Origin of the sequence: Limibacter armeniacum (genome assembly GCF_036880985.1) — a bacterium.
Classification (GTDB): Bacteria; Bacteroidota; Bacteroidia; order Cytophagales; family Flammeovirgaceae; genus Limibacter; species Limibacter armeniacum.
In genome coordinates, this window is record NZ_JBAJNO010000008.1 from 1,729,237 (window position 1) to 1,844,579 (window position 115,343).

Annotated in this window: 90 protein-coding genes and 1 pseudogene (2 of these 91 only partly in view); 45 read left to right on the top strand and 46 right to left on the bottom strand. The window is 39.6% G+C overall.

Annotation, left to right across the window (positions count from 1 at the left end):
- The 7 genes from V6R21_RS13185 to V6R21_RS13215 form a co-directional block, all read left to right on the top strand.
- On the top strand, positions 1 to 576 hold the end of the coding sequence (locus V6R21_RS13185; protein ID WP_334244087.1) for a hypothetical protein. Its footprint begins 738 nt before the window's first position; 576 of the gene's 1,314 nt are visible here — the last part of the coding sequence; its start codon lies beyond the left edge, outside the window; its stop codon occupies positions 574 to 576.
- An 81-nt stretch (positions 577 to 657) separates the two neighbouring features.
- Positions 658 to 1,245, top strand: coding sequence for a YceI family protein (locus tag V6R21_RS13190; protein WP_334244088.1), 588 nt, complete (start codon positions 658 to 660; stop codon positions 1,243 to 1,245).
- A 304-nt stretch (positions 1,246 to 1,549) separates the two neighbouring features.
- A complete protein-coding gene (locus V6R21_RS13195) occupies positions 1,550 to 4,249 on the top strand; it encodes a TonB-dependent receptor (RefSeq protein WP_334244089.1) in 2,700 nt (899 codons plus the stop codon).
- A gap of 148 nt (positions 4,250 to 4,397) precedes the next feature.
- Positions 4,398 to 5,546, top strand: a complete 1,149-nt coding sequence (locus tag V6R21_RS13200; protein ID WP_334244090.1) for a phytase — start codon at positions 4,398 to 4,400, stop codon at positions 5,544 to 5,546.
- A 209-nt stretch (positions 5,547 to 5,755) separates the two neighbouring features.
- Entirely contained in the window at positions 5,756 to 6,664 is a 909-nt protein-coding gene (locus V6R21_RS13205) for a DUF6263 family protein (protein WP_334244091.1), read from the top strand.
- A 159-nt stretch (positions 6,665 to 6,823) separates the two neighbouring features.
- Positions 6,824 to 7,312: a hypothetical protein gene (locus V6R21_RS13210; RefSeq protein WP_334244092.1), complete on the top strand. Its 489-nt coding sequence runs from the start codon at positions 6,824 to 6,826 to the stop codon at positions 7,310 to 7,312.
- Between the two features lie 202 nt (positions 7,313 to 7,514).
- Positions 7,515 to 8,813, top strand: coding sequence for a Na+/H+ antiporter family protein (locus tag V6R21_RS13215; RefSeq protein ID WP_334244093.1), 1,299 nt, complete (start codon positions 7,515 to 7,517; stop codon positions 8,811 to 8,813).
- A gap of 82 nt (positions 8,814 to 8,895) precedes the next feature.
- Here V6R21_RS13215 and V6R21_RS13220 read toward each other — a convergent pair whose 3' ends face one another.
- The 6 genes from V6R21_RS13220 to V6R21_RS13245 all read right to left on the bottom strand — a co-directional run bounded on the left by V6R21_RS13220 (position 8,896) and on the right by V6R21_RS13245 (position 15,607).
- Positions 8,896 to 10,161, bottom strand: a complete 1,266-nt coding sequence (locus tag V6R21_RS13220) for a hypothetical protein (protein WP_334244094.1) — start codon at positions 10,159 to 10,161, stop codon at positions 8,896 to 8,898.
- Positions 10,162 to 10,327: 166 nt separating this feature from the next.
- Positions 10,328 to 11,305, bottom strand: a complete 978-nt coding sequence (locus V6R21_RS13225; RefSeq protein WP_334244095.1) for a hypothetical protein — start codon at positions 11,303 to 11,305, stop codon at positions 10,328 to 10,330.
- A 33-nt stretch (positions 11,306 to 11,338) separates the two neighbouring features.
- Entirely contained in the window at positions 11,339 to 12,217 is an 879-nt protein-coding gene (locus V6R21_RS13230; protein ID WP_334244096.1) for a hypothetical protein, read from the bottom strand.
- Between the two features lie 128 nt (positions 12,218 to 12,345).
- On the bottom strand, positions 12,346 to 12,942 hold the full coding sequence (locus tag V6R21_RS13235) for a hypothetical protein (protein WP_334244097.1): 597 nt from the start codon (positions 12,940 to 12,942) through the stop codon (positions 12,346 to 12,348).
- Between the two features lie 479 nt (positions 12,943 to 13,421).
- Complete coding sequence (locus V6R21_RS13240; RefSeq protein ID WP_334244098.1) at positions 13,422 to 13,559, bottom strand: DUF2256 domain-containing protein; 138 nt, start codon at positions 13,557 to 13,559, stop codon at positions 13,422 to 13,424.
- A 65-nt stretch (positions 13,560 to 13,624) separates the two neighbouring features.
- Positions 13,625 to 15,607: an adenylate/guanylate cyclase domain-containing protein gene (locus tag V6R21_RS13245; protein WP_334244099.1), complete on the bottom strand. Its 1,983-nt coding sequence runs from the start codon at positions 15,605 to 15,607 to the stop codon at positions 13,625 to 13,627.
- 540 nt (positions 15,608 to 16,147) lie between these two features.
- Between V6R21_RS13245 and V6R21_RS13250 the strand changes: the two genes are divergently transcribed.
- Positions 16,148 to 17,653, top strand: coding sequence for an MBOAT family O-acyltransferase (locus V6R21_RS13250; protein WP_334244100.1), 1,506 nt, complete (start codon positions 16,148 to 16,150; stop codon positions 17,651 to 17,653).
- A gap of 119 nt (positions 17,654 to 17,772) precedes the next feature.
- On the opposite strand, the gene V6R21_RS13255 is transcribed toward V6R21_RS13250, so the two are convergent.
- The 3 genes from V6R21_RS13255 to V6R21_RS13265 all read right to left on the bottom strand — a co-directional run bounded on the left by V6R21_RS13255 (position 17,773) and on the right by V6R21_RS13265 (position 23,332).
- Positions 17,773 to 20,178 (bottom strand): TonB-dependent receptor, encoded by a 2,406-nt coding sequence (locus V6R21_RS13255; RefSeq protein WP_334244101.1) that lies wholly within the window; start codon positions 20,176 to 20,178, stop codon positions 17,773 to 17,775.
- 391 nt (positions 20,179 to 20,569) lie between these two features.
- Entirely contained in the window at positions 20,570 to 22,216 is a 1,647-nt protein-coding gene (gene pgi, locus V6R21_RS13260; protein ID WP_334244102.1) for a glucose-6-phosphate isomerase, read from the bottom strand.
- Positions 22,217 to 22,405: 189 nt separating this feature from the next.
- Complete coding sequence (locus tag V6R21_RS13265; RefSeq protein ID WP_334244103.1) at positions 22,406 to 23,332, bottom strand: hypothetical protein; 927 nt, start codon at positions 23,330 to 23,332, stop codon at positions 22,406 to 22,408.
- 304 nt (positions 23,333 to 23,636) lie between these two features.
- Between V6R21_RS13265 and V6R21_RS13270 the strand changes: the two genes are divergently transcribed.
- On the top strand, positions 23,637 to 25,847 hold the full coding sequence (locus V6R21_RS13270; RefSeq protein ID WP_334244104.1) for an FUSC family membrane protein: 2,211 nt from the start codon (positions 23,637 to 23,639) through the stop codon (positions 25,845 to 25,847).
- Positions 25,848 to 25,858: 11 nt separating this feature from the next.
- Here the strand turns inward: V6R21_RS13270 and V6R21_RS13275 are convergent, their stop codons facing one another.
- Positions 25,859 to 26,506 carry a class I SAM-dependent methyltransferase gene (locus V6R21_RS13275; protein ID WP_334244105.1) on the bottom strand — a complete coding sequence of 216 codons (648 nt, stop codon included), beginning with the start codon at positions 26,504 to 26,506 and terminating at the stop codon, positions 25,859 to 25,861.
- A gap of 258 nt (positions 26,507 to 26,764) precedes the next feature.
- Between V6R21_RS13275 and V6R21_RS13280 the strand changes: the two genes are divergently transcribed.
- Together V6R21_RS13280 and V6R21_RS13285 are read left to right on the top strand one after the other, a co-directional pair.
- On the top strand, positions 26,765 to 27,655 hold the full coding sequence (locus V6R21_RS13280) for a 3-hydroxyacyl-CoA dehydrogenase family protein (protein WP_334244106.1): 891 nt from the start codon (positions 26,765 to 26,767) through the stop codon (positions 27,653 to 27,655).
- 148 nt (positions 27,656 to 27,803) lie between these two features.
- Entirely contained in the window at positions 27,804 to 28,412 is a 609-nt protein-coding gene (locus V6R21_RS13285; protein WP_334244107.1) for a hypothetical protein, read from the top strand.
- Positions 28,413 to 28,495: 83 nt separating this feature from the next.
- Here V6R21_RS13285 and rpsA read toward each other — a convergent pair whose 3' ends face one another.
- From rpsA to V6R21_RS13320, 7 genes are all read right to left on the bottom strand, one after another.
- The gene (rpsA, locus tag V6R21_RS13290) at positions 28,496 to 30,277 is read right to left on the bottom strand and encodes a 30S ribosomal protein S1 (RefSeq protein ID WP_334244108.1); all 1,782 of its coding nucleotides are present in this window, start codon (positions 30,275 to 30,277) and stop codon (positions 28,496 to 28,498) included.
- Between the two features lie 218 nt (positions 30,278 to 30,495).
- Positions 30,496 to 31,218: a hypothetical protein gene (locus V6R21_RS13295; RefSeq protein WP_334244109.1), complete on the bottom strand. Its 723-nt coding sequence runs from the start codon at positions 31,216 to 31,218 to the stop codon at positions 30,496 to 30,498.
- Between the two features lie 23 nt (positions 31,219 to 31,241).
- A complete protein-coding gene (locus V6R21_RS13300; protein WP_334244110.1) occupies positions 31,242 to 31,784 on the bottom strand; it encodes a chromate transporter in 543 nt (180 codons plus the stop codon).
- Positions 31,781 to 32,353 (bottom strand): chromate transporter, encoded by a 573-nt coding sequence (locus V6R21_RS13305; protein WP_334244111.1) that lies wholly within the window; start codon positions 32,351 to 32,353, stop codon positions 31,781 to 31,783. The genes V6R21_RS13300 and V6R21_RS13305 overlap by 4 nt, the downstream gene beginning before the upstream one ends.
- A gap of 166 nt (positions 32,354 to 32,519) precedes the next feature.
- The gene (locus tag V6R21_RS13310) at positions 32,520 to 34,466 is read right to left on the bottom strand and encodes an acyl-CoA synthetase (protein WP_334244112.1); all 1,947 of its coding nucleotides are present in this window, start codon (positions 34,464 to 34,466) and stop codon (positions 32,520 to 32,522) included.
- A gap of 176 nt (positions 34,467 to 34,642) precedes the next feature.
- On the bottom strand, positions 34,643 to 35,968 hold the full coding sequence (locus V6R21_RS13315; RefSeq protein WP_334244113.1) for a DUF937 domain-containing protein: 1,326 nt from the start codon (positions 35,966 to 35,968) through the stop codon (positions 34,643 to 34,645).
- A gap of 141 nt (positions 35,969 to 36,109) precedes the next feature.
- On the bottom strand, positions 36,110 to 36,982 hold the full coding sequence (locus V6R21_RS13320; RefSeq protein ID WP_334244114.1) for an SDR family oxidoreductase: 873 nt from the start codon (positions 36,980 to 36,982) through the stop codon (positions 36,110 to 36,112).
- A 299-nt stretch (positions 36,983 to 37,281) separates the two neighbouring features.
- Between V6R21_RS13320 and egtB the strand changes: the two genes are divergently transcribed.
- The 4 genes from egtB (at position 37,282) to V6R21_RS13340 (ending at position 41,443) form a co-directional block, all read left to right on the top strand.
- Positions 37,282 to 38,529 carry an ergothioneine biosynthesis protein EgtB gene (gene egtB / locus V6R21_RS13325; RefSeq protein ID WP_334244115.1) on the top strand — a complete coding sequence of 416 codons (1,248 nt, stop codon included), beginning with the start codon at positions 37,282 to 37,284 and terminating at the stop codon, positions 38,527 to 38,529.
- A 67-nt stretch (positions 38,530 to 38,596) separates the two neighbouring features.
- The gene (egtD, locus tag V6R21_RS13330) at positions 38,597 to 39,574 is read left to right on the top strand and encodes an L-histidine N(alpha)-methyltransferase (protein WP_334244116.1); all 978 of its coding nucleotides are present in this window, start codon (positions 38,597 to 38,599) and stop codon (positions 39,572 to 39,574) included.
- 52 nt (positions 39,575 to 39,626) lie between these two features.
- Positions 39,627 to 40,073, top strand: coding sequence for a hypothetical protein (locus tag V6R21_RS13335; RefSeq protein WP_334244117.1), 447 nt, complete (start codon positions 39,627 to 39,629; stop codon positions 40,071 to 40,073).
- 104 nt (positions 40,074 to 40,177) lie between these two features.
- Positions 40,178 to 41,443 (top strand): caspase family protein, encoded by a 1,266-nt coding sequence (locus V6R21_RS13340; RefSeq protein ID WP_334244118.1) that lies wholly within the window; start codon positions 40,178 to 40,180, stop codon positions 41,441 to 41,443.
- Between the two features lie 84 nt (positions 41,444 to 41,527).
- Here V6R21_RS13340 and scpB read toward each other — a convergent pair whose 3' ends face one another.
- The 4 genes from scpB to V6R21_RS13360 form a co-directional block, all read right to left on the bottom strand.
- Positions 41,528 to 42,091, bottom strand: a complete 564-nt coding sequence (gene scpB, locus V6R21_RS13345) for an SMC-Scp complex subunit ScpB (RefSeq protein ID WP_334244119.1) — start codon at positions 42,089 to 42,091, stop codon at positions 41,528 to 41,530.
- Between the two features lie 307 nt (positions 42,092 to 42,398).
- A complete protein-coding gene (locus V6R21_RS13350; protein WP_334244120.1) occupies positions 42,399 to 42,776 on the bottom strand; it encodes a TraR/DksA family transcriptional regulator in 378 nt (125 codons plus the stop codon).
- Positions 42,777 to 43,145: 369 nt separating this feature from the next.
- Positions 43,146 to 43,397, bottom strand: a complete 252-nt coding sequence (locus V6R21_RS13355) for a hypothetical protein (protein ID WP_334244121.1) — start codon at positions 43,395 to 43,397, stop codon at positions 43,146 to 43,148.
- Between the two features lie 189 nt (positions 43,398 to 43,586).
- Positions 43,587 to 45,176 (bottom strand): S8 family serine peptidase, encoded by a 1,590-nt coding sequence (locus V6R21_RS13360; RefSeq protein WP_334244122.1) that lies wholly within the window; start codon positions 45,174 to 45,176, stop codon positions 43,587 to 43,589.
- Positions 45,177 to 45,313: 137 nt separating this feature from the next.
- Here V6R21_RS13360 and V6R21_RS13365 point away from each other — a divergent pair, with 137 nt between their 5' ends.
- The 6 genes from V6R21_RS13365 to hisF all read left to right on the top strand — a co-directional run bounded on the left by V6R21_RS13365 (position 45,314) and on the right by hisF (position 51,193).
- Positions 45,314 to 46,027: an SDR family NAD(P)-dependent oxidoreductase gene (locus tag V6R21_RS13365; RefSeq protein ID WP_334244123.1), complete on the top strand. Its 714-nt coding sequence runs from the start codon at positions 45,314 to 45,316 to the stop codon at positions 46,025 to 46,027.
- A 28-nt stretch (positions 46,028 to 46,055) separates the two neighbouring features.
- Positions 46,056 to 47,366 carry a cryptochrome/photolyase family protein gene (locus V6R21_RS13370; protein WP_334244124.1) on the top strand — a complete coding sequence of 437 codons (1,311 nt, stop codon included), beginning with the start codon at positions 46,056 to 46,058 and terminating at the stop codon, positions 47,364 to 47,366.
- A 271-nt stretch (positions 47,367 to 47,637) separates the two neighbouring features.
- Entirely contained in the window at positions 47,638 to 48,975 is a 1,338-nt protein-coding gene (locus V6R21_RS13375) for an NfeD family protein (protein ID WP_334244125.1), read from the top strand.
- Positions 48,976 to 49,068: 93 nt separating this feature from the next.
- The gene (hisH, locus tag V6R21_RS13380; protein WP_334244126.1) at positions 49,069 to 49,656 is read left to right on the top strand and encodes an imidazole glycerol phosphate synthase subunit HisH; all 588 of its coding nucleotides are present in this window, start codon (positions 49,069 to 49,071) and stop codon (positions 49,654 to 49,656) included.
- Between the two features lie 29 nt (positions 49,657 to 49,685).
- The gene (hisA, locus tag V6R21_RS13385) at positions 49,686 to 50,402 is read left to right on the top strand and encodes a 1-(5-phosphoribosyl)-5-[(5-phosphoribosylamino)methylideneamino]imidazole-4-carboxamide isomerase (protein WP_334244928.1); all 717 of its coding nucleotides are present in this window, start codon (positions 49,686 to 49,688) and stop codon (positions 50,400 to 50,402) included.
- A gap of 35 nt (positions 50,403 to 50,437) precedes the next feature.
- Positions 50,438 to 51,193, top strand: coding sequence for an imidazole glycerol phosphate synthase subunit HisF (gene hisF / locus V6R21_RS13390; RefSeq protein ID WP_334244127.1), 756 nt, complete (start codon positions 50,438 to 50,440; stop codon positions 51,191 to 51,193).
- Positions 51,194 to 51,235: 42 nt separating this feature from the next.
- On the opposite strand, the gene V6R21_RS13395 is transcribed toward hisF, so the two are convergent.
- A complete protein-coding gene (locus V6R21_RS13395; RefSeq protein WP_334244128.1) occupies positions 51,236 to 52,564 on the bottom strand; it encodes a PP2C family protein-serine/threonine phosphatase in 1,329 nt (442 codons plus the stop codon).
- Positions 52,565 to 52,682: 118 nt separating this feature from the next.
- Entirely contained in the window at positions 52,683 to 53,129 is a 447-nt protein-coding gene (locus V6R21_RS13400; protein WP_334244129.1) for a GNAT family N-acetyltransferase, read from the bottom strand.
- 500 nt (positions 53,130 to 53,629) lie between these two features.
- Between V6R21_RS13400 and V6R21_RS13405 the strand changes: the two genes are divergently transcribed.
- Positions 53,630 to 54,400 (top strand): LytR/AlgR family response regulator transcription factor, encoded by a 771-nt coding sequence (locus tag V6R21_RS13405; protein ID WP_334244130.1) that lies wholly within the window; start codon positions 53,630 to 53,632, stop codon positions 54,398 to 54,400.
- A gap of 63 nt (positions 54,401 to 54,463) precedes the next feature.
- Here V6R21_RS13405 and V6R21_RS13410 read toward each other — a convergent pair whose 3' ends face one another.
- The 5 genes and pseudogenes from V6R21_RS13410 to V6R21_RS13430 form a co-directional block, all read right to left on the bottom strand.
- A complete protein-coding gene (locus V6R21_RS13410; protein ID WP_334244131.1) occupies positions 54,464 to 56,050 on the bottom strand; it encodes a hypothetical protein in 1,587 nt (528 codons plus the stop codon).
- 32 nt (positions 56,051 to 56,082) lie between these two features.
- Positions 56,083 to 56,718, bottom strand: coding sequence for a hypothetical protein (locus V6R21_RS13415; RefSeq protein ID WP_334244132.1), 636 nt, complete (start codon positions 56,716 to 56,718; stop codon positions 56,083 to 56,085).
- A 3-nt stretch (positions 56,719 to 56,721) separates the two neighbouring features.
- Entirely contained in the window at positions 56,722 to 57,279 is a 558-nt protein-coding gene (locus V6R21_RS13420) for an RNA polymerase sigma factor (protein ID WP_334244133.1), read from the bottom strand.
- Between the two features lie 184 nt (positions 57,280 to 57,463).
- Positions 57,464 to 59,593, bottom strand: coding sequence for an ATP-binding protein (locus V6R21_RS13425; RefSeq protein WP_334244134.1), 2,130 nt, complete (start codon positions 59,591 to 59,593; stop codon positions 57,464 to 57,466).
- Positions 59,594 to 59,802: 209 nt separating this feature from the next.
- A pseudogene (locus V6R21_RS13430) lies at positions 59,803 to 62,078 on the bottom strand (NADP-dependent malic enzyme).
- Positions 62,079 to 62,424: 346 nt separating this feature from the next.
- On the opposite strand from V6R21_RS13430, the gene V6R21_RS13435 reads away from it, so the two are divergent.
- Both V6R21_RS13435 and V6R21_RS13440 read left to right on the top strand, forming a co-directional pair.
- Positions 62,425 to 62,976 (top strand): NUDIX hydrolase, encoded by a 552-nt coding sequence (locus V6R21_RS13435; protein WP_334244135.1) that lies wholly within the window; start codon positions 62,425 to 62,427, stop codon positions 62,974 to 62,976.
- 314 nt (positions 62,977 to 63,290) lie between these two features.
- Positions 63,291 to 63,710 (top strand): DUF3244 domain-containing protein, encoded by a 420-nt coding sequence (locus V6R21_RS13440; protein ID WP_334244136.1) that lies wholly within the window; start codon positions 63,291 to 63,293, stop codon positions 63,708 to 63,710.
- A 76-nt stretch (positions 63,711 to 63,786) separates the two neighbouring features.
- Here V6R21_RS13440 and V6R21_RS13445 read toward each other — a convergent pair whose 3' ends face one another.
- The 4 genes from V6R21_RS13445 to V6R21_RS13460 all read right to left on the bottom strand — a co-directional run bounded on the left by V6R21_RS13445 (position 63,787) and on the right by V6R21_RS13460 (position 66,734).
- Positions 63,787 to 64,107 carry a hypothetical protein gene (locus tag V6R21_RS13445; protein WP_334244137.1) on the bottom strand — a complete coding sequence of 107 codons (321 nt, stop codon included), beginning with the start codon at positions 64,105 to 64,107 and terminating at the stop codon, positions 63,787 to 63,789.
- 285 nt (positions 64,108 to 64,392) lie between these two features.
- Entirely contained in the window at positions 64,393 to 65,256 is an 864-nt protein-coding gene (locus V6R21_RS13450) for a histidinol-phosphatase (protein ID WP_334244138.1), read from the bottom strand.
- Between the two features lie 32 nt (positions 65,257 to 65,288).
- Positions 65,289 to 66,245, bottom strand: a complete 957-nt coding sequence (locus V6R21_RS13455; RefSeq protein WP_334244139.1) for a lysylphosphatidylglycerol synthase domain-containing protein — start codon at positions 66,243 to 66,245, stop codon at positions 65,289 to 65,291.
- An 84-nt stretch (positions 66,246 to 66,329) separates the two neighbouring features.
- Complete coding sequence (locus V6R21_RS13460) at positions 66,330 to 66,734, bottom strand: hypothetical protein (RefSeq protein WP_334244140.1); 405 nt, start codon at positions 66,732 to 66,734, stop codon at positions 66,330 to 66,332.
- Positions 66,735 to 67,181: 447 nt separating this feature from the next.
- Between V6R21_RS13460 and V6R21_RS13465 the strand changes: the two genes are divergently transcribed.
- From V6R21_RS13465 to V6R21_RS13480, 4 genes are read left to right on the top strand one after another with little or no spacing between them, the layout of a single operon-like run.
- Entirely contained in the window at positions 67,182 to 67,889 is a 708-nt protein-coding gene (locus V6R21_RS13465; protein ID WP_334244141.1) for a methyltransferase domain-containing protein, read from the top strand.
- Positions 67,890 to 67,898: 9 nt separating this feature from the next.
- Positions 67,899 to 68,999, top strand: a complete 1,101-nt coding sequence (locus tag V6R21_RS13470) for a type III polyketide synthase (protein WP_334244142.1) — start codon at positions 67,899 to 67,901, stop codon at positions 68,997 to 68,999.
- 38 nt (positions 69,000 to 69,037) lie between these two features.
- On the top strand, positions 69,038 to 69,592 hold the full coding sequence (locus tag V6R21_RS13475; protein ID WP_334244143.1) for a thioredoxin family protein: 555 nt from the start codon (positions 69,038 to 69,040) through the stop codon (positions 69,590 to 69,592).
- Positions 69,593 to 69,621: 29 nt separating this feature from the next.
- Positions 69,622 to 70,509 carry an MBL fold metallo-hydrolase gene (locus V6R21_RS13480; RefSeq protein WP_334244144.1) on the top strand — a complete coding sequence of 296 codons (888 nt, stop codon included), beginning with the start codon at positions 69,622 to 69,624 and terminating at the stop codon, positions 70,507 to 70,509.
- A 62-nt stretch (positions 70,510 to 70,571) separates the two neighbouring features.
- On the opposite strand, the gene V6R21_RS13485 is transcribed toward V6R21_RS13480, so the two are convergent.
- From V6R21_RS13485 to panC, 6 genes are all read right to left on the bottom strand, one after another.
- Positions 70,572 to 71,261 carry a zinc metallopeptidase gene (locus V6R21_RS13485; RefSeq protein WP_334244145.1) on the bottom strand — a complete coding sequence of 230 codons (690 nt, stop codon included), beginning with the start codon at positions 71,259 to 71,261 and terminating at the stop codon, positions 70,572 to 70,574.
- Between the two features lie 150 nt (positions 71,262 to 71,411).
- Entirely contained in the window at positions 71,412 to 71,945 is a 534-nt protein-coding gene (locus tag V6R21_RS13490; protein ID WP_334244146.1) for a methylated-DNA--[protein]-cysteine S-methyltransferase, read from the bottom strand.
- 88 nt (positions 71,946 to 72,033) lie between these two features.
- Positions 72,034 to 72,513, bottom strand: coding sequence for a D-glycero-beta-D-manno-heptose 1-phosphate adenylyltransferase (gene rfaE2 / locus V6R21_RS13495; protein WP_334244147.1), 480 nt, complete (start codon positions 72,511 to 72,513; stop codon positions 72,034 to 72,036).
- Positions 72,514 to 72,515: 2 nt separating this feature from the next.
- Complete coding sequence (locus tag V6R21_RS13500) at positions 72,516 to 73,562, bottom strand: lysylphosphatidylglycerol synthase transmembrane domain-containing protein (RefSeq protein WP_334244148.1); 1,047 nt, start codon at positions 73,560 to 73,562, stop codon at positions 72,516 to 72,518.
- 242 nt (positions 73,563 to 73,804) lie between these two features.
- Positions 73,805 to 74,170 (bottom strand): aspartate 1-decarboxylase, encoded by a 366-nt coding sequence (gene panD / locus V6R21_RS13505; RefSeq protein WP_334244149.1) that lies wholly within the window; start codon positions 74,168 to 74,170, stop codon positions 73,805 to 73,807.
- 280 nt (positions 74,171 to 74,450) lie between these two features.
- On the bottom strand, positions 74,451 to 75,314 hold the full coding sequence (gene panC / locus V6R21_RS13510) for a pantoate--beta-alanine ligase (RefSeq protein WP_334244150.1): 864 nt from the start codon (positions 75,312 to 75,314) through the stop codon (positions 74,451 to 74,453).
- A gap of 132 nt (positions 75,315 to 75,446) precedes the next feature.
- On the opposite strand from panC, the gene V6R21_RS13515 reads away from it, so the two are divergent.
- From V6R21_RS13515 to glmS, 3 genes are all read left to right on the top strand, one after another.
- Complete coding sequence (locus V6R21_RS13515) at positions 75,447 to 76,259, top strand: glycogen/starch synthase (RefSeq protein ID WP_334244151.1); 813 nt, start codon at positions 75,447 to 75,449, stop codon at positions 76,257 to 76,259.
- Positions 76,260 to 76,624: 365 nt separating this feature from the next.
- The gene (locus V6R21_RS13520) at positions 76,625 to 78,034 is read left to right on the top strand and encodes a DUF4270 family protein (RefSeq protein ID WP_334244152.1); all 1,410 of its coding nucleotides are present in this window, start codon (positions 76,625 to 76,627) and stop codon (positions 78,032 to 78,034) included.
- Positions 78,035 to 78,263: 229 nt separating this feature from the next.
- Positions 78,264 to 80,105 carry a glutamine--fructose-6-phosphate transaminase (isomerizing) gene (gene glmS, locus V6R21_RS13525; protein ID WP_334244153.1) on the top strand — a complete coding sequence of 614 codons (1,842 nt, stop codon included), beginning with the start codon at positions 78,264 to 78,266 and terminating at the stop codon, positions 80,103 to 80,105.
- Between the two features lie 334 nt (positions 80,106 to 80,439).
- Here glmS and V6R21_RS13530 read toward each other — a convergent pair whose 3' ends face one another.
- Complete coding sequence (locus tag V6R21_RS13530) at positions 80,440 to 81,360, bottom strand: transposase family protein (protein ID WP_334239830.1); 921 nt, start codon at positions 81,358 to 81,360, stop codon at positions 80,440 to 80,442.
- An 800-nt stretch (positions 81,361 to 82,160) separates the two neighbouring features.
- Between V6R21_RS13530 and V6R21_RS13535 the strand changes: the two genes are divergently transcribed.
- From V6R21_RS13535 to V6R21_RS13565, 7 genes are all read left to right on the top strand, one after another.
- Positions 82,161 to 83,012, top strand: a complete 852-nt coding sequence (locus tag V6R21_RS13535; RefSeq protein ID WP_334244154.1) for a helix-turn-helix domain-containing protein — start codon at positions 82,161 to 82,163, stop codon at positions 83,010 to 83,012.
- A gap of 446 nt (positions 83,013 to 83,458) precedes the next feature.
- Entirely contained in the window at positions 83,459 to 85,180 is a 1,722-nt protein-coding gene (locus tag V6R21_RS13540) for a hypothetical protein (RefSeq protein WP_334244155.1), read from the top strand.
- 165 nt (positions 85,181 to 85,345) lie between these two features.
- Complete coding sequence (locus V6R21_RS13545; RefSeq protein WP_334244156.1) at positions 85,346 to 88,420, top strand: SusC/RagA family TonB-linked outer membrane protein; 3,075 nt, start codon at positions 85,346 to 85,348, stop codon at positions 88,418 to 88,420.
- A 6-nt stretch (positions 88,421 to 88,426) separates the two neighbouring features.
- Positions 88,427 to 89,848, top strand: coding sequence for a RagB/SusD family nutrient uptake outer membrane protein (locus tag V6R21_RS13550; protein ID WP_334244157.1), 1,422 nt, complete (start codon positions 88,427 to 88,429; stop codon positions 89,846 to 89,848).
- A gap of 23 nt (positions 89,849 to 89,871) precedes the next feature.
- A complete protein-coding gene (locus V6R21_RS13555; RefSeq protein ID WP_334244158.1) occupies positions 89,872 to 91,314 on the top strand; it encodes an FISUMP domain-containing protein in 1,443 nt (480 codons plus the stop codon).
- A 33-nt stretch (positions 91,315 to 91,347) separates the two neighbouring features.
- The gene (locus V6R21_RS13560; RefSeq protein ID WP_334244159.1) at positions 91,348 to 98,835 is read left to right on the top strand and encodes a S8 family serine peptidase; all 7,488 of its coding nucleotides are present in this window, start codon (positions 91,348 to 91,350) and stop codon (positions 98,833 to 98,835) included.
- A gap of 42 nt (positions 98,836 to 98,877) precedes the next feature.
- A complete protein-coding gene (locus V6R21_RS13565) occupies positions 98,878 to 99,375 on the top strand; it encodes a GRAM domain-containing protein (RefSeq protein ID WP_334244160.1) in 498 nt (165 codons plus the stop codon).
- Positions 99,376 to 99,527: 152 nt separating this feature from the next.
- Here the strand turns inward: V6R21_RS13565 and V6R21_RS13570 are convergent, their stop codons facing one another.
- Positions 99,528 to 100,502: a glycosyltransferase gene (locus tag V6R21_RS13570; RefSeq protein ID WP_334244161.1), complete on the bottom strand. Its 975-nt coding sequence runs from the start codon at positions 100,500 to 100,502 to the stop codon at positions 99,528 to 99,530.
- Positions 100,503 to 100,716: 214 nt separating this feature from the next.
- Here V6R21_RS13570 and V6R21_RS13575 point away from each other — a divergent pair, with 214 nt between their 5' ends.
- Positions 100,717 to 102,018, top strand: coding sequence for an MGH1-like glycoside hydrolase domain-containing protein (locus tag V6R21_RS13575; RefSeq protein WP_334244162.1), 1,302 nt, complete (start codon positions 100,717 to 100,719; stop codon positions 102,016 to 102,018).
- Here V6R21_RS13575 and V6R21_RS13580 read toward each other — a convergent pair.
- Together V6R21_RS13580 and V6R21_RS13585 are read right to left on the bottom strand one after the other, a co-directional pair.
- Entirely contained in the window at positions 102,015 to 102,476 is a 462-nt protein-coding gene (locus V6R21_RS13580; RefSeq protein WP_334244163.1) for a YciI family protein, read from the bottom strand. The two genes, V6R21_RS13575 and V6R21_RS13580, sit on opposite strands and share 4 nt — an antisense overlap.
- A 142-nt stretch (positions 102,477 to 102,618) precedes the next feature.
- Complete coding sequence (locus V6R21_RS13585) at positions 102,619 to 105,837, bottom strand: S41 family peptidase (RefSeq protein WP_334244164.1); 3,219 nt, start codon at positions 105,835 to 105,837, stop codon at positions 102,619 to 102,621.
- A gap of 248 nt (positions 105,838 to 106,085) precedes the next feature.
- Between V6R21_RS13585 and V6R21_RS13590 the strand changes: the two genes are divergently transcribed.
- The 3 genes from V6R21_RS13590 (at position 106,086) to V6R21_RS13600 (ending at position 108,519) form a co-directional block, all read left to right on the top strand.
- The gene (locus V6R21_RS13590; RefSeq protein ID WP_334244165.1) at positions 106,086 to 107,153 is read left to right on the top strand and encodes an endonuclease/exonuclease/phosphatase family protein; all 1,068 of its coding nucleotides are present in this window, start codon (positions 106,086 to 106,088) and stop codon (positions 107,151 to 107,153) included.
- A 136-nt stretch (positions 107,154 to 107,289) separates the two neighbouring features.
- Positions 107,290 to 107,553 carry a hypothetical protein gene (locus V6R21_RS13595; RefSeq protein ID WP_334244166.1) on the top strand — a complete coding sequence of 88 codons (264 nt, stop codon included), beginning with the start codon at positions 107,290 to 107,292 and terminating at the stop codon, positions 107,551 to 107,553.
- Between the two features lie 9 nt (positions 107,554 to 107,562).
- Entirely contained in the window at positions 107,563 to 108,519 is a 957-nt protein-coding gene (locus V6R21_RS13600) for a hypothetical protein (RefSeq protein ID WP_334244167.1), read from the top strand.
- A gap of 6 nt (positions 108,520 to 108,525) precedes the next feature.
- Here the strand turns inward: V6R21_RS13600 and V6R21_RS13605 are convergent, their stop codons facing one another.
- Positions 108,526 to 109,653: a lipid II:glycine glycyltransferase FemX gene (locus V6R21_RS13605; protein ID WP_334244168.1), complete on the bottom strand. Its 1,128-nt coding sequence runs from the start codon at positions 109,651 to 109,653 to the stop codon at positions 108,526 to 108,528.
- A gap of 293 nt (positions 109,654 to 109,946) precedes the next feature.
- A complete protein-coding gene (locus V6R21_RS13610) occupies positions 109,947 to 110,255 on the bottom strand; it encodes a DUF4834 family protein (protein WP_334244169.1) in 309 nt (102 codons plus the stop codon).
- A 217-nt stretch (positions 110,256 to 110,472) separates the two neighbouring features.
- On the opposite strand from V6R21_RS13610, the gene V6R21_RS13615 reads away from it, so the two are divergent.
- On the top strand, positions 110,473 to 111,255 hold the full coding sequence (locus V6R21_RS13615; RefSeq protein ID WP_334244170.1) for a hypothetical protein: 783 nt from the start codon (positions 110,473 to 110,475) through the stop codon (positions 111,253 to 111,255).
- A gap of 80 nt (positions 111,256 to 111,335) precedes the next feature.
- On the opposite strand, the gene V6R21_RS13620 is transcribed toward V6R21_RS13615, so the two are convergent.
- Positions 111,336 to 111,746, bottom strand: a complete 411-nt coding sequence (locus V6R21_RS13620) for a 5-fold beta-flower protein (RefSeq protein WP_334244171.1) — start codon at positions 111,744 to 111,746, stop codon at positions 111,336 to 111,338.
- 281 nt (positions 111,747 to 112,027) lie between these two features.
- Between V6R21_RS13620 and V6R21_RS13625 the strand changes: the two genes are divergently transcribed.
- Both V6R21_RS13625 and V6R21_RS13630 read left to right on the top strand, forming a co-directional pair.
- On the top strand, positions 112,028 to 113,848 hold the full coding sequence (locus V6R21_RS13625) for an aryl-sulfate sulfotransferase (protein ID WP_334244172.1): 1,821 nt from the start codon (positions 112,028 to 112,030) through the stop codon (positions 113,846 to 113,848).
- A gap of 207 nt (positions 113,849 to 114,055) precedes the next feature.
- Positions 114,056 to 114,727, top strand: a complete 672-nt coding sequence (locus tag V6R21_RS13630) for an energy transducer TonB (protein WP_334244173.1) — start codon at positions 114,056 to 114,058, stop codon at positions 114,725 to 114,727.
- A gap of 85 nt (positions 114,728 to 114,812) precedes the next feature.
- Here the strand turns inward: V6R21_RS13630 and V6R21_RS13635 are convergent, their stop codons facing one another.
- On the bottom strand, positions 114,813 to 115,343 hold the 3' portion of the coding sequence (locus V6R21_RS13635) for a hypothetical protein (protein WP_334244174.1). The gene runs 258 nt beyond the window's last position; only the last 531 of its 789 coding nucleotides appear in the window; its start codon lies beyond the right edge, outside the window — the gene reads right to left on this strand; its stop codon occupies positions 114,813 to 114,815.

Consider the following 115,343-nt stretch of genomic DNA (forward strand, 5'->3'; position numbering starts at 1 on the left):
GTAGATGAAGACTTGAGACTAAGATTGACAGGATCATTCTACGCGAACTCAGGCTATAACCGCAACACGCTTTACGCTGGTGACCGTACAGGTTCTAGATACTACTACGTAATGGCAAACACTGAAGCTTCATCTTCAGCAGCGTTCACAACAGGTCGTTTCAGCCCAGGCTTCAACAAGGTGACATCATTCATGATCAACCCATTCGTAAGCTACAAAGGTATTGAGTTCTTCGGTACTTACGAGCACACAGCAGGTCTGGCTCGCCAAAATGACGAAGAGACACTTGAAGATGGTGGATACACACAACTTGCAGCAGACTTACTTTACAGATTTGGTGAAAATGACAACTTCTATATAGGTGGTCGTTACAACCAAGTGAAAGGGAATGCGACAGGCGATGCAGATGAGGTTACAATCAACCGTTACCAAATCGGTGCAGGTTGGTTCCTGACAAACAATATTCTTGCAAAAGTTGAGTACGTAAACCAAGAGTACAAAGACTTCGCAGAAAACAATATCCTTTACGGAGGTCGCTTTAACGGTGTTATGGTAGAAGCGGTGATTGGCTTCTAAACTTTAATCAGGTTTATTGACTTGTAAGCCCCACCCACGGTGGGGTTTACTCATATCGTAACTTAAAGATATTATCAGACTATGAAACTGCTTTCTATACTGCTAACTTTTTGGGTAGGTTGGTGGGGAGGACCTACATATGAAAAGTGGGACGTGAAATTCGACAAAGACAGCTATCTGTATATAGATGGCGCTACTAACCTCAATACTTTTAGCTGTGCATATAGTGCTTCTGAAATGGAAGACAAAACAGAAGTGCTGTTGGCAATTGATGAATTACAGAACTTTCATTTCAGACAAGCGATATTACCAATTGTTATTAAGAGACTTGATTGTCACAACTCTTTGATGAATAGTGATTTGAGAGAATTGCTGCAAGAAGAGGAGTACCCTAAACTCTTTTTGGTGTTGAAAGACCTCACGCATGCAGGCTTGAATGACAAGTATTACCTGAAGCTTTCTCTGAAAGTGGCAGGGGTAATGAAGCATATGGAGATACCAGTAATGTTGTTTCAGAAAGAAAACAGTAATAGGGTTGTTGGTTCGTTTGATTTCAAATTGACCGATTTTGGATTACATCCACCTTCTAGATTTTTTGGAGCGGTAAAAGTAGATAATACAGTCAAGATTTCGTTTTCAGTTTTGATAGAACCTAGCAAAGAAATATAGAAGTTTGACTTTGTTGAGCTTTTATTATTGGGGCGTAATAATGTTCCATAAACTACATGTGTGCTTTGTAATAGTTGGTTCATAATACGTCTGGCCCACTCATCATGGTATGAAGTGGGCTTTTTCTTTTTTGTGTTAACATAAATTTAAAGAATGTAATATAACACAGTGAATAGTCTATGTGAGTGCGCTGTGTGTTTAATTTTTAGTTGAAGAAAGCATAAATAACCTGAAACCTATTTGGAGTTTGATTTAGCCAATTTTACGGCGCAAAAAATGTAACTAAAATCAGATTTAAAACTCCATGAAAAACTTTTATCACTTATTACTATCTACGGTCATGATATTGATGACCACTGCTACTTTTGCACAAACCGCAGCATTGAGGGGAAGCATTTTGGACGAAAGCAACTTACCATTTCCTGGAGCAATTGTATTGGTCGAAGAATTAAGTAAAGGAACAGTCACAGATGTGAATGGCCGATACACGCTTACGGATATTCCAGCCGGAGACTATTCTATTAAAGTATCATACCTAGGGTATAAACCTGTCAGCAAAACTATATCAGTAAGTGGAACAACTGTTCTGGATTTCAACTTGACAGAACTGGAAACACTGGATGAAGTAACAATTTATGCTGGTGGTCAGGCAAAAGCACTGAACCAGCAAAAGAACGCAAACAATATTGTCAATGTAATATCGGCAGATCAGGTATCCCGTTTCCCTGACTCCAATATTGGTGATGCACTGAAGCGTGTATCCGGTATTTATGTACAGTATGACCAAGGTGAAGCAAGATTTGCGAATATCCGTGGTACGGCACCTCAACTGAACTCAGTGACTATCAACGGAGAAAGAGTGCCTTCAGCTGAGGCTGAAATCAGAAGTGTTCAGCTTGATCTGGTTCCTTCGGATATGGTACAGGCTGTTGAAGTTAACAAAGCAGTGACACCAGATATGGATGGTGACGCAATCGGTGGTTCTGTAAACTTGGTAACACGTACTGCACCGCATGCACGTAGAATCTCAGCGACTTTGGGTTCTGGATATAACTTTATTGGCAAGAAACCAATACTGAATGGTTCATTGGTTTATGGCAACCGTTTCGTAAATGACAAGCTGGGGGTAATCGCAAGTGGCTCGGTTTTCAATCACTACCTTGGATCAGACAATGTGGAAGCAGAATGGGATGGTGATGATCTGGTAGAATTCCAGACAAGACAGTATTACGTACAGCGTTTGCGTCAAAGTTTCTCATTGGGGTTGGATTATAAAATCAATGATAATCATACCTTGTTTGTAAAAGGAATGTACAACCATCGTAACGATTGGGAAACACGTTACAGAGTATCTTACAAAGATCTGGTAAGAAATGATGGTGACAACTATACAGCTGAAGAGATTGTACGTGAAACAAAAGGAGGTGCCAACAACAAGAACCAGCGTCTGGAAGATCAGCGTGTGTTGACATTGGGTCTTTCAGGTGACCACCTTTTTGGAAAAGTAAGATTTGACTGGGGAGTAAACTACGCTAAGGCGTCAGAGGACAGACCACAGGAAAGATATATTGCCTACAAAACAGAAAACCAAAGCCTGGATTTCTCAATGGTAGATGACAAACCACTTCCTTCCAATTCTTTTGAAGCAATTGACGGTAACTGGGAACTGGATGAGATCACAGAAGAGAACCAGTATACACAGGAAGAAGACTTTTCAGGTAAGTTTAATATCAGCATGCCGCTTTCACAAGGCAACTTTGCTAGCAACCTGAAATTTGGTGCTAAATACAAGTCAAAGTCAAAAGAGCGTGACAACAATTTCTATGAGATTGAACCAACTGATGAGGATGCGTTGATGGCTTTGATCCAGCAAAACCTTTCAAACGAAACAAAGGATGATTTCTTGGCAGGTGATTATAAAGCAGGATCATTTGTATCAAAAGAGTTCCTAGGTGGTACCGACTTCACTAGTAATGCGTATGAGTCTGAAATCAAGCTGGATGAAATGGCGGGTAACTTCAATGCGACTGAAAATGTAACAGCAGGTTACTTGATGCTAGATCAGAAGTTGGGTAAGAAACTGAACATGTTGGCAGGTGTAAGAATTGAGAATACATCAGTAACATACAGTGGCTTTGAGTACAATGACAACGATGAGACACTAGAACCAACAGCTGAGCAGACGAACGATTATATGAACATCTTGCCAGGTTTACACTTCCGTTACCAGCCTGCTGACAATGCGGTAGTAAGATTGGCTTGGACTAACACGATTGCACGTCCAAACTACTTTGACCTTGTGCCATATGTGGTGATTGAAGATGAAGAGATGAGCATTGGTAACCCTGCATTGGAAGCTACGACATCTATGAACTTTGACCTTTTGGGTGAGTATTACTTCTCATCAGTAGGTATTGTTTCTGGTGGTGTTTTCTACAAAAAGGTAAATGACTTTATCGTTAAAAATACAAATGACGAGATGATTGGCGGAACTGAGTTTGAAGTGACACAACCAATCAATGGTGGAGATGCTAACTTGATGGGTGTCGAATTGGGCTTGCAGAGAAGATTAGACTTCCTGCCTTACCCTCTGAACAGGTTCAATGTATATGCCAACTATACTTACATCAATTCTAGCGTTGAGAACTTCCAATTGGAAGACCGTGAGGATGAGGATCTGTCAATGCCAGGTACTGCAAACAATACATTCAATGCATCATTGATGTATGAAGCTAAGAAATTCAAGGCTGGGCTGTCATTCAACTACACAAGTGAATTTATTGAAGAGGTAGGTGGAGATGTATCTGAAGATGTGTACTATGACAAGGTGATGTATCTTGACGCCAATGCTAGCTACATGTTCTCAGAAAAAGTGAATGCTTATGTAGAAGCAAACAACTTGCTGAACCAGCCATTACGTTATTTCCAAGGGGTTTCTAACCACATGATGCAGGCAGAATATTACGCACCAAGATTCAGCATAGGTGTGAAAATCAACCTATAAATTGAAGAGTCAATAGGAGGGTATTAGCGTAGGTAAGTAGATTATATCTCAGTATACAATCCTATTGAAATGATTATAATTGAATTGGTGCTATTCCCGTCAGGTTTTACCTGTCGGGAATTTGCCATAACAAAAATCACTAGAAGAAATGAAACAGCAAATAATACTTCTATCAGTTATAGCAGGTCTTTTTACAGCGTGTGGTGTTAGCCATCAGACTGAGAAACAGTACAAAGACCCAAGAGAGTCAGATGAATCAATGAAGCAAGCTTATAAGCTTCAGGAAAAAGTGAAGTTCCGTGTGCAGGCAGATGCTGAAACGCAAGCAGTACTGGCTACTACAGAAGAGGATGCTGCAGACGATCCGGCAATGTGGATTCACCCTGAAGATCCTTCAAAGAGTCTGATAGTAGGAACGCATAAGAAAAAAGGCTTGTATGTTTATGACTTGGCAGGAAACGAGTTGGGCTTTTATCCTGTAGGAAAGGTAAACAATGTAGATATCAGACAAGGGGTCGTACTTGGTCAAGATACCTTGGATATAGTCGCGGCAAGTAACCGTAATGATAATTCCATTACCCTGATGAAGATGACGGCTGAAGGAAAGTTGGTAGATGTTTCGGCTCAGCCTATTATGACAGGTGAGGCAATTGATGATATCTATGGTTTCTGTATGTATCAGGATCAGTCAACAGGTAATTCGTTTGTTATTGCCAATGGAAAAAATGGAGTGGTCCAACAGTGGGCGTTGGCAGCGGCAGACAGTGGTAAGGTAACTGCAAGCTTGGCTAAATCCTATAAAGTGCCATCACAACCAGAGGGGATGGTAGCAGATGACGCTACTGGCACTTTGTATATAGGTGAAGAAGCACAAGGCATTTGGAAAGTGGATTTGTCCGTTGATACAGTTGCTACACCTGAACTGATTGCAAGTACAAAAGTAGCTGACAATGAGATGCTGGAAGCGGACTTGGAAGGAATTGCACTTTACAAGACTGGAATAGAGACAGGTTACTTGTTGGCTTCAAGCCAAGGAAATTTCTCATATGCAGTGTTCAGCTTAGAGAATAACTACGAGTATTTGGGTAGCTTTGCAATTGAAAAGGGCAAAGTGGATGGCGTGGAAGAAACAGATGGAATTGAGGTGATTACAGACTCATTGAGCGAGCAATATCCAAAAGGAATGCTAATGGTTCAGGATGGTTTCAATTTTGATGATGATAGCTTAAAGGCTCAAAACTTCAAGATGATCGACTGGCGTAAAATTGAGCAATTGCTGGTTAAAAAAGAGATGTAAGAGAAATAGGTTTAGAATTGTATATCAAAATCCGGAAGGACACATACTGCTGTTCTTTCGGATTTTTTATTTTTGAATTTGAGTATCAAATTCGCTTCAATGCATTAACTGATATACCACTTTGTGTAGCATTTTGAATGATAAGCGAAACATTTGCTCCCAAGCGACGTTGAAATAGCTATAATTTTTTTCAAACTAATCATTTACGTATGAGATTCATTATCACAATTTTTTTATCCCTTTTTATCCTGACTGCTTCACAGGCACAAAAGCAAACTATTGAACTAAACCTAAAGAAAGGGGAGAAGTACAATCAGGTAGTAAACGCTACTTCTACGATTCAGCAGAATGTTGCAGGACAAGAAGTTAATATGGAAATATTGCTTGGTGGAAATACGGCATTTGTTGTAAAAGACATCAAGAAAGGCGTTTATGATCTGGAAGTGAATTATGAAAAGCTAAATATGGTAATGAAACTTCCACAGGGAGAAATTACAGCCAGCTCTGAGGATACAGACTCTAAAAATATTTTTTCCATGCTTCTTGGAGAGTTGGTGAACAAGCCATTTTCCTTAAAGATGGATAAGAAGGGAAAAGTACTTGAAATCACAGGAGAAGAAGTGCTGTTTTCTAGTATGATGAGTAAGTTTCCAGAAATTCCACAGGCACAGAAACAACAAATCATTACACAGCTGGAGCAGGCGTATGGTGAAAATGCCTTAAAAGGAAATATTGAGATGGTTACTGCCATATTCCCAGAAAATTCAGTGAAGATCGATGATACTTGGTCAGTTAGTACAAAACTGGAAGCAGGTTTTTCTGCCAACGTGACGACAGAATATAAACTAAAGGCGGTTACAAAAGACGCCATTGTTTTGGAGGGAAAAGCAAACATCGATACAACAAAAGGCGCAACGGAAAGCCAAATGTTTAGCAGGGTTGATATACAAGGTGCAACCGTCTCTACTGTAAAGCTGTCACCAAAAACAGGTTGGATCATCAGTGCACATGTAGAGCAGCAAATGAAAGGGGACTCTTATATAAATAACCCTCAGACACAGGAAGAAATGAAAATACCTATTGAGATGTCAAGCGTAACTGAAATTTCAGATAATTAATAGTCAGATAATCAGTTTGTAAGATATCGAAATTTATCTTTTATATTGAACTGGAGAAATGCATAATTGTATCTCTTCAGTTTTTTTATTTTCAATCTTTTTTGAGATACCCAATTTCAATTAAGCATTTATTTAAACTTCTCTAACCCAATTATAAAAATGGAATTAAGCAACCTCAATAGAAGAGATAATCTAAAGCCAAATAGTAAACAGCAAAAATTATATCAGCAGTTTGAAAACCTGATTCAAGAACTTCAGACCAGAACGCTACCTAACAACGTGAAAAACATTATCAATAATGAGATAGAACAACTGAATCAGTTATCAGATAATGATAGACAATTCAGCAAAAAGCTGGCAAAAGCAAAGTCTAAAGTTATTGCAACACTTGACAAAGAGCTGAAAATTGTTCTGACAAATCATTATAGAAATACTTGGATGGTACTTGGAATGTCATTGGGTATGGTATTTTTTGGTTTACCTATGGGGACAGTATTTAGCTACAGTCTAGAAAATATGGCATTTTTGGGGATGGGTTTACCTTTGGGACTTTCTATTGGACTTTCATTAGGTCTAGCTTTTGGAAGTATTCAGGATAAAAAGGCTGCAGCGGAAGGGAGACAGTTAAGTGTTGAGTTTAGTATCTAGTCCAACTTATTTTAAGGGTGTTGCCTATGTAGAACCCTAAGTTTTTTTTGATGAAATAATCCTGAAACTAATTTTATCAGTAGTTAACACAAAGGTTTGGTCAGTTACTTGAAATGAAATTCCAGATGCTGTATTAGTCTCAACCAACCAAATACTTTAACTTGGCGGCTTATTCTGAGAAATAAACTGAACAGACAGACTAATGACAGAACTTTTTAATCCGGTAATCATTTCAGTGATAGTGATGATTACCCTGTGTTTGATGAGCCTCAATGTTATGCTGGCAATTCTGATTGCGGCTTTGGTGGCAGGACTGACAGGGGGATTTACGTTGACGGATACGATGCAGCTCCTGATTAAAGGAATGGGAGGGAATGCCGAAACAGCATTGAGTTATGTGCTGTTGGGTGCTTTGGCTGTCGCGATAAACAAGACAGGAGCAGCTGCGGTAATGGCGCAACGGATAGCCTTGATGGTTGGCAAAAGTAAAATGATTTTGCTTTTGGTTATCACTTTATTGGCTTGCTTCTCTCAAAACTTGGTGCCTGTTCATATTGCATTTATTCCTATTCTGATTCCTCCATTGTTACCCTTGATGGACAGGTTGAAACTGGATAGAAGGGCTGTAGCCTCTTCTTTGACATTTGGGCTAACGGCACCATATATTGTATTGCCTGTTGGGTTTGGGCTTATTTTTCAGAACCTGATTAAAGATCAGATGATTGCGAATGGCATTTCAGTTGACATATCCATGATTTGGCAATCAATGTGGTTACCCGGTTTAGGAATGTTGGTAGGGTTGTTATTTGCTGTATTGATTTCTTATAAGAAGAAACGTGTGTATCGTGAAGAAGTAGCCGTTGTCAATACGGAGAAAATATCCTTAAAACCGGCACATTACTGGACGCTATTGGCTGCAATATTGGCATTTGCCATTCAACTGCTGACAGGGTCATTGCCGTTAGGGGCTTTGGCAGGACTTCTTGTGATGTTCTTCAGTAGAGCGATCAATAGAAAGGAATTGGAAGAGGTGATGCATGATGGCGTAGGAGTGATGGGGTTTATTGCTGTCGTAATGCTGGTAGCAGCTGGTTATGCAGGCGTAATTCGTGAAACACATGCTGTAGAAGGGTTGGTAAGCAGTATTACACAATTGGTAGGTGCAAGCAAATTAGGAGGGGCAATGCTGATGATTCTGATTGGCTTGTTTGTTACGATGGGTATCGGCACTTCTTTTGGTACTGTACCAATTATTGCGACTATCTATTGTCCATTAGGATTGGAGTTGGGCTTTTCAACAGCGGGTATCATTGCCTTGATTGGCGTAGCAGGAGCTTTGGGAGATGCAGGTTCTCCAGCATCTGACAGTACTTTAGGGCCAACTTCTGGTTTAGCAGCAGATGGTCAACATGATCATATTTGGGATACCTGTGTACCTACATTTTTGCACTACAATATTCCGTTGGTGATTTTTGGTGTTATTGCCTCATTGGTATTGTAGCCAAGGACAAACCTTAAAATCGATTGGGTGATCCCGAATAGCATGACGTTATTCGGGATCAATTTTTTTTGTATGGGTGAAGTTATTTCTCTGAATTGGGCAAGGCTATTGGGTTTGACTTTTTGAACTGCTGATACTGCATCATGGCACTCATGGCATGCTGTATATAATCAATTCTTATTTCAGTAACCCTCTTGTTAAAGCTTTTGGAGTCGGGTTCATTTTGAGGTAGAGGTGAAATTGCTCTAGGTATTGCTCCTGTATATTTGCCTTCTTTAATTTGTGCATGTAGTAGGAAACCTATTCCTAGGTCTACGGCTTTGGTTATCTTTTTCCTGATAGCCATATGTTCTGGCAGGAAGTTCAATGCAGCCTGCAGACCTTCTAGTCGGGTGGCAGTGGGTGTCGTATTACCTTTTGTGTTAAAGCCCCCATAATAAACTCCTTTTGCAGGAGAAGTGATCTGAGAGTTTAGAATAGACTCACAGACTTGGGTTGCATGATTGATCAGCAAATCTTCATTAATCAGACCGGCTACAACTTGCTGGTGTTTGAGAATCTTTTCTGTTGCGAGTAGTGCCCAATGGTCAGCAGGAAGGTTGGGTTGCCCCTTTCTGCTTAGTGCCAGATATTCCATCGCTTTGTATGCCGAGATGATCCACTTTTCGGCGGGGTCAATTTCATATAGCATAGCCAGTCCCAAAGCAGCCTCTCCAGGATAATAAAGAGAATTCCATTGGTCTGTGAGCCCTCCAGCAGAAGGAATATATTTGGAGTAAAAACTGCCATTTTCTTTTTGCATAAAAAGAATCCCATTCCCCAAACCTATTAGCTTATTTAAAGAGGTGAACCCGGGTTGTATTTTTTCAATGCTAAGTAAAGCAACCAACCCTAACCCAGTGCCTCCTAGTTTTACTTGCTGCTCATTGTTGCTGTGTGTCACCTCGGGAAAGGACCATATTGCCAATGTATTTTTCTGTTCAGGAACAGGCTTTAAGGCAACCTGTTTCAAATAATTTCCTGACCGATTTAGGGCATCCAATACCTGCGTATTTGCTTTAAGGCTATGGTAGTTTGCCAAAGCGTAAATTGTACCAGCATGCCTGAGCATATTGTATTTGTCCAGAACATTGACGGAAGGGTTTGTGTTGATACGATATTCAAACATCCCATTTTTGAGGCAAATGCGAGTGAGGTACTGCGCCGAGAGTTCGATCGCTGTTTCAATGCTAAACTCATTTTTGGGTTCGTCCTTTTGTGATGCTTCTTTGAAACAACCACTAATCATTAAGGTTGTAGACAAAATGAAAAGACAGGAATACAAGTAAGAGAGAGTTGAAATTTTCATGACTGAATAGAGGTGATGATGAGTAATGGGGTGGTTATGCTGATAATTTTAGTCTAAAAAAAAGTTGTGTTGAAGCAGATGTAAGTTTTGCAGAAAACTCCTTTGTATATTCAATGATGAGTCACCACCGATTTAATTATTAGGAATGACTCATCTTTTTTATAGCTTATTTTTTCAATGACAGTGCTTCGGTTACTTGCTCAAGCTCATGTGTAAGTTCATGGGTAATTGAAGAACTTTTACGTAGCTCAATCTCTTGGGAAAGTGCCTCAATCTTATCAGCCATTGCATTAGTGTCCAGTTCAAAAGTTCCTTGTTTACTAAAGATATCAATATAGGTATTGATGTTGTTCTCTTCGACAGATTGGTTGAACTCCTGTTGTCTATCAAGAAGGTATTTAGCCATATGGTGATTATAGAATAGCGTCATTATCTTGGCCGTTGCTATCTTATAAAACTCAGCGGAAGCTTTAGTAAAGGTAATTTGGGCCTCTATTTTCTCAATAAGGCTTTCCATTTGAACCATTACATTTTTATTTAAAGTGTCTTTGGCTGCCAGCTTGTTTTCAAAATTGATTTTTTCTTCTACTAGCCTTTTATAGCTGCTCATTTTCTCTTTATGGAGTGCCAGATTATGGGTCAGTAGTTTGTGTAACTTTCCTCTTTTACCTCCATTGTAGATGACACCATCTCCATTACAACAAAAGCAGGTTTCGTTATTGAATTCTGTGTCAAGGTATTCATTGTAGCCGTTAAGTTTGGTATCATGTTGACACACATCGCACCAGGTATATAAGTCTGAAAAATAGTTTGATGCGATAAAGTATATAATTGGAAGACTGAAGTGGAAAATAGAATATAGGTTTCTGCCTAGTGCCCCTCCATTATCTTCAGGAGCTCCTGTAAAGTTGAATAGCAAGGCAGCTATGAAAAAGGTCGTAAAAAGAATCACGATATACACACCACCAACCAAAATGGCATGTGGGATCAGTGAAAACTTAAAGTTTACCTTTTGGGCATACTGTGCAGGTTCTTTTACTACTTGCTTGAATGAAACATCTGTTGCACTGGCATATATTAGGAACAGATAACAAAAGATCAGGTAATTAGCGATCAATAGAACTGATATTAAGATAAGAATCATATAATATACTGTTTAATGAGTTGATGTGTGGTATTAATCTAAGCTATTAAGTTTATCAGTAATCATTTTAATTTCTTCCTTAAGCTCATTGGTGATAGTATGCTCATGTGTAAGTTTGATTTTTTGGCTTAAGACTTCAATTTCATCAACCAAGAAAGACTTGTTTAAATCTATAGACTTCTCAAATGAATGTATATTTGTGTAAGTTGAAAATTTATTTTGTATTAAATTGTAGCTCAATTCTTGTTCTTTACTCGAGATATATTGTAGCATAGATTCATTGTAAATGAGTTTCATCATTTTGATAGCTACTGTTTTATAAAATGTTTCAGATGTTTGTGTGAAGTCAATTTGCTCTGTTAGGCTTTCCAATTCTGTTTTAGAGTTAGCATCAATGACGAGAAAAACAGTTTTGTTGTTTTTTATGAAACTTAAAATTTGAGCTTTTTCTTTTAGAAGTTTAGTTAACTTGCTTTTGTGTAGCTGATGTTGTTTAATAGTCTTAACTAGTTGTTGGTGTAACCTTCCTTTTTCTTCTTTTTTAACTAGTTTGCCACTTCCTGAACAGCAAAAACACTTTTTGTTAGACAATGGAACATCTAAGTACTCATTAATATTTCCCAACTTTTCATTCTTTGTGCAGATCATGCACTGTGTGTATTTGGATGAAGAAATATCAAGAATAGCATATGTTAATAATGGAGTCCAATAGGAAATAGCCATAAATGTTTTACCAAACGTAAAGTGTGTAATGTGTGATGAATTGAAAAAATAATTAAGAAAGTGTGAAAGTTGATTGATAATTATATATAAAGCAGAACTTAATAGAAAACCAATTGCTAGTGCATGAATAGAAGCTGAAGGTTCAATGTCAAATTGTGGCCTGTAAAGTCCTGGTTCTTTTATTACCATCAAAAATGAGGGAGAGTTTAATGATGCCCAAAGCATGAATAGATAACAAAATAGAACAAAATTAAGAAAACAAGGAAGTAGAATTGTAAAGTTCATATTCGTTCATTAAAAAAGTAGGAGGTAGGTAATTACCCTTTATTGTTAAGATGATTTGTTAGGCTCTTGATTTCTGCTTCTAACTCTTTGGTAATAGAGTTATCATTATTTAACTCTATCAATTCAATCAAGGTTTCAATTCTATTTGAAATTTCTTTATGGTCTGACAACTCTGAGTAACTTTCCTCTTTTATGTAAAGCTCCATTTGCTGGATGTTCTTCTGACGTTCTTTGTTGATATATGACTCACTTTTAGCGAGTTGTTTTTCCAGATGGATTGTATATAAATGATCTGAGATGAGTGTTGCTTGTGAATGATATAGCTCGATTGATTTTGTTGTGAAAGAGATCTCTTGTTGAAGTTTTTCAGCCAAACTGATTGCATGGCCCTTCAGACTATCTTTTATATGCTTGTTTTCAATTTGAGCGGTTAGTGAATTCAGTCTATTTGTCATTAACTCGAGTAAGCGGGTTTTGTAGAGGAGTAGTTTTACATTCTTTTTTAGCTTAAGATGTGACTCACTGATGTCGATATTACCTTTTATATACTGTTTACCATCACAGCAGTAACATGTTTTCTTATTGAAATGGGGTGTCATGTTGTAAATGGGTAAGTCTGGTGAGTTCATGGATTTACAAACAATGCAATACTCATACTTGTATGTGTAGATAAAATTTATGACATACACTATGTTTAGCACTAAAATCAGAAAGTAAGTTATTATTGCATTTGGAGCGATATGAACTAAAATAGCAGAAATAAGACTAGATAAGATCCATAGAATAACATATTCAATGGCAAACAAGAAGAAAGATAAGCCAATGGCATAAAGAATGGCACTTTTGTCTAGTTTACACTCTTTCCAATAAAGGCCAGGGTTAAGAGTGATGGTTGTATTGGATATGTTATCATTGCTAGCCCATATTAAAAAGTTGAAGCAAATAATAACATAGTTGATTACATAATTAGAAATGAAAATCAGCCACATATGAAAAAAATAAGGGGTTTTAAAATTGACCGTTATAGCTAAACCATAAATGTTTTCCTCCAACTTAAGAAGTTAATGGTATTTGCAACAAGTTATTTAAGTCGAAATAGTTTTTTAGGTCAATTGTTTTTCTTATTTCTTTTGCACCTTTCACTACAATACTTTACTTCATTCCATACTTTTGCCCATTTTTTTCGCCATGTAAAAGGCTTTCCGCATATAGGACATACTTTGGTGGGCAAGTGTTGTTTTTTCATTGGATTAGGTAAGCACTTCGCATATAGGACATACTTTGGTGGGCAAGTGTTGTTTTTTCATTGGATTAGGTAAGCACTTTCTTTTGCTCTTCAATATACTGGTGCAGGCCAACTTTTTCCATCACTTTTTTGAAGCGGGGGTGGTCATGAAGGTGACCCCAATGTGGCGTAGTCGCAAGGTAGACCATTACGCCCATCTTTTTGTCAGCAGCTTTTTCGATATAGTTCATTGCTATATCCAGATCACCCAAAGACATATAGATAGCAGCAAAGTCAATATCAAGGTTGACATCGGGTTCATGAGTTTCCCTTTCCTTAACCATGTTCAGCCATTTTATAGCCTCTGAAGTTTTTCCAGCTCTGGCATATGTAAATGCGAGTTGTGAAGATCCTCGGTAAGGACTTTCAGTAAGGTAATAGAGTTGGTGCATCACTTCAATGGCTTCATCGTGTCTGCCCATTGAGGAGAGTACCCATCCTTTGTGTTCAATCGCCCGACGGAAGGTAGGGGCCATCGCAATAATCTTTTCACATTGTTCTAAAGACTTTTCATAATCTCGGGCGTAATAATAGATTTCTGCTTTCATCATATTAACCGGAAGGTTTAGAGGGTCTAACTCTATTGCCTTCTGATTGTGATAAAGTGCTAAAGCCTGATTTCCTGTTATCATTAGGAATATGGCATAGCAGTGATTCAAGTCTGCTACACCTGGGTTAATTTCAAGTCCTCTTTTAAACAGTTCCTTTGCGCCTTGAAAGTCCCAATCAAAAAACATCTTGACCATTGCCATTGCCTGAAGTGACTCTACATGGTCAGGGTGAAGGTCTATGGCCTTATTAGCAGCCTTTTTGGCTTCAATAGTGGCTTGTTGTGGTGAGATTTGTCCTGTAGTTCCCAAATAGACATACGAGTTGCACAAGCCTACATAAGGCTGTAGTAAGTTGGGCGCTAACCTGATCGCTTTTTCAAAAAAGTTGACCGCTTTTTTGACGTCCTGAGGTGTCCATAAATTCCAATAATATTTTCCTTTCAGGTAATATTCGTATGCTCTCAGTTCATTGGTATTACTTGAATTCGCAATAGAAGAAGGCTGCTTGTTAGATTGGACACATATCAGCAGCTTTTGGGCTATTTGTTCTGAGATTTCATCCTGTAAAGCAAATACATCTTCAAGACTTCCGTCAAATGTCTCAGACCAAAAGTGGTAACCATCACTGGCATTGATCAGCTGTGCCGTAATCCGAACCCGATGGCCGTGTTTTCTGACACTGCCTTCCAGTACCATACTGACATTGAGCTGGCGAGCAATTTCTCTGACATCAACATTCTTACCTTTAAAAGCAAAGGAAGATGTACGTGCTGTCACTTTCAGGTCATTAATGCGTGTCAGTGCATTCAGAATCTCTTCAGTAATGCCATCACTGAAATATTCATTCTCAGGATCTGCACTCATATTGACAAATGGCATCACTGCAATACTGTTATGTAGCAGTTTTCCTTTGCCACTCAACTCATTTGGATGGGGAACATAAAGCGTGTCCTTCATTATGGCATAAATTTCCATATGATGACGAACGTGCTTCAGTTCAAACTTACCCAATAGCATTGCCGGTAACTCAGGGTGACTTTGTAATTCGTGGTAAACTTTATCTGAAATCAGTACAGCTCCGGGAACGCCAAAGCTTTCAATTCGGGAGGCAACATTGACACCATCGCCATAGATACCCTCATCATTGTAAACCACATCTCCTGCATGGATACCGATACGAAGAGGAACAGAAGGAGCTTCTTGTAACAGTTCCTGAATTCTGACGGCAGACTTCACTGCTTCCACCGTACTGCTGAAGATAATCAGAGAGCCATCCCCAAAGTGCTGAAGTATTTTGCCACCATACTCTTGAGTGGTGTTTTGCAATACTTCCCTTAGCTTATTTCTTTTGAAGATAGCCTCGTCCTCATCCTGTTGCATTAGTGCAGTGTAGCCGACCATATCCGTAAACATGATGGCTGCCAGTGTTCTTATTCCCGTTTTTTTAGAATCTGTCATTAGAGTCGTAGTACCTGATTGTAGTAAGTAATATAGTAAACAGTTCAAGTAGCGATTGGTTGCAGGATTCAAACCTTTTGATGGATTCACTCTCCCAATTTGACACTAGTGAACAGCTAATCTTCAGCTGTTCCGGTAGAACCTTACTACAGCAGTGAATAACCAAGCAAGTACCAAAGTCTTTGCTTGCTGCTTGAATCATATATTATAGAACACAAAATGTGGAAAGATTACTCCCTTGATTGACAGGAGATTGAATAAGATTTAAAAAGAAAAGATCCGTTAAAATAGGCTGGGCAATAGGACTATCTCTATAATCGGTTTGATTCTTGTTTGTGAAACACTGTACTTACATCAAAATGAAAGCCTGATTGAACCTAATTCTTTTCTGAAAATGATGGTAATGTGATTACCTTTGTAAGTACTGAAAAAGGCTTGATATAAAAAGCCTTGGATTGTGAGGAAATACTTAATTTATGATTCGTTGTGATTGACCTGATTGAGATCGGGTTGTCATAGGGTGAGAACATCTAATAATATATGCTAGAACTTTTTTCGTATTCGGAGAACTCGCCACTACTGTTTACACAAAGTGCCTTCTGGCTTTTCTTTGGAGTAATTATGGTGGCTTACCTGTTTCTGCATGGCAGGGTAGAAGCAAGAAACAGGTTGCTATTGGTAGCCAGCCTTTATTTTTACTATCTGTCCAGTGGCTTTTATTTCTTGCTACTGGTATTTTCCACTTTTGTGGATTACTATATTGGTGGCGCAATTTACAGGTCCAATAGTCCGACAAAGCGAAAACGGCTGGTTACACTCAGTGTAGTCATTAACCTGACATTATTAGCTTACTTCAAGTACACTTTTTTCTTTGCTGATGGTGTCAATACACTATTTGATACTGAATTGGAAGTGACGAACTTCTTGGCTGCATTTATGAATGTTTTTGGAGCCAATATGGATACGAGTAACATCTTCCTGCCTATTGGTATCTCGTTCTATACCTTCCAGACGATCAGTTATTCTGTAGATATTTACCGAGGTCAGCTCAAGCCTGTAAGAAATATTTATGATTTTGGGTTGTTTGTCAGCTTTTTTCCGCAATTGGTGGCAGGTCCAATCGTGAGGGCTTCAGAATTTATTCCTCAGATTTACAATAAGTTTTCTCTTTCAAAAGAAGCATATGGCAGGGCACTGTTCCTGATAATGGTAGGTCTTTTCAAGAAGATCTATATCTCAGATTATATCTCCATCAACTTTGTAGACAGGGTATTTGAAAGCCCGTTAAGCTTTTCAGGTTTTGAAAACCTGATGGCTTCATACGGTTATGCTATCCAGATTTACTGTGACTTCTCAGGTTATACAGATATTGCAATCGGAGTGGCATTGTTGTTGGGTTTTCAGTTGCCTTTGAACTTTGATTCTCCTTATAAGTCTACTAGTATTACTGAGTTTTGGAGAAGGTGGCATATATCACTGTCATCTTTCCTGAGGGACTATTTGTATATACCGTTAGGTGGTAACCGTAAAGGTAAGATTAGAACTTATGTCAACTTGGCTTTGACTATGTTGCTAGGAGGTCTGTGGCACGGTGCGCACATACGCTTTATCATTTGGGGTGCTTTGCATGGATTGGCGTTGGCATTCCATAAGATTTGGATGGAGAAGACGGGAAGCAAGCATAAAAAGAAGTCGTTTGGTAGACAAGTGGTGATGGGAGTAATTACTTTCCACTTTGTAACCTTCTGCTGGATTTTCTTCCGTGCTTCAGATATGAGAGCTGTTGAAGGCGTATTGATGCAGATTACAACCAACTTCAATTTTGAGGTGATTCCTCAGGTAGTAACCGCTTACTGGAAAGTATTCTTTGTATTACTAGTGGGGTTTGTAACACATTTGGCTCCTTACTCTTGGAAAAATTGGCTAAGAGAGGAGTTTACAACCATGCCAACTATCGTGAAGGCTTCACTGCTGGTGCTATTGGTATTTGTATTGTTCCAAAGCCGTTCTTCAGAGATACAGCCATTTATTTATTTCCAATTCTAAGATACTGTTGAGACAAGGCATGCCTTGTCTGTACGATGAGGAGAGGGAGATGCAATAAATTGAAAAGCCCTTGCTGAAACCAATCAGCAAGGGCTTTTTTATTTTTTGACTAATGCGTATTAGAATCTATAAGTAAAGTTTGCTAATACTGATCTTGGAGTTTGAGGGCTGATGGTTGTCCATCCTGTGTAATACTCCTTGTCAAAGACGTTGTTCATTTTCAATCCAATACGGTAGTTTGATGCCTGATAGAAAATAGATGCATTGCCAATCGTATACTCAGGAAGCATAAATTCTCCGGAAGAACCGTAGTTGATTGCGTAGCTTTCACTTGCGCCATTGAAACCAATACCCAATCCAAATCCTTCCAATTTCCCTTGTTGGATTTCATAGCTTGCCCATAAGTTGTACATCGACTCTGGACCTGCTTCAAGAGGTCTGCGGTTCAGGATATTCTCGTTATCAGTTTTGGTAGTCTCACTATCGTTGTAGCTGTAGCCACCTCTGATATCCAAACCGTCAATTGGGTTGGCACTTAGCTCCACCTCAAATCCTTTACTCACAACTTCTCCACCTTGGATCTTGTTGGTAGGTGAAGCAGGATCAGTCATGACACGATCAGAAACCTTGATGTCATAATAGCTGACAGTTGCATTCAATCGGTTATTGAATAGGTTTGTTTTTACACCAAACTCAATTTGGTTAGCCTGCTCAGGGTCAAAAGTCTTCAGCGTTTGAGGACCGTCTTCTGTCTCAGATACTAATTGAGGGGCAACATTGGTAAAGCCATTCTGGTAGTTGGCAAATACGGAAAGCTTGTCAAGGATAGGCTGGAATACCAATCCAAACTTAGGAGAGAAAGCTGTTTGTTCATAGTCATCATCAGGCGTTGTAACATCACCATCGTTGTTGAATCTGTCAACACGAAGACCTACCATGGCAGAAAGGTTTCTTGTTATATTCAATACATCAGAAACATATACGCTGTAAATGCTGTATTCTGATTTGTTGTTTGATACGCTTGCATTTGCCAGTGCTGCATCTACTGCCGCAGTTGAAAGTGGATAAGCATTGCCTGTACCATCATCAACTGTTTCACCATTTGGTTTTACATTTCCAAATGAGATATAACCAGTCCCGTTGTTGATCTCAACACCATTGAAGAAGTCCAAACCAACTACAACCCTGTTTCTAAGTGAACCTAGCTTGAAATCGCCAATAAAGTTTTGTTGGATATCCGTTGTATGTGTATTGGAGTTTTGCTTGTTTAAACGGCGAGTGAAAACGTTATCACCAAACATACCATAGTCATACAAATAAGTATAATACCCTTTAGTAGATGTGATGCTTTTAGAAAGCAAGGTTTGCGATCTCCAGTTGTCTGAAAGCTTGTAGTCCATTTCAACCCTGTAGTTTTGTGTAGGGTTTAGCAGGGTAAGGTCATTGCTAGTAAATGATAGCTTAGTATTGTATCCTAGCTCTTTCAGGTTTTTTGCAGCTGTAGGAGCGCTTCTGTTTAAGAACAGGAACATTGGGTTTGTCTGTTCAGCTTGTGTGATCTCTCCATAGAATGAGAAAGACAGGCGGTTGTTCACTTTGTAGGAAAGTGAAGGAGCTACAAAGAATGTCTTTCTGAAACCTGCATCCTGAAAACTTTGCTCAGTAGAATACGAAGTGTTTAGCCTGAAGTAGATGTTTTCCTCTTCGCTAATTGCTGTGTTGAAGTCACCAGTCAATTGGTTGAAGCCAAACGATCCTGTTGTAAATGAAAGTTCAGCACCAGTACCAACATAAGGCTTTTTGGTTACTACGTTGATCAATCCACCATAAGAAGTAACAGAGTTACCAAAAAGTGTAGCTGAAGGACCTTTCAGTACCTCAATGCGTTCGATATTGGCAGCGTTGATCGTTCCGTTTGTCAAGCCTGGTAGACCATTTACCAATTGAGGCTGAACGGAGAAACCACGAAGTGAGTAGTAACCTGCACCATCTCCACCACGACCTGTTGAAGCCCAAAGCTTGTTGATACCAACTGCATTTTTCAAGGCATCATCAAAGTTGGTTACAATTTGAGATTTCAGCAATTCATCTGTTACTGTGCTATAAACCTGTGTGTTTTCAATATCCTTTAGTGGAAGTTTAGCCACATAAGCTGTGTTTTCTCTTGAAAACTTGTTGATCCTTTTTCCTTCAACAGTTACTTCGCTCAGGATTTCATTTCCTTCATACAGTGTGATGGTATTTAAATCCACTTGCTGATTTTCTGAAATGGAGAATGGGATTTCTTTTGATTTAAACCCAAGGTAAGATACAGTAAGAACATGATCTCCTTTGACAATATTAGAGATTTCAAAGTTACCTAATTCATCAGAATGGGTACCTTGAGTAGTTCCTTTTATAAAAATATTAACTCCAATTAGAGCTTCTTTTGAGTTATCAGAGACATTGCCTTTTACAGAGCCAGTTTGTGCATAGGCTGCCACACTAAGTATAAGTAAAAATAGAAGTGTAAGTTGTTTTTTCATCTATCTATTATTTAGACTAAATACAAATAAATTTCAGGCAAATGTAAATTCGAGTCAGAGTTAATGCAATTTATTTATAATAAATCTAAATTAACTTAATGTATATGGTTGATTGTCTGTGATAAATACTTTAGGGAAAGTGGATTGTGGCTTAATATTTTGATTTTGGAATTTATTATAAGTAGAGTTGTTTTTTGATGGATTTTTGTAACCAATTTATTGCTGATGAAAGAGTAGGTAGTATTAAGATTAAAAAGAAAGTCCTATGATGATAAATACTTTTAGTAGAGTGCTTTAAGTGATGTTAAAGAGGGATTTTTGGATTTGATTTATAAAAAAGCCCTTGCTGAAACCAATCAGCAAGGGCTTTATATTTTTACTCAAAAAGAGCTTATCTCATTTCCTTATAGGTATTGATCAATGCATTTGTAGAAGCATCGTGAGAAGTTACTTTCTCATCTCCACCCAACTCGGGAAGGATCTTGTTTGCCAATTGCTTGCCCAACTCAACACCCCATTGGTCGAAGCTGAAGATGTTCCAGATCACACCTTGTGCAAAGATTTTGTGCTCGTACATCGCAATCATAGCCCCCAGCATAAATGGAGTTACTTTTTTCACAAGCATTGAGTTTGTTGGTTTGTTGCCCTCAAATACCTTGAAAGTTTTCAGTGCCTCGATTTCTTCAGCAGTTTTACCTGCTGCTTTCAGCTCATCTACTACTACTTCCTCAGTTTTACCCATCATCAGGGCTTCTGTTTGAGCGAAGAAGTTAGAAAGCAATTTAGGATGGTGATCACTTAGTGCATTGTGTGACTGTGCAGGAGCGATAAAGTCCGCAGGAATCAGTTTTGTACCTTGGTGAATCAGCTGGTAGAATGCGTGCTGGCCATTTGTACCTGGCTCACCCCAAATGATTGGACCTGTTTGGTAATCTACTGGATTGCCTGAACGGTCAACATACTTACCATTTGACTCCATATCTCCCTGCTGGAAGTATGCAGCAAAGCGATGCATATATTGGTCATATGGGAGCAAGGCTTGAGATTCAGCACCAAAGAAGTTGTTGTACCAAACGCCCAAAAGTGCCAAAATCACAGGGATATTTTTATCAAAATCAGTATTGTGGAAGTGCTTGTCCATCGCATGGGCACCTGACAATAGCTGTTCGAAATTGTCAAAACCAATTGAAAGGGAGATAGACAAACCAATTGCTGACCATAGAGAGTAACGACCGCCTACCCAGTCCCAGAAACGGAACATGTTAGCTTTGTCAATACCGAATGCAGTTACCTTTTCCTCATTGGTAGAAAGGGCCACAAAGTGTTTCGCTACTTCATTCTCTTCTTTAGCAGCTTTCAGGAACCAGTCTTTCGCACTCTGTGCATTTGTCATCGTCTCCTGAGTAGTGAATGTCTTTGAAGCGATAATGAAGAGTGTAGTCTCTGGGTTTACAGCTTTCAGTGTTTCTGCGATATGCGTACCATCCACGTTAGAGACGAAGTGTACATTCAGGTGAGTCTTGTAAGCTTTCAAGGCTTCGCTTACCATCAAAGGACCAAGATCAGAACCACCAATGCCGATGTTTACAACATCTGTAATCGCTTTGCCTGTATACCCTTTCCACTGTCCTGATACTACTTTGTTTGTAAATTCCTTCATCTGTGCCAAAACAGCATTGACTTCAGGCATTACATCTTCACCATTCACTTTCATTGGATCATTGGAGCGGTTACGCAATGCAGTGTGGTAAACCGCGCGTCCTTCTGTCTCGTTGATCGCTTCACCGTTGAACATACTGTCGATGGCAGCTTTCAGCTCAACCTCGTTCGCAAGGTCTATCAGCAGTTGTTTTGTCTCGTCAGTGATGATGTTTTTCGAGTAGTCTAGGTAAAGCTCTTCAAACTTTACAGAAAACTTCTCAGCTCTAGAAGCATCTTGAGCGAAAAGGTCTCTCATATGGGTACCTTGGATTGCCTCAAAGTGTGAGACAAGTGCTTTCCAAGCGTTGGTTTCAGTCGGATTGATTTTCTTTAACATGGTTTCTCTAAAATTGTATATATAAAGTGGTAAAAATCGAAATTATAAGTCGGAACAAAATTACAATTTCAGATCAGTTTTAAAACCGATTTTTGTCACTTTACAAAGATCAAATGATGCTTTTTGGACATAAAAAAAGGATATCACTTCTGAATCAGTGATATCCTTCTGTTTTTTGTATTGAAATCCTCAGAGTAAATGGGCGAAAGTGGGTATCGTATTAATCCTTTTGACAGGATCATAGATGTCAAATCCCTGTACAACTCCATTTTCATCAATATAGAAATCTGTAAAGTAAGTATTAATGCCATTAGCAGATGGAATATGGCTTTTGTAGCGTAGGATCTTTTTTGAGGCTTTATTAGGCGCACTGATTGCCCTGCTTTTGTTGTCTGCCCTGCGTTGCTGCTTTACAGTATTTTTACTTTCCTTTTGACAATTTCTACCTGTGCTCTCATCTGAGTTGTTGCTAGGCTCAATTCCGTCATATGAAATGATTGCATCAATTTCATCCCTAAATTGATTTACTTCAGAAGTGTACTCTCTTTTTGCAGAGTCAGGAAGGGAAGTCTCGACTTGTACTGAGCGTGCCATTGGACGGGCAGACGGGAGAAACTTTTTCCACTGAGTGGACCTTGTAACAACTTGTTGCGGTGCTTGATAAACTTTTGTTCCCTCAAGTACTGCAATACGTTTATGACTTTGTGGTGTTGTTTGTTCAGGATGAATCGACAATGAAGCAAAAATGTCTTCTTTGGTCAGGATCAGTTCAGTTTCATTCGCATAAAAGTCGTGATAGAAGGTAGTATCACGTGCTGATCTGAAATCAATTTTGCTTAATGAAAACAGCATGTCAATTTCCTTTTGATTTCCAGTAAGCTCAATTATCTGAAGTGGATAGCCATAGTAGGCCAATAAGCCTGATTGCGTTTTGAATGTAACTTTACAGGCATTTTGATAGAGCATATTTTTGACATTGGCAGCAATGTCTGTACTGGTACTGTCTATGCAAAGTGCATTTGTGTCCCATGATCCTTTGGCATTGGATCGGATACATGTCATCAGCATAGTAATGCATAGACAGTAGGTGATTTTTGAAGACGTTAGTTTAAGCATTAGATTACACATCAAAAAAGTTGATTCTAAGGTTTAGCTGTCGAAAAAAAGTATTGTCCAAGGACAAAGAAAAAAGATAATTGATCTTCTAGAAACGCAATTTAATACAAATAATTAGCAATATAATACTAAAAAATCAGTAAATAATACCAATAATTATATTTTCTCAATATAAAGTGCAAAACGATGTCATTGAGAGAACGTCATATCCTGACTTATATTTGAACAATGGTGATTTGGATGGGTTGAATCATGGTATAATTGCAGAAGCCACATATAACTATAGACTGGATTATTAACACAAATGAACAGAATCAAGGATTTTTTAAATAGCAGCTATCTGAGTTTTGGATTCCGAATGACAGTTTCCATACTGATTCCTGTTATATGGGGATATTATCAAGGGTATCTGACACAAAGTATTGCCGTTTCTTTGGGAGTAGTTGCCACAGGTACATCAGATTCACCTGGTTCAATCTCTCAGAAAACAAAAGGGCTACTGTTTTCAATGCTCTACATATTCGTAAGTGTGGTATTGGTTGGTTGGGCATCGTCATTTCCTTGGTTCTTGAGTGTTGTACTTTTTGTACTATGCCTGTTTTATGGAATGTTTGCCATATTCGGTAACCGGGCTGCCGTGATCGGAAACTCAGTCCTATTGAGTGTTTGCTTCAGCCTGTCCCGTACCATGAGTTTTCAGCAGTCTGTTCAGTTTGCATCCCTATTGGTACTGGGTGGTTTGGTGTATTTACTTTTGACCGTTTTGCTATGGAGAATTAGACCCTTCAAAGCGGTGCAGCAGGCATTAGGAGCAGGGTATATGGAAGCTGGAAAATACCTCCATCTGAAAGCGTCATTTTATGATGAAGTGAAGCAAGAAGAGCCAAAGCAGCAGCAACTGATTCAGCAACAAGGAAAAGTGGCGGAGAGTGTTGACCATATTCGTGTATTGTTATTGAGTAGGCGATCGGCAATTCAGGGTACAACCCGAATCGGTAGGGCACTCGTTCATATGCTGCGGACATTGGTGGATATTCATGAAATGTCAATGGCTGTGCATAAGCATTATGACCAATTGTATGGTCAGTTTAAAGGGAAAGGTATCCTGATGGAGTACAAGTCCTTGCTCGAAGGGTTTGGAGATGAACTGATTTTGATTGGAAGGGCTATTGCCAATGCAGAACCTTATGAATTGACCAAGAATTATGATAATGAAATCAAGGGTATCAAGCAAAAGGTAGATGAGCTGAAGGATAAGGGAATTACGAAGGATGATGTTTCGGGTTTTTTGGCATTGAAGAACATATTGCGCAATTGTTCCCAATTGGCATTGATGCTCAAACAATGTGCTAACTATACACTCCTTGATGATGCTGACTTGCCTTCACAACACCCTTCATCTGACTTTTCAAGGTTTGTGCCTAGAAACAAGATAGGGTGGGAGGTGTTTTTCAATAACCTTAATATGAAGTCTATTCATTTTAGGCACGGACTTCGTCTAGGGATTACGGTTTCATTGACATACCTGTTTTGTTATATACTGAAAGTTCCTCAAGGGTATTGGGTGTTACTGACATTGATTGTCATTATGAAGCCCAGTTTCAGTATTACGAAGAAAAGAACAATACAACGGATTATCGGGACAGTAGTGGGGGGCGCTGTAGCAGTGTTACTTTTGGCTGTAGTACATGACAAAACCTTGATGCTGATGCTGATTGTCTCCTGTACCTTCGGGACGTTTGTCTTTATTGGTTATAACTATACAGTGGGGGTTATTTTTATTACGCCATTTGTCTTGATGCTTTTCAGTCTATTGGACCCTGCAGGGCACTCCCTGACCGCTGTAAGAATTGAGGATACACTGATTGGTGGTGCTATAGCATTTGCTTCAAGTTACCTGATCTTTCCAGCTTGGGAGTATCGAAATATGCCTGAACACTTGGCTAAAATTGTAAGAGCCAATAAAATGTATTTTGTTGAGGTGGTAAATTTATATACAGCAGAGCAGTTTTCTAAGGAGGAATATAAGCTTGTCAGAAAAGATGCCCATTTAAGTAATGCCAACCTTTCGGCAGCTTTTCAGAGTATGCTAAATGAGCCAGGGCACGTACAGCGAAATAAGACACAGGTATACGGTCTTGTTGTAATCAACCAGTCGCTTTCTGCGCATATTGCTACATTGGCAATCTACAGTGAAACGTTGGCAGATAAATATGCTTTTGAAGAGCTAAAACCTATAAAAGAATTTGTTGAGGAAAGCTTGAGCCATGTAGAACAAAGACTTCTTGGGAAAGAAGTGTCTTACAGAGGGGATAAATCAGAACTAGATGAGCCATTATTCAGATTAACGAATAAAATAGAAGAGTTAACAGATCTTCGAATGCAAGAGCTTCAAAAAGGTGGACATGAGACGCCTACCATGTATGAACTATCGGACTATTTATTGGTAAAAGACCAACTAAGCTATATTGTTCAGTTAACAGACGACTTGTACCATCTAAGTGCCAAGCTTTAGGTGGTGCCAACTCAATCCTGTTTGCGTAGACAGGCACAGTAAAAAGGTAATACATGGTAGAAGTACCTTTCCCAAATAGGGGTAAAGCCATTTTTTTTCAATATTTGGTCAGTATTTCGGGTCAGGTCACACCCCTCGGCAATGTAAAACCACAGAGGTTGAATTACTTTTTGAAAAGTGCCTTTCCAGCTATCCCTGTCATGGATATGTTCCAATACCAATAGCTTCCCATCAGGGTGAAGCCATTTTTTTGCTTTTTGAATGGCATCTTCGATATCTGGAATGGTGCATAAGACCAAAGTAAAAACAATAGCATCAAATCCACCTTCAGGAACATAATCCTCCAGTACATCATCTCCAATGGCAGCGTGTACAAGCGTTACATTGGTAATCACCTCTGCATTGATCTTGAATTTGGCATACCGAAGCATTTCTTTAGAAGGTTCGCATGCGATCACTTCAGCCTCACTATCATAAAACTGGAAGTTATTACCCGTACCTGCTCCAATTTCCAAGATATTACCCTTTTGCGTATAAAGTATTTTTTTGCGCCAACGGGCCAGTATTCGCTCCTCCATCGAATTCATAAAAGGGTTGTAGAGACTAGCGAAGATACGGGAGTAAAAAGAGTCAGGTTTTGCTTTATTTCTGTTGCACATATTTACTGTTTGATCGTGTTGTAATTGTGTTATTCGTTAGGTTAGGGTTGAGAAATCAGTGTTGGTCAAGGATTTTAAAGAGAGTACCTGTTTTTCATAATAACAATAAATTAATGGATTAAATTTTTTGTGATAAACCTAAATATATAGGTAATTAGCAGGCTGCTGAAGGAAAATGTTGACTGGGGTTTTTCTTCTGTTTTGACACAAACTTGGTCAGTATAACCAAACAACAACAACATAAACTACATCTTGACTATGAAAAACATAGCAGTAATCGGTTCAGGTACTATGGGCAATGGCATTGCTCACGTATTTGCACAACACGGATTCAATGTAAACCTGATCGATATTTCTGAGTCAGCGCTTGAAAAAGCTGTGGCAACGATTGCTAAAAACTTGGATAGACAGGTAGCGAAGGGAAAAATAGATGAAGCTACAAAAACCAATGCGCTTAATAATATCTCAACTTTTACCTTGATGGGAGAAGGGGTGAAAGATGCTGATTTGGTGGTGGAAGCAGCTACTGAAAATGTTGAAATCAAGCTGAATATTTTCCGTGATTTGGATAAGCTTTGTAAGCCTGAGGCAATTTTGGCATCTAACACATCTTCCATTTCTATTACAAAGATTGCCAGTGTGACTGAACGCCCTGAAAAAGTGATAGGCATGCACTTTATGAACCCTGTACCAGTCATGAAGTTGGTAGAGGTGATTAATGGCTACCTGACTAGTAAGGAAACAACCGATGCAATCGTAAAGCTATCAGAAGCGGTTTCGAAGATTCCTGTACCAGCAAACGATTATCCAGGCTTTGTAGCCAACCGTATCCTGATGCCGATGATCAACGAGGCGATTCTTTCGCTTCAAAATGGTGTAGCTGGCGTGATGGAAATTGACCAGATTATGAAATTGGGTATGGCGCACCCAATGGGACCGCTACAATTGGCTGACTTTATTGGATTGGATGTTTGTCTTTCGATTATGCGTGTATTGCAAGACGGCTTAGGTGATGACAAATACGCTCCGGCTCCATTATTGGTCAATATGGTAACAGCAGGTCACAAAGGTGTGAAATCAGGCAAAGGTTTCTATGACTGGACTCATGGAACAAAAGACTTGGTAGTAGCTGACCAGTTTAAAAAATAAATACTAGGGTACAGCAGCTAGAAAATAGAATTTTATAAAAGCATAAAGGTAAGGTCATAGTGTCTTGCTTTTATGCTTTTTTATTTTAACTATTTTATGGGGCATAAGAGTATATATACTGAGACTTTAGAGAAAAACTAATTCATAAATGGGAGATCGTTTTATTAGAATTTGTCCTGAAAAAGAAGTAACAGCCCCAAAAGAAAAGGCTCAAAAGATATTGAAGTGGTTGCATTCTGAAAACCTGTTTTCTGAAGATTTATCAGATTGTGTTTATGGAGGACTTGGGTATAGGCCAAAGGAAAACTTAGAACATTATATTGTTGAAAAAGGGGAGGCATTAGATGTTATAGATAATCAATTTGGAGGATTAATAATTGAATACGAAAGAATGATATATGATGGGTATCAGTATTCAGCACTATTATCTGCGACCTGTCCTAAATGTAATAAGGATTACTTAGAAGGAATTGACTATGATAAAATTGTAAATGGTGAACTAGAAGGAAAGTATAAATTAGATTATGAATATGTCAGTGGATGTGTAGATAGTTGGATGGATAATCCTGAAGCAACTATTTTATGTAAAAATTGTAAAACCATTTCAAGAGTAGTGGATTTTGAGTTTCAGGAGAATATGTGCCTGACAAATCTTTCATTTACATTTTGGCATATTCTGTCCTTGAATGACCAATTTCTATTGAAATTTGAAGAAATTCTGGATGAAAAAGTAGTTAAGATATTTGGCAAGCTATAGATAGATTAGACTGTATTTACTAAAAAAAGAAACCCCAGACATTGCTGTCCGGGGTTCTTTATATGCTTTAATCACAAATGTGATTACTTACCTTCGTTACCGTCGTTCATTTGATCTTTCAGCTTAGCAAGCGCATCCAGATCACCTAGAGTAGTTGAAGCTTGGTCTGCAGGTGCTGTAGCTGGTTTACCAGCTGCGCCTTCCTTCTTCTTCTTAGGAGCTGCAGGCTTCTTCTCGAACTCTTTGTAAGTGTGAACGTGTGACAGAGAGATCTTCTTGTCATCTTTAGAGAACTCAAGTACTTTGAAGTCCAGTGTCTCACCAGTTTCTGGTGTAGAGCCGTCTTCTTTCTTCAGGTTCTTGTTCAGACAGAATCCTTCGATACCGAACTGAAGCTCAACAATAGCACCTTTGTCTGTTTTGTTCACGATTGTACCTTGGTGTACAGATTCTTTCGTGAATACAGTTTCGAAGTGCTCCCAAGGGTTCTCCTCAAGTTGTTTGTGGCCCAGTGCCAGTCTTCTTTGTTCTGGATCGATTTCCAGTACCATTACTTCCAGTTCGTTACCAACTTTAGTGAACTCAGATGGGTGTTTCACCTTCTTAGTCCATGACAGGTCAGAAACGTGTACCAGACCGTCGATACCTTCCTCAAGCTCGATGAACAGACCGAAGTTTGTCAGGTTTCTAACCACACCTTTGTGCTTAGTACCGATAGCGTACTTCTCGATCAGGTCTTTTTGAGTCCAAGGATCCTCAGTCAGTTGCTTGATACCCAGAGACATCTTTCTTTCTTCTCTGTCGATAGTCAATACTACAGCCTCAAGCTCGTTGCCAACCTTGATGAAGTCTTGAGGGTTTCTCAAGTGCTGTGACCATGACATTTCAGAAACGTGGATCAGACCTTCAACACCTGGAGTGATCTCCAAGAATGCACCGTAGTCAGCCACGTTAACGATTTTACCTTTCACTTTCGCGCCTACGTCGATAGTTTCAGGCAGAGAGTCCCATGGATGAGGAGTCAGCTGCTTCATACCCAATGAGATACGTTTTTTCGCATCGTCGAAGTCCAGTACTACAACGTTCACCTTTTGGTCTAGTTTCAGTACCTCCTCTGGGTGAGAGATTCTTCCCCATGAAATATCTGTAATGTGAAGCAGGCCGTCTACGCCACCAAGGTCGATGAACACACCGAAGTTTGTCATGTTCTTGATAACGCCTTCCAGTACCTGACCTCTTTCCAGGTTGTTCAGGATCTTTTGCTTTTGCTCTTCCAGATCTTTTTCGATCAGGATCTTGTGAGAAACTACTACGTTATCGTTAGCGTAGTTGATTTTCACAACTTTCAGTTCCATGCGCTTACCAACGAATACGTCGAAGTCACGGATAGGCTTCACGTCAATTTGTGAACCTGGCAGGAATGACTCAATTCCGAAGATGTCAACGATCAGACCACCTTTAGTTCTTCTCTTAACAATACCTTCGATAACTTTATCTTCATCCAATGCATTTTGGATGTGCTCCCAAGCCTTAACGATTTTCGCTTTCTTACGAGAAAGGATCAGCTGGCCTTGTGCGTCCTCTTGGTTTTCAATGAAAACTTCGATTTCGTCACCTACTTTCAGGTCCTCAACGTCACGGAATTCGTTCAGTGGAACCAGACCATCTGACTTGAAGCCAATGTTCAGGACTACATCACGGTCAGTGATAGATACAACAGTACCAGTCACTACTTCTTTTTCTTGGATTTCGTTGAGTGTACCTTCGTACATTGCCTCCAATTTGGCTTTTTCCTCAGCCGAATAACCATCGCCGAAACCTACTGATTCCAGCTCGTCCCAATTAAAATCTTGATTTTCTGCCATTATATGTAATTAAAAGCGCTTGTTACACCCTTACCTTAGCGCTATCAGGGAAGAGATTTAGTTTAACATAAATGCTTGAAAATAAGCAAAATGCTCATTTTTGTGCATAGGCTTGCAAAAGTACAAAAAACGAATTTCTGTAACAAGCATATTTCTTGAATATTTAATATTGAAGTGTCAATCAAAATGAATAGTACAAAATGATGTGCAACTTTCAATTATTCTTCCAAGCCTGAACAAGCATTGTTTTCTCCTTCTACATTAATGAGGTTACAGCCTGAAATAGTTCCGCTATTCATCAGGTTACCCCTTATAAAAGTGGTGTTATTGGTTGAGAAATTGGCACCTCCATTGTTATTCATATCTCCACCAACACTTAATGTGCCGCCACTGATTTCAAAAATATCATTGTTGTTAAGGTCTTTTCCTACCTCAATTACAGAGGTTGAATAGATGTAACCGCCACTGTTATTGTTTAAGGTGCCTTCTATTGAAAGCGTATCGGCTGATTGTGTCAGTATATTGTTGTTGTTTACATCTCCACCTATATAAAGTGCATCAGCGATCAACACTTGACCGTCACTGTTGTTGTTGAGGTTTCCTGTAAGTAGTACAGTACCATTTCTGATTTCCAGCTGATGATTGATGTTCATGTCTCCATCCACCCATAGTGTATCGGTTGGGGTATTCATTTGAATGTAAACCCTGCCACCTTCATTTATATTGAGGTTATTCCCGATGGTACTTGATTCTGTAATGGTGATAGCGCCATTTACATTGATGTCATTCAATATTTGAGAACTGCCAATAATGATTGAGTCAGAAGCGATGATGTTCAGGTTTCCATTTTCGTCAATAACAGGACCGCTAGGACCTTGATCATCATCTCCGCAGGCAGTAAAAAGTGTCAAAGCAATAGCAAGGGGAAAGAGTCTTTTCATTTTATATGGTTTTGTTTTTCTGTTTACAGGAATAAAAGTCCCGCAAGGGAAGCCAAAAGTAAAATGGCTACAGGGTGAATTTTCGGAAAGAAGTAAAGCAATACGACACACCCTCCAAATAGTGCTAAACTTGAGTAATGTGGAGAGGTGAACCCTGTTGTGAAAAATGTTTCTTTGGCAATTACCCATCCTGCGAATAAAATAAGCGCCAAAGTAATTGGTTTCATGCCAAACAGAAAAGCTTTCTTATATCGGTTTTCCTTGTATTTTTTTAAAACACCTGCCAAAATCAAAACTATGACAATGGATGGGGACGCAAGTCCCATGGTAGCAAAAACGGCACCGAGTACACCGTGGACGTCATTGCCCACATAGGTAGCCGCATTCATGGCAATCGCACCTGGCGTAACCTGAGCCAATGTCAGTACATCAAAAAACTGATCGGCAGTCATCCAGCCTCGGTGTTCAAATTCAACGACGAAAAGAGGAACCATCGCAAGCCCTCCTCCAAAGCTGAACAAACCTATTTTACAGAATACTATAAAAAGTAAGAAAAGCGGTCTCATTCGGATTTCTTGTTTTGAGGTTTAAAAAGGGATTTCATTTGGTCAGGAAATATGACGGTCAGCAATAACCCTGAAATGCCACCAATACTGATCAACAGTATAGGGTGTATATTGAAAATAAAGAGCAGGACGCAGGCTATGGCAAACAAGCCTATACTTATTCTGTCTTTGATCCCTGCCTTGAATATTTTGAGAAAGGAATACCCAATCAGCGCTACCACAGCGGCTCTTGCACCAGTGAATGCCTTTTGGATATAAGGATTGTCAAAATTGTGGGAAAATAAATGGTAGATAAGTGTAATAATGATAAAGGATGGGGCTATAACCCCTAATGAAGCACCCAAAGCACCTGATATGCCCCCTTCTTTTCTGCCAACATATGTTGCCGCATTGATGGCAATTGTTCCAGGGGTGATTTGTGCAATGGAGATGATCTCAAGTAGTTCTTCCTTGTTTAGCCATTTGTGTTTGTCGATCAGCTCCCTTTCCATAAGAGGAATCATGGCATAGCCGCCACCAAAAGTGAAAAGTCCAATCTTGAAGAATGAGGCAAAAAGTTTCCAGAGCATAGTTGATGTGGTTGTTGTAATTCATCAGCATTGTTAAGCCTGTTTTCAACAGTTTGCTAAAATTAAACAATTGGATGGCGATTATCCTATAACAGATGTAAATGAAAAAGGCTGTCATTTATAGAATGACAGCCCTGTAATACTTATGTAAATTGTAAAGCTTCTATTAATTGGAATTGGGGTGCATGATTTCAAATGGAATGGGAAATACCCCCAGCTTTGCATCGACTTTTTCTTTTAGTGATTCTACGTTGACGGTTCCATCAAAAGCCAGTTGAACAGTGAGTCCTTTCTTTTTATCCTGTTTGGCTTTGATGCTTACGAAGCCGAACTCATCACTAGGCAATGCACTTCTATAAACTGCCTCTACTTCTTTGAAGACTAATGCAGGTTTGAATATTTTTCCAATGGCAGTGACAGGCAGTTTGTCAATAATATGAATGGCTTTAGGTATGGCAGCCCTTTCTGTAATGTTTTCTTTGGCAAAAACCATCAGTTCTTCCGAGGTGGTTTGCTGACCTTCTTTTAGTTGGACATATAGGACAGGTACTTCCCCAGCTCTATTGTCAGGTCTTCCAACTGCGGCAGATAGCATCACAGCAGGGTGTTGCTGAATAGGTTCTTCAATCATTTTCGGGTCGATATTATGACCTCCACGTATGATAAGCTCCTTTTTTCGACCTGTTAGCCAGATATACTTATCGTGGTCTTGCCTGCCTATATCACCTGTATTTAACCATTTTTCTCCTTTCTTATCCGTAACCCATATTTGATGATTGTGGGCTTCTTCTTTATAGCCAGGGAAAACATTGGGTCCTTTGATCAGGATAATTCCTATTTCATCAGTATTGGCTTCTCTTTCAAATTGTCCTTCTTCATTCAAGATCCCAATGATTAAAGGTTGATAGGGTAGTGGTATCCCTATTGAGCCAATTTTCCGCTCACCATATGGAGGATTTACAGCACTTATACAGGTGCCTTCGGTGAGGCCATATCCTTCAATAATTTTGACACCTGTCGTTTTTTCAAAATCCTGGAACAGTTTGACAGGCATTGGTGCAGCTCCACAGATTCCAAATTCAAGGGAGCTGATTTTACTATTGCCAATCGGCACTTTCAGCAACTCTGCGTAGACTGTGGGTACACCACTGAAAAAGTTGATATGGTAATGTTCTACCATTTTCCAGAAATGCTGTATGATACCTTCCCCTCGATAACCAGAAGGAGAGCCTAGAATAAGTGTGTCGCCATTGCTGAATGGGACAAGCCCTGTAACGGTCACCCCATTGACATGAAACCAAGGTAATCCACAGAAAAATACCTTGTGTTTATCTTCTTGAGGTAAAACGAGTTTTGCCTGTAAGGTATCAGCAATTTCATTTCCATGTGTATGTGCTGCTAGCTTAGGGTGTCCTGTTGTTCCTCCTGTATGGAAGTAAGAAGCAATGTCATCCCTTTTGATAGTTCTTTTAAAGAAAATTTTATCCTTAGGGAAATTGTGGCATGTCTGGCTGAAGGGAAGAATTCGCTGCTCATCGTCTTTGCTGTTGGCAACAGCTGGAGCCATCCACTTTACCAGCCAGCGTTTCACGGTAGGAAGGTAATCTGAAAGGTCTACAGTAAGAATGGTCTCAAGTGTAGGGACCTTGTGCCGGATCTTATTGACTTTTTGCCAAATATCAGTTTTAGGGAATGGTCCCAATGTTACAAGTAATTTGGTACCGGCTGCATTCATGATATCAGCCATCTGCTCAGGTTCAAGGAGAGGGTTGATAGGATTGACGATTCCAGCGGTTTCTCCTCCCAAAATTGAAAATATAGTTTCAGGTGTATTGGGAAGGATTACGGATATCACATCTTTAGCGCCAATTCCCAGTCCATAAAACATATTGGCGGTTTGGTGAATGTTTTCCATAAGCGCCCCATATGAGTAGCTGATTGGGTCTTGGTAGTTGATTGCTTGTAAAAAGAAGTGAAGCGCAGCCCTGTCCGGTGATCGGTCAGCGGCTTGTTTAATCATTCCGTAAGTGCTGTGAGGAGTTGAAGAATTGAACAGTGGAAGTTTTTCTAATTCAAGAATATCAGCGTAGTTAGTGACAGATTGGTTTTCCATTGGTTTCGAGGGTTATAAGGTTTTTGAAGGGTTATGTTAATATAAAAACAAATCTTCTTTTTATTCAATCATATAGGGCTTTTAATAGTACTATTTAATTTCTAGGACTTAATAAAAAAGAAACACCTCAGTTTGTAGGAACTGAGGTGTTTATCATTTTTAGTCATTCAGCTAAACTACTCCCTAACTAATCTTATGGCGACAGGATTTCCGTAGCCTTTAACCGAGATTCTTTCAGATTGAACGCCCTGAGATACCAGTTGATCCCTGACAAATTCAGCTCTGTTCTTGGCAAGTCTTTGTGAGTCATCTGACTCAGAGCCTCCAATTTCACAGCTGATAGAAGGGTTAGCATTCAGAATCTTAGCCACATTATTGATTTGTTCAAGAGAGCCGTCTGCTTTTGCCATTCCTTCAGTGAAGGCAACCCTGTCAAAGGTCATCCAGCTGCTTTCTTCCTGAGACTGGTCTTCTTCTATAAATTGGAGACACTTGTCTTCAAGGCTATTTTCGGCAACATTGAGTGTGGAGCCATCTGGCAGTGAAACAGCTTGTTCTTCTGTGGACTCATCCATCACAGGGTTCGGTACACCCCTTACTTCTTCCCGGTTTGTTTCCATCCTGTTTTCATCACTTTCTCCTGTCAGTAATGCCCAAGCGGCAAATACAACGACAGCAGCACCTACATACGGTAATACTTTACCCCAAGTACTTCGTGTTCTTTTAGGAGTACCTACATCGGGCGCTTTGCCTGTTGGTCGTGGATGTGGAGTAGCATGTACCTCCTCTCTTTCCCTGTGAGGAGGAACGGTTTCATAGGTCGGCTCGTCCAAATCCCTTATATTTCTAATTGGCTCATCAATATCTCTTCTAAGAGGTTCATCAACCTCTCTTCTAACATCTTCTACATCATCTCTGATACCGGCAAAGTTGCGAGCAGCTCGGTCAGCCATGTTGTCAAAGCTGGATATGCCTAGCATTGTTCTTACTTGATCAGGTAGGTGAGAGGCTACAGAATCTTTTTGGTTCATGAGCATGTCAGTGATACCGGCAGGACTAAGCCCTTTGGACATTACTTGCTTCCCAACAATACTCATAATTACAGGAGCAACCATATTCATCAGTCCTTTTGAGGAGTGACGACTAATACCCGTACTAGTAGACAGAAAGTCCATAACGCCTCCAGCTCTTTCACCCATTAAATGGTTGATGATTGGAGCGCCACTGGTCATCATGTTTTTTAACCCGACTGTATCATTGTTGTCCAGCAGGTGAGACATTTTATCGATACGTCTGCCATCAAAGCTTTTATCTCTGATGTGGTTCATGATTTCATTGGCACCTTCAGGTGTAGAAGACTTCCTCATAAGTGAAGCAATCACAGTAGGAATTACCGTCCCCGTAGCCTTATTGACGTTTTCGGGGCTTTCACCAAGAAATCCACTTATTTGTGAGACAAAGTTGGGACCTAGGCTGTTGGTGACTGTTTGAAAGAGGTTCATAGCAGTTGGATTTATTGTTCATCATTTTGCTCTATATTAAACATTGATTAACTGAAAATAATTTGCTTGTAACGGAAAAACAGCTGCCGATAAATGAAATCGACAGCTGCCATTCTGTAAGGTTGGTTACGGTGTTATTTACTAGATTTCCATTTGAAACATGGCTTTCATTAATTCCTGCTGAACAGCCTCAGAGTGTTCATTCAGTTTGTCAAAAGTTTCAGTAAGGTGTTTGTCCACAACGGTTCTTAATGGACGTTTTCCGTGGGGTGTTTCAATCAGTTTGGCGACTGCATCTGCCACAGCTTGAGGCTTGAGGTAATCTCCGCTTTTAACACTTTCTTCAAGCATCGACTCAAACTTCTTAGGGACTTCAAGGGTATTGCCATACGCTTTGGCAGCTTCCTGTGTTTGAGGTGAGAAGTTGTCCATATTTTCCGAAAAGCTTGTCGTAGGGAAAGCACCAGGCTCAACAATGACGGAGTCAACGCCTATATTAGCGAATTCATAACGCCAGGTTTCAGCCATTCCTTCCAAAGCAAACTTGCTGCTGGCGTATATTGAGAAATATGGGGCTGTAAACCTTCCCAAGAGGCTTGAGATATTGACAATCAGTCCTTCCTTTTGTTCCCTCATTTGAGGTAGTACCGCTTTAGTAACTCTAAATACTCCAAAGACATTTACTTCAAACTGATGCTTGACATCCTCAATTGAATAAGACTCTGTAAGGCCTATTCCACCACCGCCTGCATTGTTGACAAGTACGTCAATACGTCCTTTTTCCTTTATAATGGCTTTAACTGCTTTTTTGACAGACTTGTCTTTGGATACATCAAGGTCAATCACCTCAATATTTTGGAGGTCACGCATCTGGTTGGCCGCATCGAAGTTCTTGCCTTCTGTGTTGCGCATTGTAGCATAGACGTGGTGTCCTTTTGCTGCCAGTGTCTTGGCCATCAGGTTGCCAAAACCGCTACTGGTTCCTGTAATCAGAATTACTTTTGAATTGCTCATGGTGAGATTGGTTGAGTGGGGAATGATGAGTTGTTCTGTCAACTAAGGTAAGCACAGTAAAAGTGTATTTGAAATTATCGTACGGCAGAGCTTTAACATTTTATTTTTAAAAACTTAAAGTACCATAAAGGGGTTTTTTTGTTGCATTATTTTGATAAAGCATTCGCAACTGATATCTTAATTTCTGGACTCTTATCTAAAAAGCTACGCAAACTTGTCAAAAGTGATTTTGTGAGGTGGACCTGTCCAGCCACTGGAAGCTTATTTTATTTTGACAGTTCAAAACTTGAATCCAGTATATGGAACACCTAATCCAAAAATACCTAAATACCAGAAAGCTGACTGAGGAAATCTGTGCCCCATTGAAGCAGGAAGACTACGTTGCTCAACCTATTGTAGATGTTAGTCCTCCTAAATGGCATTTGGGACATACCACATGGTTTTTTGAAAACTTTATTCTGGTGAATCATTTCAAAGGCTATCAACCTTATGATTTGCAACTGAATTATTGTTTCAATAGCTACTATGAAAGTCAGGGACCAAGAGTATTAAGAACCAACCGGGGAAACCTGACTCGTCCAACTACGGAAGAAGTGTACAGTTACAGGAAGTATGTAGACCAGCAGATGGTAGCTTTCCTAAGTACCAATGAACTCAATACAGCAGTTCAGGAGTTGTTCGATGTAGGCATCAACCACGAACAGCAACATCAGGAATTGCTGATGACAGACTTAAAGTACATTTTGGGAAATAACCCTCTTTTTCCTGCTTACCTACCTTTCGGGAAAATACCTGAAGCACCTGATTCCACTCCAAAATCGAAATTATTGACCATTGAAGAAGGTGTATATGAAATAGGATATGAAGGCGATGATTTTTGTTTTGATAATGAGAGAGGTACACATAAGGTTTATCTCCACAATTATGGGATACAGGATCGGTTGGTGACCAATGGGGAGTATTGGGCGTTTCTAGAAGCTGGTGGCTATACCCAGTTCCAATGGTGGCAGTCAGAAGGTTGGGAATGGCTGAAGCAAACAGGTACACAAGCTCCTTTATATTGCTTTAAGGAGAATGGAAAGTGGATGCAATATACCCTTTTTGGGGTTCAGGAGATCAAGGAACACTTACCTGTGACACATATAAGTTATTATGAGGCAGAGGCGTATGCAAGATGGAGAGGGATGAGGTTGCCAACTGAGGCAGAGTGGGAAGTAGCCTGTAGAACTTTTGAAGCAGAAAAGCCTGCCAGTGCCAACTTTACTGAAAATAAATCTGGAATGCCTTTAGCCGCAACGAATGGCGCTTTTCAGTTTTGGGGGGATGCTTGGGAGTGGACAGGAAGTGCTTATCTTCCTTACCCAAACTACCAACAGCCCGAAGGTGCCTTAGGTGAGTATAACGGAAAGTTTATGGTAAATCAGATGGTGTTGAGGGGTGGGTCTTGTGCAACTCCTGTTACACACATTAGAAATACTTACAGAAACTTTTTTCATGCAGATAAGCAGTGGCAGTTTACTGGAATCAGGTTAGCAAAAAGCCTGTAATCAATACGAGTACATAAAGAGTTACACTGAGATTTTCTGTTGGGAAACCGGCACAAAAAACACACACATGACAATCAACGAAACGAAGAACCCAAAGATGAACACTGAATTTGCCAAAGATATCTTGCAAGGATTGAGTGAAAACCCAAAGTCATTACCCTCGAAGTATTTTTATGATACGAAAGGGGATAAGCTCTTTCAGGATATTATGCATATGGATGAATATTACCTGACAAACTGTGAGTTTGAAATTTTCACTAATCAGAAGGAAGCGCTTACAAAATCATTTACAGATGGAAGTAATGCACCTTTTGAGTTGGTGGAGTTTGGAGCTGGTGATGGATTGAAGACAAAAGTTTTGCTCAGGCATATGGTTGCCAGTGAAGTGGATTTCACTTACATGCCGATTGATATTTCTGCTAATGCACTTTCCAAACTGACGCAAAGCTTAAAGTCAGAAATTCAGGCCCTTCATGTAAAAGGAATTGAAAATGACTATTTCAAAGCACTCCATGACCTTCAGAATGATGGTAAAAAGAAGGTCGTACTTTTTCTAGGGTCAAATATCGGTAACCTTACCTTGGCGGAGGCAAAAGGCTTTTTGAATCATTTAAGTGAAAACCTGAATAAAGGCGATAAACTTCTTATTGGGATGGACCTTAAGAAAGACCCTCAAGTTATTTTGGATGCATATAATGATAAGGCAGGGATTACTAGTAGTTTCAATTTAAACCTTCTTGAAAGAATAAATGAAGAGCTAGATGCAGATTTTGATGTGGAGGCATTTCAGCATTTTCCAAACTATGACCCAATAACAGGTCAGACAAAAAGTTACCTGATTAGTAAAAAGGAACAGGTGGTTAAACTGAAAGGAATAGAGGAAGAAATCAAATTTGAGGCTTGGGAACCAATTTATATGGAACTATCCCGAAAGTATGATTTGAAAGAAATAGAAGCGTTGGCTCATGAATCTGGATTTGAGATTAGTAAACATTTTTTTGATAAAAGGAATTATTTTGTTGACTCATTATGGGAGAAACAATAATAGCCGATAGGTGATGTTTTTTCTATAAGATGTTCAATTTTAAATATATAAGATGGAAGTAATATTGAAAGATTTAGCAGAAGACTTGTCAACACTTTTGGAAAGGCTACATACTGCTGAGGCTACTTTGATTGATGTTAAATTACAGGAAGACGGTGATAAGGTCGGTGAGCAGATACCACTTATAGAACAGATTTCTGTAATGAAAAAGCATCTCAATGATCTAGAATTAAGGAAAAATGAGTTGTTGGCTTCAGTGCAAGAGGGGAGTTTTACAGGTGGATTTGAAGGTGAGACGACAGAACAAATGCTGCAACGAATGAAGCAAAAGCTGGATGCAGCCAAGCAGGAAGATCAAACAAGAGAAGTTGCTGAAAAACTGAGACTTGATTTGAATATGGCAATTGGGGGAATGAAAGAAATTGAAGCGTCAGTTAGAAATATAAAATCATCCATGGCACTTCAGGCTTTGAAAGAAAAAATGAAAAAAAATCAGTAAACTCACCTGCTTCAGTGACTTTATTGAATATTCAATTGTCAGAAATATACAGTCTTTGTGTACTGTTTGATTTGCTAATTACTAAAACCAATTAATTCACCTTCATGAAAAGCACCATTAAGCTTTTTTGTTTGTACCTAGTGTCTATTAGTTGTATAGGATGTGCAACAATTTTTAAAGGAACCCATGCTACCAAGTTAATCAGTGTTGACTCTTCCCCTGACAATGCCAATGTCTATCTTGATGGAAGGTATGTAGGACGTACACCGACTAGGATCTCTGTCCGTCAAAAAAAGTCGCATAAAATCACATTTGAAAAAGATGGATATGAAACTGCCAACTATTACTTAGGCAGGCATATACAGGCAGGGTATGTAGTACTGGATATTTTTGCACTCTTTCCGTATGGTATGCTAACTGACCTTATCACAGGTGCATGGTACACGCCTGATGTAAGGCGTATTTACATGAACTTGCTCGAAAAAGAACAGGTTAGTGAACCAATGTATGCTACAACAGAAATACCTGCCCTTGAAGTGAAGAAGGAAGAGGTGGTTTTCACTTCAGAACTTGCAGACAATATTCCTAAAACAGAAAAGGTGAATGAGCATGCGGTAGCAGTAGTGATTGGCAATAAGAACTATCAGAATAAGGATGTACCCAATGTGGACTTTGCATTGAATGATGCAAGGCTGATGAAAGCATATCTAGTGGAGGCATTTGGTTTCAGGGAAGGAAACATCATCTATGTAGAAGATGCAAGCCAAGCCAGATTTAATAGCATTTTTGGGAACAATGCCAATTACAGGGGGCAACTATACAACTATATTCGGGAAGATGAGTCAGATGTATTTATTTTCTATAGCGGACATGGTGCACCTGATCTAGATAAGAAAGAGGCCTACTTTGTACCAGTGGACTGTGACCCAAGTTTGGTAGCACTCAATGGTTATTCGCTTGATACTTTCTATTCAAACTTAGGTAAAATGCCCTATAAGTCTCTGACAGTTGTATTGGATGCCTGTTTTAGTGGGGTTTCTGATGGAGGGATGTTGATCAGTCAGGCATCTCCTGTATTGATTAAGGCAAAAAGTAGGGTTTTTCAGGATGAAAGAAGTATCCTGTTTACTTCGGCAGGGGCACAGCAAGTGTCTTCATGGTTTCCGGAAAAACAGCATTCCCTGTTTACATATTATTTCCTGAAAGGGTTGCAAGGAGATTCAGATATGGATGGAGATGATGTAATTACATTGGGGGAAATGCAGGAATACCTTTTTAAGGAAGTGACTTACAGAGCCAGAAGGCTTCATAATAGGATGCAGGTTCCTGACGTAGTTGGTGACGAGAAACTTGTGTTATTGGAACGGTAATAATAAAAATATCATTGTCAACTGAGAAGCGGTTACTCATATAAAAGTGGGTAACCGCTTTTTGTATAAGAAAATGTCCGGTGCTTATGCGGTCATTTCCTCTCCAATTTCATTTTCTTCTTCCTTGAACTCTTTAGGGTTAGGGAGGTCGGACACATTGTTGATGCCGAAGTATTCCAAAAACTTCTTAGTGGTACCGTAAAGCAACGGTCTACCTATCGCATCAGACTTTCCTTTGATTTCCACTAGTTCTTTTTCCAGAAGCTTTTTGACGGCATAGTCACAGCCGACACCTCTGATCTGTTCAAGCTCTGTCCTGCTGATGGGTTGCCTGTAGGCAATAATTGAAAGGGTTTCCAATGATGATTTGGATAGTTTTCTTTTGGAACGATGCTTTAGGAATGCACCAGTACTGTCACTGCATTCATGTTTGGTTAAGAACTTATAGCCACCACCGCTGTTGATGATCTCAAAAGCAAATGTATCGTCCTGATACTTTTCCTGAAGCCTTGCCATGGCAGCTTCCACTTCCTGTTTGGTTATAGAAGTACCTAACGACTCCTGAAGAGCAGTGGTGATCTCATCTGCAGTTACAGGGGTAGGAGCACAGAATACAATTGCTTCAGCATGTTTGTCCAATACAGTCATATCAGTCTTTTGTGTCTAGCGTATCATCATACAGAGCTGACTTTGCTCATTTGATTATCATCTGTTGAAAGTATATAACCTTTCGTAATATAAAGTTGACTTAAACGTGGAAATTTAACAAATCAACTGACTAAAAATAAAGAGATGCGAATAATATTAACAAAAAAACTCAGCTGTATTTCCCAATACAGCTGAGTTATAGGGGACTCATAACGAAAATAGGCTCGTTTGATTTGATTGATAAGCCTAAGGTTATCTTGAAACTAAAGCAACCCTTCTTTCTGCCCGTCGTACCGCACTTGACTGATTAACTGTTTTTCAGTTTAGCTTCAATTGAGTGCTGGGTATGTGGCACGGCTCTCAAACGGTCTTTAGAAATAAGTTTGCCTGTATCTACACAAACTCCATATGTACCGTTTTTGATACGGATAAGAGCTTTTTCAAGCTGGGTTTTGTATTTGAGTGTTCTTGCAGCTAGCTGGTTCAGTTGTTCTTTCTCATAAGCATCAGCGCCATCCTCCAACGTTTTACCACCTGAGTGATTAGAGTCGTATCCGCTGCTAGACTTCATGATAGATGATTTCAGATGATCAAGTTCACTGTTTGCTTTGTCCAGCTTTTTAACAAGAAGTTCCTCAAACTCTTTCAGTTCTTCCCTTGTGTAACGTAGTTGTTCAGTTGCCATAGTTATACAATTAAGGTTTGAGATTGGATGCGTAAAACTACAACAATCATCATGTAATATTCAAGTATGATTGAAGAAAATGTATTGTTTTTGTGCAATAACGTTGTAAATACCCAAAAGGTTGTAGTTTATTGAAAAATTATATGAATATAGATGTTGTGCAAACATTAACTGAGAGTTGTCTTATGTTAATGCTAATGAGTAGGGATATCTGTGTTAACAATTAAGGTAGTGAATATTGAAATAATCCTATTGTAAATAAGACTTAACACGCTAAACATCAGTGAAAATAGATATGACCATGCATTTGTGTACAAAAAAAGCCTGACATTGTTGCCAGGCTTTTTGTATTCTTAACAAACCCCTATCCTATAACAGGGTGCTCAAGTTAACAGATTCACAATAGTGAGCCAATCTGTCAGTGTTCTCAAGAACTCTGATATCGGCAATACGCTGATTGTCCTTATTTACTACAACTTCAATAAAAGTTCCTTGGATACAGTACAACTCGTACCTTCTTCCATGATAGTTAAGTTCAGATACCATTTCAGCGTGCAGGTAGATTGTCTCCACCTTTTGCTCGTAAGGTAGTTTGTTAAAGAACGTAGTTGAAATTTTCATGAAGAAAATAAAGATGGTTCGGTCAGCAATATAATATTATTTTTATTTCACAGAAGGTTTACATATGATTCTGTTTGTGTTATTTGAGGTTGTGTCATGTAAGTCTTTAGTTATCAGTGTGATTAATTTCACTCATTTTAAGCACTTAAAAGTACTTAAAATGGCATTTTTCCGAGGTTTTAGCTCATTTTAGTCAATGAAAACCCTGAATGTTTTTCTATGATTTTTGTGGCTAACCAGAATAAGTATCAAAGACTGGTTGATACTTTTCGGAAGGGAAAATGAGTGAGTTACTGTTGTTACAGACTGTTGTTGATCAAAAATTAACTTTCCAGTCAAATCCCATCCCTGAATTTTAATCTGGTCACCAATCAGGTTGTCCAACTGCAACTTGAATGTCCCATCAGATGGGTTAGGGTAGAGGTTTACAGCAGCCAATGGAGAGGCTTGATCCAAATCTGTGATCAGGCTTTTTGCTCTTATATAGGAAGCTATCCCATAGCCTAACTGATTGTCAGGAGCAGATGACATCGATCCTGAACTTTTGATTTTATCCATCAACTCAAAGTTGGTCAGCTCAGGGAACTGTTCCCAGAGACCTGCAGCAAGTGCTGCCAACAAAGGAGACGCAAAGGAAGTACCGCTGCTGGTACGCAGTTCTCCACTGGGGTTGACAATCGTTACACCTGCTCCCATAGCAGCAATATCTGGTTTGATGCGATCATCGGCTGTTGGTCCAATAGAACTTGAGGAAGCTTTTTGACCGTTGCTGCTTACCGAACCTACAGCCATAACAAATGGAGAGTCAGCAGGGAAAGTCACTTTTCCCCAAGAATTGGCCCCTTCATTTCCGGCAGCAGATACTACCAGCATTCCTTTACTGGCGGCATAGTTAGCAGCTACCGATATCCAAGCAGTTGTTCCATTAAGCTCACTTTGCTCATAATCCTCAGCCGAATTGTCAAATTGGTTATAGCCTAAAGATGAGTTAATGATATCAACCCCTAAGCTGTCAGCCATTTCAGCTGCTTTAAGCCAGTAGATTTCTTCAATCCTCCTTTCAATGGCATCAGCTTCTGTGCGGAACAAGTAATAAGAGGCGTTGTATGCCCCACCAACCATAACACCTTCTTTATATGACCCCATCAATGAAAGCACATTTAAGCCATGTCCACCATTGTCAAAAACATCAGTTTCATTATCTACAATGTCAAAAGTGCCTTTTATATCAATGTGCTGAAAGAAATCAAGTTGATCCATATTCAGGAAACCATTGTCAAATACCGCAACGGTAATCCCATTTCCTGTATAACCATCTGCCAGCATTTGATCTATGCCAATCAGGTGATTTTGGGTAAAACTGTTTCCCAATAGCGCCGAGTCTGCCATTACCGCTTGTGTGGTAAGCTCTGGATTAAAAGGCTCGGCACTGTCCTGCATATTTGTAATCTCACTAACGAAAGGGAGATCGATTAGTGCTGTGAGTTCAGAAGGAGAGCCCTCCACCAAAACAGCATTTAGCCATTTAGAAGTAAGTAAGACATTTACATCTTCATTCTGAATGGCGGATACATATTCCTGACTGACAGGAAAGTCGGAGCTATCCAATTCAATTCCTTGATTGTTTCTTCTGCTAATAGCTTCCTGCGTAAGAAAATCAGAAGGAGAAAGAGATTCACTGCCTTTTTTATCCTTGAAAATGATCAGTGAATAGTCTTGAGCTGATAAGTTAAAAGTGCATAAGTTGGCGATAACCAGCAGCAAAACAATGCGAACCATATTTATTATATCAATGTGTGAACAATAAAATTTATCAATGAGTTGTGACTATAAAATGCTTTCAAGCTGAAAAAGTATGCAGACTGAAAGTGGTATTCTAAATAACGATTAAAACTATAAAATAACTGCTGCTTAGTATGAATTTCAACGGTAAAAATATTCTGGTAGTAGGGGCTAGCTCAGGTATTGGCTACCAATTGGCAAAAGGGCTGGAAGCTTCTGGAGCGACAGTGTTCACAGCGTCAAGGAGTAAGCCTAAGGACTTATATGCTGAATTTGTTCAGCTTGACGTAACGGATGAAATATCTGAAGAAACTTTCAGCAGCTTGCCTAATGAGCTTCATGGAGTGGTTTATTGTCCGGGAAGTATTAATCTGAAACCGTTTGCTAGACTGAAAGCAGAGGATTTTTTAGCCGATTACAGGATAAATGTATTGGGAGCCGTAGAGGTGATACAACATACTTTAAGTAGACTGAAGCAGGCAGGGAGTAGTAGTGTCGTGTTGTTTAGTACTGTGGCAGTACAGACAGGTATGAACTACCACGCCAGTATTGCGGCAGCAAAAGGGGCAATAGAAGGGCTTGTACGTTCGTTGGCAGCTGAATTTGCAGGGAGTAGTATTCGCTTCAATGCTATTGCCCCCTCTTTGGTGGATACACCACTTGCTGCAAAGCTACTTTCTTCAGAAGAAAAAAGAGCTGCTTCTGATAAACGCCACCCACTTGGAAGGGTTGGTAAACCAGAAGAACTGGCTGCAACGGCTATGTTTCTGCTAAGTGATGATGCTTCATGGATGAGTGGACAAGTACTGGCACTGGATGGAGGAATGTCCTCACTTAAACCATTGTAATATTTATTGGAACTAAGATCAATTGAAAATGAGTGTATCCGTTTTTTGGTTCAGAAGAGACTTAAGACTGGAAGATAATGCCGGATTGTATCATGCTTTGAAAGGAGAGCATCCTGTTTTGCCTCTTTTTATATTTGATAAAGAGATTCTGGATAATCTGGAAGATAAGGATGATAAGCGATTGACCTTTATCCATCAGGAGGTTGAAAGGATAAAGGCGAAATTGGAAAAGGAGGGAAGCTCTCTTTTGGTCAAGTATGGGAAACCTGCTGATGTTTGGGCTGAAGTGCTGAATGAGTACGACGTAAAAGCCGTTTTTACCAATCGTGATTATGAACCTTATGCCAAGGAACGTGATGCCACAATTGGAGAATACCTTTCATCCGAAGAAATCCCATTCAAGACATTCAAGGATCAATGTATCTTCGAGATGGATGAGGTTTTGAAAGACGATGGAGATCCTTATGTTGTGTTTACGCCATATAGCCGAAAGTGGAAAGAAAAGCTGAATGTAGAAAAGTCCGATTTCTATGTGAAAAGCTATCCAGTAGAGAAATATGCTGACAATTATTTCCAGACCAAACCACTTTCATTGATTTCATTAGAGGATATGGGGTTTGAGCCTGTCAAAATGAGGTTTCCATCAAGAACGGTTGATACTGAAACCTTGGAGGAATACAAGGAGAACCGAGACTATCCGGCAGTAGACGGGACTTCAAGGCTGAGTATTCACCTGAGGTTTGGCACAATTAGTATTCGTCAGTTAGCGAGGCAGACCATTGGTAAAAGCGATACCTTCCTCAATGAGTTGATTTGGCGTGACTTCTACATGATGATCTTGCACCACTTTCCGAAAGTGGTTACAGAAAACTTTCATAGTAAATATGATGCTTTGAATTGGCGAAACAATGAAAAAGAGTTTGAGGCATGGTGTGAAGGCAAGACAGGTTACCCGATTGTGGATGCAGGAATGAGACAGCTCAACGAGACAGGCTATATGCATAACCGCGTCAGAATGATTACAGCTAGTTTCCTGACAAAACACCTTCTGATTGATTGGCGATGGGGCGAGGCATATTTCGCTCGCAAACTGTTGGATTATGACCTGTCTGCTAATAATGGCGGTTGGCAGTGGGCAGCAAGTACAGGTACGGATGCACAGCCATACTTTAGGATTTTCAACCCATATTCCCAGCAAGATAAGTTTGATAAGCAGGAAGCATATATCAAAAAGTGGGTACCTGAGTTTGGTACAGGTAAGTACCCCGAACCGATCGTTGAGCATAAAGAAGCCCGACAAAGAGCATTGGATGCTTTTAAATCTGTAATGGAAAACTAGAATTGAATAAAAGAAATTGGGGCAGCAGTCCTTCATCACTCCCTTGATGAATGGCTGCTGTTTCCTTTTGTGGACTTGTGTTTTGGACTATTCTGATAAGAAAAGCTTACACTTTCTCTAATTTAGATTGTTATCCAATTAAAATATTGTGAAATTTATAACACACATTGCTTATCTGGTCAAAGTGACTGGTTGATCATCGGTTTGGTCCAAAATTGAAGGTTTTCTTCTACTGATTTGATTGCCAAACTTTTTAAACTGAAACACTGATATGGAAAAATTGAAGTATATACTGAGTGCATTTTTACTGATTTTCTCATTGACTGCCTTGGGACAGGAAAGTGTCGTAATGGTGTTGGAAATTCGGGATCAGATAGACCCTAGGATGAGCCGTTACGTTGAGTTGGCATTGGAAGAAGCTAGAAGTCAGCATGCTGATATGGTGATCATAGATATGGATACCTATGGAGGTGCTGTATATGATGCGGATAAGATCAGGTCGATGTTGATGGATTTTGAAAAGCCCGTTTACTCTTTTATTAATAAAGATGCAGCCTCAGCTGGAGCTTTGATCTCTATTGCCTGTGACAGTATTTATATGGCTTCTGGGGCAAGTATCGGCGCTGCAACTGTAGTCAATGGAACAGATGGTCAGGCGATGCCTGATAAGTATCAGTCTTATATGCGCTCAACGATGCGCTCTACCGCAGAAGACAACGGGAGGGATCCTAGGATTGCAGAAGCAATGGTTGACGAGTCTTTGGAAGTGGAAGGGATTTCTGAAGCAGGGAAAGTGCTTACTTTCACAGCTTCTGAAGCAATGGCACATGGTTATTGCGAAGCAACCGTCAATTCAATTTCGGAAATCATGGAGCGATTGGGCGTAGAAGAGTATCAGGTAGTCAAATACGAACCTTCGATCAGTGAACAAGTGATTGCGTTCTTCCTCAATCCGATGGTTAGCGGTATCTTGATACTGGTGATCATGGGAGGTATTTATTTTGAGTTACAATCTCCTGGTATTGGTTTTCCTTTGGCTGCAGCTATTATAGCAGCTCTCCTATATTTTACACCATACTATTTAAATGGATTGGCAGAAAATTGGGAGATCATTCTGTTTGCAGTTGGTATCCTCTTGTTGGCTTTGGAGATATTTGTGATTCCGGGGTTTGGTGTGGCTGGTATTTTAGGGATTGCCTGTATGTTGGGAGGTTTGGTGTTGGTCATGCTAAATAACGATAAATTTGATTTTACTTTCGTTTCAGAAGGACGAATTGTGGAAGCCTTAACTGTCACAACCGCAGGATTTTTGTTTTCAATTGTAGGTTTGGTAATTCTAGGGGCTAGATTGCCATATTTGAGTGCCTTCAAAAGAGTAGCCTTGCAGGAAACATTAAGCAGGGAAGAAGGTTATACTTCTACGTCCAATATTGAAGATTTTGTAGGAAGAATTGGAACAGCCTATACTGTACTACGACCTTCAGGCAAAATAGAACTGAATGGAGAGATAAAGGATGCCTTTACAAGAGGTGATTATATAGAAAAGGGAGACAAAGTGGAGGTAATAGCCCAAACGGGTACCTCCTTGAAAGTGCGGAAACTGGATTAGGTGCGTAACCTGAAAAGACTTTATTGAGAATACACTTGTGGAACACGTACTGAAGCGTGTTCCTATTTATTTTTACATGTCGTTTTTAGCTAAATGAAAGTCGCAATTGTAAAGTACAATGCTGGCAACATACAGTCAGTAATTTATGCGCTAAATAGGTTAGGCGTAGACCCGATCGTAACAGACGATCCGGAAGAACTAAACAAGGCAGACAAGGTGATTTTCCCTGGTGTTGGTGAGGCAAGTACCGCAATGCGTTACTTAAAGGAACGTGGGTTGGATAAGGTGATTCCTGCGTTGAAGCAACCGGTATTGGGCATCTGTCTGGGATTGCAGTTAATGTGTAAGCATTCTGAGGAGAATGATACGGAGTGCTTGGGCATCTTTGATGTTCCTGTACAGCGTTTTCCACATCAGGAAAATGTGAAAGTGCCTCAAATGGGATGGAACAAGATTACCCATTTGAAAGAGCCGTTGTTCAAGGGATTGGATACAGAGAGCTATGTGTACTTTGTCCATAGTTATTATGCTGTATTGAACGAATATACAGCAGCTCAAACGGATTATGCTGTGCCATTCAGTGCTTCTTTGCATCGTGACAACTTTTATGCAGTACAGTTTCACCCTGAAAAGAGCAGTGAAGTAGGAGAGCAAATCCTCCGCAACTTTTTGGAAATTTAATGTCTTACCAAATAACCTGAAATACCTTGATTGATATCATACCTGCCATTGACCTGATAGATGGCAAATGTGTTCGCCTGACACAAGGCGATTATAAAAACAAGACTGTTTATAATGATGACCCTGTAGAGGTTGCCAAAATGTTTGAAGATGCTGGTATTAAGCGCTTGCACTTGGTAGATCTTGACGGTGCAAAACAGAAGACAGTAGTCAATACACATGTCTTGAAGGCAATTACGCAGCAAACCAATATGGTTGTAGACTTTGGAGGTGGAATCCAGTCTGAAACTGACTTGCAAAAAGCCTTTGACAATGGTGCTGCGATGGTCACTTGTGGAAGCATAGCCGTGAAACAGCGTGATGTGTTTGAAGGTTGGGTACAGAAGTATGGTGGTGATACCATTATTCTGGCAGCAGATGCTAAAGATGGCAAAGTAGCTGTAAGCGGTTGGCAGGAAACATCTTCAGTCGATCTGCTACAATTTATAGAAGAGTATGTATCAAAAGGAGTTACATCCGTTTTGTGTACTGATATTAGCCGTGATGGTATGTTGCAGGGACCAGCAGTAGAGTTGTACAAAACGATTCAGCAACGTTTCCCTGACTTAAAGCTTATTGCGAGTGGTGGTGTATCTGGAATGAGAGATCTGGAGGAACTGAATGAGGCAGGTATCTATTCGGTAGTGGTTGGTAAAGCCTTTTACGAAGGACGGATAACTTTGGATCAGCTGGCTAGCTTTAAGTAAAAATAATTTGCTGCACGAGAAAAATTGAAAGAATTATGCTGACAAAGAGAATTATACCTTGTCTGGATATAAAAGATGGCAAGACTGTAAAAGGGGTTAACTTTTTGGAGTTGAGGGATGCCGGTGATCCAGTCGAGCTAGCAGAAATATACAGCAGAGAAGGTGCTGATGAACTTGTTTTCTTGGATATCACGGCAACGGTGGAGAAGAGAAAAACGCTGGTAGAGCTTGTTAAGAAAGTGGCAAGCCAAATCAATATACCATTTACAGTAGGAGGTGGTATCAGTACTGTTGAAGATGTGTCTGCCTTACTAAAGGCTGGAGCGGATAAGGTGTCTATCAATTCATCGGCTGTCAAAAGACCTGAGCTGATTAACGAACTGGCACGTGAGTTTGGTTCACAGTGCGTAGTAGTAGCCATTGACACAAGGTATGTGGATGGTGAACATATTGTACACGTAAAAGGAGGACGAGAAGCAACTGAGCTGAGAACAATTCCTTGGGCGCATGAAGTGCAAGAGAGGGGTGCAGGCGAAATACTGCTGACATCAATGGATCATGATGGTACCAAAAATGGTTTTGCTATTGAGTTGACAGGTCAGTTGTCAAAGTCATTGAATATTCCAGTAATTGCATCAGGTGGTGCAGGTACAATGGAGCATTTCAAGGATGTTTTTATGAACAATGATGCTGATGCCGCTTTGGCTGCCAGTATATTCCACTTTAAGGAAATCGGTATTCCGGAACTTAAAGCTTACCTGAAAAAGGAAGGAATTGAGATGAGAATCTGATTACATATATAAAGGAAGTTGAACATAGGTCGGCTTCCTTTTTCATACCTTTATACCAATAACCAACACATCATCTGTCTGTTCCTGATCGCCCTTCCAGGTATCGAACTCATCTTTCATTATGTCTTTTTGCTTGCAAAGTGAATGAACACTGCAATAGTGGAGCATAGTCTTGAAGCGGTGTTTCATAAACTTACGATCATTTTTTCCTCCAAACTGATCCTGAAACCCATCTGAAAAAAGGTAATACAGGTCACCTTGCTTGGTGTTGACCTTGGTTTCTTCAAATGGCTTTTCTCTTCCTAAATCCAATTCCCTGATACCTCTCCTGGTTGGCTTGATTTCAAAAAACTGTTTATTCCTAATGTAATAAAGTGGTCTGCGAGCCCCTGCAAATCTTAAACTTTGATTATTTTCGTTGATCACGACAATCGCCAAATCCATTCCGCCACCCAAGTCTTTATTGTCTTTGTACTCAAAGCTTTTTAGCATCCCCTTGTCCATTTCACTAAGAATTCGTGACGGAGATACAATTCCTTTAGCCAGTACGATTTCATTCAGTAATTGAATGCCCAATACCGTAAGAAAGGCAGCAGGGACACCGTGTCCTGTACAGTCTCCAACCACCAGTATCTGATGATTGCCAATACGGTTGTACCAGTAAAAATCACCACTTACAATGTCCTTAGGCTGGTTAAGTACAAAAGCTTCTTCAAACGCATCCTCAATTCTTCTGTCATTGCCAATAAGGGCTTTCTGGATTTGTTGCGCATAGGTAATACTACTTGTTTGGATTGCATTGGCTTCTTTTAGCTTTGCCTCATACTCGAGGTGGTTCTTTTTGAATATCTGAACAGTCAGGAAGCAGAAAACAGCAGTTAGGAAAATGGACCAGTAATAAGGGAAGTGAAATGGAGGGGGAGGCAATATTGGTTCAAAATACTTGAAGCCGGCAACGGTTATCATCATGGCAATGACAGCCATTCCTGCCAGAAAATAGTGCTGGGTTTGTTTGTCAAAAAAGAGGACAGGATTACAGACCATTGCCAAAAAAAGCAAGTGTAAACCTGCATTGGGTCCATGAATCCAGCAGATAATAATCTTGGATAATAAAGCTAAAAAGAAGGTGCCTAACCGTGCTGCTACAAGTTTACCCTTGATATGCAAGACCAGAAATAGGGAAAATAAGAGTCCTTCAGTAAGTGCCACTCCAGCAAATATCCATTCAGTCTGGATCAGAAAGAAAATCGTGACTAGTAAGGTATAGCCAATGATAGCGACTAGAATAAAGTTCAGTATTCTGTAAAGACGGTTTTCTTCAAAAGTTAAATCTGAATTAGAATTCAACCGTTGTTTAAGTATTGTAAGCATGAAGTGAAAAAATTCTTTAGGCTCAATTAATCTTAGAAAATATGGGTAAATCTGTTGTTAATCTGATGATCAATATAATAAAAATAAGAAGGTGTTAATATATCTCAATCAAGCTATCCTAGATTTTTTTACTCATCAGAAAACGGTTGTGCTCTTTGAAGCCCCATTTTTTATAAAGTGATATAGCCCTGTTGTGTTTTTCTACTTCAAGATGAAGCGTATGGATGCCCAATGAAGTCGCTTCCTTGGTAAGGTGAGCGATGGCATGATTACCAATTCCCTTTCCTCTAAAACTTTGTTTGATATAGAGTTCATCCAAAAAAGCATCTTTGCCTCCAAACTCAAAACTAAAGCTGATCGTCAAGATCATATAGCCAGCAACCTTGCTATTTAACTTGATCAGCCAGATTCGACCAAAATAATGAAGGCTGAAAAACTCTCCGAGTGCTTTCCTCATTTGAGCTTCATCAAACGGGTATCCATCAATCTCATAAAAATCTTTCATCATGGGAAGCAGTTCATCTATATGCTTATGGCTGGTAAGTTCAAATTCAGGAGTGTTCATAAGGGGGCTGGGATAGGGTTTGGGGAATGCGAATAGTTGAATATACACCCTTTTATTGAATGTTATATGAATACGCCGATTAGGGATTAGTCTGCAGGTGTTTTCTTCATAAAATAATAGTGTCTGTTTGTAAAAACTAATTACCGCTTCGTGAATTATTTATAGAATTAAAATCACTATCGCCTACTTTTAAGTGTGTTCAATAAAACGTTACAATTCTTGATTCAAGAATTGAGACCTAATTTATTGCCCTTTGTTATGTAGAGCGAAAATTCGTAACAACCTCTTAAATAGAGGAATCTGTTAAGAATTAAAATACTTCTGTTAGGTTGACCTTAATAAGGTTTTCTTAATGATAGAAGGACTTTAGTAGACATCAGGCTTAAGGTGAAGAAAACATCTGAAAGTCTGATGTTTTTTTGTGTCTCTCCACATTTGTACTATTTTTAGAGAACGACATGTGAAAACTATAGTTAAAAACTAAACTAATTACTAACCTGATGACAAGCGCTAAAGACGACCATTTAGAGTCCAAAGAGTGTGTGCTAATACTTGAGGACGATATTAAACTATTGAACAATTTAGCTGAGAAAGTAAGACAACTAGGCTATGATGTAATCGAAGCAACTGACAGTAAAATGGCAATTTCACTATTCCGAGAACACATCCCTTCGGCTATGATCTCGGATATTCAACTTGGGGAAGGAGATATCAGTGGGATTGATACGGTGAGGATGTTACAGAACCAATACAATTTTGCTGTCATATACCTGACTTCTTTTGTTGATAGCCTAACGATTCAGAAAGCAAAGACAACATTGCCATTCCAGTATTTGATCAAGCCAGTTTCTGATAAAGAGTTGGAAGTAGGATTGGCACTTTCCCTTGAACTGTATCACAGTACAAAACCTCAAAATATCATTGAGAGGGTTTCTACATTTTTTATTAAGAGTAACTCTGAAGCCTATGCCAAGAAAGTATCAATAGAGGATATTCTTCTTATCAGGGCTGAAAGGGCATATAGTGAATTGACTTTGAGTAAAAATGGAGAAAAAGTGCTCGTGTCCTATAACCTAAGCCAGATTCTGAACAAGTTAAACAACCATCCAGACCTGTTGCGGGTTCACAGAAGCTATTGTGTAAACTGGAACTACGTGAGAGGGGTTGGGACTTCAGAGCTTGTATTGGAAAGCCCTGCCGGTGAGCACTTTCCAATACCGATAGGTAAGTTTTACAGGAATGAGGTAGTCTCAAGGATGGAGTTTCTATAGCAAATGGAGAATCCACAGTAATAAAAAATGCTCCAGTTTGGATAGTTCAAACTGGAGCATTTTTTAATAGACAGATTCACTGCACCATTGAATAGACTTGTCTTCTTTTAGCAGTACTGCCATCTTATAGGTTTTGTAATACCAATACTCCATTCCGTTGACCCTAAGTTTATTTTGGGGTTGTCCGAAAGTAGCGATTAACTGTGTTCGACTAAGCTCTAACAAGCTGGGGAGTTGACTGGCTTCCTTGATGATCAGTTGCCTGTTTTTTTGCTCAAAGCCTTTATGGTAATTGACTGTTTGTGTCCCTCTATTTTTTGCTTTAAAAGTCAGGTAATGCCTGTTGGGTAAATCCACTTTTAGGCTGTCATTTGAATTGCCTCTTGAGGTTGACTTGACAATCGCTAACAACGTCTCGACGTCAGGAGAGGAGGTAGTTGTGTTTGGAGTTGTCTGAAAAAGGCTTTCTATAAGCTGCTTTAGTTCCTGTGAATACTGATGTAGAAAACTTTCCTCTTCCAAAATTTTCCTGTTTAGTGTGTAAATCGCATCGTTGGAGCGTATCAGGTCAAAATTGGTGATTGCTTTTTTGATGTTTCCACTTTTGGCTCTACTGATGCCTCTTATCAGTAGGGCGTCATCAGGAAGTGGCAAGTCAAATTGCTTTAGTAACTTTTCCAGTTCATTTATCTTTCCGCAGGCATTATCGTAATCCCCAAAATAGCAATATGCACAAGTGAGATTGATATAAGCAGTAGCATACAGAGGGTCAAGGCTAATGGCATTGGTGAAGTGCTGAATGATCTCTTCCCTTTGCCTTGGTGTAATACCTCTGTTCAAGCTTGTTGGCTGTTGGATTGAAGAAGCAAACGCATTGAACATATCAAAACTCAGTGGATAGACAAAGTCATTGGGAGCCTGTCCTTCATCAAAAAGGGATTTCAGTTTCAATACACCAAGGTTGTTGTGAACTTCCTTTAAAGGGAACTTCTGCTGTAGCATCTCAAAGCAGGTGATAGACTCCTGACTTTTTTCTGAAACAAACAGCCATTTTCCTGCCTCAAAGACTTTGGCATATTTAGCCACTTCCTGTTGCGCCTTTTCAGCAGTAGCTATTCGAGCTGCGAGGGTAGGATATCCCTTTTGGTGTGGTGAGAGTCCGTAAGCACTGTATACAGCCTTCAGAACGGCAGGGTAAAGCCTGTGTGTCGGGTATCCTGCCAATAAGCCATAATAAACAGCAAAGCGGTCAGCTTCCTCCTCAAGTTTGCTATTAGCGTTGTATTCATCTGATGTGTTCTCAGCAAAATGGTATCCACCTCCTTTTTTCTGGTAGTAATGCCCCATTTCATGAGATAGAATACAAGCCAATGCATTGATGGAATCTACCCCGAATGTCATACAGATGTCATATGCCTTTTCCTCCAAGATAATTCTACCGGAAGTATTGCTATCAGCATAATAAGCAATTCGCTCAGTCGTCCTTCTAATTGTCAACTCAGGTGCAGGTATCAAAAGGTTATGTGCCCTGGCAACCTTTTGGATGACCTGTTTTGCAGTTTTGTATTTGTAAGAGCTAGGAGCTAAATCCTGTGAAAATCCTCTGCTGAGTGAGAGTAAACCAAAAAATACAAGCAGTTGTACTTTCATATCAAAATTGGTGTTTGGAGGAGTTTGCGCAATTAATCAGCTCTATTAATAGGCTGGGGAGTTTCTCCTGTATATGGCAGCAGGAATTGTTTTCCACTCAGTTTAAGTAATACAGGTGTTTCAGCTGTCTCGTCCACTTCTATATGTATGTCCTCTTTCTTGATTTCTAAAGCAGAGGCTGTATATAATGTCAATTTATGGGAGGAAAGGGTATAATGAACTTCCTTGTTGTTTGATGAGTAAATCGTAACTGTAAATTCATTGGAGGCACTTTTGGCTAAACCCAACTCAGTATTGAGGTTCTTGGCTTCAATTGAATATGAAGCAACCATACTGGATTCAAACCCTTGAATATTGTCTTGCTGAGTAAAGGAAAAATAGCCGATAAGCAGCAGTATTGCCGCCGCCGTAGCACCCAAGCTATACCTGTAATTCCACATAGAGATTGACTTTGTTGGAGTCACCTCTTGCTCTTTTGTGGTAGACAGGTTTTTCTCTATTGAAAGGAAAGATGCCTGATCGTCTTTGAAAGAAGTCCATTTCATGATATGTTTTTGAGCTTCGACTTCCTTTCTGAGGTCAGCATCATCTTCGAGCTGTTTTTCAAAAGCGATTTTTTCAGAAGGGGATAACTGGTCATTGAGGTACTGCGTAATTGTCTCGTTCATATCTTAAATGTTTTCAATGATCATTTTTTTCAGTTTGTCCATACAACGTTTCCGCTGATTGGCGATAGCGTTTGGCTTCTTGTTCAAAGTGTCTGCCAATTCCTTATCCCTTTTTCCTTCAAAATATCTCGCTTTGATTAACTGTTGGCAGGGAGAATCCATTTTTTCAAGTGCGCTTTCTACTTGTAAAAGGCTCTCTTCCAGTTCAGTACTTTCATCACTTTCCTCAAGGTGATGAATCGGTAATTCTTCAGGAGCCATTGCTTTAGGGGCTTTCTGCAACTTCACAGCTTCCGTGCTCCACCTTCTGTGTGTAATGGTATTGATATAAGCGCCAAAATTGGTGTCTTCAGCTATTTTACCTTGCTCAAGGTTGTTTTTTAGGATGGGCATTACCTGACTATGGTAAAGCTCTATGCCATCTTCTTCTGTACCTCCTTTTTTCCTGACAATCCTGATAACCAAAGACCTGTACTGAAGGTAGAGTCTTTCCCACTCTTTCCGGTCATTGGCTTTAAGTTTTGCCACTGAAAAGGACTCTAAGTCGTTTTCTTTTATCATAAATCAATAATTGGTTTTAGTAAATAGTAATCTTTCAATCTATTGGTTGAGGCGTTAGTGTTTTAGCAATTTGCCCATAAAGTAAATAAATATTCTAAGAATTGAGAAAGAAGAATTTTTCCACGTTGCTAAATGAGGAAAGGAGTAGAGGGTATCTGAAAAAATACTTGGCTTAATTCTGATTTTAAGCATGTATCAGTTTTTCAATACTGGAAAGTATTGGCTTTTGCTTGTTGGTCAACCGATAGATTAGAGAGACGGTTGCTCCATTGGCTGTGCTGCCTACAGATAACTTACCTTTCAAGTGAGTAGCAATCAAACTCAAGACATAAGGGATATCAGACTTATTGCTGAACCCTTTTCCATTGTCTGTGACCTCAAGACAAGCAAAGTGCTGCTTAATTGGCATTAGTGATATCGTGACAGATACCACCTGATTTGGGTTGTGTTTCAATGTGTTGACCAAAGCCTCAATTGCAAAGCAGATAATTGCTTCAACTTCGTCAGTGCTGTGGTAAACAGAGGCAATATTCATCTCTAAGTTGAGGCGATTGTCAAAAATCTGGTTCAGTGAATTTGCAACCTTGGAAAGGGAACACTGCACATTGTAAAGGTGAGGTCCTTCATTTCTGATCATGGATACTTCTTTGTGAACCAACTGAGTCTGAAGGATGCTGTCTTCAACTTCCTTAAATGACCTCAGGATTTCGTCAGGGGATGAGGTTTGCTGATCTGCAAGTTGTGTACGGATATTTGAGAGGCAGTTCTGGAAGAAGTGTAACCGCTCATAGGTCATATGTTGTGTCTTTTGACTCTGTCTCAAGTCCCTTTTTGATTTCTTGAGCAGTAAGAATGCAACCAGTATTATCAGCAAAGCAACCAGTGAACTGCTTATAACCAGCCATTGCAATTGCAGGTGTTTGAGCTTGATCTGTTCCAGTTCGGAGACTATCATTTTCGATAGATGGTTTTCACCAATATTGGCTTTTTGATAGTATTCTTTTTGGGTCTGGATAGAGTCTTTAAGCGCCATTAACTGCTTGCTGTATGTCAGGGCTTCATTATATATTCCCTCTTCTTCAAATATTTTATTCAAAAAAGTAAGCGCACTAATTGTGGTCTCCAGATCTTGATAGAGATACCCTAAACGTATCACCTCTTTTAGTTTTACGGTAATTTCCTCAGTCGATTTTCCTTGTAAGGCACCAGCTCTCTCAAGGCTGGCTTCTAGCAGTTTAATGGATGGGGAGTAATCGATATTCTGAGGTTCTGTATAGTATTCTTTGGCAACCTGATACAGTTGCAATGCTTTTGGATAATCTTCAATGGCATTGTAATAAACTGCCTGACGGAAGTAGAGTGCGAATAGGTATTTGGTTTCTTTACATTGTGCGAAAAGTGTTTTGGCTTCTTTCATTGATGCGACTCCGCTTCCATTCATATTCATAAGAAGAAATTTTCCCTTCAAGAAATGGTAATACCCTGAGATAAGAGTTCTTTGTTGAGGGGCTTTTATATGCTTGTCAGCGTATTTGCTATTGGCATCTATTAGTAGGAGGGCTTCTTCAACTTGGTTTTGTTTGGCAAAACTAGTCGCAAGTAGATCATTCACTCTGAAATATTCAGATGTTGAGAGCTTGTTTAAGTCATGGGACTCTAAAAATGTCTTACACAGGTCTGTTGCTTTCTTGTAATTGTATGAGTTAAGGTAGAGTTTAATCAGTTGGATGGTAAAGTAATTTGAGTAATCAGGAGAGAGGGTGTGGTTTTGAGCTAACTGTAAATACGCTTCATAACATTCGATAGTGGGAATGATTTCTTTTCTGTCCCTGTGAATATATCCTTTAGAGTATATGCAGACACTCATCTGATTGTAGTCATTTAGCTTTTTATATGCTGATAAAGCCAGATCAAAATAGTGGTAGGCGCTGTCATAAACCACCGGTGTGTCAGTGTGATATACTCTTCCCAAAAAGCGATAAACTGTTGCTTTGTCATAAGCAGTGACTTGGTGGGTTTGTTCCTTCGCTAGTATATCATAGTAATGAGCCTTTGCTGTCTCAAACTGTTTTAGCTTTTCGGAGGTACTACCCGCTTGTAAGATAAAGTCAATATAAAGGCTGTCTTTTTGGTCGAGCAAATGGAGATTGCTGACAAAAAGGTCGTAGGCTGTTTCATATTTCTTATCTTTTTTGAGTTTCAGTCCTTTTTCAAAAAGAGCCTGATAAGGGGCATTGGATTGAGCATGTAGGTAAAAAGATAGTAAAAAGATAAATGCAGCAGATAGTAAATAGTTTTTAGCTTTTATTCTCATGTCAATGCTGAATCTATTCAGAGTTAAAAGTCAGCAAGGCTGATTATGTTGTTGTAACAATGTTTTAATTGCAAAATGTAAGTTTTTTATATTAAAAAATGAAGCTTTTTACATGCATGTTCTGGTATTATCACAAAAAAACAAACCCCAATACATATAAAATGCATTGGGGTTTGAAATATATCGGTGACTTTCGCCACAAAATAAAATTACTGATCGTAACGCTGCGCATCAACGTTGGCAAGCGCAATCATATTCAGGATTTCACGCTCTTCAGAACCTAGCTGAAGAATATGAACAGCTTTGTTCATACCTAGCATGATTGGTCCTACAGCCTCAATTTCACCCATTTCCTGAATCAGTTTATAAGCAATGTTTGCTGAAGTCAGGTTAGGGAAGATGAACACGTTAGCACCATCTTCAGCCAGTTCAGAGAATGGGAAGTTCTCTTTCAATGACTTAGTATTAACTGCGAAGTTAGCCTGAATATCACCATCTACAGTTAAGTCAGGGTGCTTTTCTTTCAGTAGTTTCAATGTCTGAATCATCTTCACAGAGTCAGGGTGCTTTGAAGAACCGAAGTTACTGTGAGACAGCAATGCTACTTTAGGTTCCAAGTCAAAGTCCTCTTTCACTGCTCTTACCACCATTTCAGTGATGTGGGCCAGCTCTTCAGCAGTTGGATCAAAGTTGATGGTTGTGTCAGCAAAGAACAGAGGTCCTTTCTTTGTTAGCATCATGTACATGCTGGCAACCAAGCCTTCTCTTGACCCGATGATTTGCAGGGCAGGGGAGATTGTCTGAGCATAGTCACGTGTTACACCTGAGATCATTGCGTCTGCTTCTCCTTGCTCTACCATCATGGCAGCAAAGTAGTTACGCTTGTTCATCAAGTCCTGTGCCTCAAGGAAAGTAATGCCTTTACGCTGACGCTTTTGGTAAAGAAGGTCTGCATATCTTGCACGGATATCCTGCTCTCGTCTGAACGAGGATTGATGATCGTAACATCCTTCAGAGAGTCTAGTTCTAAGGCATCGATCATTGCATTTACCCTTGTACGGCTACCCAAAAGGATTGGCTCGATGATTCCCTCATCCTTAGCGATACGTACCGCTTTCAGTACTTTAGGATCATCAGCTTCAGCAAAGACCATACGTTTACGGCTGATTTTTGCCTTGTTGTTCATACGACGCATGGTATTGTCCTCATTACCCATGCGTTTCTGCAACTCATTCTTGTACTCATCCCAATCGTCGATTGTAAACTTAGCAACACCTGTGTCAATAGCAGCTTTTGCTACAGCAGGGGCTACAGTTGTCAGCAATCGAGGGTCCAATGGTTTTGGGATAATATATTCGCTGCCGAAGTTCAACGTTTGCAAGTTGTAAGCCTTCATTACAGCATCTGGAACTGGCTGTTTAGCAAGGTCTGCAATAGCCTTTACTGCTGCCAGTTTCATTTCCTCGTTAATTTCAGTTGCTCTTACGTCAAGCGCACCTCTAAAGATGAATGGGAAGCCCAATACGTTATTCACTTGGTTAGGATGGTCAGAACGACCAGTCGCCATAATCAAGTCATCACGTGTATCCATCGCAAGCTCATAAGCAATCTCAGGGTCAGGGTTTGCCAATGCAAAAACGATAGGGTCAGCTGCCATGCTCTTCAGCATTTCAGGAGACACTACATTACCCATTGAAAGTCCTAGGAATACATCTGCATCGTGCATCGCCTCTTCAAGCGTATGAACATCTACGTCAGTAGCAAACTCTTTTTTGCTGCCAGTAAGGCCTTCACGGTCAGACCTGATGACACCACGGCTGTCACACACGATGATGTTTTCTTTGCTTACGCCCAGCTCTACAAAAATCTTGATACAAGAGATAGCTGATGCACCAGCACCAGAAACAACCACTCTTACTTCACCTGCTTTCTTGCCTTTTACTTCCAAGGCATTCAGTAGGGCAGCTCCTGAGATGATGGCAGTACCGTGCTGGTCATCATGCATCACAGGGATGTTCATTTCTTTCTTAAGTCTTGTTTCGATCTCAAAACAGTCTGGAGCTTTGATATCTTCAAGGTTGATACCGCCGAAAGTAGGTTCCATTGACTTTACGATTCGGCAGAATTCATCTACATCCGTGCTGTCAATCTCGATGTCAAAAACATCAATGCCAGCAAAGATTTTGAAAAGTACCCCTTTACCTTCCATAACAGGCTTTGAAGCCTCAGGACCGATATTACCCAACCCCAAAACGGCAGTACCATTTGAGATTACGGCAACAAGGTTACCTTTTGTAGTGTATTTATAAACGTCTTCTTTGTTCTCAGCAATTTCAAGACATGGATAGGCAACACCTGGTGAATAAGCCAATGCCAAGTCACGTTGGGATTGTGTGTTTTTAGTAGGAATTACACCGATTTTACCTGGTACGTCATATTCGTGGTATTCAAGTGCGTCTTCTTTTCTGATTACGTTTTTTGCCATTACTCTAAGCGTTTGTAGTTCAATTGGCTGTAAAGCCGTGAATTTCAGTTACATGAATGGGCTGTAAGCACCACAGATAGTGTTGGGTTGAATCGAAAAAATCTAAAACCAACCATTAGATTTCGTTCAAGGATGCAACTTAATGAAAAAAAAATTATAAAAGTATAGAGGAGGGCTTCTAAATGATAGCACTTTTAAGCGGTGTTTTAGGGGGAAATAGAGGCTAGGGTATGGACATAATTTATTATCTTGGAAACTTTCGAAGTAAGCGGTAGTTGTAATAGGTAGCCTGTTACGGAATTGATAACGGTCAACTATTGAAACCAAAATAGCAAACGGAGCATCTATGAATTTTTGTAGCCACTGTGGAAGTCAGGAAATTAGGTTTGAAATCCCTGCAGACGATACTTTTATGAGACATATCTGCTCAAACTGTGGGACGATTCATTACCAGAACCCAAAAATGGTAGTGGGGTGCCTGCCCCTATACAAAGGGAAAGTACTGATGGCGCGCAGGGCAATTGAGCCTCGGCTAGGGCTATGGAATTTGCCAGCTGGGTTTATGGAAAATGGAGAAAAAGCAGAGGAAGGTGCGATTAGGGAAGTGTGGGAAGAAACAGAGGCTAAGGTAAAAATAGATCGCCTGCATGCACTTTACAGTTTGCCGCAGTTCAATCAGGTGTACTTACATTTTATTGGAGAACTGGAAAGTGACCAGTTTGCCAAACGTACTTCTGAAAGCTTGGAAGTAAAGCTTTTTGACTTTGATGAAATCCCTTGGGACGAGATTGCGTTTGAGTCATCTACTTTTGCGCTGAAGAAATACCTGAAAAACCCAGATTCAGAGAAAGTCCACATCGGGTATTTTCATTATAAGCATTTGGGTATAAAGGAGTAGTACCACTTTACTTTTTTTGATTTATGAATATTTTTTAATGAATCACTTTTTATTCAGCTAGCTACTTCTGCAATTCACAGAACACATCTTGCATTTCACCAACCAAACTGTCATTTCAGCTAATCACTGTCGTATATTAGATTAACGAAAAAGATTAGTTGTCCATCAGAATGATTAATCTGTAATTATCACAAAGTCAAATTAATACAGCTATAAGCTGAATATTCTAGTAGTCAATTTAATTGTGTTGTAGGCATAGTGATTATGCTGTTTGGTGTGCCCGCAATACACTTACCCAAACCAACTATTTAATTATGAAAAAGCTAGTGTCAAATTCCGTTCTCGTTTTTGTAATGGTATTTCTGGTGTCAATTTCTGGAGCTTTTGCCTTTAATGGAGGCGAAGGAGATGGAGACAAAAAGAAAAGCAATGACAGTAAACTATCAAGCTATGATGCTGCAATTTACAAGCATAGAGGAGACAAGATAGCGGTACATTTTGTAAAACCTGAAAATAACAAAGTGCTGGTGCTGATTAAAAATGAAAATGACCGAGTAATATTCAGGGATACTTTCCGCAACAAAAATAGAGTGGTCAAGCATTATGATCTGTCACACTTGCCTTCAGGAAAGTACTCAATTGAGGTGTTGAATAAGGATGCTGTAGTTAAGTCGAGAGGTGGAGACGTTGTAGAGGACAAAAGTAATATTTCATCAGAATTCGAACTCAGATAAAAGGTGACTTACAGCGGTCCATCATTTTGTCAGACAGACCAAAAAAAGCCAGCATGGTAGATGCTGGCTTTTTTTGTTATTCAAAATATGGGCAATCAAAGTGGAACAGGTCTGCAAGTTGCTTGATCGCGTCATACTTGTCAGCTCCTTCTTTTTGGGCTAACTGCTGAATGGGCAGGTTAGCTACCTGTTTGATGAATGCCTTTGTAATTTCTTCTATCTTCTCTATCTCCGTTTCATTCATATTCAGCTTTTTGCCGAATTTACTTACCTCTTTCTCTCTGATTATATCAAAAGTATCACAAATCACTTCAGAAATGGCATTGATTTCACGCTGATCACGAAGCGTTTCTTCTGATGAGTGAAACGGACATTTTTCGTTAGTAGAAACTGTCATGCTGTTAAATTTAAATGGCACTTTGGTCCAAAAGCTTTGAATGAAAAAATACTTCAGTTCCTAGTTTTTGAATGGTATGAAAGTGCTTCTTTTCCCAAAACCATGAAACAGTCGCGCCTTGCAGGCTGCTTCAATATTGAATGTGTCGTTTGTGTTTAGTTTGAAAGCCTTATACCGAAAGACGGATAACAGCGTTTTTTCGGGCAATTTTTAGGGCTTGCGGGCACAAATGTACAAAAGGGAATTTAAAGAGTAAAGTATTTACTACTTACGGCTGAAATTCTGTTATGGCTTTAGTCCATTTCTGTCAAAAGCAACAGGTTGCCATTCCCCATTATACAGAATGTGTATTTGTTTAAAGCCGATTTCTTCCAATAATTGTGCTGTAGGAGCAAATTCTTTGGTGATTTCATTTGGAACGTGGGAATCAGCATTGAGACTTATAGGAATTTGCATGTCCAACATTTTTTCCAGAACCCACGGGCTAGGATAAGGGGTCGTAGTGGCTTTTTTGTATATCCCCCTTGTATTTACTTCAACAATAACGTTGGCTGAAGCTATCGTTTCCAACGTAGCTTCAATGGCTTTTTTGTACCACTGTTGCTGCTCATTGAACAAGACTCCATCTTCACTTTGCATTTTGATTTTGTCTAGATGCCCCACTACATCAGGACAGTCCTCTTCAACCATTTTGCGGGTGAGTTCAAAGTAACGTTCTACTGCTGCTTGTGGATTATTATTGAAGATTTGTTCCAACCCTGCCAGAAAAATATTGTGAGGTCCATCAATTTCCCAATGTTTGCCGTCATCAAACTGGTCTACATAATGGATAGAACCTACAGTATAGTCGAGTTTTGCTGCCCTGATAAAGTCACTGCTGCAACCAACTACATCTGGGATATAATCTACTTCCATCCCAAGGTAGACCTGAATTTGGTCTTTATATTTTTCCTGAGCCTCTCTTACTTCTTTTACATATTGTGGGACTTCGTCCATTTTCATATTCCAAGTTGAAGGGAACGGAACAGGGCAATGGGTTGAGACACCATATGCTATTAGTCCTTGCTTGATTGCTTCCTTGATATGTTCTTCGGGAGGAAATTTTCCGTCACAGAAATAGCTGTGACTGTGGTAGTTGGTCCAAGTCATATTTTTGAGTATTAAAGAGTTGTTTTTTGCTATTACAGCTTAATATACCAGCTGCTAAACAATCCAGCTAAAGTTGGCAACAGAATGTTTAGCAACCAAAGAAAAAGTGTCGAAGAAATGATCGTGCTTTCATCAACGCCCATTGCACCAAAAAAGTAGAGTGCTGTAAATTCCCTGATTCCCAAATCACTTAGAAATGAAAATGAAGGTGTGAGGGTTTTGCTGATATAAACAAGACCAACCCCAATTAAACTGTCTATCATGGATAGTGTTCCGCCAAAAGCATAGAGGATCAATACAAACTGGATGGTGAAAAGCATAAAGCGAAGGGTGGAAAGCCCTAAAATCTTGATGTTTTCACCTGTACTGAATGTAATAGCGGTTTGAAGGTACTTCTTGAAGTATTTGTTTTGGTCAAGTAAGGGCTTGAACTTATGGAGTGAACATAATAAGACAGTTCCAATAGAGATAGTAACTCCCCAAAATGTATATAAAACAGTGGAATAATCAGGTGAAATATAATGTTGTCTCAGTAGAAACTTGAGTAGGCATAAAGACCCAAAAGCTCCTGTGACAAACCCTAGAGACAAATGTCCATTGAGGGTTGCGCCAAAAGATTGGTATTTGTCTTTTGAAGGCAAATGCCAGGATCTACCTAGAAAGTAACCTATTATTTTGCCGGAAAAGAAAGAGACTGAAAGACCTGTCAGAACGCCGAAGAGAGCATCCTTGAAGTTGATTGTAGCTATTTTACTGGCTAGTATTTGCCATTTCAATGCTTCACTTGCCCAGTTAAGGGGCATAAGCAATATAGCAACCAAAAGGAGAAGTGCATGGTTAGTGAGGAATGCCTTTTGAAAAGCATCAGCAAAATGCATATCAAGGTGCTGCTTATCTGTCAGGTGCTGAATGATAAAGATACAGGCTGTCAGGAGTATTAGCAGCTTGATAGCCGAAAAACCGTATGACTGAATAGATTTGGTTTGCATATTCTTAATAGGTTCAGCTACCGTTCTTATAGAAAACCATTTCGGTAACCAAACTCCAAAAGAAAGCAAAAAGGGAGATGAATCCTATTCAAGTAACCATTTGATAGCATGCTCCGAGTTGTCAAAAAAAGCATTTTGAATAGGTTCGTCCGGATTCAGTAGGTCATCCAGCATTTGGTCTACCATGACTTCTTCCAATATGTCGGCACTTACTACACTTGCATATTTTTTTACGATACCTTCAAGGTCAGCAAACTGTTCATCAACCCAATACTGAATCTCAGGAGTGATCATATATGCCATTTGTGAGCCGTCATCCAACATAAAAGGAGGGCGATAGTATTTCACTGCATTGACCATTTCCAAAACTTCATGCCTGAACTCATCTTCTGTCATATTTTGTGTAGCCTGATGGGCAATGGTATGCATAAGTCTATTTACTTCATCGAAGTAAATGGTCTGGAAACGACTTTCATAAATTGCTTTCATACAGATAATTAAGTTTGCACAGAGAAAATAATGATGATTTTGATATTACTTGTTTGCAAAGCAAATCAAGAATGAAAATTGAAAATGAAAAAGGTAATAGACTGTTTCACCTTTCTCTCTTCCAATAAAATTTACATAGAATAAATGTGCTTCTAAAAACATTTGGGAGGGAATTTTTAGTGCTCAAAACCCTTAAATGGGTCTTTTGAGGTGTATTGTGTTGAAATACAATAAGTAATGTGGATGGGGGACTAGGGAGATTTTTTGTTAATTAATTTCCAATTGGCAGGTGCCTTTTCAAGTTGAGTGATTGATTGAAGAATTACCTCTAATAGAGGGGGGAATTCTATAGGACTATTTTAGGTAGCAATAATAAATATCTTAGCTGTTGCAAGAGGTTTATCATCATTAATTTGTATTTTAAACTGAAACTTAAATGAAATTCAAATGCCCAATTTTACTGTACGATCTGATGAGCAGGAGTTGATGGATGATTTCAATGTTAAGGATCAGGGACTGTTACGAACCTTGAGAGAACTTGAGATTATCAACCTTTGGCTTGGAGGAAATAACATTACTTTTTCAGGACTGGAGACACTATTGAAACAAGCAGGCCAGCAACCTGTAACGGTTGTAGATTTAGGGTGTGGTAGTGGAGATATGGTTCGCCAATTGGCCAAGAGATTCAAAAAAAATCACCCACAAATAAAGTTGATTGGAGTGGACGCTAACCCTGCTGTAATAGAATATGCAAAGAGTAAGTCAGTGGACTTTCCAGACATTGAATTTATAACGGATGATATTTTTAGTGAAAGGTTTCAAAAGCGGGAGTTTGACATTATCCTTTGCACGCTATTTACGCATCATTTTGAGGATAATACATTACTTCAGCTACTGAAGCATTGGCGAAGTCAAGCTAAAATCGGAGTTGTGATCAATGACCTTCACAGGCATTGGTTTGCCTATCATTCCATAGACTGGCTAACTCGTTTGTTTTCAAAATCCTATATGACAAAGTATGATGCAAAGCTGTCTGTACTGAGGTCATTCAAGAAAAATGAATTGGAAAACTTAACCCAAAAGGCTGGCTGGATGCAGTTCTCACTCAAATGGAAATGGGCATTTCGCTGGCAGCTGATTCTTTCTCACCACTAAAATCACTATATGTTTTCTTATTTGACCACGATTGGTACCGCTGTGCCTAGATACAGGTTTGAGCAGTCACAGATCTGTAAGTTTATGCAAGCTACATTGCCCCTTACAGAAACACAGCATAGTCGGTTGCCACTTTTGTATCGAGCTTCAGGGATTCAATACAGGCATTCAGTCATTCCTGATTATGGAAGAACAAAAGGTGCTTACACTTTTTATCCGAATGAAGAAGGATTGAAGCCATTTCCGAGAGTAAGGCAACGGATGGAGGTCTATGAAAGAGAAGCGGTAAAGCTTGCTTCTGAAGCAGTAATGAGTTGCTTATCAAGTAGACATATGGAAGCTGCCGCCGTGACACATTTGGTGACTGTAAGTTGTACTGGAATGTATGCGCCTGGCTTGGACATAGATTTGGTAAAGCAATTGGGGCTAAATTCAGCTGTAGAGCGTACTGCGATTAATTTTATGGGGTGCTATGGAGCGTTTAATGGAATTAAAGTTGCGGATTCCATTTGCCGTTCGAATACTGGCGCCAAGGTGTTAGTGGTTTGTGTAGAGCTATGTACACTCCATTTTCAGCAGAAGACGGATGAGGATAGTTTGCTTTCGGCTGCGCTTTTCTCCGATGGGGCAGCTGCCGTTTTGGTCGAAGGTTTACCACAAGGAAGTCATTCATTAAAACTAAAGGCAACCTACGCGGATCTTTTTACAGATGGAGAACAGGATATGGCTTGGAGAATAGGAAACCACGGTTTTGATATGATGCTTTCAGCTTATGTGCCTGATTTGGTAGGAGAGGGAATAACACAACTGATTGATAGGTTAATGACCAAGGCTGAGGTTGAATGGAAAGACATTAGGCACTTTGCCATACATCCTGGTGGTAAACGGATTCTTGAGCAAATTGAGAAGGTCATGAACCTTGCAAAAGTACAGAACCAATCAGCTTATGAGGTTTTACAGAATTATGGAAACATGTCATCTGCTACGGTGTTGTTTGTATTGGAGAACCTCTTAAAACAGCGAGAAAATTTGAACTCGGGCGAGAATATACTGAGTTTGGCTTTTGGTCCTGGTCTAACCTTGGAATCGATGCTGTTGGAGGTCTGCTAATTAATCTGTTTTCTCATTACCATAAAAGTTTCAACTGTATGGCTCTTACCCCTTCCAATATGCTTCCCTTGGGAACACCTGCTCCTTACTTTAAATTACTGGATACCATTTCTGGAGAAATAAAGCCTTTGGATGACCTGAAGTCTGATAAGGCAACACTTATCATGTTTATTTGTAACCATTGTCCTTTTGTCAAACATGTAGACGAAGAACTTGTAAGGTTAGCAAATGACTATCAGTCAAAAGGGGTAAGCTTTATAGGGATTAGCTCAAATGATGCTGATAAATATCCGCAGGATGGACCAATCCAAATGAAAGCCGAGGCTGAAAAGCAGGGGTATCCTTTTCCGTACCTTTATGACGAAACGCAAGATGTAGCCAAAGCATATGAAGCAGCTTGTACGCCTGATTTTTATATCTTTGATAAAGATATGAAGCTGGCTTACCGAGGTCAATTGGATGACGCTAGACCTAGTTCAGCTACACCTCTGACAGGCAAGGATATACGAAATGCACTTGACGTATTGTTGGATGGTAATACTCCGTCAGTACCTCAAAAGCCAAGTATGGGGTGCAATATCAAATGGAAATAATTTTTTACTAACCAAACCATAGACAACAGATGGTCAATATCATTGATTTACATTTTTTGGGGAATGAACATGCCATCGCCTCGTTTCTTTTAGAAACTTCTCAAGGACCTATTTTGATTGAGACAGGACCTTACTCTACCTTCTCTCAATTGAAAGAAGGAATTGAGGCAAAGGGGTATAAGGTAGAAGATATTAAGCATGTATTGATTACTCATATTCACCTTGACCATGCAGGTGCCGCATGGAAATTTGCCCGTCATGGAGCTAAAATCTATTTGCACCCTTTTGGTCAAAAGCATATGGCTGACCCAAGTGTCCTGATGGAATCTGCTAGAAGAATTTATAAGGATGATATGGACCGTCTTTGGTCTGAGATGCATGAAATTCCAATTGAGCAGCTTCAGGTAGTGGAGCATGGTGAATCACTTCAATTTGGTGAAGCAGAAATAAAAGCATGGCATACACCAGGACATGCTAGCCATCATATTGCATGGCAGTTGGGTGATATATTATTTACAGGTGATGTGGCAGGAGTTAAGATTGGCAATGGTCCTGCTGTGGCGCCATGTCCACCGCCGGATATCAATCTGGAGAAATGGCATACTTCTATTGAGTTGATTCGTGCGCTGAAGCCATTAAAACTTTACTTAACACATTACGGTGAAGTGAGTGATATTGAAAATCATCTGACAGAATTGGAAAACAACTTGCATGGTTTGGCTGATTGGATCAAAGTCAAGATGGAAGAAGGTATTGAGAAAGGTGAAATGACAGCAGCTTTTGAGAAATGGGCAGAGTCAGAGTTGAGAAAGCATGGAGTAGATGATGTAGGTGTCAAACAATATGCTGCTGCAAATCCAGCTTGGATGAGTGTCGCAGGTTTGGTTAGGTACTGGACCAAGAAGGCAGCACAATAAAAAGTAAAAGGGAGGTACAAGAATGTGCCTCCCTTTTTTATATCATGTTGATTATTTAAAATTTAGTCACGACCTCCCATAAAGATGGATATATAATAAAGCAACATGGCGATTGATGAAATAGCGGCTACTACATAAGTCATGGCAGCCCATTTCAATGCATCTTTTGAAGCTTCATGTTCTTGGCTGGAAACAATTCCTGCCTGATCTATCCATGCCAATGCACGTTTGCTGGCGTCAAACTCTACTGGAAGTGTTACGATACTGAAAAGTGCAAATACTGCATAACATGCAATAATTAATAAAAAGGCTATTTCTCTAGGGAAAATACCTATGAAAAATGCGCCAATAATACTGAACATAAAGATGATATTCAGAATTTTTGTACTAGCATTCTGTATCGGTACCAGTGCCGATCTTAGTTTTAGTGGAGCATATGCTCTTGCATGCTGTACAGCGTGTCCTGTTTCGTGAGCGGCAACTGCTGCTGCAGCGGCATTCCTTCCATAATACACTGCTTCACTCAAGTTGATAGTCTTGTTGGTTGGATTGTAATGGTCCGTCAATTTACCAGGAATACATGTAATCCTTACGTCATGAATGCCATTGTCCCGCAACATCAACTCAACTACTTCAGCACCAGATAAACCAGAACGGATGGGCATTTGAGAGTAGCGCTTGAATTTGCTCTTCAGGCGGTACTGTACCAACCATCCAAGAATCATAAAGCCGATAATAATTACCCAAATCATATTTTTTACTTTAAAAGTTTAGATTTCACTATTAGAAATATAATTCAATTAATTGGATTATACGAAGGGGAGTCTTTAAGGTTTTATAGTTGGAATTACTATTTGTTATAAAAGTATAATGATAGTGAAAATGCTTTGTTGGTGTATTTCTTAGAATAGCGAAAGTTGCTCTGAAGGAAATTTTACCCCCTCAAGTTGTAACAATTTTTTCTTGGTATTGAGTCCACCTGCGTAGCCCGTAAGTTCTCCGTTACTGCCAATAATCCTGTGACATGGGATGATAATGGCAATAGAATTGGCGCCATTCGCAGAAGCAACAGCCCTGATGGCTTTTTCATTTTGAAGTTTTCGGGATAGTCCTAAGTAGGTTTCTGTTTTTCCGTACGGGACATTGATAAGTTCATTCCAGACAGTTTTCTGGAAGTCGGTTCCAATCAGGAGTAAGGGTAAATCAAATGTATTTCTGGTACCTTGAAAGTACTCACTAAGCTGATCTCGCAAGGCTGAGAGTAGGGGGGTGTCTGACTCTGTAAATTCGGCTTTCAAGGCTGTTTTTATCCTGTTGTCAACAGTATCTCTCATTTTACGGTATCTCCAGTCGCAGATACAGATTTCTCCTTGAAAGTCACCTAGAATCAATTCACCAAAAGAAGTGTTGAAGTGCTGGATATTAATAGTTTGCATAATTTTTGGATTAATTGAAAGTAAAAAAACAGTGGCTTCCAATTTATTTGAAAGCCACTTTATTTATGATTCCGGAAAATGGGAATGTCTATTTCTGGATTTTCTGAATGATATTGGTAGTAGAGTAACCATCAACCAAGTCGATTGTTTCTACAGTTCCGCCGTTTGCCATTACAATATCAGCACCTACAATAGTATCAACTGTATAGTCGCTGCCCTTTACAAGTGTATCAGGAATCAGTTCACTGATCAGTTCAAAAGGTGTTTCTTCTCCAAATGGAACAACAGCATCTACAAAGGCCAGAGCAGCAAGCATACGACCGCGAGCATACTCATTATTGATAGGTCTTTCAGGGCCTTTCAGTTTACTGACTGAGGCATCTGTATTCAATCCAATAATCAGTTTGTCCCCTTTCTGACGGGCTTTTTCTAGATAGTCAATATGACCAAGGTGCAAAATGTCAAAACACCCATTGGTGAAAACGACTTTTAGTCCTTCCTTTTTCCATTGGTTACGGACTTCCTTTAGCTGGTCAAGTGTATATAATTTTTCAGCGGTATTTTTCATAATTAGCGGTTGTTGGATGACTCTTGAAGAGGGATGGACTTATCGTCTGTTGGTTGTGGTGCTTCCTTGCTTTTTTTTCTACCGATCTGGTTTGAAATGATTAAGCTCAATCCACCAAAGAAAACAATTGACAATGTTTGAGACCCATGCATCAGAAATGCAAATGCACCTGCTTCCATTTCTGTAAGCCCGTAAGCTATCAGTGTTTGAGTAACCAAAAGATGATATGAACCTGCTCCACCAGGGGTTGGGATAATCATGCCTAAGCCTCCCATCATCATCGCAGCAAAGGCGCATCGCATTCCTAAATCAGCAGTGGTGTCTGAGGCAAAAAACAGTAGGTATGACATCAGGTAATACATAAACCAGATATTAGCTGTATGGACTACGTAAAGAAACTGGTCTTTGGTAGACATCTTACGAATACTGGTTAGTCCATCGGCAAAACCTGAAATAAAGTCTACAACCTTGTGGTATAATGGTAATTGGCGTAGTCGATTACGGAATATTACCATCAAAGCCAATACTGCAAGTCCACTTATCCCAAGTACTCCAAGTATGATAAACTTGTTGACCATTTGGTCAGACCCATCATCTATTAACTTGAAAACAAACCCACTTACCTTGTCAAATTCCATCAGGAACATCGTACTTGCAAGCGCCAGGAATACAATCATGTCTAAGGCACGTTCAGTGATAACAGCACCAAATGAGACTTTTACTGGAACTCTTTCAGTTTTGTATAGTACACTGCAACGAACAACTTCACCCATTCGAGGGACAACAGCATTGGCAAAATAAGCAGACAGTGTTGCCATAAATATCCTGAAGTTGCTTGTGTTGTAGCCAAGTGGTTTCAATGCCAATCCCCATCTCAGGCCCCTACTGTAGTGGCTAACCAATGAAACAGCCACTGAAATTAGTATCCATACAGGATTTGCTTGTTTAAACACGCTTAGCAGTTCACTTATATCATGTTCTTTATAAACGTACCAAAACAGAGCCCCTGCAATGATGAGCGAGATGGTATATTGTAGTATTTTCTTCACATTAAACATGTTTAAGCCTAAAGAAAAAAATCAAAGCTTAAAAGCTTTCTTCAAGCCAAATTTACATTAATCAATTCGGCAATATAAATAGGATCATAATAAAAAAGCCAATGGATGAATCGGAATTATCCAAAAATTCATCCATTGGCGAAGTTTATGACATGCCAAAAATTTGGTAAAGCATAATGAAAAGCGCCAGTATATTTTATTGCTTTTCTGGCTAACGATTATGAATCAATACTTTACTTGATGATCGCTTCCTCCAAAATTCTGTTTGATTCGTCAGGGAATACGAGTTTTGGCTTTAATGCTTTAGCCTCTTCTTTTTCAAGCATACAGTAAGAGATGATGATCAGAATATCACCTACCTGTACTTTACGAGCAGCTGCACCGTTCAAGCAAATCACGCCGCTGCCACGTTCACCCTTGATCACATACGTTTCAAAACGCTCCCCATTATTGTTGTTCACGATCTGAACCTTCTCTCCTTCGATTAGATCAGCAGCATCCATTAGATCTTCATCAATTGTGATGCTTCCCACGTAGTTCAGTTCTGCCTGGGTAACTTTAACTCTGTGTATTTTGGATTTAAGAACGTGTATAAACATGATCTATAAAACTTTGAAGTTTGTAATGATGACTAAATTGTAAATTATTGAAAGTACTTTTTTAAGATTACAAGTCAGATGAGTTCCTCAAAATGTCTTGAATCAATCTTTCACTGCCAGTGTGGTGGCTGTTTTGGTTATTTGTGTTTGAATACCCCTCACAAAACACGCGAGTGTACACAAAGGTTTAAAGTACGTGCAATAATAAGTTAATTTATCTAAAAGCCATAAAGGCGATTAACAAAAGAGTGCAATTCTAAAAGCTGATGATCCTATTAGTTTAGTTGTGCTCAACCAATATATTATCAATCAGCCTGACGCCTCCTAAGTGTGCCGCAACCAACACAGCGAAGTCGCTCCCTTGTTCGACCTTTTCAATAGGAAGAAGTCGAGATGTTTCCCTTACTGCAAGATACTCGAGGGTAAATGCAGAGTCAGCACCCAAACTTGCTTCTCCATTTTCCAAAGCTTCTTTTACAGAGACACCCGCTTGAATGTCATCCTTAACTTTCGAAATGACTTGATAAAGCAAAGGGGCTACTTTTCTGTCTGCTTCACTTAATCTCAGGTTTCGTGATGACATAGCCAAGCCGTCAGCTTCTCTTATTGTCGGACAACCTTTTACTTTGATGCCAAAGGAAAGGTCCTGAACCATCTTACGAACGATTAGGTATTGCTGTAAATCCTTTTGGCCAAAGTAGGCATTGTCAGGCTGTACGATGTGGAACAGTTTACTTACAACGATACCCACACCATTGAAGTGACCTGGACGCTTTTCACCTTCCAGTTGCCTTTCCAAAATACCAAAATCAAATTTTAGTAAATGATCTGTATTCATCCCATTCGGATAGATCACTTCGTTAGATGGTAGGAAGACAGCATCACAGCCCGCAGCCTTCAGCTTTTCAAGGTCCTCAGACTCTTGTCTGGGGTAAGTTTCCAAGTCCTTGGCGTTGTTGAACTGGGTAGGATTTACATAAACACTACATACAGTTACGTCACAATCGTTAGTAGACTCTTGAATGAGCGAAAGGTGTCCTTGATGTAAGGTTCCCATAGTAGGCACAAAGCCTATTTTGTTTCCATTTTGCCGGTGCTCCTGCAAATATGTTTTAATAGTGTCGACATCACGAAAAATCTGCATTTTTTTGCTTGATTTTTAATTTTTTTATGTTAATATGGATGATGCTATTTCCTTGATATTGTGCATCAAAAGTTGAAAATTCGAATAATTTTGAGTAAATTTGCGGCTAAAATAATGTAAATACTGCAGAATATGTCAAAATTAAAAATTCTTTACGTATCAAGTGAGATTAACCCTTTCCTTCAGACTTCCGAAGTTGCTGACTATGTAAGAAAACTACCTCAATCCATGCAGGAAAAAGGTATGGAAATCAGAATCATGGTGCCTCGTTTCGGACTGATCAACGAAAGAAAGAATAGATTGCATGAGGTAGTAAGACTTTCTGGAATCAACATTGCCGTAGGAGAAGAGGAAAAGCCACTGACAATCAAAGTAGCTTCCATTCCTGCTGCAAAGCTGCAAGTATATTTCATTGATAATGAGGACTACTTTCAGCGCAAATCAGTCTTTACAGACAACAAGAATGATGATAAGTTTTTCGAAGACAATGATGAGCGTGCTATCTTCTTCTGTAAGGGCGTGATTGAAACAGTGAAAAAGCTTGGTTGGGCACCTGACATTGTACACTGTAATGATTGGATAACCAGTCTTATACCATTGTACTTGAAGACCACTTACAAGAACGATCCTGTATTCAAGAACTCTAAATCAATTTATACCATTTACAATACGTCTTTCCAACACAAGTTTGATGAGACACTGCCAGATAAGGTAAAAATGGTTGATATTGAAGATACAATGCTGTCGAACCTGTCATCTGATTATGAAGGTTTCATCAAGATTGGTTCTGAATATGCAGATCTTGTAACAAAGTCAAGCAAAGATGTTGAGCAGCAAATCAATGGACTGTTGCATAATATTGACGCTGAGAAGATCAATACAATTGAGAAAACAGAAGCATATGCAGACTCATACTTTGAACTGTATACTTCGTTGAAATCATAAGGTTTTTCTTTTTCAAGAAATTAATCCTAAATGCCACCTAAACAGGTGGCATTTTTTGTGTCTGTCATCTGATTAGATTGACTCTTGAAAGAATTTAATAAGGCGTAAGTTGCCTTTTAGTAGCAATTAGATGTAATATTGGGCCTGTTAAAAAAGGTCAAAACAAGTACAGACATATTTTGCCTATATATATTGCATAGTGGGAGGTTTGTAAATAAAAGCATATCTGCTTGAAATCGTGTGACTAAAAAGATTGTCTTTTAGCCTAAACACTTTTTTGTTTATTTTTAACCCCAATTGAGTGGTCTATTTTTTTAACATTTTATGAAAATCAAAGGTTAGTGAACCTAAACGATATATCAATAATGAACTTCAAAAGATACAGCATATTTTTACTGACTTTAGCATCAGGGCTTTTTTCTTCTTGTAGCACCGATAATGAGGAAAACTTAATTGGTGGAGACCTGGACCCAAGTAATGTAGTGGAAACGATCTATACTGATACACTGACGGTGGATACAAGGGTTATTACTACTTTAGCACCAAGTGTCAGTAATGTATCAACAATGCTTTTAGGATCGACAGATGATGGTAGGCTAGGGACTACAAAGGCTAATTTCTATACAGAATTGATTACACTAGTCGACTCATTAGGATTTCAAGATGGAGCTGTAATTGATTCAGTATCCCTTAACCTAGTATCAACTGGTTATTTATATGGAGACTCTACTTCCATGCTTAATATTAAGCTTTATGAATTAGCGGACTCTATTAGAAGTGTGGATAGTGATGGTGACGCTAATGTATATAGATCAACAGATAGCCTTTCACAAGAGCAACTAGGTACTTTTATTAAAGAAACTGCTTTAGAGTACCATGATGATACGATTAGAATTGCGCTAGACAACAGTTTTGGACAAAGATTTTTGGATATGTTTGCCAATGCTGAAGATGCTGATACATTAGTAACAAACGATTATTTGAGAGAGCGTTTTAATGGTCTTGGACTTGTGGTTGAAAATGTTCAAAATTCTTGGGTTGGAGGTTTTGTACCTGCAGTATCGTCTAGTTCTGGAATAACATCAGGTTCAGGGATTTTTATCCATTATCATTATAATGATACTTTAAACAGTACAGCTGCAATTTATTTTGGTCGAAGGTTTCATAATATTGACTTCCAAAGAGGTACATCTTTAGCTGAACAACCAAGTGGACTAGGTGAAAGTATTGATTCAGATGAACTGAATAATGAAGCTTTTGTAATAGCGGGAACTGGTATTACAACCGTTTTGAACTTTGATAATATCAAATCTATCTATGATGCTGCTGGAGGAAATGTACTCATCAATAGAGCTGATTTGGTAATGAATACAGTTGGCTCTACAGAGGATGGTCGAATTCCTGATGATAGAAATTCGTCACCTATTTCTAGTATGACTTTATATAGATTTGTTGACAATGCTGTAGATACATTAGCAACTCCTATTGGGTCATTGTTTTTAGGTGATGGTTCTTCGGCATCTTACTCAGGAGCATTATCTTATGACCCAATTACTTTGACTTCATATCTAAATGATAGAATGAAATCATTAGGTAAAGGTGAGACTGTAGATGATGATGGGATTATACTTGTTCCTGCTTCAAATAGTGTGAGCGTTAACAAGACAATTATTCCAGATAACCGTAGTGAAGCAGCCCATCCTTTGAATGGTCTTCCTGCTAAAATGAAATTAATACTTACTTATACGGTATTTAATGAAGCAACAGGAGAATAAGATTGCTAACACTTAACACCCAATTGTTATTTGTGTAGTTTATTGTATGAAATGTATATAAAAATTTAATGACACTCTATAAGTAATAGGGTGTCATTTTTTGTTGGATTACTATTTGTTTTAACTATTTTTGGGCCCAAAGCTATATTGACAAATATCACTACTATTTTTTGAATTTAACTTTTGTGTGTAATTAAAGCTACCTAAAGCTCAATCAACATTTAAAATTATGTGTGGAATCGTAGGTTACGTAGGGCATAGAAATGCCTCAGAAGTTCTTATTAAAGGATTACAAAGACTTGAATATAGAGGGTATGATAGTGCTGGTATAGCACTGATTAAAGAAGGGTTACATGTATTCAAGAAACAAGGGAAAGTTGCAGAACTTCAGAAAATTATAGAAGGTAAAGATACAACTGCAACAATTGGTATCGGTCATACCCGTTGGGCCACACATGGAGGACCAAGTGATGGAAATGCTCACCCTCATTATTCTTCAGACAAAAAGCTGGCAATGGTGCATAATGGCATCATTGAAAATTATGATGTTCTGAAAAAAGAGTTAATAGCAAAAGGGCATACTTTTGAGAGTGAGACTGATACAGAAGTGTTTTTGCACTTTATTGAGCAGATTCAGAAAGACAATAACATTGCTTTGGAAGAGGCTGTGCGTATTGCTCTCAATGAAGTAATTGGAGCATATGCAATTGTGATCGTATCCGAAGATGCACCAGATCAGTTAATCGCAGCAAGAAAGGGCAGCCCATTGGTAATTGGCATTGGGGAAAACAAATCAGAATATTTCTTAGCTTCTGATGCAACTCCAATCGTTGAGTATACAAAAGATGTCGTTTACATCAATGATGAGGAAGTTGCAGTTATCAGAGGTGGTGAAATGAAGATCACTGATATCAAGAATGTGGAAAAGACTCCTTATATCCAAACTCTGGAAATGGAGCTGGAAGCAATTGAGAAAGGTGGTTATGACCATTTCATGATGAAAGAGATCATGGAGCAACCAAGATCAGTTGCAGATTGCCTAAGAGGTCGTGTGATTGCCGATCAGATGCACGTTAAACTGGGTGGTATTCGTCATAAGATGAAAGATCTGATGAACGCTAACAGGATTATCATTGCAGCTTGTGGTACTTCATGGCATGCAGGCCTTGTGGCTGAATATATCATTGAGGAGTTTACTCGTATCCCAGTAGAGGTAGAATATGCGTCTGAGTTTCGCTACAGAAATCCTATCATTAGAGAGGATGATGTACTGATTGCTATTTCTCAGTCAGGTGAAACAGCTGATACTTTGGCTGCTATCGAACTGGCTAAATCAAAAGGTGCAACTATACTAGGTGTTTGTAACGTTGTAGGTTCTTCAATTGCCCGTTCTTCGGATGAGGGAGCTTATACGCATGCAGGACCTGAGATCGGTGTGGCAAGTACCAAAGCCTTTACTGCTCAGCTGACTGTACTGACAACGATGGCCTTGATGATTGCAAAAGAGAAGCAAACATTGCCTGAGGAAACTTTGCACAAGCTTTTGGTTGACCTTGAAAGTATTCCTGAGAAAATTGCTGAGGCGTTGAAATGTGAGGAAGAAATCAAAAAGATTTCAGAAATGTACAAGGATGCTCAGAACTTCCTGTATCTGGGACGTGGTTATAACTTCCCTGTTGCATTGGAAGGAGCACTAAAGCTGAAAGAAATTTCATATATCCACGCAGAAGGTTACCCTGCTGCTGAAATGAAACACGGACCAATTGCACTGATTGATGAGGAAATGCCTGTTGCGTTTATCGCTACAAAAGACAGCTCTTACGAGAAGATTGTTTCCAACATTCAAGAGGTGAAAGCAAGAAAAGGTAAAGTGATCGCAATTGTAACTAAAGGTGATACATTGATCCCTTCTATGGTCGATCATGCCATTGAAGTTCCTGATGTACATGAAGCGCTGATGCCAATGGTTTCTGTAATTCCATTGCAGTTACTATCGTACTATATTGCTGTATTGAGAGGTTGTGATGTGGATCAGCCACGTAACTTGGCTAAGTCCGTAACAGTAGAATAATTAATTTTTACTGTTTAGTTTGCCAATAACGATACGGGTTTTAGACTAAAATATACAATTATGCACAGTGGGTTTGGGCTCGCTGTGCATTTTTGTTTCTATATAATATTATCTGGATTTTATCTTTTTCAGATATTTTTTTTCTATTTAAAAAGTTAAAAATTCTTACTTTAAAATTTGATGTCGCTCCTTCTCCATTTTTACAGTGAAGTCAAAAGACATAATCGATGCCTATATTTTAAAACCAACTACAAGGACATCATCTACTTGTTCATTGGTTCCTTTCCAGTTATGAAACTCATTATAGATATAAGTATTTATCACGATTAACAATCTATGTATTAACAAGTCTTCTCCTTCGAGATCTGAAGTTATGTAAACCCGCTCCAATTTTCATCACTCTATCTAATGCCCCTTCTCTTCTTAGCCTGAAAATATCCTTGAGGATTCTGAGCCTTTTAATCCCGCAGATAGCATGCTCAACACGAACCCTTATACTTGCCAGCTTTCTATTCGCCTCTTTCATAAAATCAGGTAGCTCAATCCCTTTGTGTTTTTTGATAGGCACAATGAATGTAACATTATCAAGATCAATGCCCTTGAAGGCTAAGTCCCCCAGTAGCTTGATACCTTTTTTAGGAAAGGCAAACTGTTGTTGATCAAAAAGCTTTTTATCATGAATACTACCTGCTACAGTCTCAGAAAGATAGAGCACTTGCTTACCCTCTTTGTCGGTGATGACAAGGTTCTTGGTAGTATGTCTCTTCTTCTTTCCACTGTAGTTCATCTTTTGCTTTTCCGAGTCCTTTGGACGCTGTATGAGGCGTTCTACTCCATCCACTAAGAATACTTCACTCCAGTAAGGCTTAAGTTTTTTTCGAAACTCTTCCATTACATTGGCAGGTAGCTCTCCTACATAATTTAATGTTTGTAGTAAGCAGTTTCCCAGGAAATATAGCCATTCACTTACCTTACTTTGACTGATATTGAAATACAATCCTAGTGATTCTTGCGTGGGATTCTCCTTCAAGCTATATAGAATAAAAAAGAGTTTAGTCTCTATCCCTTGGAGACTGCTGTTACGGTAATCATCCAGCTTCTTCAAAGGCTTCCTGCGAGGCCTCCCTTTCATGGTATACTGCTGTAAGGCTTCAACATAAACATATGAGAAAATTCCTTCCAATTCTCTCAACTCTTCCTTGGTCAAGGACGTTAAACTCTGTAGGCGACGGGCACTTATGGATTTAGGTTTCACAACTAAATGAGTGCTTTGTCGCCTTCTTTTGTTCCTAATTCACAACTTTTTGTTAATCGTGATAATGTCTATAATTTCCCTGTTTATCCATTGAAAATTTAGGCTAGTGTAGGGAAAGTTTGATAAAGTCTGTCTATACTTTGTTTTTTGACCTACTTTATCTACCTCTAAAAACAAGCAGATAAATCGTTTTGTTCAAAAGTGTTAACCAAACAGACGCTTGCAGAAATACTGGAGTGTTGTTCAAAAGCAAGGTAGTCTTCAAACTTACCAAGTATCATGTTTGATAAAAAAGGGAGTGAATAATGTTGTTGGTATTGTGCTAGTGTTGATATTTATTTTGCAAATCTTGGTAAAAGAAATTCATTTTCAGGGAATAAAAATGTATTATTGAGGGCTAAGCGCTTCCTAAATAGCTTAAAATAAGGTGTGCCAATTCAAAAAGTATTCATTTAATGATAATTGATAGCTACTTGAACTTAGGGTTAGTAATGGGCAGTATTTTATCATTTTTACTGTCAATGTATTTGTTACTTTATCCGAGTAGATTTTTCCCCAATAAGATTCTTGGGGTCTTGGTACTCTCTTGGGCTATCACAGTATTTGCATTTATAGTGCAGTCACCTACTTTTTTTGAAGCATATCCTCATATGTATGCCTCCCTGGATGCATTTACATTGTCATTCTTTCCCTTAATGTATTTGTATATAAGGTTTTATTTGTACAAAGACCTTAAAGTGACAGGGAAGTTGCTTTTACATTTTGCTCCAATAATCCTATATGTACTCATATTTTCACCAGTGCTGACTTTAAGTGGCGAGGAAAAAATACAGATGCTAAGGAATGGCTTTCCGTCATGGTTTTACACATTTCAGTCCATATTCAACCTGTTGATCATCGTACAAGGAGTGTTCTACTCCATCTTTTCACTTCGGACGATACACCACTTTCAGTATTTCAGGAAGAGACGACTTTCTGACTTTCAGTTGAGTTCTTTAAAATGGTTAAGGTTATTTGTGATCATCAATATTTTCTTATGGCTTTCTGGTACCACAGGGGCTATTTTAGAGATACTTGGCATTGATATTTTTATTGACTTGTTCGAAGTTTTTTACTTCGGACTAACAGTGCTTACCCTTGTTTTAGGTGTATTCACAATACAAAGACCTGAGCTTTTTTCTGAAAAGGAGGATGTCAGGAGTGTTGTATTTGAGCCTGTACCGCTCAAAACACCAGAGCCTGTGATAGAAAAGTTGGTTAAAGAAGAAGTGGAGATTAGTCTAAAGGAAGAAAAACCGGAAAGTAATAAGCAGGATTACTCAATTTTAGCAACCTATATAGAGAACGAGAAGCCATATCTAAAGAATGATCTGAAGATGCAGGATTTAGTGGATGCTACTGGCTTGTCCTATAAACGAATTTCAGAGTTGCTGAATAATGATTTTAAAAGCTCTTTTTATGATGTTATGAATGAATATCGTCTAAAAGAGTCTATCAGGCTGATGAAAGCTAATTTTCATATTCAGCATACACTCACTCATTTGGCAGAAAAGGCAGGGTTCAATTCCAAGACCACATTCAACAGAATTTTCAAGAAGCATACCGGGCAAACACCAACTGAATATATCCAGTCCCTGGAGTTGTGTGAGTAATCATTTTATAGGTTAGCTATTTTTCCAAAATTTTTAGCTAGGTAAGGCAACCCTTTCTTCATTTCGTTGTGTCCCTTCATTTGAACACTCTTCTAATATCCCAACTCACTTATTTCTGAGAAATTCAACGTACTCCTATATCTCCAATGTATTTGTGTAATTAACACAGATCACTCGCCATGCATTTGCCATAGGGAAATAACATTGAATTGATTTTGGGATAAGGTTTAGAGGGGAATCATGATCAATTTATCTCATTCATTGGTATATGGTTTATTTTATGTAATGTACACTTAATCAGGGTTTTAATTGTGTGTTTTATTGAATGAAACTGTGCCATTGCATGCATTGATACATGCTTTCCTTGAGTGGTTCTCTCTTGTGCATGTTGAGTTCATAGTTTCGTAACTCACTGTTACTTTTAATTACTTTAATTTTTTCAATTTATGAGACTAAAGAAACTTAGTTTACTATCAATGCTGGTGATGAGTACAATGACAGCGTGTATGCAAGATGAGTTTGATAACCTTCAAGATCAGGTGAACGACTTGAATGAACAGGTAACGGACTTAAATGGTAAAGTTGGTGAGTTGGAGGAAATGCAACAACAGGCTTTGATGCAGGCAATTGCAGAGCTTCAGTCATCATTGGACTCAATGAGTTCATCAAATGCTGAGAAGTACAATGGGCTACTGGAAAACCTTAAGCTGATTGAAGATGAAGTGGCGAACAACGAGGCAGCAGTTTACTATGGAAACCTATTGAAAGACGAAGACTTTGATGCTTTTATGGCACAAGGTGCTACCATCCTGACAGGTAAGGTTACCTTATCCTCTCAAAGTCAGGTTGAAGCTTTGGTAAATGCAAAAATGATCGGTGGTAGCCTAACGATCAAAGGAGAAGTAGGAAATGTAATGCTCCCTAATTTGGAGAACATTGGGGAAGATCTGATGATTCAAGAAGTGTCAGGTGAGACATCTATTCAGTTCGAAAAATTATCTACTGTAGGAGGGGCATTCTATGTCGTAGAAAATCCTGGCCTGACAGAAGTACTGGCAAATGGTATTGCTGTGATCAATCATGAACTTTACGTTGAAGCTAACAACGTACTGACTACACTTTCGCTTTCCACTTTGGATAAGGTACAAAATATCTATATCAATGAATATTGGGCAGCGGATCCTAATTATTATGGTTTTGGTGCATTGGCTAACCTGAACTTGTCAGGAACTGATGTATCAAGCGATGTTTACATTTCCTATTTGGCTAGGGAAGCTGGTACCTTGTCACTTGGTAAAATCGGAGGTTCATTTACTTGTATCTACACAGGTTTAAGCTCAATTGAGATTAGTGGTGATATGGTAAATGGCGATTTTATTGTGGAAAATAATATCGTATTGTCTTCGATCGTGGCGGATAACCTGAAACATGTAGAAGGTCAACTGTCAATTGGACATAATGACAATGGGATAGTCTGGGATGCAATAGAGAAAACAGGGTTGGAAACAATGCCGGCTTTCAGCAAACTGGAATATATTGGAGGTGATGTATCGATACAATTCAATGGTGCCATGACCACAATGGATGCATTCAACAATGTAACTGAGGTTAAGGGAGATAATATTTATATCGGATTCAATGGTTTGACTGAGTTTATCAATGTCTTCAATACTCTGGAGCAAACTGGTGCAAGCCAATATTCAAACGCCAGTATCACAGTAGATGAAAAAACAAACTGGTTTACAGGTTTTAATGCTTTAACTGAAGCGCTGCATATAAACGTTTCGATCTCCAAGCCATCAGAAGATACTGGAGGTGGTATCAGTGCATTCTCTACAGTATCTGATATTGCTAAGTTGGAAGGCTTTAATAACATAACAGCAGTTTCAACTTTGAGATTGAATTTGACAGAGGTGACGGACTTCAATGCTTTTGCTGCATTGGAGAATTTCAAAAACTTCCAGACCTATTTGTATGTGTATTTACCTTCCGATACCAATGTAGGGCTTTGTGCCATGGAGCCTATCCTGGCAAAAGTCAAGAACGGTGATTTTGATATCAGCTATAACCCTAACAGAAAGGCTGTATTTTATGATAACGCCACATATTCAGAAGTGGATAGAGATACTGCAATCGATCGATTGACATACCCTTGTAATCAAAACTAGCAGTGAGATATAGAGGTCGCTCATAAAATATTACGTGTGAGGTAGTAGAGTGGCCTCTAGCTCATTTTTTAAAAACTGAGCCTGTATGTAGCATATCTACAATTGGTACTAGCGGTTACTCAATCAGGGTAATATCTTCTATATAAAGCATTTAAATAAACTCCAATGAAAAAATTAATTGGATTAGTTCTTTTGAACTTCCTTTTTTTAAACTCATTACTTGCTCAGGAAGTTCGAGTTGAAGGGCATGTACATGATCAGAGTGGTGTAACATTGCCTGGTGTAAATATAACAGTAACAGGATCAGAGAAAGGAACGGTTTCTAATATTGAAGGCTACTATTCAATTATAGTTCCCAGTGACACCTCAAGCCTTATATTTTCATTTATTGGAATGCAAACCATAGTGGAAAATGTAAATGGGCGCTCGAAAGTTAATGTTATAATGAAGGATGCTTCCCAAGAGTTGGAGTCAGTAATTGTCGTGGCTTATGGTACTTCCACTAAAGAAGCTTTTACAGGTGCTGCAGAAGTCTTGGATGAGAAACTGATTGAAAACAGGCCTGTCACATCCTTTGAAAAAGCTTTGCAAGGTACAACTGCCGGCCTGATGGTGACAAGTGGTTCAGGACAACCGGGGGCAAGTGCAACGGTTAGGGTTAGAGGCGTGGGATCGCTTAGTGCAAACAGCGCACCCCTGTATGTATTGGATGGAATTCCAATGGCAGGGTCTATCTCTGACTTGAACCCGAATGACATTGAAGGGATTACAGTACTGAAGGATGCGGCTGCGGCTTCACTGTACGGTTCAAGAGCGGCAAATGGTGTAATCCTGATTACCACCAAGCAAGGTAAGTCTGGTAATACTCGAATTTCAGTTAACAGCCAGTTAGGGGTTTCTCAGCGTATCTCTGATGGTTATGCGCTAATGAATTCAACACAAATCTATGAGCATACATGGTTAGGTTTATACAATCAGGCATTGCTGAATGGGAAGAGCACTGATGAGGCAAAAAATCTTGCTCATAAAAATGTGGAAAGCATTGTAGGTTTCAATCCTTTCGGTGTTGATGCACCTTTGGACAATAATGGCAAGCTGATTCCAGGCACGCTCGTAAATACGGATACAGATTGGAGAGACCTGGTTTACAATACAGGCATCATTCAGAACCATAACCTTAACATCATGGGAGGTTCAGATGTGACTAAAGTATTCTTCTCCTTGGGCTATTATGATGATAGTGGTACGACATTGAATTCCAATTTTCAGCGATATACCAGTAAAGTAAACGTAACCCATAAGATCAATAACTTCCTGACTGCCGGTATCAATACACACTTGTCGTATTCAAAAACCAATGCTCCTCCGAGTGGTACAGAAGGAGCCAACCCAGTTCGTGCTGCAGAAATCATCAATGCTGCTTCTCCTGTTTACAATGCTGATGGTAGCTATAATTGGGACAACAAGGCTGTATTTGATTTCAACCCAATTGGTTTGGCAGAGATGGACAAATACCGTTATGAGACAAAAAGAGGGATTGTCAATTCATATCTGAATGTAGCCATTACACCATCGCTTTCTTTCAGGACTTCAGCTGGTATTGACAACAGCAATGACAAGGGATTGAATTATTATAACCCTGAGCATGGAAACGGTGCAGGCGTAAATGGTAGAACGACCATGTCACAGTCAGAGAACCTTGCCTGGAATATTTCAAATATCCTTTCCTATAACATAGAGAACGATTACTCTAACTTGGAGCTTTTGGTAGGCCAAGAAGCAATAGGTGAAGACTACTCCTTGATTTCGGCAGGTGTAACGGGATTTTCTGTACCGGGTTATGAGGATATGGTATGGGGATCAAAGCCCGAATCACCAGCAAGTTTGACATCCTCATGGAACATGATTTCCTATCTGGGACAAGCAAAATATGATTACCAGAACCGTTATTTCCTGAGTGTAAGTATTCGTCGGGATGGTAGCTCCAGGTTTGGTCAAAACAATAAGTATGGTTTGTTCTACTCAGCAGGCGGTGGCTGGAGAGTTACGGAAGAGTCATGGATGCCACAAATGTCATGGTTGAACAACCTGAAATTCAGAGGAAGTTATGGTACTTCAGGAAACAACAGCATCGGAAACTATGCTTCTCTTGGCTTGTACGGTAGTGGAGCTAACTATGGGGGTTACTCAGGCATAACACCGGTGCAATTATCCAATGATGACTTGAGCTGGGAAAAGATCAGCAGCTTTAACATTGGGATGGAATCTCGCATTCTTAATCGTATAGACTTAACCGTTGAGTATTATCAGCGAAAGTCAGATGGGTTGTTGTTTTCTCGTCCACTATCAGCAGCAAAAGGATTTGGTTCTATTCTGACCAACCTTGGTGCGATGGTTAATACAGGGTATGAAGCTACACTCTCTTATGAAATGATCAGAAGGAAAAACTTGTCTAGCACAATTGGCTTGAACGTGTCTACCAATGCCAACAAAATCCTAAGTCTTTCAACAGATCAGATTGTTTCTGGAACCAAACTTCTGGAGGAAGGTAGCAGCATCTACCAGTTTTATATGAGGGAATGGGCAGGGGTAAACCCTGACAATGGTCAGCCAATGTGGTACGTTAATGCCGACTCGGATGATAAGGAAGGAGACAACTCGCAAGGGTCTGCATTTATGGATCCATTGGGTAGTGGACGTGAGGTGACAAGTGAATACAATGATGCTGAAAGAATAAGGTTGGGCACTTCCCTGCCAGACTTCTTTGGTGGTGTTAACTACAACCTGACATACAAGGGGCTTGAATTGAGCTGCTATTTCTACTTCAGCTATGGAGGAAAGATTTACAATCTGGACTACGCAAGCAACATGCATGATGGGACACAGCCAGGATATAATTTGGCAGCAGATGCCATCAATGCTTGGACTCCTAACAATAAGTATACAGATGTGCCGAGGTATGTAGTCAATGGTACTGACAGAGGCAACGAAATGTCATCCCGTTTCTTGGAAGATGCTTCTTACGTGCGATTGAAGAATATAACGCTGGCTTATAACCTGTCTGAGACACAAAGTGAAAAGCTACACCTGAAGGGGTTGAGAGTGTTTGTATCTGGTGAAAACCTTTGGACACTGACCAACTTCAAGGGCTTTGACCCTGAAGGCGTAATTAATGGTACTACTAACAACACAGTCCCTGGTGTGAAAGTAATTACTGGTGGATTAAAACTAGACTTATAATCAACAATGAAAGCATTATCATTAATTAAAAACATTTTTACCCTATCCCTATTGCTGTTGTTTATGACAGCATGTAATGAGGACTTTCTGGAATTGGAACCAACCGATTCTATCTCAGAAGGAAAAGTGTTCGAATCGTACACAATTGCTGAGGCAGCACTGGTTGGCGCATATGACCAGCTGAGTAATCCTTCATTTGAGGGGCTTTATGTACCGATTATGGCTGATATAATTGGTGAAGATGTAATGATCAACGCTGTTGATAACTGGAATTGGTTTGTTCCGGTATATCAGATGAATGTATTGCCTAACTACACATATGTGAATTCCCCGTGGTGGGCAGGCTACAAACTGATCTATGATGTAAACAAGTTGATTAAAAATGTTCAGAAGATTCCTGATGCTACTGCCGATCAAAAGAATAGATTGGAGGGAGAAGCGAGAGCGCTGAGGGCTTTTGTCATGCTTAAGTTAGCTCAAATATACTCGCCAGCTTATTCCAAAGACAATACTGCACCGTCTATCCTGCTGGTCACAGATATATTGGAGGCTGATGACGATGATATCGGTCGATCTACACTGAAAGAGGTGTATGAGCAGATTGAAAATGATTTGCTGACTGCTATTAGCCTTTTGGAGGAAAAGAAAGACAAAGGGTTTGTGGACCAGCGTGCAGCGAAAGCGATGCTAGCAAGGACTTACCTTGATATGGAAAACTGGCAAAAGGCAAGGGATATGGCTAAAGAGGCTTATGAAGGGCTTGAGCTGATGTCAATTTCTGAAATGTATAGTGGTTTCAGTACACGTAACTCAGAGACGATTTTTACGATTGCCTATACACAGGAGGATAACAATGTTTACCTGTCTCTTCCTTCATTTTACTGGCCAGTTGGCGGTTATAGCTCCATGAGAGCCAATGATCAGTTTGTTGATTTATTTAACTATCAGGATGCCAGAGGTGGCTTTTTCCTTCAGCAAGATGATATCGATGCTGAAAGATTCCTAATCCTCAAGTTTGGTCACAATAATGTGGTGGGTAATGCTGAAAGAATCTCCATCAGGGCATCTGAAATGTACCTGATTGAGGCTGAGTGCGAGGCTGAACTGGGTAATTATACTGCCGCTCAAGAGGCGTTGTATCAAATACAGCAACGCTCATACCCTGGCGTACAGAAGAGTAAGGCAACGGATGAGCAACTGGTGAATGAAATTCTACTGGAGAGAAGAAAAGAATTGTTTGGCGAAGGGTTTAGGTGGAATGATATCAAAAGAAGGCAACAATCTTTTTCACGTGGAGGTGACCACTGGGTGACATTCAATTATAGCCCAGCTGATGCTGACTACTACCGTCTGACATTCCCGATTCCGCAATCAGAGATCGATGCCAATAAAATGATCGATCTAAATGACCAGAATGAGGGCTATTAATCAAGAAATAGAGCGTGATACACATGAAAAGATGTTATAAGCTACTTTACAGTATACTGATAGCACAAGTACTGCTATTGGGAAGCTGCAAAGACAATCAAGAACCAGTTTACCTGAATCCCAACGCCGGCCAGAGCTATATTGATATTGAGAATGAAGGCTATGTGGTAGAGCTGAATGCCGTACCTGTTGAGGACGGGCAACAAGGCACTTGGAAAATATATATAGGGAACAATGGCTCGTTTGAGGATATCCATAACCCAAGATCCAAGTTTTATGGGGAACCGGGAGAATCCTATCAGCTAGGTTGGGAAGTGAGCGAGAGAGGTGAATATGAAGCATCTGTCATCACAGTTTCCTTCAAGCCTTTGAACCCGATTATTTTATCCTCGATGAATGAGGAGACGTTACTGAATAACGTCTCCTGCCAGCTGGAAGCTGAGGCGCCAAGATTTGGTGCTACGGGGCATTGGGAAGTAATCAAAGGTGCTGATGGACGCGTGGAAAACCAGGATAACCCTATCGCTACTTTTATAGGAAAAGATGAAAGTAAATATACAGTTAGCTGGGTGTTGACTTACGGATCTAAGGAAGTCGCCACTGAAATGACATTCTATACTGACATACTGAAAGCCTATGCGGGTGAGGACCGTCTGGATATCAAAACTCCTAAAGAAAACACAGAAAAATATTTTACGCTGGAAGGTTACTTGCCGGCAGGGGCGAATGGGAAGTGGTCGATAATTGATGGAGTAGGAGCAAAGCTCTATAGTGAAAATAACCCTGCCTCCCTGTTTAAAGGCCTGCCTGATTCCGTGTATACCCTTACCTGGACAGTGAACCTTGATGAGTTCTCATCGGTCGATACCGTAAATGTTCGCTTTAGAGGAAAGTGGGGCGTATGGGTTGATGAGCGAGACCAACAGGCTTACCGTTTTACGGAGATCAATGGCCTTGAATGGATGTCTGACAATTTCAACCATGCCACCAACCCAGGTACTGGCTCCTTCTACTATGGACATGTAGAGAGGGGGGTAGTACAAGATGGAATTCCTCTTGAAACAGAAGAAGACAGAAAAAAATACGGTCGTTTGTACACCTATGAAACTGTCGTGAATGAAGCGCCTGAAGGCTGGAGGTTGCCTACAGGTGCTGAGTGGGAAGATTTAATCAACACAATGGGAGGACCATTTTACGCGAAAGAAAAACTTATTTCTGAGGGTGAATCAGGGGTTGATTTAGGGCTTTCCGGGTATTTGGAAATATCCAGTTCATCTGATCCTGCATACAGAAATGTGTTCAGAGGCCAGGATTATGAAGCGTTTTACTGGACCAGTGATTTTTCTGAATCCAATGGGTATGGTCTGGCGCTTTTCCTTTCTGCCAATAGTGAAGAAATGGGACCCGCAGTAATTCCATTTTATTACTACGCGCTTCCGGTAAGATATGTAAGGGAAGTACAATAGAGACTAATTCAAGAAGTAAGAAGCGTTTATACTATGAAGAAGACAATATTATTTTTGTGGCTCTCTTTGTGCTTTTTTGGAGGGCATACAATATTGGCACAGAATGGCCAGAATAATAGTTCTGGTGATTTCGTAAGTGGTAAGGTTCGTATCAAATTCAAGGAGGAGCATATAAAAAACACCACCAACTTTCGAGTTGCTGCTACTGAAAAAAACAGTAAGGTGGTAGGCCTTCAAAGTGTGGATAACGTGAGTAAGGAAATCGGTATTCACAACGTGAAAAGAGTGTTTCCTTTTTCTCCAAAATTTGAAGCCAAACACAGGAAATATGGATTGCATTTATGGTATGAGGTAGAGTTTGATACTACCGAGTCTCCTATGAATGTATTGAAGAAATATGAGAAGCTGGCTGAGATTGAAATCGTAAAACCTGTGTATCGAAAACATAGGATTGATGGGGAAAGAAAGCCTGTTGTCTTCACACCAACCAGCACTGAAGCCAAGATGATGTCAGCTGAAGAGGAGAATTTTAATGACCCGTTATTGCCGGATCAGTGGCATTATGGTAATGATGGCAGGGTTGGAGAAGCGGATTTTGATATTGATCTGCTGGAAGCTTGGCAAACAACCTCAGGTAGCTCAAATGTAATTGTATCGGTAGTGGATCAGGGGGTTGATGTTGAACATGAAGACCTTGCTGACAATATTTGGGTAAATACAGCCGAGTTGAATGGTAAAGAAGGGGTGGATGATGATGGTAATGGTTATATAGATGATTATTACGGATGGAACTTCAGCGTGGATGGCAGTATTACGCCTGGAGATCACGGTACACACGTAGCCGGAACGGTTGGTGCAGTAAGCAACAATGGTATTGGAGTAGCAGGTGTTGCAGGTGGTGATGGCAGTGGCAATGGCGTTAAGATCATGTCTTGTCAGGTTTTTGATACCCGAGTAAATGGAGGGTTGAACTTTGCAGAAGCCATCGTGTATGGCGCTGACAATGGTGCTGTCATTTCACAAAACTCGTGGGGGTATAATCTGGAAAATTACTATGAGCAAGAAGTACTGGATGCGATTAAGTACTTTATTGCGGAAGCAGGACAGTATGAAGGTAGCCCAATGAAGGGTGGTATCCTGTTTTTTGCGGCAGGAAATAATGCGGCTGAAGGCACCCGTTACCCAGGTGCTTTTGATGAAGTGATTGCGGTGACGGCAACAGGACCTTCAGGGTTTCCGGCGCCTTACACCAACTTTGGGGAATGGACAGATATAGCAGCTCCAGGCGGTGATATGACCAATTTTAGTGATGAAGGAGGAGTATTGAGTACCTTGCCGAATAATAAGTATGGCTATATGCAAGGGACGTCAATGGCTTGTCCGCATGCTTCAGGTGTAGCTGCTTTGATTGTTGCGAAGTTTGGTGGAGAAGACTTTACTTCAAGTGACTTAAGGCGAATCATGTTGAACTCTGTGGATCGCTTTATTTTTCAGCACGACAATAAGTACGGGAAGGGGTATTTAAATGCCGCAAAATCATTGATGGATGATGAGCGTATACCACCAGTAGCGATTACCGATTTGCGTGCTATCGAGGTGTTCCATAATGAGATCAGACTATCCTGGACGGTTCCCCAAGACCCAGATGGGACAGAGCCAAGTGAATATTACTTAGCGATTGGTGAATCGGAAATTACTGCCGAAAATTTTGACAATCAGATGTTGTTCCTGCTGGAAAATAACTTGGCTGCGGGTGAGGAGTTCCAACAGAATATCGGTGGTTTCCTAAAGGAGAAAGACTATTGGTTTGCCATCAAATCAGCTGACCAGTTTGAAAACACTTCCACTATTTCCAATATTCTGCATGTAAAGACTTCCAAGGAGCCACATTTTATGGAATCTACAAGAATTGTGGATCTCGAGATAGATGTCAATGAGAACCCTCTGGTTCAGTTTCCACTTTCATTCTCCAATATAGGGGAAGGCATCGTCTATTGGGAGACCTCCATCAGTAATGAAGACTATTACTTTGTTCCACAAGATGAGGTGGAAGTAAGCAGCAATGTATTGATGTATAAGTCTGCTGAATCATACGCTATTACGGCCAGTGAAGAAAATAACTTGGTAACCCATTCAGCTGTAAAAGCAATAAGTGAAGAGCTATTATCGGAAGCCTCGCTTTCAGTCAACAATTATTGGGAACATGATGATACGGAGTTTATATCAGGCTTATCTTATGAGAATGAGAACCCTCCTAGTTTTTTGGCTGGCTCTGGTGATCCAAACGCAGGGCTTATTTTTGCCACACGTTTCCATATTCCTTATGACTACTCGTTTAACCTGACACACTTGGAGGTGGGTTTAATTCCTGAAATCAATCACAAGCCAATTACTGTGGAAATCAAGAAGGGGTCCCGTAGACACCCAGTCGAAGCGCAAACAGTATATGTTCAGGAGTACTACCCAGACACTACCAATGTCATGAAGTACTACAGGATTCCGATCTATAGACCACAAAGGTTTGAGGATGATGAACACTTTTGGGTAGTGCTTCATTTCCCTAAGGAAATGGCTTATCCGTTGCTGACGCAGTTTGGTAATGAATATCCTTGGGAGACATTTATTCTCTCCAGAGATAATGGCAGAACATACGAAGAGGCTATTAATCTATTGGTAAGACCTGTCATCCCTATGTTGAGGGTGATGAGTACAGGGAATGATGGGTCTTATGTATTTTTAGATCCAAACAATGGCGAAATCCATGCAGGAGACTCCAATCATGTTACAGGCTTGATTGATGCGAAAAACCTGACAAATGGTGACCATCTGGCTTCATTGGGGATTGTGACCAATGATATTCATAAGCCGATGATAAACATTGAGGTCAAGGTACGTGTGAAAGGTCAGCTTCCTGCAATGAATACGGGTCAAGTACAGGAGTTTAGTGCTTTTGTCAATAGAGAACAGGAATTGACATTAAAGCTGGAGAATAAAGGTTTGGGAGACCTGAATATTGAGGGATATTCCCTGAAAGTGGCGGGTTCATCTGAAGCGTTTGAAGATACCTTAACGGTAACTTCTTTGGGTGAAGGAGAGCTTACTTTTAAATACCAGCCTTTGGCTGCAGGAGTAGTCAATGAAAAAGTAGTATTGCAGACCAATATTGGTGAAGTGGTTTACCCTGTCAGAATCACAAGTATGGAAGAGCCTGTATTAGCCATGAGCCTTGTTGATTCAGTGTTGAACGTTGCTTATGGGAATACAGCTACATTTGATCTAACGCTTAAAAATGAAGGCAAGGCGGATCTTCATTATGATTTGAACCATTATAGTTTGGCCAATATCAACAACAGAAGACTTCCGGAAAAGTTGCAATATACCATTACCTCTTCAGATGAAATCGGTGGACCTGAAGCGGGGCAGTGGGAGGATATTTCTTCATTTGGCACTGAAATAAATGTGAATGGAGAAATAGTAAACTTCGATATGATGTTCCCTTACTTTGATGAGATGATCCAGTCAGTGGATGTGACTAACATTAGTAACATTAGAATCTATAGGGCGTTGGCGATGCTACCTTTGAGGCTGGAAGGTAAGGGGTTGAAATCAAATATGATCCGCTCGTATGATTTCGGGGATAGGTTTGTGATTTCATTCGATGCCCAAGCAAGAGGTGCTGGAAACTTTGGTACAGTAGGTATTGGCGGAGTTATGAAATATCAGATTGTACTGTTCCGTGATGGGGCGATAGAGTACAGGTATAAGGAATTGCCTGGTTTGGATGATTGGAGGTATGAATCCTCTCTGATTGGGATAGAGGAGACAGATAGCCTTATGTACCATACATATGACGATTCGACCAAATTGCTGCATGACGATCTGGTGGTAAGGTTTGAACCACAACCTACAGCAGTTTCCATGATCAGTGAAGCATCTGTATCGGAAGGGACAATCGTGGAGCATGACTCAACAACCATAAGACTTACTATTAACCCTGAAAAGTTCAGACAGCCTGCCGGTACTTATGAGCTTCATGTGGTGGTTTCAAGTAATACGTTTGAGGGAGTAAGTACCTTGCCATTCAAGGTGGTGGTAACTGGAACCCATGATATAGAAGAGCTGGATTCCGTAATCTTTAAGGAGCCGAAACAGTTAGGGATATCGCAAAAGGCGTATGCTAACATCGTGAACAAAGGTTCGGAAAAGGTTAAGGTTACAGCTGTTGAGACTGGACATCCGGATTTCCAATTCAATGGTACATTGCCACTAGTGATTAATGCAATGGCTAAAAATCAGTTGCCGATTGATTTTAACCCTAGCTTGGCAAACAGAATAACTTCTGAACTGACCCTTACTTTTGAAAATGGAGAAGTAAGGTATGCTGTAATTGAAGCTGAAGGGTTACCGGCACCTTCATTTACCCATACAATTCCTTCATTAGTATCGTTTAACCTAGTAGGTGGAGAAACAACAAATATTCCATTTACGGTAAGCAGTACAGCAGATGATACAGGCTTGGCTTATACTTTTATAAATGATGTACATAGTTATGTTGCGGGCAGTGTAGACAGGGCAATTGGCACGCATACTGAGCAGGTAACAGATAACTATGGGTATACCTGGAAGGCGAGTGATTCCTTGGACAACTTCCACAGGTGGGAGGATATCTCAGCAGAGGCTGAACTTTTGAATATTCCGGATGAGGAAATGTTGGGGATTCCACTTCCTTTTGACTTCCCTTTTTATGGTAGCTATTATGACAGTATCTGGGTAACAGATAGAGGTTTCATTACGGTGATTGAACCTGAACAAGGTGGACTGCCTAACCGAAATGTATATGGTTTTAATAAAGGTGATGGGTTTAGAGGAATGATCGCATCATTCTGGGCGACCATGAGACCGGGCCTTCCGAATGAAGGGGTTCAATTCAAGCAGGAAGCAGACCGTATTATCCTGCAATGGAAAAACTTTGTGGCAGAGGAAAATGCTGGTTCAGATCCTGGTGTTGTGACGTTCCAATTGGAGCTGGTAAAAGATGGTTCTATCTATTTCCATTACAAGGATGTCGAGAGTTGGGGCTCATTGCTTAATTATGGCTTGGAAAGTCCAGATGAATCGGAGGTTTTTGAAGACTTGAATTCACTCATCGTGAGTTGGGCTAAATTTAAGAATGAGTCTACTGTTATGATAGTACCTCCATTGACAGGTAGTTTGAATAGACAGGAAACGGCTACATTCGACCTTATGCTTTCGGCTGCAGATATCTATTACCCAGGTATATACTTGGATACTTTGGTACTTAGGACAAATAGTGAAAAGCAACCAGAGGTAATGATTCCTGTTGAGTTGAATGTAACAGGAAGCCCGAAAGTGACAGTTACCGATTCTTTGAACTGGGAAGAGGTGATCTATCAGCCAAACCTGATTTTGCGTAAGAAACTGACATTTATCAATAAGGGGTATGCAACAGCCACTTTGACAAAAGCGCTTATTTCAGGATTGGACAAAGCGGAGTTGTTTGATGAGTCAGGGAATAAGGTGATTGTAAATACTGTGGGTATGCTGTTGTCACCTATCGAGCTGAAACCATGGGATGCTAGAGAACTGGAAGTGAAATTCAATGTTCCATTGAAGCAGAATGTAGTAGGAAAGCTAACCTTTGAAGGGAACTTTACCGCAGTTACCACAAATGTCTCAGCAGAAATAGTAGACTCTCCGGCATTCTCCTGGACTGCAACTGATCAGACTTTCTCTTTGAATAACGAGACTAAGGAACAGTATGTATTTTCCATTGAGAATAAAGGAACATCTAAATTAAAATACGATGTCTATCCTGCGGTCACACCTGCTGAGAAGTCTGATAATGGAGACGTGATTATAGACAAGATTGGTAATTTTATTTTGGATAAGCCTGTTACAGTTGACTCCGTTGCTTTGGAACATAAGGAGGTAGCAGATGGTATTTTCTCACCATTTATAGAGGGAACAAACTATCTTTTTGCTAACAAGTTCACGGCCCCTGCAGGTGGCTTTAATATGACCCATTTCAAATTGTATACTGCTTTGGATGCTATAAAACAGTATTTGAATGTCATGGTATACATAGGCGGGGAGATGCCCCAAGATGGGACAAAGGTTTATGAGCAAAAGTTTGTAATCGATCAGGCTGTAAACGGCAACTGGATATACTTCCCATTGGAAAGAGCTGTGGAAATACCTGAAGGTGAAAACTTCTACGTGATGATCACATACCCGGAATCAAGAACAAATACTTATGCAGGTTTTGAGACAACGAACGATGAGGAAATAATACGGAAAAGTTTCACTGGTCTATATCGTCAGGATGAAAATCATTATTGGATAACTCACCAACCAAATGGTACTGAATGGATTTGGAAAATAAGACCAATTACAGCTGCTGGTGACAATACCTGGTTGGAACTGGATCAAAGGGCTGGTGAATTACTTGCTGGAGAAAAGGTGGATGTTACAATGACGGTTAATCCGTCTGGTTTGGAAGGGGGAACACACAGCGCGAAGATTCTCGTGAAGTCCAACGATATCAACCATCAGAAGGATGAAGTGAATGTAACACTGAATATGAACGGTGCTCCTAAGCTGATTTTCTATCCAAATATATATGAAGACACAATTAGGATTGCGGAAAATGAAGAGCGGGTGTTGAACTACCTTTTTGAAGAACTAGAAGGGGAGAGTATTAATATTTCACTTAAGGAATCAGCTCTGATGTTTGAGGCTAATCTGACACAATTGTCCAATACGACTGCACAGGTACACATCAAAACGGATTACGAAAGTGAAGGTGTGTATCAACTACCAGTTGAATTGACTGATGAAACAGGTAATGTTGTTCGGGATTCTATTCTGATTAAAGTGACGGATACCAATAGGGCGCCTGTATTTAATACAAAGTATGAAGTCATCACACTGAATTTGGCTGACCCTAACCAGTCTTATACGATTGACCCGAGTGATTTGTATACCGATTTGGATGGTGACGAATTGCAGCTCCTGGCAGGGAACTATACGCCTGAAATGGTAGATATGGCATTGGGAAGCTCATTCATTAGCTTACATCCTTTGACTGAAGGAACTGCACAGCTAGTGTTTGGTGCAGATGATGGCAAAGAAAATGGGTTTGTGGTCAATTTGGTTTACGTCGTTATCATCAACGATCCGGATGCAGTGCAAGGTGAGTTGGATGGTTTTGATAAGCCACGGATTTCGGACTTGAATGCAGAAGGAGGGGCGGTGATTTACCCTAATCCTATCACGGATAACCAAGCCTCTTTATACTACAACCTTGAACAGGACTCAAATGTGACCATTGATATTTTTGATTCGAATGGCCAGTTAATGAAGCAAATCCATTTGCCGAATGTAACTGCTGGAGAACATGTTCAGAGGTTAGGTTTTGAGGGGATAAGAAAAGGACTGTACCTATGCACGATTAAGGTGAATGGCACATTGTTTAGAACACGAAAAGTTGTGGTATGGTAGATAGCAATTTAGTTTTAGCTCTGTCTTTAAAAGTATTTAACGATGGAAGGTAAGGCAAAAAACGTCAATAGACTTTTCGGTTTTATAATGGCCTTTGGATTGGTAGTTCTCGCTTTTATCCATTTTAAATGGAGTGCAGAGACAGTTGTTTTGAGTATAGTGACTGGTATCGTATTTTTTATGATACCAGCACTTTATTGGTTCCTGACCAGATCATCCAAATCATTGGGGATTATCGATAAGTCATTTCTTCAGTTTGGAGAAAATATCCTTATTGAGGGTGAAGCGGGATATTTACTGAATGATGGGAAAATAACAGGAAACTTATACCTGACTGAGAGTAGGTTGGTCTTTAAAACTTCTGATTCCATGCAAGTGGCTTTTACTCTTAATGACATTGCAAAAGTTAGACTTTATAGACCAAACTATCTCTTTAGTAAGGGAATCATTATTACAGTGAATAGGAGGGATAAGCGCTTTATGGTAGAGTATCCTAATGATTGGCGAGTAATTATCAGCAGCTTGAAAAACGTAACATAAAGTGCCTCAATTGAAAAATGTAGCTCCCTTTAGAGACTTCAATCTCTAAAGGGATTTTTTGCTGATTACTGATAAAGAACTTTATTATTAAGTCACAGAAAAGCCACCTTTTGAATAATTAGGTGGCTTTTCTATTTATAATTGAAGTTTTTTTAGTGAAAAGGTAAAAACTTACTATCATTGGTAGGTAACATTTTAGGCTTGAGGGTATTTAACTTTTCACCATTTAATACCTTCTCATATTTTTCGATATAAGACTTAGCCATCTTAATGTGATTAAAAGTATCTCTTGCATACTCATGACAAACTTTAGGTGAGAAGGAGCTATTCTTGATTGCTTCAGCCAGTTGGTGTTTATCATTTGAGAGGAACCCCACTTCTGATGTAATCAACTCAGGTAATGCACCATAAGGCGTTCCAAATACTGGAGCACCATAGAAAAGGCTTTCCGTCAAGGCTAAACCAAAAGGCTCATGCCATCTTACAGGAAATACCAGACCTCGAGAACCATTTAAGAGTTGATATTTTTCTTTACCACCTACCATTCCATGAAACTTGATACGAGGGTCTAAGGTAAGTCGAAATCCCATTTTAATGTTTAGGCGATGTCCTCCTAATACTCTTAGTTCTTTACCACTTAATTGAGCAATATTGATTGCTCCTTTGACATTTTTAATTCTCCAGGCAGCTTTTCCTAGAAAATGCAAATAGTCCTTTTTTTTGTTGAAGTCAGGAGTGTCATAATCATCCCATAATAAGCCATTGTAAACAAAACAATCAGAGTCGTGTCTTTCTGCGTGATTTTGGGATATGAAGATGGCATTTTCAGGAAAATCTTCATTACTGTTATTACCATGAACTGTCATCACATATGGAATATTAATAGGCTCATTCGGAATAATATTCATATGCACTAAATCAATACCATCAGGAATTTGTTCATTGATACCTTTATCTGGATTATAGGTTAATACATCTGCAAAGGGGCAGTGTGAGCCTTCATTTACAAGAAAGGTAACCTTATGTCCTAGCTCGGTTAAACCTTTCCCTAGTCCCCAAATTACTCGTTCAGTACCTCCATACTTGAAGGCAGGGATAGTTGAGTTGTTTACAATTAGAATATTCATAGAATAGATGTTCCTTATCAATGTTATGGCAAAAGTAATAATTATAATCTTGTTAACAACATTGAACGCATACTCGTGTTGTTGGATATCTATTATATGTTATTTGTGAGAGTTGAAGCTTACTAGTATTCACCAGCATCACTCTTGTTAATAAGTAACTTAACTGCACATAACATAGCCCTTTCTAGAAATGACAACCAGCCGCAGAAATTTTATGAAAGCATTAGGAGGTATGTCTTTAGCTACCCTCATTCCTTTTCATGACCTGATTGCAAGACAAGGTGATAGTAAGTTTGAGAAAAATAGTCTTTATGAGAAAACTTTGGAGATAGCTCAACAACTTGTGGATGAATCTCCTGCAGATGATATTTTACTAAGGCCTAGAATGGGAACGGGAGGAGGGTTTAAAGATTTATTTTTATGGGATACAGCTTTTATAATCCTATGGGCTAAATATCATCCAGATATTTTCCCGATAAATAATACATTGGACAATTTCTATCGACTACAGGATGAAGATGGGTTTATAGGAAGGCATTATTTACAAAGCGGGCAATCTTACTTTCCAAAAAATCATCCTTCTTCATTTGCGCCTCCACTATTGTCTTGGGCTGAGTTAGAGTATTTCAAAATGACTCAAAATAAACAAAGGTTGTCAAAAGTATATTCTAACTTGAAAGCTCATCATCATTTTAATACTCATCAGTTTAAGATGGATGATAACCTCTTTATAGGAGATCCATTAGGCTCTGGAATGGATAATTTGCCTAGATGGCCAAAAGGTTGGAGAGGAGGTCAAGGAGGACTTGAGTTACAAGCAAATTCCTTTCCTAATCAGGTTGAGGCAGAGCATGTGAAAAAGTATTGCAAGAATTACAAACTTAGATGGAACCAGCAAGGAAGGTATATTGATATGTCAGCCCAAATGGCTTTCAATGCTTTATGTTTAAAAGAAATTGCTCAAATAGTTGGTCAAACAGCTGATATTCCAATCTATGAGGAACAACATAGACAAATCAAGGAGGCAATCAATGAGAAGTGTTGGAGTGAGAAATCCAATTTTTATTTTGATTTAGGTTTTGACAAGCAAGTACCAAGGTTTCATATTGGAGCATATTGGACATTGATAGCTGGAGTAGTGCCAGAAGAAAGACTGAAACCTTTTATTTCCCATTTAAAGGACCCAAAAAAGTTTTACAGAAAGGTACCAGTTCCGACATTGGCAGCAGATGAAAAGGGGTATAGCAGGAAAGGAGATTACTGGAAAGGGAGTGTTTGGGCACCTACCAATTATATGGTTTTTCATGGTCTAAGAAAAGTTGGAGAGGAAGAGTTGGCTAAGCATTTGGCAGAAAAGTATTATCAGGCTGTAACTTATATTTTTAATCAAACAGGAACACTTTGGGAAAATTATATGCCAGATAAGTTGAAGCAAGGTAGCAGAAGCCAACCTGATTTCTGTGGTTGGACAGGGTTGGCTTCAGTAGCAATTTTTAGGGAGTTTTTGATGGACTAAGGTTTATTCTTTTCAATCATAGTATGGAACTCCAAGTATTTAGGAAGTGCAGCGGAACCATACCATTCATAGGTCTCTGTGGCTAATAACCCTGAACTGATGGCAGGGTCAGTTTGCAAGAGTGATTCCACTTCCTTAGGGTCTTTTATATTGAAAATAAAGATGCCTCTGTATTCCTTCTCGTTTTTGGTCAATGGGCCAGCGACTATTAGTTTTCCTTCTTCAGCTAATCTGGTGATGTTGTCCAAGTGTCCCCTGAAAATGGCATTAACCTTGTCTTGGTCATCAATGGTGGTATTACCTGTTTTAAGGATTACAAAAGTGTATTGTTTCATGCCATACTCATCTGCTCCAAGACTGTCTGCTAAGGCTTTATTGTAAGAAGTGTCTTGCTGAGCAAAGGATGTGAGTGAAATAAAAGCAAAAAGTAGCGTCAATAGGTAAAAGTGTTTTTTCATGTGTCTATTGGTGATGTTTAAATATTCAGATTGCCCAAATGTATATAAATTTTATATTCTGAGTTTCCCTATTTAAATACAAAAAAGCCCCCTCAATACACTAATGTATGTATCGAGGGGGCTCTTATGTATTAGACTGTAATTATTGCTCTTTTTGAGTCAGTACCTCTACAGCTTTGCGAAGTTGTTCATCTTCACCTTTTGAGTAGCTGTCAGGAGCGTTGTGGACAATGATGTCAGGGACAGCACCATTCAGTTCCTGATTCAGACCTGTTGATTTTGTATACCAAGCTCTGAAAGGCATTCTGAGTAAACCACCATCGATCATTTGGTGACCACCTGTTGAAATAACGGCACCAAATGTAGGTCTACCTACCAATGTTCCGATTCCAAGTCCTTTGTAAGCATGTGAGAAAATCTCAGCATTTGAGTAACTGCTCTCGTTACACAAGGCTACAGATGGTTTTGTCCAAGCGGCAAATGGCAGGCGCTCACCATAAGGGTAGTGGTTGCTGAACTGCTCATGGTTTTCTTCCAGGCTAGTTGTAGCTCCTCTTGGAATAGTATAAGCATGTTGTTTAACATTCAGTACAGCCATCAGGTAGTCTGTAGTCCATCCACCACCATTGTAGCGGACATCGATAACAATACCTTCCTTGCCATGACCAGCGGCCATCAAGTCGCGCTCAAAGCGCTCAAAGCTTGTCCAGTTCATACCTTCGATATGCAAGTAACCCAATTTACCATTTGAGTACTTGTTTACCAGTTCACGCTTTTCATTAACCCACTCTTCATAAAGTTTATCTCCCAATCTGGAAACAGGGCGAATGACGACTTCTTTCTGAGTTTTGTTCTTGTCTTTTACCGTCAGTAAAATTCGCTCGCCTGCAAGGTCAGTCAAGGTTTGATAGAAGTTGACTCCTTGTTCAACTTTATCACCATTTACCGCCAAGATAATATCCCCTTCAGTGATTTTACTATTCTCTTTAGATGCAGGAGCACCGTCTACTACATGAGTTACTTCAACTCCGTCAGCGTGAGGTTTTACTTCAAGACCTAGGTTGCCTGTATGTTCTCTTTGTGTTTTGGCACGCTCTTCTGTGCGGTAGAGTCCCATATGGCTGGCATTGATTTGACCAAGCATCAGGTTGAATACATAGCGGAAATCAGTTTGTGTAGAGGCTGATAGCGCCAAAGAACGGTAAGTTTTCTTAAGGTTATCCCAGTCCTGACCGTGGAAGTTTGGATCATAGAACCCTTCTTGAATAGCAGTCCAACCTTCCTCAAACATTTGCTTACGCTCTTCAGGGTAGTTGATTTTCATCTTGGCACTATGTGGCAGAGACTCTTTAGAACTTCCTGCTGAAGGTTTTACCCTATATTGTCTGCCTCCATCTACAAAGTAAATGTGACTTAACTTTTTGTCCATTGAGACACCAGAGATACGTTTACCTGCTGTAACCATTTTGGCATCATCACCATCCCATTTGATAGTGTAAAGCTCTCTATTTTTGTTTACAGCATTTTCTCTTACAAAATACAGGTTCTTTCCATCCTTGGAGAATGCGATACTTGATTCGTCTCCAGGATAAGCAGTCACCTGTACCAGTCTCTCGTAGATATCGTCAAAGTCTATTTCTACAGGAGTTACCTCTTCTTTATTGTCCTTCTTCTTGTCTTTATCTGACCCTTTGTCTTTTGGCTCAATGTCTTCAGCCTCTTTCCAGTCATTTTTAGTCTTTTCCCAGTCCGCTTTTTTCAGCCATACATACCAGATATCTGTATCGCCATTATTTCTTTGTGATAGGAAACCCAATTTTGAGCCGTCAGGGCTCCATACAGGTGAATAATCACCACGTGGGTGCATACTTATATTGACAGGTTCATGACTTTTGTCTACTGGTTGAATATAGACCTCATTGTTGAAGTCAAGGTCAGGAGTACTGTAAGCTAGGTAACGGCTATCAGGACTCCAGCTAATGCCATTGAAATCTGACCAGTTGTTATCTACCAGAGCAACTTCTTTGGATAGCTTACCATTTTGGTCAATATCAGCCACAACCAGTTTTCCGTTTCCGGATAAGTAGCTGATTTTTTTGCCATCAGGAGACATTGTCAGGTTATGTTCAGCCTGTTTTGTGTTTGTGACTTTCACCACTTCACGCTTAAGCGTAGTAAACAGGTTACTATTCTCTTTGTCAGTTGATCTGGCAAGGTAAATATCTTTCTGACCTTCTCTGTCTGACACAAACAACAAAGTTGAATCATTTAGCCAAGCAATATCTTCATCTCTATAGGCACTTTCTGAAATGTTTACAGACTTGCTCTCTTCTTTGTCATTTTTCTTGATAAATACCTCACCTCTTACAGCGAATGCACTTAGCTTTCCGTTAGGAGATACTGCGTATTCTTGCATGTCACCTGAGAAGCTTTTTCTTACTACCGCATCAAAACGTTCATCAACAGCAAGCTTGAGACTTACTTTTACAGGCGCTTTACTGGCAGGGGCAAAAGCATACAGCTCATTTCCTCTGTTCAGGACCATTTTGCTTCCACTTCTGTTCACATTGTACCAGTTAACACCCATACTTTCAAACGAAGTGATTTGCTCTGCTTCAGATGCAGCCTGTCCACTTTCGCTGATCTCCTGCTTCCATACATTGTACCTTCCTGATTTTGTGCTTAGGAAGTAAAGTGTACGGTCACCTGCCCATTGTGGTAAGGCATCTTGTCCTTCGAAAGTTGTGATTTGTGAATAGGTATCTTGCTGTGTGTCATAAACCCAAATCTGTCTGTTGGCAGAACCTTGGTAGGCTTCACGCTCTATACGACATGGTCCCATTTCAAATGCGATGAAACGACCGTCATTGGACACAACAGGGTTGTTACCTACAGCATTCATTGTACGAGTAGGGGTGCCACCCTTTGAAGGGATACTATAAATTGCTGATTCCCACTCAACGTAACCAAATGTACGCTGTGAGTTGAACAACAGGTTGCCGTCAGCAGTCCAGTCTGTTAGTTGGTCTGAAGCTGAGTGAAAAGTAATTCTGTCTACTTGACCACCTTCTGAAGGAATTGTGTATAGATCGTTGTTTCCAAAACGGTCGCCTGTAAAGGCAATTTCCTTACCGTCTGGGCTCCAGATACTACGTCCTTCGTATGCTTCGTGAATGGTAAGTCTTCTTGGATTCTGTCCATTGATGTCAGCAGTCCAAATATCACCTTGATACGAAAAAGAAATTTTGTTACCGTCAGGGCTGACTGCCGCATAACGGATTAGTGGATTGTCTTGGGCCATTACTGATGGAATAACCAAAAGCGCAGCCAGTCCACACATGAATTGGTAGATTAACTTCATTGAACTAGAAATTGGTTGAATTATAAGAATTGTACTCAAATGCAAAGATGTTGCATTTAGGTTAGAAATACAGATGTATTTACACGAAATAGTATAATAAGTTTTAAACGGTGCAAAATGGTTTTGAACTATTTTATGCGATTGATGGATTGTTGGATAACGGTGATGATATTTATATAATAGTTGCAGAAAACAAGATCTACCAAACAAAGGGTAGATACTCAGTATAATACAAAACTAGAGCAGATATGGTGGTCAAAATTACCCTATGTATTTTAAGCATGTTCGTAGTGCTGGGCACCATTGCTTCCTTTGTGCCGATGGATGATTGGTGGGTAAGGGTTTTTGACTTTCCTAGAGGTATTCTGATTGCTATTGGTATAGTGACTATTCTGGGGTTATTGTTTACACAGTCCCTCAGTCACCCATGGGTTATTCTTCTCATTCTTATGTTGGCAGCGAGTATTACCTATCAGGGAACCAAGATTTTTCCCTATACTCCCTTGGCAAAAAAAGAAGTGATGAAGGCTGAAGTGACGAAGGTAGGAGACACTGTTTCGCTTTTGGTTTCCAATGTACTGATGGATAATAGGGATTATGATAAGCTCCTGAACTTAGTCCGTGATAAGGACCCTTCATTACTACTGACTTTGGAAACAGATAAAAAATGGGAAAATGCTATTGGAGTGATTGAGCAGGATTACCCTTATACAGTGAAAGTACCCCTTGATAACTTGTATGGAATGCACCTTTATTCCAAGTACAAGCTCGAAGACATGGACGTGGTTTATATTCTTGATAAAGACATTCCGTCTATTCATGGTAAAGTGGTTTTACCTTCAGGGAAACGGGTAAATTTGCACTGTCTGCATCCTAAACCACCAGCTCCTAACGAAAGTAAAACTTCGACCAAGCGTGATGTTGAGTTGTTGATTGTAGGAAAAAGGGTAAAGAAACATGAAGGTACCACTATCGTGGCAGGTGACTTGAATGATGTGGCATGGTCAAATACTGCGGCACTGTTCAGGAAGGTGAGTGGCTTGCTGGACCCTCGTAAAGGAAGGGGACTTTACAATACATTTCATGCTGATTATCCTTTGGCAAGATGGCCTCTTGACCATGTATTCCATTCAAATGATTTTACATTGATTGAGATGGAGCGACTTTCACATATTGGCTCAGATCATTTTCCAATTTTCATATCGCTTTTTTATAATCCACCTGCAGAGGAAGTCCAGAAAGAAAAAGAAGCATCTGAAGAAGAGGTGGAGGAAGCCAATGAAAAGATTGAAAATGGATTAAAAGAAGGGGATTAGTTTGCAACAGAAATAGTGATATTTAAAGGGATATTGATAAAGTCAGAGAATGTATTCTGAGTAGCTAACTACTGAATGAAGGGTGTTAACTATCCTTATGAACTGTTGAATTATTTTTTCAAACTCAAAAACCATTATGAGAAGAGGAATCGTCAGTGCCAATGCGACAAGGCTGCTAGGGGCTAAAACACGCCAGTTTGTTATCAATTTGATACTTCAATTGAGAGGGAAAGAGAAAAAGACTATTCATTATTTTTTGGACAATAAGGATAAAGTGCAAAATAATGATGATGCGTTTATACATGGTATCAATAAGTTGGTGGGGAGGTTTGTAATACTTGCATTTTTTTTGCTCTTGTTAGTCGTCACAGTTATTATTGACAGTCTTATTGCCAACTAACCCAACCACATGAAACCCAACTTTCTGTACTTAACCTTACTGTGTAGTTTATTGTCTGTTAGTGCGTGTACAGATGATCATACAGGAAGCGAATCTTCTGATGACAAGGAGTTCAATTATAGCATGCATGATTTGCCTTTGGATGAACAATATCAAGGCCCTTTTGATCTTGGGCAACTTCATGATGGGCAAAAGTTGAAGGAAGCTTCTGGACTAGTCGCCAGCCAGCAGTCTAAAAACCTGCTTTGGACGCATAATGATAGCGGGGATAAGGCAAGGATTTTTGCCATCGATACAACTGGAAAGTTATTGCTGGAGGTTACGCTGGAAGAAACGACCAATCGGGACTGGGAAGATATAGCCATAGCCAAGAACTTGAATTCAACCTCTGAGTCTGAGTTTTACCTTTATATAGGAGACATAGGGGATAACAAGGCTCAATATGACTCTATCCAAATTCATAGAATTAAGGAGCCTGTACAGTTTGATACATCTGCTATTTCCCTTCCTAAAGCTGAATTTGAAACCTACAACTTCATTTATCCTGATGGACCAAAAGATGCTGAAACTTTATTGGTAGACCCCTGGACACTGGACTTGTATATAGTTACCAAGCGAGAGAAACATACCTATGTATATTGGGCACCTTCCCCTCAGGATACATACTTTACGACTGAGTTGATTGAAGTGGCTGAGATTCCCTTTGTAGGATGTGTTGGCGGAGATATTTCCCCTGATGGTACCAAAATTCTTCTGAAAGATTACAATACTATTTATAGTTGGAAGCGTGAAAATGGAGAAAGTCTTGTTGAAGCATTTCAAAGGCAGCCTTTAGAGATGCCGTATGTTCCGGAGCCACAAGGTGAGGCTGTCGGGTGGTCTGCGAATGGAGAAGGCTACTTCACCCTCAGTGAAAGTGCGGGTGATGTAACCTCTCACTTATATTTATACCAGCTTAAACGCTAAGTTGTATCAATTCATATGAAACCCCTGGCCACTCATCTCTACAGCTCTATATAGTTCATAGGTTTTTGGATCAAGTGGATAATCCCAACACCCATGTCTGTGGTGTAATTCCCCTCCAAAACCTGTTTTAAACTTATACAAGCCATACATTGGATGTTCTGTATCAGGTTTGTCAGAAACACCAAACATATCATACTCCTCACATCCGGCAGCTTTAGCTTGACAGATAGCTTCCCACTGCAAGGCATATGGCGCCATTAGATTCCTTTTTCGATTGGATGAAGCTCCGTAAAGGTAAGTTGCCCGCTTACCTGTAATCGCCAGAAACATCCCTGCCAATGGCTCGTCATCTTTCTTGGCAAGAAGCATCCTGATCTGAGCCCATTGTTTAGGCTGCTGTTCCTGCGCTTCCAATACCGATTTGAAATATTCCATATTGTCCAGTACAATGCCATTCCTCAATGCCGTCTCCTGATAGAGATTGTACCATACCGGCAAGTTGTCGTGGGTGACGTCTTCTACCTGTACCCCTTTTCTTTGAGAAAGCCTGATATTGTAACGGGTCTTACTTTTCATTTGGGTCAGTAAGGTCTCATCCTTTTTATTTAGGTCCATAAATACAGTATTGGAAGGTAATGTATTGGTATGGGCCTTTCGCAATTTCCAGCCTTGTGTATCAAAGTTCATCCTCATCTCCTGAATTCTAGTTTCAGGAGGTCCAATCCATTCTCCATTCTGATTGTAATGTGCTTCATCTCCAGCCCAAGGAGATTCCCAAACAAGGTCATAACGGATAGCAATACATGATTTCGGAAGGTATTTCCTGATAGATTCTGATAGCTCTTCAAGGTATAACCCCCTATTTTCTTCACCCGGCTCAAACACGGGACCATAGGGGACATAAGCAATCTGGAATTCTGGACTGACTTGCCTCAGCACAATTAGTATGTCATCTGTAGGAGGATTTCCTGTATTGAGAGAAGGGAGTTCGTTTTCTGTAGCTTTGATTTTGATGTCAAAAGCTTTGGTTTGGTAACCATGTTCCTCTTTTACTTTTGCCCAGTATGCCGTTTGTTGCAATATGGGTGAGGGAGCGATTTGTTCTGTGATTTTCGGTTGTACTTCTACCAGCATAAAGTCTGTTCGCTTTCTTTTTATCAATTATGTGAAACAAAAGAATCCCCTCACCAACGGAAGCGAAGGTGTTGTGTTGAGATTCTGAAATATTTGTGATGCAGGTGCTTGATATAGCCCTAATTCGTTAAAAGAGGGACAAAACTATAGATCTTCTGTTGATTCTCCGAAGATGTGGGTAGAAGAGTGTTGGGTGTTGAGGAATGTTAAGATTTATGGCTTTGAAAGTTTTTACAATAGAAAAGCCGCAACCCATATCTGAATTGCGGCTCTTTTATCAATAGAGAAAATGACTATTTCAACTCTTCAAAATCTACATACTCACCATCACCATCATCATTACTATCGTAGTTAGGTTTGGTTTGTACAGGTGCTTCATCTGGAATCAGGATAGTCATCCCATCTTTGTTTACAGCATCCCCTTTAAAACCTTCCTGCCTTCTTCTTAATATTTCAGCCTGTCTTTGTTGCTGCTCCATCGCTTTCTTGTAAATCTTCTCGCCAGCTACTTTAAAAATCCAGCGGAAAATAAAACCTGAAAATCTAGAGAACAGGAAAATAGTTATAAGGATTATCAGTAATATCACGATTTTTGTAGACATTTTCTTTTGAATATATTTTTCAAATCTTGGTATCTCTATACTTAACAGAAAGCAAACTTAAGAAGTTTTGTCTTATAATCGTGGCAAGAAAAACTAATATGATTTAACTAAAATCAATTGGGGAAAAAGAGTTTGGATTAAATTGACTGACATAGACCTTAATTTGTCCTGTGAATACTGAGTCCAATTAAATATTTTTTATACAAATCAATTAACAATGAGCAGATTTACAAAATTCAGCTATGCTATACTATCACTTTGCGCAGTTCTGATACTGCAAGGTTGTGAGGAGGTTGAAAAGGCCTTGAACATTTTCAATATGGAATATAGCCTTGGTGACAGTAACAGTGGTATAAGACAGATCAATGATGTAAAAGTAAGTGAAGTGTCTTATACTACGATTGAAGGCGTTGTCAATGGCGAAAGTGGTGCAGAGTTACAACTGTTGACAGAACTTGCAGCAAGTCTTGATTTTAACCTGCTTACGGGTGCGCTGAATGATAGTGAAGTCTCTTTGCCGCTGCAGGTAATTTTTAATGTAGCGGTTAAAAACTCTACAGATAATGCTGCTACCATGAGTCGTATTGATGTTGCAGTGTACACAAGAGATAATTCAAGTGAAGCATTTGCGCCAGCAGATATTGAGATTGCAGTAAACTCAAGTAGTACAGTTGATGGGGTTAGCTCTGGTGATTGGGTAAGTACTATTGCTAATGGTATAGAGGAAAATGGCGTACAGTGGGATTTTGGTTCAGGAGGTTTTGTAGTGGAGCCAAATGAGGTAAAAGCATTGCCAGTAGCTGTGAAATTTGCTGATTTGGCTAAAATCAGTGAGCTTGTTTCAGGAGACTCTGATGTTATGAAACTTGCAATGGACTTGGTTGAAGGAAATACAGAAAATATTCAATTCAGAATTAAGCCTTATGTAAATATGTTTGGTTCAGAAGTGCCAACTGGTTGGATTACGATCGAGCCAGGACAATGGATGGACACAGAATAAATCGGTTTGAGGAATGAAAATAAGTACCAATTAAGGTACTGCAAATAAAGCCTCTGATTCCATACTGGGAATCAGAGGCTTTATGGTTTTTTACCGAAGTAGAAAAAGAAGAAAACAGCCACATGCTCAGGTTTTGATTTTTTAGGGTCGTAATACCCGATCAGTTGGTTACTGGAGTTTCTTACTTTTCCATCTTTGACATAACCAATTGTTGAATTGGAAGCATTTCGAACCTTTCCATTGCTGAAGTAGCCAATTGTGCTATTGGAGGCATTTTTAATTTTCCCACTATTGTCAAGGTATCCGATCGTTTGGTTGGAGCTATTGGTGATTCTCCCCGAGCGTATACGTCCAAACATACTTCTGGAGCTGTTTCGGATTGTTCCATCGGCCTCAATATACGCTATCGTGGAATTAGAGCTGTTTCTTATATTCTGACTGTAAGCGGAAGTGTATACAAGGCAAATAGCAAGCAGTAAGTATAATTTCATAAAATAGATTTAATCTCAAAAGTATCAAAAGTGAGTATAAGGTGTCCTGTGAGAAATTGCAAATGCGGCTAATTATTCAGGAGTATTTTCTTTGAATCAGATAAGTACCTGATAGAATCAAAATAAGCATTTGAAAAAATAGTACAAACCTAAGAACCTCTCAGTCAAGGCAATTGTTTTCCTGTAACAAGTGACAACTTTCTCATTCCATGCTTCCACTTTCCTGAAGCAAAAATGGTTGCCACTGTTTTGAACTACATGTTTGCTAACTACTTGATACTATGAAAAAACTGCTGCTGATATCGTTGTGCTTATTTTTAATAGGTTCAATTGTAACATCCTGTGACGATGATGATGACAATTCAAACTCAGGTCCAAACCCTCAACCATCTACAGGACTGGGAATTGATGATACCAAAGACTCTCTAACCAGTAATGAGGAAAAAGACATTTTGGTGACAACGGTTGATACCGTTGGGGAAACGACTACAATTGAGTTTGAGAATGGGAACAGCATTGAATCAGATGAAACAGCTGTTGACAGTACGGTGGTTGATGAGGATAACTGGCAAATCACTTTTTATTTCAGTGACGGTACCCAACAAACAGTTGGTTATTTGGGAAGTGAAGAAGCAATTGAGGTATCAGGGATTACCTTGAACCCTTCTGGATATGCCCCACTAACAGCAACAGCCAAAGTATCAACTCCTGTGAAGGGAAATATTTCCATAAGGGTTGTAGGGCAAAATGGTCAGGACTCAGATATTTTACATGATTTTGTAGGGGATAGCACCACTTGGGATTTAGATATTCTAGGACTGTATCCTGCCTATGATAACACAGTGGAAATTGTATTCAGTAGTGGCGAGGGAGACGAACGGGCTGTTATTCCTTTTACGGTCACTACAGGAGAACTTCCTGAAGGCATGCCTGAGATTGATGTAACCACAATGGAATTGGATGAAATGGCGGAAGGTCTGACACTTGTTAGTTACAGAGCAGTACGAGACCCTAACATCCCATTTATGATGGATGCTTTTGGAGATATCCGATGGTATTTTGATTTCACTGGTCAGGATAGCTTAGGCGTCCTTAACTATGGTAATGGTGTTGAGGTATTACAAAATGGGAACCTGTACTTTGGAGATGTGGCAAGCAACGCTATTTATGAAGTAGATAGGATGGGATTTATCGTGGATAGTTGGAAGTTGTCAGGATACGGATTTCATCATCAGGTATTGGAAAAGCCGAATGGCGACTTTTTGGTTTTGGTAAACAAAGATGGTAGTGTTCATGATAATGGAAAGCCAACAATCGAGGATGTTGTGATTGAGATTGACAGGGAAAGTAAAGAGATTATCAATGAATGGGACCTGAAAGAATCATTGGATGAATACAGGACAGCTTTGGTAAATGAGTTGGATGAAGAAGAGGTTGATTGGTTTCATGCCAATGCGATTGTCTATGATGAATCAGACAATACCATAATTGTATCAGGAAGGGTACAAGGACTTGTGAAACTGACTGAAGACAATGAAGTAGTATGGATTTTAGCTCCACATAGAGGATGGGGGCAAAATAAAAATGGAGTTGACATGACCCAATACCTGCTTACTCCACTAGATGCAGATGGAAATGAAATTATGGATGCTGAAGTGTTGGATGGTGCTGCCCAACAAGATGACTTTGATTGGAACTGGTATCAGCATGCACCGCTGATTACTCCTCAGGGTACAATCATGATTTTTGACAACGGTGACAACAGGAACTTTATGGGAAGAGAGAACCCCTATAGTAGGGCTGTTGAATTTATGATAGATGAAGAAAATATGACTGTTCAACAGCTTTGGGAGTATGGCAAGGAGCGGGGTGAAGCAACTTTTTCAAGATTGGTTTCTGACGTTGATTTTCTTTCCGAATCGGATAACGTGTTGTTTGTACCCGGTTGGGGAGCAGTGAATGCAGCAGGTGAAGGAGGAAAGGTTGTAGAAGTAGATTATACCACAAAAGAGGTGGTCTATGAAGTAGAGATAACAAGCTCAGAATCTGCTTTTGCGATGCATAGGGCTGAAAGATTAAGCCTTTATCCAAGTGAAGAATGATGAGATAGTGAGGGGTTCTGTTTATTCTTGAAATGTTCATGTTGTTGAAATATATAATCTATATAAATGTTAATATTACAATAATTTATTGAGTGAATTAATGTTCACTTTTTTGTGAATAAGTGTAAATGTGTGATTTGTTCGATGTTATAATGCCATTTATATTAGGGTACGTTGTGTGTGTTTCTACTAAAATTTCGTACCCATATGCTTAAAAAATTATTATTTCTCATGTGCTATTTGGGCATGGCTATATCTGGACATGCCCAAGACAAATTTGGAAAAAGTGACTATCAGATAGGTGAATTCAAAAAAGGTGATAAGGTAGGTGTCTGGAAGTATTATGACAGCGCTGAAAGCGATACTGCCGACCTGATCTTTGATTACGATAAAGGAGAGGTGGTTTATATGCATTCCGATTTGACCGAATACCTGATAAAGGTGGACTCGTCGTGGGTGCTGAAAAAAGTCTCTCGCCAGCCTCGTTATAAAGGAAGTATGGAAGAGTTGGTCAATACGATAACAAGGAGTTTGAGGTACCCTGATAAGGCAAGGAGAGGAAATAAGGAAGGTAGAGTCTTTCTTGAAGTAGAGTTAAATGCTGAAGGTGTAATTTCAGGTCTTCAGGTCTTCAATGATCCGAATAACTACTTTACGACATCAGTATTGAAAAGCTTTAAACGAGTTCCAGAGGTTTGGGTAGGGGCAAAATATGAGGGAGAAGCTGTTGCTTCCAAACTGATTATCCCATACGATTTTATAATAGGTGAAAGGGTTGAAAACCCAAGTGGAATCAATCTAGATACTTTTCTGGGAAAGAAGCTGGATGGAGTTGTAATAAATGTGGCTCCGATTACTGAAAATACTACATATTATTAAAAACAGCATTCAATGCGATTATCCAACATGACATTTGATTGACCGAAGGGATGCCATCCTTCGGTCTTTTGATATACAAAGATTTTTATCTATTACTTTTAGGTAAACCAATCAGGTACAGCATTTTGGACTTGCCTTTTATAACGCCTTTTTTCCAATTGTAATCATCAGATTGTATTCCTTGCAGCAATATATCCATATCATCTAGCGTATAGGTTCGGGCGTTTGAAACTGCACCATCCCATGCAAAGCAGATTGGAATAATTGGAATGATATAAGTGAAAAGCAATTGTTTGATGGAAAGTGGTCTTGCCAAGGGGGTAATAAGCAGGCAGGTGATAATATTGAAGGGAATGGCAGCCCACCATAACAATGTTGGATAACTATTATCACTGATTTCAAAAATACAGATAGGCTGTTTTTCCTGAGATGACGCTGTAAGAATCTGCTTGGCATCTTTGGGTTTCATATGGTGAAAGCTGCACACCATGGTTCTAAGTCCCGTCAGTTCCTTATGCTGTTTGGTTGCATCAATAGGCGTTTCCAAATACTGAATATGCTCACTTGAGGCGTTAATATCAATAGCAGCACTGTAATCCGGATACAGGTCTGTAAG

Coding starts and splice junctions, on each gene's coding strand:
- V6R21_RS13190 (WP_334244088.1), top strand. CDS start 658: ATGAAACTGCTTTCTATACTGCTAACTTTTTGGGTAGGTTGGTGGGGA.
- V6R21_RS13195 (WP_334244089.1), top strand. CDS start 1,550: ATGAAAAACTTTTATCACTTATTACTATCTACGGTCATGATATTGATG.
- V6R21_RS13200 (WP_334244090.1), top strand. CDS start 4,398: ATGAAACAGCAAATAATACTTCTATCAGTTATAGCAGGTCTTTTTACA.
- V6R21_RS13205 (WP_334244091.1), top strand. CDS start 5,756: ATGAGATTCATTATCACAATTTTTTTATCCCTTTTTATCCTGACTGCT.
- V6R21_RS13210 (WP_334244092.1), top strand. CDS start 6,824: ATGGAATTAAGCAACCTCAATAGAAGAGATAATCTAAAGCCAAATAGT.
- V6R21_RS13215 (WP_334244093.1), top strand. CDS start 7,515: ATGACAGAACTTTTTAATCCGGTAATCATTTCAGTGATAGTGATGATT.
- V6R21_RS13220 (WP_334244094.1), bottom strand. CDS start 10,161: ATGAAAATTTCAACTCTCTCTTACTTGTATTCCTGTCTTTTCATTTTG.
- V6R21_RS13225 (WP_334244095.1), bottom strand. CDS start 11,305: ATGATTCTTATCTTAATATCAGTTCTATTGATCGCTAATTACCTGATC.
- V6R21_RS13230 (WP_334244096.1), bottom strand. CDS start 12,217: ATGGTAATAAAAGAACCAGGACTTTACAGGCCACAATTTGACATTGAA.
- V6R21_RS13235 (WP_334244097.1), bottom strand. CDS start 12,942: ATGAACTCACCAGACTTACCCATTTACAACATGACACCCCATTTCAAT.
- V6R21_RS13240 (WP_334244098.1), bottom strand. CDS start 13,559: ATGAAAAAACAACACTTGCCCACCAAAGTATGTCCTATATGCGGAAAG.
- V6R21_RS13245 (WP_334244099.1), bottom strand. CDS start 15,607: ATGACAGATTCTAAAAAAACGGGAATAAGAACACTGGCAGCCATCATG.
- V6R21_RS13250 (WP_334244100.1), top strand. CDS start 16,148: ATGCTAGAACTTTTTTCGTATTCGGAGAACTCGCCACTACTGTTTACA.
- V6R21_RS13255 (WP_334244101.1), bottom strand. CDS start 20,178: ATGAAAAAACAACTTACACTTCTATTTTTACTTATACTTAGTGTGGCA.
- pgi (WP_334244102.1), bottom strand. CDS start 22,216: ATGTTAAAGAAAATCAATCCGACTGAAACCAACGCTTGGAAAGCACTT.
- V6R21_RS13265 (WP_334244103.1), bottom strand. CDS start 23,332: ATGCTTAAACTAACGTCTTCAAAAATCACCTACTGTCTATGCATTACT.
- V6R21_RS13270 (WP_334244104.1), top strand. CDS start 23,637: ATGAACAGAATCAAGGATTTTTTAAATAGCAGCTATCTGAGTTTTGGA.
- V6R21_RS13275 (WP_334244105.1), bottom strand. CDS start 26,506: ATGTGCAACAGAAATAAAGCAAAACCTGACTCTTTTTACTCCCGTATC.
- V6R21_RS13280 (WP_334244106.1), top strand. CDS start 26,765: ATGAAAAACATAGCAGTAATCGGTTCAGGTACTATGGGCAATGGCATT.
- V6R21_RS13285 (WP_334244107.1), top strand. CDS start 27,804: ATGGGAGATCGTTTTATTAGAATTTGTCCTGAAAAAGAAGTAACAGCC.
- rpsA (WP_334244108.1), bottom strand. CDS start 30,277: ATGGCAGAAAATCAAGATTTTAATTGGGACGAGCTGGAATCAGTAGGT.
- V6R21_RS13295 (WP_334244109.1), bottom strand. CDS start 31,218: ATGAAAAGACTCTTTCCCCTTGCTATTGCTTTGACACTTTTTACTGCC.
- V6R21_RS13300 (WP_334244110.1), bottom strand. CDS start 31,784: ATGAGACCGCTTTTCTTACTTTTTATAGTATTCTGTAAAATAGGTTTG.
- V6R21_RS13305 (WP_334244111.1), bottom strand. CDS start 32,353: ATGCTCTGGAAACTTTTTGCCTCATTCTTCAAGATTGGACTTTTCACT.
- V6R21_RS13310 (WP_334244112.1), bottom strand. CDS start 34,466: ATGGAAAACCAATCTGTCACTAACTACGCTGATATTCTTGAATTAGAA.
- V6R21_RS13315 (WP_334244113.1), bottom strand. CDS start 35,968: ATGAACCTCTTTCAAACAGTCACCAACAGCCTAGGTCCCAACTTTGTC.
- V6R21_RS13320 (WP_334244114.1), bottom strand. CDS start 36,982: ATGAGCAATTCAAAAGTAATTCTGATTACAGGAACCAGTAGCGGTTTT.
- egtB (WP_334244115.1), top strand. CDS start 37,282: ATGGAACACCTAATCCAAAAATACCTAAATACCAGAAAGCTGACTGAG.
- egtD (WP_334244116.1), top strand. CDS start 38,597: ATGACAATCAACGAAACGAAGAACCCAAAGATGAACACTGAATTTGCC.
- V6R21_RS13335 (WP_334244117.1), top strand. CDS start 39,627: ATGGAAGTAATATTGAAAGATTTAGCAGAAGACTTGTCAACACTTTTG.
- V6R21_RS13340 (WP_334244118.1), top strand. CDS start 40,178: ATGAAAAGCACCATTAAGCTTTTTTGTTTGTACCTAGTGTCTATTAGT.
- scpB (WP_334244119.1), bottom strand. CDS start 42,091: ATGACTGTATTGGACAAACATGCTGAAGCAATTGTATTCTGTGCTCCT.
- V6R21_RS13350 (WP_334244120.1), bottom strand. CDS start 42,776: ATGGCAACTGAACAACTACGTTACACAAGGGAAGAACTGAAAGAGTTT.
- V6R21_RS13355 (WP_334244121.1), bottom strand. CDS start 43,397: ATGAAAATTTCAACTACGTTCTTTAACAAACTACCTTACGAGCAAAAG.
- V6R21_RS13360 (WP_334244122.1), bottom strand. CDS start 45,176: ATGGTTCGCATTGTTTTGCTGCTGGTTATCGCCAACTTATGCACTTTT.
- V6R21_RS13365 (WP_334244123.1), top strand. CDS start 45,314: ATGAATTTCAACGGTAAAAATATTCTGGTAGTAGGGGCTAGCTCAGGT.
- V6R21_RS13370 (WP_334244124.1), top strand. CDS start 46,056: ATGAGTGTATCCGTTTTTTGGTTCAGAAGAGACTTAAGACTGGAAGAT.
- V6R21_RS13375 (WP_334244125.1), top strand. CDS start 47,638: ATGGAAAAATTGAAGTATATACTGAGTGCATTTTTACTGATTTTCTCA.
- hisH (WP_334244126.1), top strand. CDS start 49,069: ATGAAAGTCGCAATTGTAAAGTACAATGCTGGCAACATACAGTCAGTA.
- hisF (WP_334244127.1), top strand. CDS start 50,438: ATGCTGACAAAGAGAATTATACCTTGTCTGGATATAAAAGATGGCAAG.
- V6R21_RS13395 (WP_334244128.1), bottom strand. CDS start 52,564: ATGCTTACAATACTTAAACAACGGTTGAATTCTAATTCAGATTTAACT.
- V6R21_RS13400 (WP_334244129.1), bottom strand. CDS start 53,129: ATGAACACTCCTGAATTTGAACTTACCAGCCATAAGCATATAGATGAA.
- V6R21_RS13405 (WP_334244130.1), top strand. CDS start 53,630: ATGACAAGCGCTAAAGACGACCATTTAGAGTCCAAAGAGTGTGTGCTA.
- V6R21_RS13410 (WP_334244131.1), bottom strand. CDS start 56,050: ATGAAAGTACAACTGCTTGTATTTTTTGGTTTACTCTCACTCAGCAGA.
- V6R21_RS13415 (WP_334244132.1), bottom strand. CDS start 56,718: ATGAACGAGACAATTACGCAGTACCTCAATGACCAGTTATCCCCTTCT.
- V6R21_RS13420 (WP_334244133.1), bottom strand. CDS start 57,279: ATGATAAAAGAAAACGACTTAGAGTCCTTTTCAGTGGCAAAACTTAAA.
- V6R21_RS13425 (WP_334244134.1), bottom strand. CDS start 59,593: ATGAGAATAAAAGCTAAAAACTATTTACTATCTGCTGCATTTATCTTT.
- V6R21_RS13435 (WP_334244135.1), top strand. CDS start 62,425: ATGAATTTTTGTAGCCACTGTGGAAGTCAGGAAATTAGGTTTGAAATC.
- V6R21_RS13440 (WP_334244136.1), top strand. CDS start 63,291: ATGAAAAAGCTAGTGTCAAATTCCGTTCTCGTTTTTGTAATGGTATTT.
- V6R21_RS13445 (WP_334244137.1), bottom strand. CDS start 64,107: ATGACAGTTTCTACTAACGAAAAATGTCCGTTTCACTCATCAGAAGAA.
- V6R21_RS13450 (WP_334244138.1), bottom strand. CDS start 65,256: ATGACTTGGACCAACTACCACAGTCACAGCTATTTCTGTGACGGAAAA.
- V6R21_RS13455 (WP_334244139.1), bottom strand. CDS start 66,245: ATGCAAACCAAATCTATTCAGTCATACGGTTTTTCGGCTATCAAGCTG.
- V6R21_RS13460 (WP_334244140.1), bottom strand. CDS start 66,734: ATGAAAGCAATTTATGAAAGTCGTTTCCAGACCATTTACTTCGATGAA.
- V6R21_RS13465 (WP_334244141.1), top strand. CDS start 67,182: ATGCCCAATTTTACTGTACGATCTGATGAGCAGGAGTTGATGGATGAT.
- V6R21_RS13470 (WP_334244142.1), top strand. CDS start 67,899: ATGTTTTCTTATTTGACCACGATTGGTACCGCTGTGCCTAGATACAGG.
- V6R21_RS13475 (WP_334244143.1), top strand. CDS start 69,038: ATGGCTCTTACCCCTTCCAATATGCTTCCCTTGGGAACACCTGCTCCT.
- V6R21_RS13480 (WP_334244144.1), top strand. CDS start 69,622: ATGGTCAATATCATTGATTTACATTTTTTGGGGAATGAACATGCCATC.
- V6R21_RS13485 (WP_334244145.1), bottom strand. CDS start 71,261: ATGATTTGGGTAATTATTATCGGCTTTATGATTCTTGGATGGTTGGTA.
- V6R21_RS13490 (WP_334244146.1), bottom strand. CDS start 71,945: ATGCAAACTATTAATATCCAGCACTTCAACACTTCTTTTGGTGAATTG.
- rfaE2 (WP_334244147.1), bottom strand. CDS start 72,513: ATGAAAAATACCGCTGAAAAATTATATACACTTGACCAGCTAAAGGAA.
- panD (WP_334244149.1), bottom strand. CDS start 74,170: ATGTTTATACACGTTCTTAAATCCAAAATACACAGAGTTAAAGTTACC.
- panC (WP_334244150.1), bottom strand. CDS start 75,314: ATGCAGATTTTTCGTGATGTCGACACTATTAAAACATATTTGCAGGAG.
- V6R21_RS13515 (WP_334244151.1), top strand. CDS start 75,447: ATGTCAAAATTAAAAATTCTTTACGTATCAAGTGAGATTAACCCTTTC.
- V6R21_RS13520 (WP_334244152.1), top strand. CDS start 76,625: ATGAACTTCAAAAGATACAGCATATTTTTACTGACTTTAGCATCAGGG.
- glmS (WP_334244153.1), top strand. CDS start 78,264: ATGTGTGGAATCGTAGGTTACGTAGGGCATAGAAATGCCTCAGAAGTT.
- V6R21_RS13540 (WP_334244155.1), top strand. CDS start 83,459: ATGAGACTAAAGAAACTTAGTTTACTATCAATGCTGGTGATGAGTACA.
- V6R21_RS13545 (WP_334244156.1), top strand. CDS start 85,346: ATGAAAAAATTAATTGGATTAGTTCTTTTGAACTTCCTTTTTTTAAAC.
- V6R21_RS13550 (WP_334244157.1), top strand. CDS start 88,427: ATGAAAGCATTATCATTAATTAAAAACATTTTTACCCTATCCCTATTG.
- V6R21_RS13555 (WP_334244158.1), top strand. CDS start 89,872: ATGAAAAGATGTTATAAGCTACTTTACAGTATACTGATAGCACAAGTA.
- V6R21_RS13560 (WP_334244159.1), top strand. CDS start 91,348: ATGAAGAAGACAATATTATTTTTGTGGCTCTCTTTGTGCTTTTTTGGA.
- V6R21_RS13565 (WP_334244160.1), top strand. CDS start 98,878: ATGGAAGGTAAGGCAAAAAACGTCAATAGACTTTTCGGTTTTATAATG.
- V6R21_RS13570 (WP_334244161.1), bottom strand. CDS start 100,502: ATGAATATTCTAATTGTAAACAACTCAACTATCCCTGCCTTCAAGTAT.
- V6R21_RS13575 (WP_334244162.1), top strand. CDS start 100,717: ATGAAAGCATTAGGAGGTATGTCTTTAGCTACCCTCATTCCTTTTCAT.
- V6R21_RS13580 (WP_334244163.1), bottom strand. CDS start 102,476: ATGAAAAAACACTTTTACCTATTGACGCTACTTTTTGCTTTTATTTCA.
- V6R21_RS13585 (WP_334244164.1), bottom strand. CDS start 105,837: ATGAAGTTAATCTACCAATTCATGTGTGGACTGGCTGCGCTTTTGGTT.
- V6R21_RS13590 (WP_334244165.1), top strand. CDS start 106,086: ATGGTGGTCAAAATTACCCTATGTATTTTAAGCATGTTCGTAGTGCTG.
- V6R21_RS13595 (WP_334244166.1), top strand. CDS start 107,290: ATGAGAAGAGGAATCGTCAGTGCCAATGCGACAAGGCTGCTAGGGGCT.
- V6R21_RS13600 (WP_334244167.1), top strand. CDS start 107,563: ATGAAACCCAACTTTCTGTACTTAACCTTACTGTGTAGTTTATTGTCT.
- V6R21_RS13605 (WP_334244168.1), bottom strand. CDS start 109,653: ATGCTGGTAGAAGTACAACCGAAAATCACAGAACAAATCGCTCCCTCA.
- V6R21_RS13610 (WP_334244169.1), bottom strand. CDS start 110,255: ATGTCTACAAAAATCGTGATATTACTGATAATCCTTATAACTATTTTC.
- V6R21_RS13615 (WP_334244170.1), top strand. CDS start 110,473: ATGAGCAGATTTACAAAATTCAGCTATGCTATACTATCACTTTGCGCA.
- V6R21_RS13620 (WP_334244171.1), bottom strand. CDS start 111,746: ATGAAATTATACTTACTGCTTGCTATTTGCCTTGTATACACTTCCGCT.
- V6R21_RS13625 (WP_334244172.1), top strand. CDS start 112,028: ATGAAAAAACTGCTGCTGATATCGTTGTGCTTATTTTTAATAGGTTCA.
- V6R21_RS13630 (WP_334244173.1), top strand. CDS start 114,056: ATGCTTAAAAAATTATTATTTCTCATGTGCTATTTGGGCATGGCTATA.